This window comes from Anaerotignum propionicum DSM 1682 (assembly GCF_001561955.1).
Taxonomy (GTDB): domain Bacteria; phylum Bacillota; class Clostridia; order Lachnospirales; family Anaerotignaceae; genus Chakrabartyella; species Chakrabartyella propionicum.
The window spans coordinates 922,746-1,038,088 of the sequence record NZ_CP014223.1 but is presented as its reverse complement, the minus strand read 5'-3'; the positions used below and the strand labels follow the sequence as shown (position 1 = coordinate 1,038,088).

Sequence of the window (115,343 nt, the reverse complement as noted above, 5' to 3'; positions counted from 1 at the left end):
TCATCAGGATAATCAAACACAATTTTATTTCCCGGGATTGATAAAGCGGCAATTTTTTGAATGGTTTCCTCAAACACAGGCAAAGTCAAATAATAGGTCACGCCCAAGATTGCAAAATACGTGGGTACTAATGGGTCAAATCCTGCGTCTTTCAAGGTTTCCACTAAATCATGCTTTGAAAAATCAATCGGCACATACTGCACATTCTGGGGGATAGTCCATTCAAGCTTCTGAATTTTCTCCATTTTATAACGCTGTGTGTCGGGATGATCCAATTCAAAAATGCGAATATCTGTATTTGGATTGCGGAAAGCAAAGGTATCCATTCCAGCCCCACAAATTACATATTGGCTTTTACCATGCTTGTTGGCAAAATTCATAAGCTCAGTTTCTGCATAGGCAATACGTGAAAGCAAAATCGGGGTTAAATAATGGTCAATCAAGGGATAGGTCAGTTTCCCCGAAAAATCTGTTTGCAACGGGGATTGGGTAATGCCAAATGTATTTTGCAAAATCATGCCGACCTCTTCATATTCTTCCTTCCCCATCATGTCGTAAGCAAGATAGTCATCAAATATTTTTTGTCTAGCATGGTTTGAGTGATACGCACGGGCAAAGGAGCACATTTTGGCAGTCATACTTTCTCTCATATCTATCATAAGAATCACCTCTATATATTGATTTATAAAAAAACTCCCCCTGTCTTTTCCACATGAATGCTGTTTAAAAGACAAGAGGAGTTTTACCAATGTTTTTATCTAGAAATATTATTAAATGCATAATATCACTGCTTTAAACCAAAGGTAAATTTCCCTCCTGCTTACAACAGCATGCATTATAATAAAACACTTCCAACACAGAAAGAGCATCAAAAACGTAAGACTTTATTGTTATCAATTTTCTTTCTATATTTCTTTTCAATTTCATCTTACGCCCTCCGCTCTTTTGGTTTCATATTATTCGGAAAACATAGGCGTTGTAAGATAACGCTCCCCTGTATCCGGTAAAATCACTACAATTATTTTCTCTTTGTTTTCGGGTCTTTTTGCTATTTCTGCCGCGGCAAATGCAGCTGCTCCCGAAGAAATACCAACAAGCAATCCTTCTTTTTGTGCCAAGAGTCTTCCTGTCTCGAAAGCATCTTCATTCTCCACTGCAAACACTTCATCATAAATTTCTGTGTTTAAAATTTCGGGTATAAAGCCCGCTCCAATCCCCTGAATTTTGTGAGGGCCTGCAATCCCTTTTGAAAGAACGGGAGAACCAACAGGTTCAACGGCAATTACCTTTATATTGGGGTTTTGGGCTTTCAAATACGCCCCTACACCTGAAATTGTTCCACCGGTACCTACACCTGCAACAAGAATATCCACCTTACCATCGGTATCCTTCCAAATTTCAGGGCCAGTGGTTTTAAAGTGCACCGCAGGATTTGCCTCGTTGGTAAACTGGCTGGGAATAAAGCTGTTTGGATTCTCTTCCGCCAGCTCATTTGCCCGCTCAATAGCACCTTTCATGCCTTTAGCACCCTCGGTCAATACAAGCTGAGCACCATAAGCCTTCAATAAGTTGCGTCGTTCAATGCTCATTGTTTCCGGCATAGTCAAAATAATTTTATATCCTTTTGAGGCAGCCACAGCCGCAAGACCAATTCCTGTATTGCCACTGGTTGGTTCAATAATGATTGTATCGGGCTTTAGCAGACCTTTTTCCTCAGCATCCTCTAACATTGCCTTTGCAATTCTATCCTTCACACTGCCGGCAGGATTAAAATATTCCAGCTTGGCAAGGATTGTAGTGTCAAGTTCCTTTTGGACACTATAGCAATTTAGTTTTAAGAGAGGGGTTCCTCCGATTAGATCCGTAATCTTGTCAAATGTTCTCATATCAGTTTCTTCTCCTTCAATTCAATATGATTGCCTACTCAAATTTGAATCTCATCAGCAACAACATCGTTTCAATACTCTAATATGCATATGTCTCCCTCTTCCTAAGGTATTTTCTTTATTCCTATATACCTATCGAATTTATAGGTTTTATTCTAACATAGCCATTTTATGCTGTCAACAGAAACTTTTAAAATAATAGGAAATTCAGTTCCTTAAAAATACAAATTTCTTGATTTTTAAACTATGCAATAGAGAAGAAATCAAATGCTAATAAAGACATCAAAACATTCATAACGTTTAAACTGTTTACTTTTCCTGAGAAATCTCTCATTTTCAACTCTATACAATAAAATATGCATATAAAAACGGAGGCCAAAATTGACCTCCGCATCATTGTTTTAAAATTTATTGAACCTGACCGCCTTCAACAACCAAACTATCTTCAAACTCCAGACCATAGGTATCTACCAAAGTTGCTTCATAATTTGCATGGAAGAACTTCTCATTCCCCAGGCTCTTGATTTCTTCGTTAATCCAATTCAAAAGAGTCTCGTTTCCTTTGGACACTGCGGGCGCAATGGTATCCTGACTGCCCAAAGAGGGAATACCAACGGTATAGCCTTTATTTTGCAGCGCAAATGCTATTACTTCTGTATTATCATTTGCCCATGCAACACCATTCCCATTTTCCATTGCATTTTTGGCTGTGGCATAAGAATCATACTTTTGCAAAGGAATATTGGGATAATTCTCAATTAAAAATGGCTCAGCTGTTGTGCCTGAAATAACAATCATTTCATCCTTGGGATTCCAATTATCCAAGCTTTCGATGACCTTGCTTTCAGGAGAAACAACCCCAAGGGCAACATTCATATAAGGCAGAGCAAAGTCAACCTTCTCTGCACGTTCTTTTGTTACAGTAAAGTTGGCAAGTATGACGTCAACCTTACCTGTCTCTAAATATTCAATGCGGTTTGCCGCTTCTGTAGATACATAATTGATTTTCACACCCAAATCTTCACCAAGACGGTTGGCGAAATAAACGTCATATCCCTGATAGTCCCCATTCTCATCTACATATCCAAAAGGATTTTTGTCTGAAAAAACGCCTATGTTGATTGTGCCGCTTTCTTTAATTTCATCTAATGTACGGTAAACAACCGCCTTCTCCTTGCCTGCATTTGCCCCGTCTCCAGCTTCCTTAGAGTCCGCCTTTTTTCCACATGCGGTAACTGCCAAAGCCAGTGTCATTGCCATTGCTAATGGTACCATTCTCTTCAAATTCATCATAAATCTTCCCCTTTTCATTATTATAATTGTATATGTCCAACTCTCCTTATGCATTCTGTTGCACAGATTCTTCCGCTTTTGGAGATTTGACTGCATGAAATTCAAACATATTTAAAAATTGTCTTGCTCTCTCTGTTTTTGGTTTCTCAAAAAACAGTTCTGGTGAAGTATCCTCTAGAACCTTTCCGCTATCCAGAAAAATAATTCGGTCTGCCACTGCCCTTGCAAATTGCATCTCATGAGTTACAATCATCATGGTTCTTCCTTGTGACGCCAAATTCAGCATAACATCCAAAACCTCCCGCACCATCTCCGGGTCAAGGGCGGCAGTTACTTCATCAAAAAGAAGGATTTCAGGATGCATACATAATGCTCTCACAATAGCAACTCGCTGTTTTTGTCCTCCTGAAAGCTGTCTGGGGTAGCTGTTTTCCTTGCCAATGAGACCAACACGCCCCAAAAGTGCCAGAGCCTCCTCTCTAACCTCTTCTTTTTTTCGATTTTGTACTATAGTTGGTGCCAGCATTATATTCTCCAATACCGTTAAATGGGGAAACAATTCATAACTCTGAAAAACCATCCCTATTTTTTGACGAAGGGCTACAAGGCTTTTACTCTTTTGATCAATCTTCTCTCCATCTAAGCTGATTTGCCCTCCTTGAATCGGCTCCAACGCATTGATGCATCGAAGAAGGGTACTTTTTCCGCAGCCGCTAGGGCCAACAATGACGATAACCTCACCCTGATGCACAGTAAGATTAATGCCATCCAAAACGGTGTTTTCGCCAAACGTTTTTGTTACCTGTTCCAATGTTAATATTGGTTCTGACAAAAAAATCACCTCCACTTCATTTCCAAATGTTTTGCCAGCATACTAATGGGCCAGCAAGCGATAAAATACAAAATAAAAACTGCTAAATAAATGCCGAATGCCCCATTAGGACTGGACATGCGGTTTGCCTCAATCATCTGCTGGGCAACTTTAAGCACCTCTACCACACCAATCATCAAAATTAAGCTGGTGGTTTTAATCATTCTTGTAATAAGATTAATGGATAATGGAATCAATCGCCTAACAGCCTGCGGAATAATAATATATAAATACGTTTGCACCTTGCTAAGCCCCAAAGCTTCACTGCTTTCATACTGATGCTTGGGAATGGAAATCAACGCTCCTCGAACCAAGTCGCTCATTTCCGCTGTTCCCCAAAGGGTAAAAACAAGAATTGCCGCCATCTCACCTGATAAATCCCAACCAAAGGTTTTTGTAGTACCAAAATAAACGAGAAATAAAAGAACCAACTGGGGCATGATACGAATAAATTCCAAATATAACCTTAAAATTATTTTTGTAATAGGATTCTTCCATGTCATCAGAGCACCCAACAATATCCCAAGGGGAATGCTGATGGCAACTGAAATTAAGCTGATTTTTAACGCTACCCATAATCCCCCCAAAAGGCGAATCATGTTACTTCCTTTTAGTAAAATTTCAAGACCCAAATCCGGCATAGCGCAGCCTCCTTTCCAGCAAGCTGCCCAAAATAGAAATCGGCAATAGTATGATTAGGTAAAAAACCACCAGCAAAAACAGGCTTTCCGTTGTTTTATAATATAGGCCAATGAGGTCTTTCGCCGTAAACATCAAATCCATCAAGCTGATTGCACTAAATACACTGGTTTCTTTCATCAAAAAAATTATGTTAGCCATAAAAGCAGGAATGGTTACAGAGATAGCTTGAGGAAGTACCACATACCTCATTATCTGATATCGATTCATTCCAAGACTCAGTGCACTTTCTGTCTGAATGACTTCTACTGCTTCCAAGCCACTTCGAAACGCCTCTGCCATATAACTTCCACCCAAAAACGCTAACCCAACAATACCGCAGGTTGTGGCATTTGTCTGGATTCCAATTTTGGGTAAACCATAGTATAGAAAGAACAACTGAACCAGCAAGGGTGTGTTTCGACTTAATTCTATGTAAACCCCCACTATCCTTTTAAAAAATGGAACTTTGTAATATTGAATAATCGCACATATAAATCCCAGCATAATGGCAAACAAAATACCAATCAGCCCAATCTTAACTGTGAGCCACGCCGCCTTCTGATACAGCGGTAAATATTCCCATATAAATTCCCAATTCAGAATTACCGCCTCCTTTATTATTTTCACTGTAGTAAAGCGTTTCGTTACAATGACAAGGGTTCCCCAAATCAAGGAGCATCTCTTTTTTACATCACCAACTTCTTTATATAAAAAGCCTGAAATCTCTATCGGCCGAAATCCAATGTTTCAAATCCTACATATTTCATGTAGCTTGCATCTCTTTATTCTTTTAGTGCCTGTAATTCAGATTTCTGTAAGTGGGCACAAAAAAACCCGGGCTTCTATATCTCCCGAGCAAATGGCATAACAATCCTCTGTATCAAAGGATTCTCATAGGCGCGAAACAATGTCTATCGAAGCACCTTGCCATATATAATGCCCGAGGGAAACCCTGTGACAGCAACACATATTTTTCATATCGGAAATATCTTTCAAAATAAACATTGTTTCCACCTCCTGAAACTTTTTTAATTCCTAGTGGTATCATACTCGCATTAACCTATTTTGTCAATAGGTTAATTGGTATTAATTTTACCTACTCTTTTCTTCTCATAGAAACATAAAATCCGTTTTTAAAATAAATAATGCCATTATGATGCAAAAGAATACTCTTCAATAAACCAGTAATTCGAGTTTCTTTGAAAGGATGAAGAATTATCTAATAAATTGTACCAAGAACTTGGAAAAAAGCCTTGCCCACTAGAGACACCACCCCAAAGAGTAAACATCCATTTTGTTACTTGCAGCCCTTAAAAGGGCTGGTTTCCGAAATACATAATTGTTCGCCTAATTCATCCTCGTTTAGTTGATTGGATTTTTTCATAATAAAATATTTTTCTCCTATATTTAAGTGCAAATACTATATGATATTTGCAATTCCACGTCGTAAGATAAACTATTTATGTTGTTAAGACCATATTAAAACTCCCTTCGTTATATTCTTTGCAGGTGGCTGACTACAAATTTTATTATAACGAAGGGAGTTCCTTTTTTCGCCTCATCGCCGTAGGCTTTTTAGTACCAAGCGTCAAACGCTGGTTTTCTTTTCCACAAAAAAATACTCACTTTTAATCGGAAAAGCATAAGTGAGTATTTCCATTTGGTTCTTACATATACAATCCGTATAGGGCAAGAAATATGTTTGTTTCCATATAGAAGCAATTTATCTGCACGACAATGAATTGCCAGACTTTAAACTAAATCTCTTTGGATGGAGGCTCATAATTTTACGCTGCTTTTTCTGATTTATGCGTCCATTTTTAATTCGTATTGATTTGGATAACATACATTCAGCATGCCCGCTACTTCCATGGGTAAATTTTAGCACCCTATGCCAACATCCCCACTTAGCGATAGCGTATATGATTGGTATATCCAAACAATCATTAAAATGTTTCCAACTTGTAAACTCAAGAAATTCCCTGACATTACATCTTCTTCAATATTTAACTCCTACTACGTATGCAATTTCTGCCAGCTGTCTTTGCTTCATACATCAATTTGTCGGCACTTTGTATCAATGAATCGACTGTATCTCCAGAACAGTATTCGACCACCCCGAAGCTGGCTGTAACCATGTCCACACCTGTAGATCCCATTTTATTTATACTATCCTGCAACTCTTCAACTAAAATCAAAGCCTTATCTACCGGTGTGCCTTGTAATAATATTACAAATTCTTCTCCCCCCCAGCGAGCCAAACAGTCTGTCTTACGAATCCTGTTTTTAATTGTTTTAGCTAAGTTTTTAAGAACGAGGTCACCGGTGCTATGTCCAAAACGGTCATTGATGCTCTTGAAATGATCCACATCCAGCATTACAAGACAAAACGTACTACTGATTCTCCGTTGTACAAGCTCTATTTCTTCCTCTAATTTTTGAATGAAAAATCGTCTGTTATATACATTTGTTAGGTAATCAATTAAAGATAAACAGCGCAGTTCCTCCTCTAAATACTTCTTTTCAGTAATATCATCAATAATTACTTGAGCACCTGTCACTTTATTCCATTCTGTCAATGGTTTTATATGCAGCCGCATGCATACTCTCTTGCCCCATTTAGATTCATAATTCATTTCATAGACACCCAACTCATTGTTTCGCATACACTCTTCAAGTTTTTTTGATAAGCCATATTTCATCAATGGTGGAAATTTCAAAATATTAATTTTTTTAGTTTCTTCAATACCCGGAGAACCAAGTATTTCTAATGCTTTTTCATTCACATAAATTATGTTACCTTGTTCGTCACATTTTAAAATCCCGATAGGAGCATTCTCAGCTAATTCCAAATATTGTTTATGGCTATTTTCAAGTTCCTCATATGCTCGTTTACGTTTACTAATGTCATGTACAATTCCTACAACATGCAAATCATCCTTAATTTTAAGAAATGACATTGAAACCTCAATATTAATTTCTCCGCCGTCCTTATGCTTAGCTATTACCTCAATTGTCTTTCCTTTTGTGTTATTTTCTCTAGCTAATTTAAAGTGCGAGAAAGCTTTTTTATAAGTCCTATAAATGCTTACATCCGAAACTATCACCCTGTGCAAATCCTTTCCGAGGATTTCTTCACGTGAATATCCAAAAATTTGTTCCGCTGCACGATTCCATAAGGTTACGTCACCTTTGCTGTCAAGCATAACTATAGCATCCTGTGCTGAATTGATAATAGTATCTAATATTGATTCATTTTTATCAAGCTGTTCTTTAATCGCACTACGCTCAGTCAGGTCAACAGCCAACGCCAGAAATAATTTAATTCTTCCATAATCAAGAAGCTGTAAATTAATTTCAACAGGATACTTGGAACCATCCTTACGTCGGTGTATACTGTTAAAGAAAACTTGCTGCTGTCCACCGCTACTCACTTGATTTAGGATTATTTGAAGGCTGGCCATGTTGAATTCCGGATTAATATCTAGAAAAGTCATTTTACTCAGTTCTTTTCTTGTATATCCAATACTTTTACTAGCAGCACAGTTTACATCAGTAAATTTCAAGGACTCCGGACAAAAAATATAGATCTCATTAGCAAAGTTCTCAAAAATTCGACCAAACATACTAGTTTGAAGATTAGCTTCATGAAGATTCAAAGCCATCTCCACTGTGGATAGCAATGCCTCTCTATCCGTTCCCTTTAGTACAAATCCATAGGCATTAAGCTCTTTTATTTTATTAATAATTTCATTGGATATATTTGCTGTAAAAAACACAACTGGTATATCCATAATTTTTAGTATTCTGCGTGCAGCCTCTATACCATCCATTTCCCCGGCTAATTCAATATCCATGAGAATTAAATCTATAGTAATGTTGCATACTTTTTGCAACGCTTCTTCTCCTGTAGTAACTGTTTCCGTATCATATCCATTATCATTCAGAAACTCCGATACAATTCTAGAAGTAAGTAAACTATCATCCACCAGTAAAATCTTTTTATTTTTTACCCTAATTTCAATATGCGACTTTACTACATCTATACTATCATCTTTTCCTGTCATCATCAAAGTTTCCTCATATATTTATATTCAACTCTAGGAATTTATTTTTCTTTTTCCATTGCATGTTTTAATTTCTAGTATCTTTAGATTTTTCATCTGCAAAAAATTCTTCGTTACATTTATCGACTCTCATTTGTTAAATTACAATGGATATTTTCATAAATGGATATACTCCTACAGAATATATTATAGCATTCGCTATATATTCTGTCTACAGCTATAGCTGCCACTAGACATATAACAAAAAGATGTTAAGTTGTTTCGAAAAAATCCCACTAAAACAGGCCATCACAGTGAAAAATTTGTTTTTTCACCGTGATGGCTTTCGTTTCAGTTCATAATTCCAGACACTAGGTAGTAATCTTCATAGTTCCAGACAATCTCGAACCTGTTGCCATCAAAACACGGATTTCCTTTATCAACTCCGTTGTTATACTCTTTGTGAGTGTTTCCGCAAACTCATATCGTTAAAGGATTTTCTGATAGTCTGTTTCTCTTTGCTTCCAGCAAACCTATCAGCAAAAATGATATTAATAATAAAACATTCATTTAGCTAGTTTCTGAATATCGCCAGTGGAACTGCCTATACTATAGTTTTTTGGATTCCCATTTTAACAACATTTGCTTTATATTTAATCAGCACTTATGGATTTCAATTCTAAATAATTTCATCAAAAGTCATTGTTTTTGGTCCAATGCTTTTCTTAAATCTGAAATATAAGCAGCCTGCTGTTTCTTTAAATATATTCCTACAAAAGGTTTCATTATCCACTTCTTTGGAGTTATATTTTCCGTAAAATATATCTCTGTTTTATTACCTATCTTTGAAAATAATCCCGTCCAATGCCCACACATGTTGTTGTTATCCATATCAAACTCATACCGTTTCATAGATTCAAACATAGTTATTGTAAAAGTTGTAGCAAATCCTTCTTTTGTATATTCTATAAATTTTTTTCCTGCTTCCAAAACCTCAATTTTGCTCAAATCACTTCTCCATGCATAATTATCAAGAGAAGTTACTATTTCCCAAACTGTTTTTATATCTTCATTTAAAGTTACTTTTACATTTGCGATTGCCATTCTATCCCGCCTTAAAAATTATAATTTATCTGGTGCTTCTCATTTTATAAATTTGCTCTTCAAGCGTAATTTTCATCAACTACCGTTTCGCAAAGATATTGCATGGTAGTATTTTACTATAGCAAAGAATTTGCTTCAACTGCCTAAATATGAATAACAAAAAGGAGATGAACAATATAAAATTATTATCTGCTCACCGTCCTTATACAAAAATGCTCTGGACCATATTCAGAACGTAGAAAAAAAAGCAGGGCAAGTCTCATCAATCACCTGCCCTGCCTTGCTTTTTAAGATGAGATGCAACTGACTAACTAAAGAAAAAATTCCATAGCACGAATCCGTATCCGCCAATTAATGTGTCGAACACTCCGTGTGCCAATAGAAGCGGAAGGATCGATTTCTTCTTGGCCAAATATAAATAACCACAAAATAGAGTTGTTGTAACAAACGTACTATAAATATGCGTAAAATCAATTAATAAGGTTCTTGGTAAGTGTGCGCAATAAAAAAGGATACAGCTCATAAGAATAACAAGTATTTTGGATTTCATTAACTGATTCAATTTAGTGAACAAGAAACCACGAAATATAATTTCTTCCGAAAAACCTATAGTAACTGTGAGAAAAACGATTCTTGATAAAAAAGAAAGAATATTAAATTGATTTCCATATTGATTAATATCCATGTGCATAATCAGTACTGGGGGGAGAACTTGAAGCAGATAGAGAAAAACACCCAATATCAGACCATGCAGAATGTCCCAAATCGAAAGGCGCAACAAACCAATACTGCTAAGAGGTTTCTTATCCACTTTCAACGTTACAAAGATAATGAAAGTAATATCAAGAACACATGTAATAAAAATAATCCAGTTATCATGGAGGTTCAACATCGAATTGTTTGATATCCATCCTAGAATTAGCACGATTGCATAAACAATAATAATTTGTAAAATTGATTTAGTCTTAGATGTTTTCATTTAATCATTACCCCTCAGCTTTATTTTCACCCTAAATATTTCGATCAAAAGAACGCTAATTAATCTTATCATAAAAAAAATTTTCTAACAAGTAAATTGGCCTTCCGCCTCCTCTGCTAGATACAGCTTCACCCAACGGTAGAAGTTGTTCCAATCTATCCCTAACTTTGCCACCAACTGTACTGCTCTTTCTTTTCCGCATAAATACTTGTATATTGCTTTCTCTAATTCTTCTGGCTTAGCTTTTGATGGCATAAAAGATGCTCCCCCTAGATGACAGCATTTTCTTTCACTGTCTCTCTAAGTGGGAGCATATCATTTTATTATGATGCAACGGCTCTATTTTAAGATTTGTCAGATTTTATTGGATAGTTATCCAAGTGTTTTTGGGGGATATGCTCAAAATAAGAAATTCTTGTTATCACTAACTGTTCATTAATATGTCAGCACTTCATAACCAGTTTCAGTTACTAATACTGTTTTTTCCCACTGTGCAGAAGGTTTCCCATCAGCGGTGCGAACAGTCCAATTATCACATTTATCTGTTACTATATTTGATTTCCCCATATTTATCATAGGCTCTACAGTAAAAACAAGTCCCGGAACTAAGAGCATCCCTGTTCCTTGCTTTGTCACATAACCGACCCAAGGATCTTCATGAAATTGTAGACCAATACCATGGCCTCCAATTTCTCGAACAACAGAATATCCATTTTCCCTTGCATGGTTATGAACCGCTTGCCCAACATCTCCAAGAAATCCCCACGGTTTTACTTGCTCAATGCCCAGTTCCATACACTCTTTTGCAACATCAACCAGCTTTCGTTTCTCAGGGGAAACAGCACCCACGCAAAACATACGTGAAGAATCCGAAAAGAACCCGTTGTAAATTGTAGACACATCAATATTTACAATATCACCGTTTCGCAGGAATACACGATCAGAGGGTATACCATGACATACAATCTCATTGATTGAGATACACATACTCTTGGGGTATCCGTCATAATTAAGTGTTGCCGGAACACCTCCCAATTCCTTGGTTTTTTCAAAGATGAGCCGATCAAGTTCTTCTGTGGTGATTCCGCCAATCACAAAATTTGCAATGAAATCCAATAAAGCGATGTTTCGTTTGCTGCATTCTCGAATACCTTCGATCTGTTGTTTTGTTTTAAGCAATCTTCGATGAGGTACTTCATATCCCTTTAAGCGATAAATTTCAATTCGCTCCTCAATAGGGCCATGACATTTCTTATACTTTCGACCGCTGCCGCACCAGCAGAGATCATTTCTTCCAAATTTGTCAGACATTTTATCTCCTCGCATTTACAAATTCAGAGTAAGCAATATATCCTATGGACTAAGGTGAGCCAAGAGAAAAAACAGAAGCTTTCCGATATTGGCGTGGCGAGCATTGAAATGCTTGAGAAAAAGCTCTAGCAAATGCTTCAGATGACGAGTACCCATATCGAAAAGCAATATCGGTTATTTTTCATCGGTTACGCAAAGATCATAAGCAGCTGCTTTTAACTTACATTGGGCAAGAAATTGTTTATATGTCATACCCATGTGCTCCCGAAACTTTGTAGAGCAGTAATACGGTGAATAACCAACATATGATGACATGTCCTGCAAGCTTGGATTTTCCGTTATGTTATTTTCTACCCACTTTGCCATTGTTTCTATTGTTTGTATAGACATTAGCTTCACTCCTTTCTCCAGTATATCAATTCTCGCAGACAATTACCTGATATAAGTTGCACATTTGAATATGGTACTTGCCGATGTCTCCGTAATTTGACTGCAGCAGGAGTTGCGGATGCCTTTAATGCTACGCAAAATTAAAAATATTTTTTTGCAAATTCGCTCTACAAGCGTAATTTTCATAAACTACCGTCTCTCAAAGATTTTACTTCCACTGCCTAAATATGAGTAACAAAAAGGAAATTAAAATCCTTTCACCGTCCTTATGCAAACAGATCGTGTGTATCAAAAGGTATAAACTTCTATAACGAACTGAGAGCCATTGCATCTTTTTTTTGATGCAACGCTCATTTCGAGATTAGTCGATTTATTGAGTAGGATCAAAATGTGTGTACAAAGAAAAATGCTCATTTGACGTGATTATGTCTATAGGATTCCCAACGTAGTCATAGTAGCTACGGTGCTTGCCGTTTCTTCGTTTGCCCAAATTTTACACTGTTCTAATTTGATATTGGGGTCAAATCCTTGGTCTTTGCCCATATTTGCAAGCATATCACAAGGAAAATCCATGCATTCTCCACAATGATTCAATCTCTTATTCTCGCAACAACTTTTGACCTTGCACTCACCACCCCAAAAAGGCGCAGGCATATTAATACATCCCTTACATTTGACTTCCTCTTTGCGTTCACAGCTATTACAGCAAACGCCACATCTTGATTCAAACATTGTATACCCTCCGATTATAGTTTAAAATTATCATAAAATTCTTCTTTTAACTCTTTTTTGGCATCATTGCTAAGGTAATTCCACCTAACACCTTGAATTGCTCCATTTCGAGATAAGTCGATTTTATTGAGTAGGATCAAAAAGTGTGTACAGAGGAATATGCTCATAATTTGTAGTTATGAACTTTAAGTTTTATGCCATCACGTTCTATCAATTCTTCTGAAAACTTTTCAAAACCAAACTTCTGTAAGATTTTTTCACTTGCTATATTATCAACTACTACATCTGCAAATAATGTAGCATTTTTATATTTTTGCTTCATGTAGTCAATTAACCACTTTGTAGCAATAGTAGCGTTTCCTTGTCCCCATGCCGATTTGCAAAACTGATAGAATAACCCATATTGCAGTTTTTCTTTGTTTATAGGCGGACAACCGATAATACCGATAAGCTCTCCCTTTTGAATTACTGCAAAAACATCTAAAGGCTTAAATATCTCGATTCTATTTTCAACATCTTTCAAAGTACATGGAAGCTTCATATTTGTGTACTTAATAACATCAGCATTTGCCCAAATATTTAATAAACCCTCTGCGTGACAAATATCAAGATTTTTATATTGTAACTCACTCATATGGTATCCTCCTGTTATATAAATTCGCTCTACAAGTTTAATTTTCATCAACTACGTTCGCAAAGACTTTGTACGATAGTATTTTCATAATTTTACCATAGTGAAGATAAGCATTCAACTATCTAAATAAAAACAGCAGAATAGAAAACAACACAATGAAATTTGAAATATGCTCACCATCTTTATGCAAGGCATGTCTGAAATATTCTTGGTATGTAACAAAAATGCAGGCCGACTCTTACCGCGTGGAGTAGTCCTACAACTTAGATTCTCATAATGCCCATTATCTACCGGTTTAAAAATTCCTCGAAAAAGTGCCTGTTGCAAAATATGCCCATCAGAGCGATTCGCACTTCGGTTCAGCACAGACTTGTTATTCATATTTGGCAGTTAAAGAACGTTTTGCTGTAGTAAAATTTAAAAAATACTAACGCGCAAAATCTTTACAAATCGACAGTGATTAAATTTTTGAGTATTTTTTATTTGTTTCAGTAGACCATGTGATTCATCTGCTGTCTTATGGAAATAAGTCGAACTAATTATTTCTGTTGATTTGTTAAAAGTAGTATGATAATATTTATATGACCAAAACAATAAAAAAGGTCATATATTCGTATAGGAGGACATGATGCCAAAGTTTTCAGCTATAGAACGGGAAAAGATATACTCTTTACTATTGGAAAAGGGAGAAAAGTTGTTTAACGAAAAAGGCTTCTATGCAGTAACAGCAGAGGAAGTAGCCTTGTCAGCCGGAATAGCCAAAGGAACCTTTTATCATTTTTTTGAAAATAAAGAACATCTTTTTATGGTGATTAACAACAGCTTGCAAGCCAGCATTTTTATTCGCTTACAGCAGATGCTTGAGAAGCCTGAAAACATGACTCAAACCGAAAGATTTTATCAATTGCTGTGTTATATAATGGACGCGTTTATTGAAAATCCGCTCATTATCAATATTGATGCACAGGTATGGGAGCGTATAGAAGCAAAAGCACCAAAAGCATGCATAGATGAAAATGATGCAAGAGATTCAGAATTGGTCTCAATGATGGGGCACTCCGGTTTTTCCTTTCGGTACGATTTGGAGCGTACAATGAAGCTTCTGCAAATGCAATTTGTGCAACTGGCTTATATCAAAAGGGAGACACAAAGCATAGAACTGATGAAAATTGTTTTGAAGGCATTGGCGGAGCATTTGATAAAGGAGGACATAAAGTGAAAATCCAACCACTAGATCATGAAGCAATCAAAGAAACCGGGTGGAGCGATATTTATGTTTCCGGCTATTCGCAAAAGGTACATATTTTTCACTACCGTGCCGGAGCGAACTGTAAAAATATCATCATCTTGCATACACCCGTAACTGCAATAAAAAATTGTTATGAATGCTTTGAACAGCTTGGCCGCATTTATAGTTTTAATGTGTTTGCTGTAGATTATGTACCAGGAGAGGGTGAGTGCAGCGGAGATACGCAAGACTTTACACTGCCAAATATGGTAGCGAATTTGGATGCTATGTATGAATATGTGCGTGTCCATTATTCCGACGATATTCATCTACTAGGTTATACTGGAGCTGGCGGCATAATGGCACAATATTATTTGGGAACAGGTCCTAAGTTTAAAAGCTTTGCACAATTTGCCTGTGGGATTTATGGGGACACAACGCCGTTGGGGCTGCCAAAGGCTTTTGTTAAGTCTGCTATGCGCATCTTACGTCTGTTAGTAAAGATAAAGCCCACTCTTTCGATGCCTTTTACGCCCCCTTCAGCGAAGGGTTATCATGCAGAATTGGATAATGAATTTTACAAAACCATACTTGTACGAGATCCGAATTTCTTTGCCTTAAAAATAAATAGTTTGCTTAGAATACTAGAGTGCATGGCTGGGAAAGAAAGCTTGTTAAAAGTACCTATCACCTGCCCCACACTGGTATTCAAAACATTGCATGACCGATATTTTTCTTCCGACTATTTTGACCGGTATTATAACTCTCTAACTTGTGAAAAAAAGCTCGTTGAAATAGACGATAGTCATAACAGCTACTTTATTACACCAGAACCTTTTATGAAAGAAATTGCTGCATGGGTAAACTGCCATTAAGTACGATTACTATGCTCTTTTTAATGCTAAACTGCATTGCATAGTGCTAGGAATATATTTAGGAAATGGGCACAATGAGTGTACTCTGGTTAGAACTCTTTTCAAAATATGCCGAGCAAATCTAACTAATCTTGAAATAGAGCCTTTACATCTTCACTCTGATGCAAAGGCTCTCACTTCGTTACACGATTAGCTATCTAGTTTTCTAAACAATCCTCTTGCAGATAATCCAATTACACAAACAATAATTCCTGTTGGAATAAGAACAAGGTATACGCTGTCTGTAAAGCTGTCAAAAAACAGCCCATAAAGGGTTTGCCCTATCGGTTGGGCACACATGGTAATTGTAGATATATAAGACATGACTTTTCCTATCAATGAATTTGGTGTCCTTTGCTGAATGTAAGAAAGTGCAAATATGGAAAAAATACAAGCTGTCATTTGTATACCACAAGAGGCTATAATATTAATTATATATCGTATAATTGTATCTGTTGGAAGAAGAAAAATGATACCTGCTGGAACTAAAAATGCTCCAAGAATTGCAAGTATAATAGGTAATATATCCATTTTTAATTTTCCTGTAAGAAGCCCGGCGGCAATACTTCCAATAATTGCAGCAACACCTAACATACTTTCTGCCGCACCGTAATACCCTGCGTTCAGTCCAGAATGGTACGCACGATATAAGGCAATCCAACCATAACAGTACCTATTACAAAGAAATTAACCAATGTAGCTAAAAGCAACACTTTCAAAATATTCGGTTGTTCCTTACAAATGAAACGTATACTTATGTAAAAATCATATTTTACAGTATGCAAAATTCCTTTGTGCATATCAGACCGTTTATATTCCAACTTAATAAAACACTCAAATAAAGCAGTAATAAAGAAACAAATAATACTTGCATACATGACAGGTTTTAAGCCGAACGTGACATATAATACGCTTCCAAGTATTGGGGGGCAATCAGAGCCGCCACCGCAGCTACTTGATTTACAATAGCATTCCCTTTGATAATGTTATCACCTGATTGCATTTGAGGTACACACGCTTGAACAGTTGGCGACTCAAAGGCCCCCCAAATAGAAAGCAGTATTAGTAGTACACCTATTACAACAATACCATTGCTTCCAGAAAATAAGAGGGTTGCACCTAAAATGGATATGCCTGTTAGGGTATCTAATGCTACCATAATGATTTTTCTGTTCGCTCTATCTGCAAGAATACCGCCTAACACCGAAAGTAAGATCGTTGGAAATGTTGCCATTGCTAAAATACCTGCAAATATTGTTGCTGAACCTACGGCCTCTAAAACATACATATACAATGCAAACTTTAATATGAAATTGCCGAACAATGAGCTTACTTGCCCTAAAACAAGTAACGTAAAATTCAAATGAAATAATTTGCTCTTTTTCATGGTAGTGTGTTAGTGATAAAATATCTGAATAATTTTTGATGCAATCGTAACAGCACCGAGCAAAACCAGAATAATCCACCATGATTGATCCTTTTTCTTATACTTAACGAAAAAACCCACAAATATAAGAATGATGCCTAATACTATACTCAATATAGTACCAACTAGGATAGTTTCAGCGGATATGCTGGATAAAATCTGTTTAATTTGATTGTTCATTTTCTTTCCTCCTAAAAAATAGTGTCATCTGTGCTAATTTTTTTAATTGCAATATAAGCCAAAATAATTCCAATACTCCCCAACGCAATAGAAACTGGTAAAATATTTATCATTCTAGAACCATCACCAATGCCTGAACCCACAGTTAAACTGACAATAGCAATCGAACTTACTACGGTTGTTATAGTGGATTTATTTTGCATACCAATAAATAACGGAGCCATTCCCATACAAATAGATGTGATGGTAGTCACTCCCAATAAAATAATGTCATTTATTGAAACATGGTAATCGACAAATGGAAGTATCGTACTTAAACTGAATGCAATGACATTGACAAATATCATTGTTATCAGCATTCCGCTAAACGTCAAAATGACAGTCAAGATCAGCTTACTTGTCAAAATTCGTTTTCGCTCAATCGGATAGCTGAAAAGCAGGAGTGCAGTTTTGCTTTTGAACTCGTCTACAATGATCATTGCAATCAAAACCGCCTGCCACACAATAAATACAGATTTTACAAAAGTATCAATAATGCTGACGGTACTAAGTGCGGAACTAGAGGTGCCCGACGCTGAAAACGTAAATTTTGTAATCAGCGTCAATAAGATGATAACGACATTGGCAACCGAAACCTGTTTCCAAAAACGGTTCAATTTCATTTTTTTATATTCGATTTGAATAAGCCTTTTTATACTCATTTACCTATCCTCCGTTCTAATCTTGTGTTAAAATAAGGAATTGTTTCTCAAAATCAAAATCAACTTTTGCAAAGGTTTCTTTGGGAATTTCAGAAACAATTTTACCATTGTGCATAACCCCAATAATATCAGCTATTTTCTCAAGCTCGCTGATAATGTGACTGCTTAAAAGAATCGTCAGCTTCTGTTCTTGTTTCAACTGCAATAACAGGTTCCTGATTTCAATAATGCCCTTTGGGTCAACGCCATTGATTGGCTCATCTAAAATCAATATCTCCGGCTCACCCAACAGGGCACGTCCAATCGCCAAACGCTGTTTCATGCCAAGGGATAGTTCGCTTATTTTATTATTTTCTGTTCCAGGAATGCCCACAATATTCAGTATTTCTGGTATTTTATCATAGTTTTTCTTTAGATAATCACAATGCAAAGATAGATTTTCACCTACAGTAAGCCAATCATAAAACGCTGGAATTTCAATTAGACTGCCTACCTTTGATAAATAGCTCTTGTCATGCTCGGTTACAATGTTACCGCATACATATGCTTCGCCCCCTGATGGTTTTAATAAGCCGAGTAGGATTTTCATGAACGTAGTTTTTCCTGAACCATTTTCGCCTAATAGCCCATAGATATTCCCTTTGGGAATATTTAAGTTAAAATTGGATAGCACTTCATGCTGTCTAAAATTCTTTTGCAGTCCATTTGCTGCAATAACTATCGTACTGTTCATCGTTAACCTCCAAATTTATTTTACATTCTCCTAGAATGTAAATGGGTAAAAAATAATACTATCTATTAGACAGTATTATTTTTGAATTCATTCGCAACTTCATTGCAAAGCAAGGTGATTTCTTCATCAAAAACAGGCAATCCAAGGTTATCAAACACTTCTTTAACAAGTACAATTTTATCCATTATTTCGTCTTTATTCGTAGGAAAAACAGTCGGTGTAAGCCATAAATTCGTCATTAAAACAAATAGCTCGGAAAGTTGTTTTGGACATTCCGTTTGGATAGAACCGTCCTCAATGCCTTCCTCAATCATTTCTGCCAATAAAGGGGCAACAACATTTATTTGATTGTCTAAAACATTGGCTAAAAAACGGGGATTTTTTATAAGTGGCAGAGATGCTATATCCATTGCCTGCTTATCAGCGTCTAAAAGTGATAGTTTTAATACCTTTTTTATCTTTTGCAGTCCATTAAGTTCTGTGTCTTTCCTTGCTTGAATAAAAGGATTATTTTTTTCAAATATACTTTTATTCAATGCTGATAAAATTTCTTCTTTAGATTTAAAGTGATGATAGACTGCACCTTTTGTCAGTCCACCTAATTCATTTGCAATGTCTCTAATTATTACATTGTCATAGCCTTTTTCCAAAAACAGTTTTAGCGATACTTCCAATATTTTTTCTACCGTTTCTTCGGGGTATTTGTTCCGTCCCAAAATAAAACCTCCTCCCATTACATTCTCAAAGAATGTAATTATCATATCAGTTAGTGCGTGACCAGTCAAGAAATTTTTTTGAAGTAAAAGCATACTGAAATATGCTGTTACTTCATGTATCTCGCTCGTACTTCCTATCGTTCCATTTTTTCGAAATCATCTTCCTTTTCACAGGTATAGACCTCATATCCTCACCATCACTCTTAAACTCCAGTGCAAGGTCAAGCTCACCTTTTTTGCAGTTCCAGTAGCCGCTCTTCGTCTGGGAACGGTTTTTCCATTTTTTCCTTGGCGTCTGAAAGCTACTGGTTTAGACTAAGCAGGTTATTTCCTCATCAGTTTTCGCCTTATCCATACGTTCTGCCAGATGTTCCAGACGAGTGATACTTCCAACCATGTCAGTTGAATAGGTACATTTACAAACTCTTACATTCTTTCCTTCTTAATTTTACGTCCATCTTTCATATAAAAATTCCCCAGTAATGTCTTCGAAACTTACTGGGGAATTCTCGTTATTTTATTTATCAATGAAAAATAATGACTTTCTATCTTTTTATTGCATATTCGTAAGTAGCCACTACCTCCAAAACAGCGTCATATACCAGCAATCGGGCTTCATTTTTCAATTCACCACGTATAACCTTTTCATATTGATTGGGCATATATTGATGCATTAAGTTCAGGGGTATTGTAATTTTATCAAAGTTATGGAACAGCTGATCTATGGCCTTTTGAACCTGAGCGTTTGATAAATAATATCTACAACGGTCTGAATAACTGTATTTTCTAGCCAAGGCTATCTCTTCATCTGTTCCGTGATAATGGTGAATCCAATTTTCCGGCTGGGCCAGCATAACCTCTTCCAGAACTTCTATAAAACAAGCACATTTTTCTCTTGGTATTAATTCTTTTTCCATAAAACTGAGAGAAAACAAAGCTTCTCTTAATCTGAATGTTAAAGCGGGTCCTACTTTCAAAATTGCAACCCCATCTTCTACCATTTCTCTTAAATTTTCTTTTGTCTGATAATCTGTAGAGTGTCCCTCAAAAACCAAGGAAGGATATGCCTTTAAGCTGTCGCACAAATCCTTTGCTTCGTCCCGATCATAAGGAAAGACTTGGGAATCACCAAACTCCACACCAGGCTGAACCACCACAGCCACGATGTTTTCCCATGTGTCTAATAGCCCATACTCATCAAAAACTCTTTGATACGTCTCTACAGTATCAATGAAATCTATCACCTTTGTTACAGATATCCCTTCTTCCGCCTCCGTTGCCCCCCCTGGTATGGGAACCTCACTGCCTATGATAAAAACAGGTTGTACCTTACTATCAATTTGGCTAAGGGTCTCCATACAAACTTGATACAACGCAGCACCACGTTTGGCAACAATTTTTGTGCTAAGGGGTTGATTCTTTGCATCACTTTCCAGCTTCATACTGGTATCCAAATGGATTTTGGTAAAACCAGCCTTCACATACTCTCTAACCAATACCTTTGCCTTTTCCATAGCTTCCTCTTCTGGAAGATTGCGAAAAGTAAGGGGACCCAAATGGTCCCCTCCTAGATAGATTAGATTTCTGCTACAATCCATTTGGTCTGCAATATGAAACACAAAATCAGCAAAATTTTGAGGGGTCATTCCTGTGTATCCGCCGTACTGATTCACTTGATTGGCTGTTGCTTCAATCAGAACAGGCTGCTGTGTTTCCTTCGCATGATACAGCAAAGCCTCTATCACCAGTGCATTGGCTGTGCAGTAAGATGCAATTCCTCGGGTATTGCCCTCTCCTTTTACCTTTTCCTTCAATATATTTTCCATGGCACACCAAACCTTTATTATTTAATCTCGAACTCGTCAAATACCTTTCGTTGAAAGGCCTGTTCAACATCCATATATTGATATTTTCCGTCAGCGTAAACCACATACACATTTTGAATGCCTTTTACCACCGCATCAACCGCATATTTAGCAAAACCAGCAGCTCTCAATCGGTCTGTGGCAGTGGGTACGCCTCCTCGTTGCTGAAATCCAACAAGATTACATTTTACGTTTAACCCCAATGTGTTTTTCACATAATTTGCAGCATCCACCATTCTGGTGATGGTATTCTGGCTGTCTCCCTCGGCAAACATAACCACAACATAGTCCTTATCCCCGCTCTCTCGTATTTTAACGATTTCCCGGGAAATCTCTTCATTTGTCATGGGTTTTTCAACCAGAACACTAAAATCTGCCATTCCCATCAATACGGAGCTGTGGGTTAAGTAACCGTCCCATGCACCCAAAGTCTCCACAAAAAAGACTCTTCCCGGCAAAGCCATTCCGGTATCGCTGATACCATCCAGATAATCCACCTGTTTGTTCAATGCTGTGTCATATCCTAACGTATATTCACTGCCGTAAATGTTATTATCAATGGTACAAGGCACCCCAACAATATTCATTTTCGGATTTAAGCTGCTTAAAGCTCTGGCACCCTTAAAGCTTCCGTCTCCGCCCAAAACTATCAGTGCATCTATATTATTTTTGGTTAATTGGGAAATTAGAAGCTCTTGATTTTCCTGTTCTTTCAGTTCAGGAAATCTCCCGGTGCGAAGCTCTGTACCACCTTTTTTATGCCAATCCTGTACATCACAGGGGCGAAGCACCGTATAATCATTATCACGGATACCTAAAAATCCACGTTTGTATCCGTAAATTACATGCCCCTGATGTGTTGCGTATTTTACAATTTGAGCAAGACACGGATTCATTCCCGATGAATCCCCGCCGCTGGTAATTACAGCAATATTCATTGGTATTCCCTCTTTATCAGGCTTTATTTGCACTGCCAAACACGTCGATTTTTCCCTTTACAACTTCTGCGCAAGCATCCTTAACAGGTCCCATATACTTTCTAGGGTCAACCTCTTTTTCAGGAAGGTCATTGCACATTTTTCTGATTGTATCAGTGAAAGTCTTCTTAAACTCTGTTCCAACGTTGATTTTGCTAATTCCTGATACAACGCATTTTTTGAAGTCTTCTACAGGGATGCCGGTACCACCGTGGAGAACCAAAGGACAATCTGTAATTTTTGCAATCTCAGCCAAACGCTCAAAATCCAACTTAGGCTCGCTTTTGTAGAAGCCATGAACGGAACCAAATGCAATTGCCAAAGCATCAATGCCTGTTTCTTCAACGAAACGAGGAACATCGGAAGGCTGGGTAAAGGTTGCCTTTTCATCGGAAACTACGATATTTTCTTCCTTACCGCCAACTTTGCCTAACTCAGCTTCTACGGAGCAATGATAATCCTTAGCAAACTCAACAATTTCTTTTGATTTTTGAATGTTTATTTCATAGTCCTCTGCGGAAGCATCAATCATAACAGAGGAAAACCCTGCCTTGATTGCTTCTTTAATATAATCCATGTCTGTTGCATGGTCTAAATGCAGGCAAACGGGAATATCTACAGAAGCCGCCATCCCTTTAATCATCCCAACTGTTTGATGCAAACCAATATATTTGCAAGCACCCATAGATGCCATTAAAATCACCGGTGAATTTTTTTCTGCCGCACCATTAATAATTCCCTGTGCATCTTCATAACCATTGAAATTGAAACTGCCAACTGCATAGCCTTCTTTTCTTGTATTCTCTAAAATTTCTTTTAAAGTCACTAAACCTCTCATTTTCACATCTCCCATAAATAAACACTCCTATCTCATTGTTTTTTATCTGTGTATTCTTTAATCAAGCAATAAGCACCATAAAGCACAACTCTGTCGTTCATCACAGAATATCTGACTGAGCTATCACTGATTGGTTGAATACAACGTTCTTTTAAGGTTTCCATCAAAGCTTCATGGAAAAATTTCTTTGCCTTTGTAACGCCACCGCCTAATACGATGGTATCGGGGTTAAAGAAGTTAAATTGATTTGCAATTCCTATTCCTAGATAATAACCCTCTTTGCAATAAACTTCAAGGGCATATGCATCTCCAAGCTCTGCCGCTTCATTTAGCACCTTTCCGTTTAAGTTTTCCGTCTTAAATTCTGCCAATTCGAAAGCCTCGCTTTGGATACCTTTTTTCATATCCTCCTTAAGGCGATGATTGATTGCAGTACCCGAGGCGTACAGCTCAAAACAACCCACGCTGCCACAAGGACATTTCAAACCTTCCGGCATAATAGACATATGTCCAACCTCTCCTGCACCACTGGAACTGCCGCGATACACTTCACCATTCACAACAATACCACCGCCACAACCAGTGCTTACAGTCATATAGATTACATTTTTCAATCCCATTGCGACACCCATTCGCACCTCGGCAAGTGCACCCAGATTGCCGTCATTGTCTAACATAACCTTCATTCCAAAATCTGCTTCCAATCGTTCTACAATAGGAAAATTGTGCCAACCCATCAATGGAGCATGAATTATAACACCCTTTTCTGCGTCCAAAGGTCCCGGACTTCCCACGCCTATCCCTAAAATTTCTTCTTTCTTAAGAGAAAAATGATTTATAATATGCAACAATACATCCTTGGTATTTTGATATACCGCCTCTTCCCCTAAGAAAGTCTTTGAGGGCGCCACATGTACATAGTCATCTACAATTTTTCCGTCTTCTGTAAACAATGCACCTGATGTCTTTGTTCCACCTATATCTAAAATCAAATAATATCTCATCATACACCTTTTTCCAAGCCTTATGCCTTTTTCTTTTGTGACATATCAAAAATAACCGCCAATAAGATAATACTACCGATTACTACCTTCTGCCAATAGGAAGAGATAGATAATAAATTCATACCATTGTTAATAACTGCAATGATGGCAACACCAAACATTGCACGACCAACAGAACCACTGCCACCGGAAAGACTGGTACCACCCAGAACCGTTGAAGCAATGGCATACATTTCGTAGCCTTCACATGCACCGGGTTGTCCATTTTGCAGCTTAGAAGCAACCAATACACCGCCCAATGCCGCCATTATGGAACACAAAATATGGGATTTCAAAATAACTCTGTTTGTATTAATACCACTTAGGTGCGCCACCTGCAAATTAGACCCGGTTGCATACACATGTCTGCCAAACACAGTTTTGGAAAGCAAAATATGCATCAGGGCCACAACGATAATTGTAAATAATGTTATAATCGGAATAATACCATTGGGGTGAGAATCAGTCACCAATAAGCGGCCTGCTCCCAGCCATGAAAATTGGGTAGGCAAACCAAAGACAGCTGTTCCGCCTGTAACAATATATGTTACACCTCTGGCAATCGTCATCGTAGCCAATGTTGTAATCATAGGCACTACTTTAAACTTCGTAATCATAATACCATTGAAGAAGCCGCAGATGCCGCCTATAATCAATGAAGATACAATCAGGATTATAATGGACAAGAATACAGACATATTCGGAAACATCAACCCAACCATTGCGGAAAATACCCCTGCAAGAGCCGCTACTGAACCAACGGAAATATCGATTCCCCCAAGGATAATTACATAAGTAAGACCGGTTGCCAAAAGGGCATTAATAGCCATCTGTGAGGTTAGGTTCATAACATTTTTCGTTGTGAAAAAAGTGTCTGTCGTCACGCCAAACCCAATACACAAACCGATCAAAAACACAATAACCATGTTTTTCTTTAGCCATGCTTTCAATTTTTCCATATCATTATACCTCTCAATAACTATTCTTAAGTATTTTTACTATTTAAACTTGCAAGTTCAATCACATTTTGCTCTGTCGCGTCTTTATAATGCAATTCTCCTGCGATTTCGCCTTCTCTCATAACAATAATTCGATCACTATTGCCTAAAACTTCGGGCAATTCCGAAGACACCATAATGATGCAACCGCCATTAGCCACAAAGGCATTCATCAGTGCATAAAATTCAGACTTTGCATTCACATCAATGCCTCTGGTGGGTTCATCTAAAATTAAAATTTTAGAATTAGCTAATAACCACTTTGCCAAAATAACCTTTTGCTGATTTCCTCCAGATAGGTTAGCTATCACTGTATTGATTCCGGGTGTTCTAACCTTCAGCTTATCAACGTAATCTTCACTTACTTCCTTTTCCCACTTTAAATCTAAAAAGCCAAACTTTTTACTGTTTTTTGAAAGACTTGGCAAAACAATGTTGTTTTTTATCATAGCATTTAGCATTAAACCTGTGCGGCGTCTATCCTCGGTAACAAGGCCAATATGTGCATTGATTGCTTCAATGGGATTTCTAAAGACCACTTCTTTGCCGGAAACAAAAATTTTCCCAGAAGAATAATCTCTTGCCCCAAAGATTGCCTCCATTACCTCCGTTCGACCAGCTCCCACTAGGCCGGCGAAACCAATAATTTCTCCAGCACATGCTCGAAAACTAACATTTTTGAATTCACCTTTTTTACCTGTAAGTCCCTCAACTCTAAGTAATTCTTCTTTTGCAGTATGTTCTTGTCTGTTGTAATAATCCTGAATTTCCCGCCCTACCATGCTGGCAACCAATTCCTTTTCCGTTACATCAGCAATGTTAAACGTTTCTACCTTACAACCGTCTCTTAAAACCGTAACCCGATCTCCCATCTCAAACATTTCTTTCAGTCGATGGGTGATATAAATAATGGCCACATTCTGTTTCTTTAGTATTTTTATCTGTTCAAACAACGCATTAATTTCATGCCCTGATAATGAAGAAGTAGGTTCATCCATAATAACGACTTTTGCCTTTTTCGTCATTACCTTGGCTATTTCAACCATTTGCTGTTGTGCCGCTGTTAGTTCCCTAGCGATTTGAGTCGCTTGAATATCTACCTTCATAAAGTCCAAAATTTCTTGGGCTTCTTTATTCATTCGTTTTCTATCCAAAAGCATTTTAAAACCCTGCCTTTGTTCTGCACCTAAGAAGATATTTTCCGCTACTGTTAAATCGTTTGCGATACTCAGCTCCTGATGGATTACAGAAATGCCTGCATCCAATGCTTGACGAGGGTTCTGAAAGCTTACCTTTTGGCCATTAAAAATGACTTCTCCTTCGGTAGCATCATAAACACCGGAAATGATTTTAATCAATGTGGATTTTCCCGCACCATTCTCTCCCAAAAGACAATGCATCTCTCCTGAATGAAAATCAATAGACACGTCTGTAAGGGCCTTGACACCTAGAAATCTTTTTGAAATATTTTTCACTTGCAAACACGGATTCATCGTATCTACCTTCCTTACTAAAAATTTGCTTATAATAAACTTTAAGATGAGTTGAAACAACTCATCTTAAAGCCATCCATTCAATTTAGAACTATTATTTCGCTGCGTTTTCTGCTGTAATGATGTAAGGAGCGATCATAATTTTTGATTCAGCAACGGAGCCATTGTTTAAATAATCAACCATGTTCTGAGAAATCTGCTTTCCGATTTCGATAGGATTCTGAGAAATTTCAGATACCCAATATTTTCCATTTTCAGCATCCAAAATGGCTGCTTTTGCTTCAGGGTTACCATCGAAACCGATGATTTTTGTATCTGCACCAGCAGCCTTGATTGCAGCCAAAGCGCCTGTTGCAGCAGGATCACCAACTGCGAAAACAACTGCGATGTCATTCTTATTTGCAGACAAAGCATCAGACATTAACTGTTCAGCCTTTGCAGCATCGCCTTCGTAGTTACCAATATCAATAATGTTTAATTTTTTGTCTGAAGCCTTTACAACTTCTTCCCAGCCTGTACGACGATCGATACAAGATTGAGGTTCGTCAAAGTTAATGATACCAACTGTTTTGCCAGCCTCTGCAAGTCTTACTGTTTCTTGTCCGCCAAGTCTGCCACCTTCAACGTTGTCAGTACCAACAAAGCATTTTACAACATCGGTAACATCGCTGGTGCAGTCAAATGTAAATACAGGAATGCCTTCTTTGTCCGCAGCTTCCATAGCAGGTGTTGTGCCACCGGGATCGTTGCAAGAAAGGGCAATTGCATCAACACCCTGTGCGACTAAATTGTTAATGTGGTCAGAAGTTACGTTACTGTCCAATTCACCATCAAGTACAATTGCTTTAAAGCCCAAATCTTTAGATGCAGTCATAATGCCTTCTTCAATTAAATTGTAGAAAACATGTTCTCTGGAACCAACAATGAAGCCCAATGTTAATTCCTTTTTCGCAGAATCTCCTTCTGCAGGTTTTTCTGCGGCAGGTTTGGAACCGCAAGCAGTCAATCCAAGTACCAATGTTGCACTAAGTAATACACTTAAAAACTTCTTCATAAACCTCTCTCCTTTTTGCATTGAATATTTGCCCTGATTTTATGCAAAATTTCCCTTTGTAATTATGCACCTTGGACATACGAAAATAATAGCAATTTATTTAAAGTAAGTCAATGATTTTACAGCACATTGACCAATTTTGTATACTCCTACAATTTCCTGTTTTGGTTTTAAGTAATTTAGCACAATAACTTGATTTTATGAAATTTTTTTCATGTTGTGATAAATTATTGTGAATTTTAAGAAACAATAAAAAAATTAGATTGAATTTCATCAAAAATCAGAAATTTTTTTCAAAATAATAATTGTTTTGTGTTTTAAAGCTTTTTAATCTTTTATAACACTATCGTGAAAAAATATTAAAAATTATGTTATTGACCTGCAAATTTTTATATATTATACTAAAACTAAACAATGCACAGAGGTTGAATTTTTTATTTATATTTATTCATTTTTATGCATATTTATTTTGTTTTTGGAGGTATGTATATGTACGATATTATAACAATTGGTGAAATTCTGGCAGAAATACTCGCAGAAAAAAAGAATCAGAATTTTTTTGAACTGGGCGGTACACTTTTAGGTCCTTTTCCCAGCGGTGCGCCAGCCATTGCAATTGATCAGGCTGCGAAAATGGGCGCAAAAACAACGATTGTGGCAAAAGTAGGAAAAGACGACTTTGGTTTGCTAAATAAGAATAGACTTGAATCCTCCGGAGTGGACATCTCAAACATCATTGAAACATCAGACAATACTACGGGAAATGCCTTTGTAACATATGCCACGGATGGCAGCAGAAGATTTATCTTTCATTTTAAACACGCTGCTTGTGGTGAACTTGGACCCCATGATATTGATGACGCACTGATTAAGAATTCTAAAATACTGCATATTATGGGCTGTTCAGTGACAGGAAGTCCATCTATGAGTGCTGCAATTATGAAGGCCATACGCACTGCAAAAAAACACAATGTAAAAATCAGCTTTGATCCTAATATTCGTCCCGAACTTTTAACTGGAGAAACCTCAAATTATTTCAATGAAATTCTAGAATCTTGCGATTTTCTTTTGACAGGAAAAAGCGAGCTTGTAAAATTATTTGGAGCGTACCAAAAAAATCTATTGGAATTATTAAAGAAAAAGGATAGAATTATAGTAATAAAAGATGGTTCCAGAGGTACAGATGTTTACACAAGAAGTGAAGCTTTCCAAGTAGGAACATTCCCTACAATTGAAGTGGATCCTACCGGTGCGGGAGACTGCTTTGACGGAACTTTTTTGGCTTTGTATTGTAACGGTGTTGATATTAAGACGGCATCAAAATACGGAAATGCTGCAGGTGCTTTGGCCGTTTCTAAAAAAGGCCCTATGGAAGGTAATTGCAGAATAGAAGAAATTGAGCATTTGATTTCCGAAAACCCCTCGGTGGAGGCAGTAGATATAGAAAACCCTTTCACGAAATTATTATAAATAGATATATAGGAGATTAGAATAATGCATTTAGTGGACTCAGCGTATGAAAATATTAAACTCAATATGGACAGTCTTTCTTCCACAGAAAAAAAAGTTGCTACTTTTTTATTGGAAAATGTTGATAGAATACAGACACTAAATGTGGTAGGAATTGCAAAAGAAAGCTGCACCAGCGAGGCCACTGTGGTACGCATGAGCAAAAAATTAGGTTATAAAGGCTTTTATCAGCTTAAAGTTATGCTCATTCATAGTTTAGATCAAGAACAGCAACTTTCCAGAAATTCACCGCTAAGTAATCTAAATGAATTTTTTCAAGCATCAGCCCAAAACATGCTGCATATCGGAAATATGCTAGACCAAAAAACCTTTTGGAAATGTGTGGACTTAATTGCCTCTGCAAATACAGTTCATGTCATTGCCTCAGGAAATACCATTCCCTCTATTCTGGAATTTTCTTTTCGTTTAGGCCGCATAGGGATTGCTACTACAACCTCTATTTCTGATGAGTTGGAGCTTGCTAATATTAACTTAGCCCGATATGGTGATATTGTCATTGGCGTTTCCCATAGCGGTGGATCAAAGAATGTGGTACGAGCCTTTGAATTGGCCAGAAAAAAAGGGGTAGCCACCGTTGCTGTCACCGATATTACAACAAGCCCTTTAAAAAAACATGCAGATTACGCTTTGGCTAGCACCATTGAGTCCTCTTCAACATCTGTATTTGGCGCCGAATCTCATATCTACACAAGTATCATATTAGATGCCCTTGTGTTTTTTACGGCAAATAAAAAACGCACACCTCAAGGTGTAAAAATGTTTTTAGCTGAAACACAGATACCTTGACACATAATCAAAAAAGGAGCCACAATGGATCAGACAAATGAATTACTTGCAGAGCTTACCTCACAATATAATAAATTCAAATTCCATCGCACTGTCCTCGTGCTTTGTGTGCTTTATTTTGGATATACTTATGTTGTTGACTTTCCCACAGGCTCTAGTCTCTACCGAATAATTATGGGGGGAATTCTTATTGCAATTGCCCTTCTTGCTTTCTATGCCCATCAAAAAATGAGAGAATTGCAAAAGCAAATTAAAATGAAAATTTAATTAATTCAAAATAATTGCAGGCTGAGTTTATTTTCAAAAACTCAGCCTGTTTTTTATCAATTTAGTAAACGTTTTTTGTTTGTATTCTCAAAAACAACACTTACATTCATGTCTAATATTATTTATATCACGTTAATGAAATCAACTTTTAGAAAGGTGACTAATTTCGGAATAACAATTTAAAACAATCAAAAACTTTTATCGTATCTATAGAAATGGAGAAAAGAATATTATTCTCCTTCATGGGTTAGTAGGAGGTTTATGGCTGAGTGATGACTGGATTCATTCTATTCCCCAAGGAAATTGCAAGTGTTTTGTGCCTGAGCGTCCCGAATAAGGAGAGTCCTCCCCCCTTTTACTGAAAAGCATTCACCATTGAATACCTAATATTCCGTCCTTCGCAAGGGAATTAGAGATTGCTTCAACGAAGGTTATTGTTATTCCACCGATACCATTTTGAAAACAAACTCTTCTGTATTATGCCTGATATACCAATTGGGCAATCTGCTTTTCCAGCGATACCTTTTCCCCTTCATGTCTTTTATGAATGGTCTCCAATTGTGCTAAAGCCAATGAAATCTGATTTTCTACTTGTGATACACTCCTTTGGCTATCATGAATGCGTGAAAGTACACTCCAATCCGCAATCAATCCATCGAAAAAATAATCAGCAAAACGCAAGAAACCATCAATATTTACTTGTTCCATATTTTCATATATTTTAACATCTGCTAATTCAGTACGAAAAGTGCTAAGTAATACTTGTAAATGCTCTGCACTGGTTTGGGCTTTGTCTAGTTCAGAATGCTTTGCCATAGCAGAAATCATCCCGCCACCCATAAGATCCCAGGTTCCCCAACCTTCCGCATTACTAAGACTTTCTTCAATACTTTTAATTTCTTTAATACATGCATTGCCTACCGCAACGGCTTCGACTATTTCTTCAAGCTGGTTTGTTACTTCACCAAGCTGACGTTCCAAGTAACATAGCTTCTCTGCATATTGAGGATTGTTATGCAATAAAACTTGTATTTCACCAAATACATGTTGATACCTATGATCACAGCCATTCAACTCTTGTTGTTCTTTTATGAGAATTTTCTCGCGACTACAGCAATGCTCTTTCTGACTAACAACTGCATCATATTTTAGTTTTGCTGCCATAGCCTCCTGCAACTCTTTTTCTAACTGTATCTCTTTCTTTCCTAATATTGAGTAAAAAATTGAAGTAGCCGTCGTTTTCTCCAACCGCTCCACATCATTGTTCTCCTTGTTGAAAATGGAACGTAGTTCATGTTCCTTTTCTGTAAGTTCAATCTCTTCCTGTTTTAAGCTGACTAACATCGACTCAATTTTATTTTTCCGCTCCATTTTACCCGAAAGTTCTTTTAATTCTCTTCTCATATCCTCAAGCACTGTGCACCTCCAAATGTATCCTTAAAATAGTATTTTTTGAAAGTATTTCTCTTTGTATAATACTTTTTATTTATTTATAATCAATTTATTATACTGTAATTTGATTATAACTTCAACTTTCAAATGATTTGTTAAATGCAACTTATTAAAAAACTGTAGATTATTAATTTTCTCCTTAAAGTCATAAATAGAGAATTTTTTCATATTTGCAACTGCTTGTCAGATTTTTATGTATTTTTGTCTTGATGATTATACATAAATTTTAACATAAAAAAAGAACTGCCTCAGCAGTTCTTTTCGAAATTGAAATCTGGCAACCATCTACTTTCCCAGGCAGCTTCCCACCAAGTATCATCGACCGCTTAGGTCTTAACCGACGTGTTCGGAATGGGAACGGGTGTGTCCCCTAAGCGCATCATCACCAGAAATATCAAGGACTTTGGCAAGCTCTCGCTTCCTCTTTGTCCTATCAGATGTATCTCTACACCTTCAAAACTGAATACAAGAATATTAGTGCTTTCCTAAGCGTTTACCAATCACCGACCAGACACCTAAGGTGTGAAGAGGTGATTGATGCGAAGGAAATATAGCGGTCTTTTCCGTTAGGAAAAGAAATTACCTCGCCTTTATCAATCGATTTATTGGTCAAGCCCTCGGTCTATTAGTATTGGTCAGCTGAACATGTTACCATGCTTACACCTCCAACCTATCTACCTCGTTATCTTCAAGGGACCTTACTTCCGAAGAATGGGAAATCTTATCTTGAGGGCGGCTTCACGCTTAGATGCCTTCAGCGTTTATCCGTTCCATACATAGCTACCCGGCTGTGCAGTTGGTCTGCAACCGGTACACCAGAGGTACGTCCATCCCGGTCCTCTCGTACTAAGGACAGCTCCTCTCAAATTTCCAGCGCCCACAACGGATAGGGACCGAACTGTCTCACGACGTTCTGAACCCAGCTCGCGTACCGCTTTAATGGGCGAACAGCCCAACCCTTGGGACCTACTTCAGCCCCAGGATGCGATGAGCCGACATCGAGGTGCCAAACCTCCCCGTCGATGTGAACTCTTGGGGGAGATAAGCCTGTTATCCCCAGGGTAGCTTTTATCCGTTGAGCGATGGCATTCCCACTTATTACCACCGGATCACTAAGTCCTACTTTCGTACCTGCTCCAGCCGTCGCTGTCGCAGTCAAGCCACCTTTTGCCTTTACACTCTTTGAATGGTTTCCAATCATTCTGAGGTGACCTTCGAGCGCCTCCGTTACCTTTTAGGAGGCGACCGCCCCAGTCAAACTGCCCGCCTGACATTGTCCCCTATCCAGATAATGGACATGGGTTAGAAATCCAATGACATAAGAGAGGTATCCCACCGGCGGCTCCACCAAGACTAGCGTCCTGGCTTCATAGCCTCCCTCCTATCCTGTACATATATCATCGAATCCCAGTATCAAGCTGCAGTAAAGCTCCATGGGGTCTTTCCGTCCTGTTGCGGGTAACCAGTATCTTCACTGGTTCTTCAATTTCACCGGGCGTGTTGTCGAGACAGTGCTCAAATCGTTACACCTTTCGTGCGGGTCAGAACTTACCTGACAAGGAATTTCGCTACCTTAGGACCGTTATAGTTACGGCCGCCGTTTACTGGGGCTTGAATTCAAAGCTTCGCTTACGCTAACCTCTCCTCTTAACCTTCCAGCACCGGGCAGGTGTCAGCCCATATACATCACCTTACGGTTTCGCATAGACCTATGTTTTTGCTAAACAGTCGCTTGAGCCTCTTTTCTGCGGCCACTTTCGTGGCTCCCCTTATCCCTAAGTTACGGGGTTATTTTGCCGAGTTCCTTAACAACACTTCTCCCGTCGGCCTGTGGATTTTCTCCTCATCTACCTGTGTCGGTTTACGGTACGGGTACGTATAATACAATAGCGGCTTTTCTTGGCAGTGTGGATTCGGAAACTTCCCTACTTTTTTTCAGTCCCCATCGCACTTCATCATCAGAAAACGGATTTGCCTATCTCCCTTGACTTTGTGCTTAGCCGGGTATTTCCATTCCCCGGTTTTCCTATCCTCCTGCGTCCCCACAGTTCTGATTATACGTAGTACAGGAATATCAACCTGTTGTCCATCGACTACGACTTTCGTCCTCGCCTTAGGCCCCGACTAACCCTGAGAAGATTAGCTTTACTCAGGAAACCTTAGATATTCGGCCTACATGTTTCTCACATGTATCTCGCTACTCATTCCGGCATTCTCTCTCCTGTTTCGTCCACCATTGTTTTCACTTTGGCTTCGTCCTTGCAGGATGCTCCTCTACCACTTCCTACTCTTCGTAGGAAATCCGTAGCTTCGGTGACGTGTTTTAGCCCCGTTACATTTTCGGCGCAGGTTTTCTCGACTAGTGAGCTATTACGCACTCTTTAAATGAGTGGCTGCTTCTAAGCCAACATCCTAGTTGTCTATGAAATCCCACATCCTTTTCCACTTAACACGTACTTTGGGACCTTAGCTGTCGGTCTGGGCTCTTTCCCTTTTGTCCACGCGACTTATCTCACGCAGACTGACTCCCGAGGGTATCTCTACGGCATTCTTAGTTTGATATGAGTTGGTAACCTTTTTGGGCCCCGCGTCAGTTCAGTGCTTTACCTCCGTTAGACTCCTCTCGAGGCTAGCCCTAAAGCTATTTCGAGGAGAACCAGCTATCTCCGAGTTCGATTGGAATTTCTCCGCTATCCACACCTCATCACCACCTTTTTCAACAGATGTGTGTTCGGTCCTCCAAAGCCTTTTACGGCTCCTTCAACCTGGACATGGATAGGTCACCCGGTTTCGGGTCTACTAATACTAACTATACGCCCTATTCAGACTTGGTTTCCCTTCGGCTCCGTGGCTTCTGACCACTTAACCTTGCTAGCATTAGTAACTCGCCGGACCGTTCTACAAAAAGTACGCCATCAGGCACAAAGCCCTCTGACTGTTTGTAAGCACAAGGTTTCAGGTTCTCTTTCACTCCCCTCCCGGGGTTCTTTTCACCTTTCCTTCACAGTACTGCTTCACTATCGGTCACTAGGGAGTATTTAGGCTTGGGGGGTGGTCCCCCCGGCTTCCCACAGGGTTTCTCGTGTCCCGTGGTACTCTGGATTCTGTCAGCTGGCTCAAAATTTCGTCTACTGGACTTTCACCGTCTTTGGTCTGCTTTCCCAAAACAGTTCGACTATCTCTTGCCAATACCTTATACAGTCCGCAACCCCGAAGAACTAGGTCCTTCGGTTTGGCCTCTTTCCCTTTCGCTCGCCGCTACTTAGGAAATCGAGTTTTCTTTCTCCTCCTGCTGCTACTTAGATGTTTCAGTTCACAGCGTTCCCTTCCATACGCTATGTATTTACGTATGGATACTTGAGGTTTGCTCAAGTAGGTTTCCCCATTCAGAAATCTCCGGATCGATGGCTATTTGCGCCTCCCCGAAGCTTATCGCAGCTTATCACGTCTTTCATCGGCTCCTAGTGCCAAGGCATTCTCCTTGTGCTCTTTCTTGCTTGACCAGTTTTTTGCTTTGAATAAATTCAAAACAATAGCTTGTTCTTTGGAATGTTTCGTAGTAGCGATACTACGGTTTTGTTGGCATCGTCTGCCAACGTTTATTACTTTTATTTCTAAAAAAATTTTACTTTTTCTCGATTGACTCTTTTTTCTTGTATTCAGTTTTCAAGGTGCAGCATTGAAGGTTTGATCCTTCAAAACCAAACAGTAGTATACATTAACAACCAATACTCCATAGAAAGGAGGTGATCCAGCCGCACCTTCCGATACGGCTACCTTGTTACGACTTCACCCCAGTCGCTGGCTTCACCTTCGGCGGCTCCTTCCTTACGGTCAGGTCACCGACTTCGGGTGCTTCCAACTCCCATGGTGTGACGGGCGGTGTGTACAAGGCCCGGGAACGTATTCACCGCGACATTCTGATTCGCGATTACTAGCGATTCCAGCTTCATGTAGTCGAGTTGCAGACTACAATCCGAACTGGGACTGGGTTTTTGTGATTTGCTCGACGTCGCCGTTTTGCGTCACTTTGTTACCAGCCATTGTAGCACGTGTGTAGCCCAAGACATAAGGGGCATGATGATTTGACGTCATCCCCACCTTCCTCCGTGTTATCCACGGCAGTCTCCCTAGAGTGCCCAACTGAATGATGGCTACTAAGAATAGGGGTTGCGCTCGTTGCGGGACTTAACCCAACATCTCACGACACGAGCTGACGACAACCATGCACCACCTGTCACCTCTGCTCCGAAGAGAAGGTGTATCTCTACACCGGTCAGAGGGATGTCAAGCCTTGGTAAGGTTCTTCGCGTTGCTTCGAATTAAACCACATGCTCCACCGCTTGTGCGGGCCCCCGTCAATTCCTTTGAGTTTCAATCTTGCGATCGTACTCCCCAGGTGGAGTGCTTATTGCGTTAGCTGCGGCACCGAGGGTTCCCCCCCGACACCTAGCACTCATCGTTTACGGCGTGGACTACCAGGGTATCTAATCCTGTTCGCTCCCCACGCTTTCGAGCCTCAGCGTCAGTTTCAGTCCAGTAAGTCGCCTTCGCCACTGGTGTTCTTCCTAATATCTACGCATTTCACCGCTACACTAGGAATTCCACTTACCTCTCCTGTACTCTAGCTTGATAGTTTTAAATGCAATCCCGAGGTTAAGCCTCGGGCTTTCACATCTAACTTACCATGCCGCCTACTCTCCCTTTACACCCAGTAATTCCGGATAACGCTTGCCCCCTACGTATTACCGCGGCTGCTGGCACGTAGTTAGCCGGGGCTTCTTATTCAGGTACCGTCATTTTTTTCGTCCCTGTTGATAGAAGTTTACGAGCCGAAACCCTTCTTCCTTCACGCGGCGTTGCTGCATCAGGCTTTCGCCCATTGTGCAATATTCCCCACTGCTGCCTCCCGTAGGAGTTTGGGCCGTGTCTCAGTCCCAATGTGGCCGATCACCCTCTCAGGTCGGCTACTGATCGTTGCCTTGGTGGGCTGTTATCTCACCAACTAGCTAATCAGATGCGGGCCCATCCTGTACCGAATAAATCCTTTTCTTGCAAGAGGATGCCCTCTCGCAATGACATGCGGTATTAGTCACCGTTTCCAGTGATTATTCCACAGTACAGGGCAGGTTGCCCACACGTTACTCACCCGTCCGCCGCTAAAATATGTAATCTTCCTGCCGAAGCTCTCCGATTGCATATTTCCGCTCGACTTGCATGTGTTAAGCACGCCGCCAGCGTTCATCCTGAGCCAGGATCAAACTCTTATATTAAAGTTTTGTCCTGCCAGTCTCATGTCTGGCTACTTTCCGATTTTTTCGAAATCGGCAAACTCTTTGTCTTCTTTTGCTTTCTCCGCTAAGCGGAAAAGCTGAATTGACTATGGGTTGTGTGTTTGTATCTCTACTGTTTAGTTTTCAAGGATCAAGTCGCTGTTTCAGCAGCGAAGTCTATCTTATCAGATTTATTCAATCTTGTCAAATACTTTTTTCAATTTTTTTAAACTTTTTTGTCGCATTTTTTCATCATATGGATAAAAATCTTACTGCCCAAAAAATATTTAAAATACCAAGCTGTTCATCAAGGAATCATATAATAACATGCCCTTTCTATTCTGTCAAGCAAAAATATGTCTTTCTGTTCTTTTTTAAATTTATACCTCTGCATCTAATAATGGAAAAGCCCCCTTTGAACAGGAAAACACTGAGAATGCATCACAAACCTCTCAGGTTATTTCCTCTCCGGACTCATTTGGGTCGTAGCAGCCATAACCGCAAGCTGTGTACGATTTTTCACCATAAATTTAGAAATCAGCTCTGCCACAATATTTCTTGCCCTTCCGGCTGACATTCCAATTGTATCTCCTATTTCTTCATTTGTCATACCTTGTACCACTAAGTCTAAGACCTCTTTTTGTCTCTCCGTCAGCTCCACAGAAAATTTTTGCTCTGTACCAATACAGATTGTTGATGCAATCCATTCTCTTTTTATATAAAATGCAAATTCTTGTATATACCGCTCTCCTGCAAAAGCTTTTTTAATTACTGCAAAAAGTTCTTCGGGAACAATGTCTTTAGAAACATATCCATCTGCCCCATTTTTAAAAGCAGTTGCTATATTTTTTTCGTCGTCTTCCACAGATAAAACGAGGATTTTTGTACTTGGTTCTAATTTCTTTATTTCCATTATGGCATCATGCCCAGAGAATACAGGCATATTCAAATCCATTAGGATGACATCAGGCTTTAATTTCAGACACAAATCAATGGCCTCTCTTCCATCACCTGCACAGCCAACAACCTCAAGTTCCGTATTTTGACCTATCACTAATTTTAGACATTCGCGCAAAATAACCATATCATCCACAATAAGTATTTTAATCACAACGAAAACCCCTCAATTTCATCAATTACATACGCAAACAATACCTTTTTCAACTGATTCAATTCCCATGTCATTTGAGTGCCGCCCTTTTCTAACTTATCTGCTATTGCTTGGATTTTCCTTAGACGCATCATGGAAGCCATTCCTTTTATTTGATGGGCATATTTAGCTACATCTGCTTGATTTCCATTTGTACTTGCATTTTCTATCTTTAAAATGAGCTGCTTGCTAATTCGAAAAAAATCTTCTAATAAATTAGTAGCCTCCCCTATAGAAATTTTCATTTCCTTACAAAGTAATGAAACAGCATCGTCAAAATTAATTTGCCCATCCAAATTAGCTGCATTTTGATTCACTCTTCCAATTTCCTGATTTGGTAAATATCTATCTATCATATCTTTTAGAAGGTCAACATCAACGGGTTTTTCAATCACATCATTCATTCCACTACGAAAACACCTTACCCGTATTTCGTCTGTTACCGTGGCAGATACTCCAATAATGGGTATTGAATAAAAGGTATTTCCCATAGAGCGGATTTTACTTGTTGCTTCATATCCATCCATATTCGGCATTTGGCAATCCATAAAAACCAGTCCAAATGTTTTTTTCTCAAGCATATAAATTGCCTCTAAACCATCCCTTGCAACCTCTGACACTATCCCCAAACCAGATAAAACAGCCTTAAAGAATTCCCAGCTAAAGCTGTTATCTTCAACAACCAAAACTGTCGTCAATTCCTCTATCATGTCTTTTTCCTCTCTGCAAAAATATAATTATATTAAGAAGAAGTGTTACAAAAAACACTTCCACCAGAACGATACCTACTGTTTTCTTCGAGACCTAAATTATGATCTTACTCTCTTATTGTAGTCTTTAAAATTATCTTTTACAAGGTATTTTGCCTCAAGCAATTATAATCGTGATTATGTCCATCTCCAAGCTTTAATTGGCACGTAAAAAACAAAATAAGCACAATGATTTATGAATCTCCCTTATTATATAGATGAAACGGAGAAAAACACACCTGAGAAAAGGAAAAGCACCGAAATTTTTGTCTCGATGCTTTTGAATGAATTATAAAAAATTATAGTCTTTCCGAAAGAATATTTTTTTGAGTCCAAAGATGTGTACTACATCTTATCTTTTTGTAACATATCGAAAACCCCTATAATTTTCCTCCCTCATTTCGTTTATTTCGCCTTCCATATGGTCCTTTAATTGGTAACGGGGGCAATCATTACAACAATCTGTCCTTCCTATACTTTGAGGAAAGGTAAAAATATTTTTAGGGTCATATTTCTTTTTAATTTTTTTCAATTCTCTTACATGGGTTCCATAATACTCCTGCAAATAGTCATATAATTCTTTATATGGAAAATTTACATAGGATCCTATTGTGATTGCCTCAAGATAAGGGAACCGATTGGCAATCCATTCTCTATTCTCTTTGGAGTATATGGGGTTCTCCCAGACTGTTTCAAGCCACATTATATATTTTGCATTACGATAGTAAAAGGCAGTATCATCAGTTTCAATTTCCGATACTCTGCCCCCTAATGCATACAGTGAAATTCCTGCAAATACTGACCCGGGGGAACGCTTCCTTATTAAATCCACAAGTTCCGTTCTTTCATTTGATGTAAAATCCCTGAAAGCAAAACGACTTGCTGATTGGAATTTTTCTGAGGGCGGGTAGACACTTCCAATTATTGTGACCGCCTCAAGAAAAGTCATAGATTCAATATTATATTCTGCATTATCAAGGGCAAGAAAATCAGCCATCATTTCCATTGCAGCCTCCGCCGAGCCATAAAATATTCCCCTAATCAGCATACCCAAGCCATCAGCAGAAGAATGATAAACCCTACCAATTAAAGTAATCCGTTTATCTGCAGTTTTTAACCATTCTTGCCATAAATAAAGAAATTCTTCCTGCTCTTGCTCACGGACATTTAAATAATCTATCTCAATCAGCGTCACATTTCTTACCTTTGGAGGTAAATTGAAGGTCATGGATACGATTACACCAAAATTACCCCCGCCTGCCCCACGACAGGCCCAGAAAAGATCACAATGATTTTCACGGTTGGCTTTGATAGTGATACCTTCATAATTAATTAGCTCAATTTCCTTCAAACTGTCACAACCCAAGCCAAAATTTCGGCAAGAAAGTCCCCAGCCTCCTCCCAGTGCATATCCACTTACGCCAACGGTGGGGCAAGTACCCCCCGGAAAAGGATATCCCTTGGATGCTACAAATTCATATACCAGCTTATTGGTTACCCCACCTTGAACAATTAGCTCATTTAAGCCTTCATCAATACGCATGTCATTCATTTGGCTTATATCAATCACTAAAGTGCAATCACCATTGGAATACCCTTCATAATTATGTCCTCCACTGCGTATACGAATTGGCACACAATGCCTTCTAGACCAAATGACTGCATTTGAAACATCAATTTTTGTTGCGCAATATACAATAATTAGAGGAAACTGCTGAATTGCCGTATTAAAGCCTTGCCTTGCTTCACTATAAATGGGATCTAAGGGAGTGACAATGTCTCCAGTCAAACCATATAAAAAGTTATTCATAACGGAACCTCCATTCAACTATTCCATAAATAAACAAAGTTACTTGTCTAATTCTATTATATGAAGGTGTGTTGGTATCTGCTATGTTTTGAACTCAAGTAAAATGCAACTTTTTGGCAATTCGTCAACTTCCCTATTTTAATTCAAAGGGTCAAAAATAACCCTTCTTTTGGGATATATTTTGAACCCCAAGATAAACTCGAAGATTTTCATTCAATCATCTTTTCCATCCCCTAAATACTGAAATATTTTCTTATCATATTTTGCTTTTTTATACCAACCAAAGGCAATCATAACAACGCCTATGAATAAAACTATTGTTCTTTTAGTTGAATACGGCGAGTACATGCACGAAAGGACAATACCTGTACCAGCACCGGTTAAAAAATCGATACAAGATTTTTCATGTTTAAAATTCTTGATATGATTCAGCGTTTCCATTAAATGACCATCGGCCTTTTCTTTAAATTCTGAATCCATTAAGCGTTCAGCGTAAAGCAGCTCATTGGCACTGATTCCTAATTCAGCGCATAACATGGGAATGACTGATATGTCAGGCATATAATTTCCATTTTCCCAACGAGAAATTGTTTTATTTGTGACTCCAATCCTATCACCCAACTCCGCTTGAGTCATTCCTTTTTCATTTCTTAACACAGCTATAAATCCCCCTATTTTTCTCTGATCCATAGTACATCCACCTTCCTTAATGATAAAATTATAGCAAAAATTAAGCTTTATGTATTCCCCACAGATAGCGATTCCCACATTTGCTGAACAATACTGTTTATATTCGTTGCAGACATCCCTTTTTCTTAACACATATTCTATTTCTTCCAATCTCAAAATACTGATTTTACTTCCAATACTTTACCAAATTTCACTATCAAATATTTATTCTATTCCACCCACTTCTTATTGCTTTAAACTCTTTATTCAAGTAAAATGCCAAGATGTTCTGCATCTCATTTCAAAGTGGGGTGAGATTGCATATCCGTTAAAATGAAGTAGATGTCTTTCGTCTAAAAAATATATGGGGAAATAAAAAAGACAAGCAACAGCTTGTCAATTTACTTAAAATACTCCGGAAATTTATTTAATAATTCTTGTCTTTCTTGTTCATACTGTTTTAAATGTTGTCTCATTAGGGTTACGGCTTTTTCTCCATCCTTTTCTTTAATCGCCTCTAAAATAGCTCTATGGTCTTCAACGATCTTTTTCGCACCAACACTCGCCGAAACCTTAAGTAATCTTAATCTATCAAAATGAATGGAAAAACTTCTAACTACATCATAGCATTTTGACTTCTTCGCAATTTGAAAAAGCATTTTATGAAAAGCATTATCCGCCTCAAAAAGCCCCTCTGGATTGTTATTCATACAGTACTGATTTTGAAGACGTAGGTTTTCTTCTAACTCAGCTATATTCGCCTCATTAATAACCCGACAAACCTCTTCAACAACCCCACATTCCAACAAATTTCTCATGAAATATGTTTCATCTATCATATCATAATCTATTAAAGAAATTCTGCTTCCTCTTTGGGGAAATACCTCCACGATACCTATATTGGCCAACTCGCTTAAGGCTTCTCTAACGGGGGTTCTAGAAATACCTAGCTCTAAAGCCATTGTATTTTCGCTCACTAAGGTTCCAGGCTTTAAATCGAGGTTTATTATATTATCTTTCAATACGCTTAAAGCGTATTCTCTAGAGGTTTCACGCTTCATCTTCTCTCTAACCTTCATTTTTCTACCCCCTCTCACTTGTCTTATCTACACTATCATAAATAAATTTCATTTTCAATAGTATAAAACAACAAGACTTAAACTTTATTTTCTTAGTAAAAGGCTACACTTAAAGTAGTATAGCCTTGTCAAATGCATAATATATTTTCATAGTATAGACACTTGAAAACAACATTGAAACCTTTTCAAATGTTCCCTTGAACTTACTTCCCAAGCTCCCATGACCAAAGTAGAAATTTACGAATCAATACAATTTAATTACTACTTTTCTAGTTTTATCTAGATGTTGTTCAATATACTTAAAAGCTTTTTCCATATCCTCTAAGGGATAAAAAGCAGTTATAAAATTTTCGAATACAATTTTTTCATCTCTTACATAATCAATCACCACAGGAAAGCGATTTGTCTGATGACGTGAGCCCATAATGCTGACCTCACCTTTAGACAGCAATATGGGCGCTATCTCGCTAGGGGTTGTATTAAAGCTTAATTCTACCACTCTTCCGGCATTAGAAACAAAAGTTAAAGCATCTTCAAAACTCTTTTTGTTACAAATAGAATCAATGACCACATTTGCTCCCATTCCACCAGTAATTTCAAAAATTCTATCGGCAACATTTTCTTTCATAGCGTTTATGGTAAACTCAGCGCCGTGCTTTTTCGCAAAATCTAATTTTTCATCCACAATATCGGATAATATGACTCTAGCCCCTAAAATTTTAGCATTTTCCGCTACCGTAAGACCAATGGTTCCACCACCCATGACGAAAACGAAATCGTCCTTTGTCACTTGTCCTCTATAACAAGCTTGTGCCCCTATGGTAAAGGGTTCAATTAAAACGGCATCTTCTAAAGATACGTTATCCGGCAGTATATGGGCGTTACTTTCCGGAACCTTAAAATATTCAGAACAACCTCCATCAATATGCGCTCCGAAGACCTTTAGTTCTTGGCATGCATTTCGTCTTCCGTTTTTGCAAGAGTAACACTTTCCACAGGCGATAAAGGGTTCTACCACCACTCTATCGCCCACTTTTACACTGGTAACCTCACTTCCAACCTCATGAACGTGACCCACAATTTCGTGCCCCCAAACAAGAGGATATTTAGCAAAGGCATTTTGCCCATGGTAAATATGTATATCCGAGCCACAAATGCCTACGTATTTCACCTTAATAATGACATCATTGGCTTTTTCTATTTTAGGCATCGGTGTTTCTTTTATTTTAATAACCCCAACTTTTTCTATAATTCCTGATTTCATTTTTAAACCTCCTAAGACTTTTGGAGAAAAACATTTTAAGTCGTTGTCCCACTCCCCCTTAAGCTCTAAGGACATTACATTGAAACATCCTTTAACCCTTTTTTATCTCGGGGGAATTTTTAATGATACATTTTTAGTAACTCATTGTGAAATTCATTTTAGTAAGCACAGCCACATTGAAGGATTAACCCCCTAACCAGCCTAATGGTACAGTAATCAGACCGGGGAATAGTATAAATAAATATACCAATGCCATTTGGAATAAATAATACGGAATAACCGGCTTAATTATCTCTTCCATTCTAATCTTCCCTGTGGCACAGGCGACATTAAGAACCGGCCCCACCGGCGGTGAGGTTAGGCCTAAAACGTTAGCAAGGGTAAATACGATACCGAAATAAACCTTATCTATTCCTGCCGCCGTAATAAGGGGTAACATAATCGGCGTCATGATTAATATAGTAGGAACTACATCTACACAAGTACCCATGACTATAATAATCGTCATCAAAATAGTCATTAATAAAATAGGATGACTCGTCAAACCGGAGAGTGACTCAGTAATGGCTTGGGGTATTCTAGAAACCGTCATAAGATAAGCCGCCACGTTAGCCGCTGCCGCCAGAAACATTACAACCGCCGACATTTTAGCAGCCGATATAAAGGAAGTAAATAAATCCTTTAACGTCAATTCTCTATAAACCACAATGCCTACAAATAATGCATAAACTACCGCTACAACCCCAGCCTCTGTAGCCGTAAAGATACCGCCTCTAAGACCTACTAAAATAATAACAGGTAGTAATAACGCCCATAAGCCGCTTAAAAATACCTTAAGCGTTTCTTTAAAGGATAATCGGGGCTCATTAGATTTTACTCCGTCTTTTCTACAAACAAAGAACCAAACGCCGCACATGATAACCGTAAAATAAATAGCTGGAAAAATACCGCCCATAAATAACGATTTTATGGATACACCGGCCGAAACACCATATACAATCATTGGTATTGATGGAGGCATAATAGGGGCTACTATATTAGCCGAAGCTACTAAGCCGGCAGCTTTGGCTCTATCATAACCACTTTTGGCCATCATAGGGATCAAGATAGCCCCAAGAGCCGCCGTAGAAGCCACAGCTGATCCTACTAAAGAAGCAAACATTAAGCAAGCTAAAATGGTTACATAGCCTAAACCACCCTTAACTCTACCTACAAATATATTACAAAAATTAATAATTCTTTTCGTAAGACCGCCTCTATTCATTAATTCGCCAGCCATAACGAAAAAAGGCAGAGCCATCATAGTTACACTATCTGTTCCACTCATCAATTTCGTAGCTATAATCTGAACGTTAGCGTTAGAGCCACCCAAATATAGAGCCGTACAAATCCCACAAAATATAAGTGCTATTGCTATAGGAAGCCCAAGAGCGATACCGCCTACTAAAAATAGTAAAAACATAGTTAAGGTAAGTATCATTTTAACACCGCCTTGTCTTGTTCAAAATCCGCAAAAGGATCTTCCCCTGAGTCATGAGGCTTTATCAAATCAATGGGATCCTCTTTCAATATGATTAATTTAATTAAATTTACGATACAAATAATAATAAACGCTACTCCTAAAACAACCCCGGCAAATTGAATAAAGAAAACTGGGTAATGGGTTACTACCCATGAATTATTTTTATTTAGCAAAGAAACCTGCCAAGCTCCTTGGGTAAGCAGTGCCATAATCCAAATGGTTATGCCTTGAATCAGAAAATAAATTACCCGCTTTGCTGCCATAGGCACTTTCATAATTAAAGAATCTACCATTAAGTGATTATTCTCTTTCATCGCTACGATAGAGCCTAAATAAACCAAATATATAAAGCTAATTCTAGCAACTTCTTCTGAGTAAGCAAAGCCTTTATGAAACACAAATCTTAGAACAACATTAGCGAACGTAAGTATAATCATAATAGCTAAAAAAATCGCAATCAGAATTTCAATGGTACGAAATAAAAAATTAATCATCTTCGTTATACCAGACATTTTATCAGAAATACCAGAGCTCATTTAATCACTCCCTCCCTTTTTGTTTATAAAAGGGCGTACGTGAAATACGCCCTTTGTAAGAAAGAACTGTTCAAGAGATTTCTTACTGAACCGCTTGAATTTTTTCTACTAATTCTTTCGCCCAATCATTTTCAGCATATAGCTTATCAAGGGTTGGTTGAATTTTTTCAATGATAAGCGCTTTATCCTCTTCTGTACAAGGGGTTACTGTAACACCATTGTCAATTAAGAATTGACGGTCAGCGTCAACACTTGCAATATAATCTGTCCAAGCCTGTTCAGAAGCTGCTTTTGCAGCATCTTTAATGATTTGCTGTTGCTCTTCGCTTAAAGAATCCATAAATTTTGCGTTGGTAATAATCTCTAAGGTAGCAATAATATGGTTGGTTTCATATAAGTATTTTTGAACCTCATATAAAGCTTCACTCTTAACTGTTACCATACCGTTATCTTGACCATCAACTACGCCTGTTTCAAGAGATGAGAATAACTCATTTAAAGGAATAACCTGTGCGCTTGCTCCTAAGTTTTCAGCGATACCAACATGAATAGGGTTAGCAGGCATTCTGAATTTTTGTCCCTTAAAATCATCAACACTTTCTAACTTTTTATTACTTGTAAAGGTTCTTGCAGAGTTAGGGCCCCAACCTAAAATATAGGTTTCTGGGAATTTCTCATGGAACTTGCCATTTAACTCTTCTGCAATTGCGCCGGTCCAAACCTTTTTTGCGTGCTCTATATCTCTATAGAGAAATGGCCAGTCTGAAATTAACATAGTAGTAAACTCTTGATTCATACAAGTACCGATAACTGCAACCTCAACCGCCCCATTACGAACGCCGTCCCATAATTCAGTTTCATTTCCCAAGGTGCCGGAGTGATAAACATCTACCTTAATAGAGCCCCCACTTTTTTCTTCTACCTGCTTTTTAAATACGTTATCAATAGCCATAGCCATTGGATGGGTTTCAGCCCAGTTATCACCAACTTTGATGGTAACAACCTCAGCAGGAGCAGCGTCGCCACTTGCAGCTGGCTTTGCACCACAGCCCGCTAAATTGCCGATACATAACGCACTTACTAATAATAAGCTTACTACATGTTTTTTCATATTTTTTTCTCCTCTCCTCTTTACAATCCAACTCATTCCGTTTCTGGAAATCAAAACGAAACGCTTTTATCTTTAAGGATTCCTCCTTAAAAATCAATCTAAGTATTTTACTAATGTTTTTCTAACTGCTCCACTGCCTTCAATCAGCTCTAAAAACATGAGTTCAATTTTTTCACTCAGCCCTGCCTCTACTAGGTCTAGGCCAAAAATGACCTTGTTTGCCAAGAATGGCTTCAATTGACCTTTATAACTGTCTTTATTCCCTATCTTAATTTCTTTTAACCCCTCTTGTAAATCAGAAAGCATAGGATCATCACTGATTTTGAAAGGCTTTAGTCCATCATCTACCCCTAATAAATAACGAAACCAGCCAGCTATGGCAAGAGGAATAAACTGTAAAGCATTCACGTCCAAACTTGGACTTTTTATATAAGCTTTCATCGTTTCACCGAATCGAATGGCTACCTTTTGGCTAGTATCCGTAGCAATTCTAGCCGGACTATCAGGTATAAATGGATTTGGCAGCCTTTCATTGATTACCTCGTCAATAAAATTTCGTGGGTTTATTATTTTAGGATCCACTACTACTTTTATTCCCTCATCATAGCCTATTTTTTCAACCAACTTCTTCAGTTCGTTATCATTCATTTCTTTTGCAATACTATCATAACCTAATAGACAGCCGTATACTGCCAGCGCTGTATGCAGTGGATTTAGACAGGTGGTTACTTTCATGGTTTCACTTTTATTTACCGTATCCCTATCGCTAAAATACACCCCTGCCTCTTCTAATTTTGGGCGACCATTGGGGAAATTATCCTCTATTACTAAGTATTCAGGAATTTCAGCATTCACAAAGGGAGCAATAAAGGTTCCCTTATTGGTAATCACCGGGGATATTTCCTCTAAACCAAGGCTTATTAGATTTTCTTCAATTTCCTTAGCTGGTCTTGGTGTAATTTTGTCAATCATAGACCAAGGGAAGCTAACCTTGCTTTCGTCGCTGATATAATCTATAAATGCCTGATTAACAAAACCTTTTTCCAGCCATTTATCAGCCACATCCAGCACGGAAGCTTTCAACTTTTCACCATTATGACTGCAGTTATCCATGCTAACGATAGCTACAGGATATTTTCCCGCATTAAAGCGTTCCAATAATAAAGCAGTGGTTATACACATAGCGTGATTTGCTTTCGTGGGGCCATTTTCTAAATCTTCCAAAACGGTATTAAAGTAATTCCCCTTACTATCTTTTAACGCATAGCCTTTTTCGGTTATTGTAAAGCTTGCCATTTGCAAAGATGGGGCTTGAAAAGCTTTCTTAAGACTTTCAAAGTCACTTTCTTCCCTTATGCTAGCCTTAACAGAGTCACAAATTGAGGCCAAAACCTGCTTTTTCGTCTCACCATTGGCCCGAAGCCCAACTGAAAAAACCAAATTATCATAAGGTTTATATATTTTATCTATGATATCAAAATCAAAGGTTTCAGCAGCTATAATACCTATATCATCCAAGCCTTTTTCCAATAGTTCATCTTGTAATCTAGCGATAAAGCCTCTAAAAATATTCCCCCCTCCAAAATGAATCCATCTGGGAGTTTCCTTTGTATTTTTGATTGTATTTTCTATATCATAAGTCGGTGTTTTTATTTCATTTTCAAGCCAAAATTCTATATCTTTTAAACCTTCTCTATTTAGCTTCATTCTTAACCTCCATGTCCAAGCAAAGACCCAATCCATTTATCTCGGCACTTTGAGAAAAACTCTGCTTGTTTTTCCTTCACAAGAGCATTTTGTAATCTTGTATTGCGTGACTTACGCCACGCAACTGAAAGTCTCAAGATTTACTCATCTTATCTATTGCTTCCCATAGACCTAAGAGGTAGTTTGCACCTAAAGCTCTGTCATATAAGCCATAGCCGGCTCTTGCCTTCTCACCCCAAATCATTCTCCCATGGTCAGGACGTATATACCCATCAAAGCCGGTAGAATGAAGCGCCTTTACAATTTCAAACATATCTAAATCACCACATTGGGATAAATGAGCAGACTCATCAAAATCCTTAGGGCTAAGGTGTTTTACGTTTCTAATGTGCGCAAAGTGAATTCTACCCATATCTCCAAATTCTTTCATAATAGCAGGTATATCATTATCCAAGTTACTGCCTAGGCTACCGGTACAAAGGGTTAAGCCGTTATATTTACTATTATTTAGCGCTAAAAATGTTCTAATATTTTCTGCATTTGTAATAACCTTTGGTAAATTGAATAAAGGCCATGGTGGATCATCCGGATGAATTGCCATTTTCACATCATATTTTTCAGCATATGGAATGATTGCGTCTAAAAAATATTTCATATTGGACCAATATTCCTCGGTAGACATGGACTGATAAAACTCCATATCCAGAGCCATTTGAGGTATTCTTTCAGGCTCCCAACCAGGTAAGGAATACCCTCCACTGTTTGACACCATGGAATCGGCAATTGTGGTTGGATCCAGCTTTACCACATCATCATGGCGATAAGCCATGCCAAAACTTCCGTCAGACAAAGGATGGAATAACTCACTTCTAGCCCAATCAATAACGGGCATAAAATTATAACAGATACACTTTACCCCTACCAAAGATAAATTCTTAATGGTCTCGATATAATTTTCTATGTATTTATCACGGGTTTTCAAGCCTTTTTTAATATCCTCATGGATATTAACACTCTCGATCACCTCCATTTCAAGCCCAGCTTTATTGATTTCATCTCTTAAAGCCTGACAAGCCTCCAAACCCCAAACCTCCCCCACTGGGATTTTAGGCATACAAGCCGCTACCCCAGTCATGCCCGGAATTTGTTTAATTTGTTCTAAGGTCACGCTGTCGTCTCCATAAGGAAACCAGCGAAAAATCATTTTCATTCACACACCTCCATATTAATCCGAAATAGTAAGTCAAAATGAATTACAATTTAAAAATGTTTTTCTGCAAATTTTAATAAAAAACTGAAAAAAACGCCACTCCAATACGCCTCATTTTAAAAACTACACATTTTTCACTATGTAATTCATCGTGATTTATACTCATTCTACAACTTACATACTAGTATATCAATTGACATATTGTTTAAAGTTTTATTAAAAATACTGTGCAAAACGCATAAAAAATGGTTAGGTAAATTACCTAACCATTTTCAAGGAAAAAAATATGAAAATAATATTGTTGCCAAAAATGAATGCCTAACTGGTTTAAATCTTATCTTTGTACTCTACCTGAGGCATCGCCGCCGGCTAATTTTGTAACCTCGTCCAGGCTTACCATATTGAAATCCCCTTCAACAGCATGTTTTAAACAAGAAGCTGCTACAGCAAACTCAATGCTCTCCTTAGAATCATAGCCTAAAAGAGTCGCTCCAATCAGTCCGGCTCCAAAGCTATCACCGCCGCCAACTCTATCAACAATATGAATTTTATAAGTTTTGCTAAAATGATATTCTTTGCCATCATAAAGCATAGCTGACCAGTTATTATCATTCGCAGATAAAGACTCTCTTAGTGTTATTGCCACTTTAGAAAAACCAAATCTATCCGCTAATTGTTTCGCAACATCCTTATAGCCTTCTTTATTCACCTTCCCTGTGGTAACATCTGTATTTGCGGAATGAATGCCAAATACATCTGCGGCATCCTCCTCGTTTGCGATACAAACATCTACATATTCACATAATTTAGTCATAACCTCTCCGGCCTTCGCCTTACTCCAGAGCTTATTTCTATAATTTAGGTCACAAGAAATAGTAATATTCTTTGCTTTCGCCGCTTTACAAGCCTCAAGGCAAATCTCAGCTACCTCATCATTGAGAGCAGGGGTAATCCCTGTAAAATGGAACCAATTTACGTCTTCAAAAATCTCATTCCAATTAAAGTCTGATGGCATCGCTGTGTAGATAGAAGAACCGGCTCTATCATAAATCACCTTGGAAGGACGTTGAGAAGCGCCTTTTTCCAAGAAATAAATACCCACTCTATCGCCGCCTCTGGCTATTTTCGAGGTGTCAACACCGTATTTTCTTAAAGAGTTTATTGCTGCTTGACCGATTTCATGCTTAGGCAATTTTGTTACAAAGCTTGCATCAAAGCCATAATTAGCCAAAGAAACCGCAACATTTGCCTCGCCACCGCCATATGTAGCACCAAATGTATCCGCTTGAACAAATCTGAAATAACCTTCCGGTGCCAGTCTTAACATGATTTCACCAAAAGTAACTATTTTTTTAGCCATAATAAATTCCTCCTATACCTTTAAACAGCAAACTACTATTGTTTCTTCATTCCAATCATTCTGCAAAACATATCTTTGACACTATATTTAGTTTTGTACTAAATGAATGGCAAAACCACTGATTTCTTCCTCCAGATAAACTGCAATCAGCTTATCATTCTTATATTTTTCACTATCTTTGTTAAAGGTTACACCCAAGCTTTCCAGATATTTCATAGCCCCCAAGACATCATTGGTTCCAATGGCAATATGCCCTTTTTTACCGAGATAGGGAGCTTTCATAAACTCTATGCCGTCGTCCGTAAAAATGGATGAATTGCCTGCTCTTTTTTGAAAACCAAATAAGTCAGAAATTTTATCAGCGGATGCATTTGCTTCCCCTTCATCTTCACAATTAACGCCTACATGCTTCAATTGAAAGCCAAAAACAGTTTTAATCGCTTCTCTTGTAAGCTCTTCTATTTTTTCATATTCGCCATTTTTAATCAGGCTCTCTTTCACCATCCAAGTTCCACCACAAGCCACAATCTTAGAAAATGAAAGATATTCTCCAATATTATTTTCACTAATTCCGCCAGTAGGCATAAATTTCAGCTTGGGAAAAGGTCCTGCCATTGCCTTAATGGCATTTAAGCCACCGTTAGCCTCAGCGGGGAAAAACTTAACCACTTCAAGTCCAAGCTCTAGTGCTTGCTCTATGCCAGAGGGGTTGGTAACACCGGGAACGATAACAATATCTTTATCAATACAATACTGAACCACCTTAGGATTAAGCCCTGGGCTTACGATAAATTTAGCTCCCGCGGCTACTGCCTTATCTACCTGTTCAGTTGTCAAAACAGTACCTGCACCGATTAACATATCTGGAAAATGATTCGACATTAAACGGATAGATTCTTCTGCCGCCTCAGTTCGGAATGTAATTTCAGCACATTTCAATCCACCATTGCTTAAGGCTCTGCCCAAAGGAATGGCATCTTTGGCATCCTCTAAAACGACAACCGGAACTACTTTAAATTTACTTATACTTTCTAAAATTTCATTCACCTAAAATCACCTTGCCCTCTCCACGCTATTTGTTTCGTATTATGGAACTTATTTTTTCATAATGAAACTTAAATTTAAAGTACTCCTGAAAATTAAAATTGTCAATAGATATTTGTAAGTTCATATACCTACACAAAAATGTTTGTTTTATATTGTGAAATGTGCTATCATAATACGAAAATAGCATTTTCTTTTTTTGAAGCAATTTCACCATAAAATTGACTACAAAAATGATAAATTTGACATAGTGATATGGATTAACAATGAAATAATGATTTTTCATCCTTTGCGGAAAGAAAATTTGTTGATGTTTTAACTTGATCATGAGGTGTAACTTAATGAATGATAAAAATCCTATTCAAGTATCTGAAAAGCTTTTTAAAGCAATAGAACTCTTAGCTGAAAAAGGCGCTTTAAGCCTTACTGAAATCAGTAATTATCTTGACTTAAATAAAAGCACGGTTCATAGAATCCTAAATTCTTTGATTTTTATGAACTATGTTAAGCAAGAGGAAAAAACCCTGAAATATGGGCTTAGTTTTAAGCTTTGTAATTTGGCTAGTAAATTTTTAGCTCATAATGATATGATTAGTATCATCCATCCCTACCTAATAGACTTAGCAAATAAGACCAACGAAACCGTTCATCTTGTTGAGCGTTATGATACTATGGCCATATATATCGATAAAGTGGAAACATCAAAAAATTCCATACGCCTTTATTCTACTATAGGTAAATCGATTCCCCTTTATTGTTCTGGAGTTGGAAAGGCAATTTTAGCTGAAAAAACCAAAGAAGAACTTTTAGAGATTTGGAATAAAAGCGAAATAAATAAAATTACCGATAAAACTATAACGAGTTTTAATGAATTTGAGATTAAAATTAAAGAGGCTCAAGAAAATGGCTATGCCTGTGATATAGAAGAAAATGAAATTGGCGTTCATTGTGTGGGCATTTATATAGATGTGCCTAATAAAGAGTATGCTATAAGTATATCTGCCCCAAAAGAAAGATTGGATGAAAATATGATTAAAATCTACGGAAAATATTTATTGGAAATAAAAGAAAAACTAGAAAAAGAGTTATCATAAAATTTTATCTATCATTACAAAAGGATCAAAAAAAGCTTTATTTAATTTGAAATCTAATTTGCAGATTCACAGCATTCTATAAATGAGCATCTATTATTCCAGTTGCTTGTAAATAACTGTACCCTCAAACTTTACTGTTGGACTCATTCAATTTCTCTATTTTTATACGCAAATATAATAATGCTTATTTTTGAGGAAATTATTTTTCGTGGGTATGTGTGGAACAAGCTGAATCAAATTTTCGAAAGAAAAGAAAACTTATTTTCTTTCAACAGCTCTTTTTGCTCTGTGGCATTTTGGTTACATCGATTCTCTCGCCTTCGGATTCAACAGAATTTGTTGCACGCACGAATTGTCCGTTAGAAATTTAAAATGAAAACAATTATAAACAAAAACTAAAAATGTCAGGAGGTTCATTGATGAGTGAATTAAAAAGATGTGATTGGGCTCTTAAAAATAAATTGGAACAGGATTACCATGATCATGAATGGGGAATTCCTGTTCATGACGATAAGAAACTATTCAAAATGCTGATTTTAGAAGGAAAACAAGCGGGATTAAGCTGGTCAACGATTCTTTCAAAAATGGATACCCTTTGTGAAGCTTTTGATGACTTTGACCCAAGGATTCTTGTGTCCTATGACGATACAAAAATTGAAGCTCTTTTGCATAATAGCGGAATCATTAAAAACAGGCTGAAAGTGAACGCGACTATCAGTAATGCAAAGGCATATTTCAAACTGTGCGAGAATTTTGGGTCTTTAGATAACTACTTGTGGTCATTTGTCAATCATCAACCCATTATCAACAAATGGACTCGTATTGAAGATGTACCATCCAGTACCCCCCTCTCCGATGCCATCAGCAAAGACTTAAAAAAACGAGGCTTTAAATTTGTTGGCACTACCACAATCTATGCATTTATGCAAGCTGTTGGAATGGTAAACGACCACTTAATTACCTGTGCTTTTTATGATTGCTCTCAGCTCTAGGGGTAGCTAAATTTCATTTCGTCAAGCAGTCCAAATCTTCACGGATTGCATTCCAATGAACACTCAAATATGAATTTATGATACCTAACTCTTTCATCATTCATAACGCTTTACTTTTAAACCTTGCATTACTGCAATTCACTTATCCAAACTAAAACAGGCCCGCTACGGAGTATTATCTTCCACCTTGATTTCTGGCATTTTGAAAGATTTGTAAACTTTTAATTACTTTTCAAACTATTTTTGAATCTACACATAGGCTTTATATGAATACGATTCATAGAGCAATTTTAAAGGCTGATGAAAGGTGTTTGCATAGTACCAAACAGCAGAAAAGTACCAGACAGGATAAGACACAAAAAATTTGCGTATCAGGGATAGGCAGATTGTCTTGAGCCGACAAATCCTAAAATAATCACGGTGTCTCTTATATTTTGAACAGTACCGCAAAACAAATCATGGAAAAAATAATGTTAAGCTGAAATTATGTAGCCATTTATGATGGCAAGCTCTTTTCTATGGACATCACAAATGGCAATGCTCAAAATGGCGGGCACTTCCTCATGTTTTTCTAAAAGGATATCGTTCAATTTTCAAGCTGTGCTTTGAACCATAAAATTGTAAGATTATGCTCATTTTGTCAGTTTAAATAGGATTCTGTGTCCATTTACCATTTCATCTTCAATTTTTCCATATTCAGTCCAACCGATTTTTTTGTAAAAAGCTATTGCTCTGTGATTTTTATCAAAGCATTCCAAATGCAGCTCATTATACAGATTTAGCTTATCCGGAATTACTTGATTGATAAAAGCAAAAGCAGAGTGGAACTTTTAATTCCTTTTCTTATATCCTCATCGCAATTGCCACTATCTATATACCAGTCAATAATTTGATCCCCAAGGTAAGAACGTGCGTAGTTATCTGCAACAAACCTTGATAATTTAAAAATATTTTCTTCATCTTCCATAGTGGCTGGCCTAATAATGTAATTCTTACTCATTTTGTTTTCTCCGATTCAAAGTTCTCACTTCTTAGTTATATAAAATCTTCATTTATACGAATATACCATAGAAAATGATTAAAGTCATGTATGAGTTTAAATCCTCATACATGACTTTAATCTGCCGGAAGCGGTGGGATTCGAACCCACGAGCCCATTGCTGGACTACCTGATTTCGAGTCAGGGCCGTTATGACCACTTCGATACGCTTCCATATAAGAATATGCAGTTGTTTTTTGGGTAGCAAACGAATTCCCAACCAAAGCTTAGTACCATCGCTTTCATACGCTCAATATCCATTGTATATTTATAACAAATTTCCAGCGGAAAGCCTATTTATTATACCAACCCCAGCATAAAAAATCAAGTTTTTTGTCAACAATAAAGCTTTATCCTTTTTTCACTGCCTTGACACTATAGGCAAACTAATGTTACCCTATATACATTGGGATAATTTTACTTCCTAACTATATATAGAGTCAGATAACAAAAGAAGCAGGTGTTTTCATGAAATCACAACAAAAATCAAACTATACCAACGAAAGTATCACCTCATTAAAGGGCGCGGACCGTGTTCGCCTTCGCCCCGGTGTTATTTTTGGTTCCGATGGCTTAGATGGCTGCGAACACGCAGTTTTTGAAATCCTATCTAACTCTATCGATGAGGCAAGAGAAGGCTACGGAAATAAGATTGAAGTCGTTCGATATAAAGACCATTCCATTATGGTGAAAGATTATGGCCGAGGGATACCCGTGGATTATAACTCCAAAGAAGATCGTTTCAACTGGGAATTGGTGTTCTGCGAGCTTTACGCAGGTGGTAAATATCAAAATAACACTGGTGAAAACTACGAGTTCAGCTTGGGTCTTAACGGTCTTGGTACCTGTGCAACCCAGTATGCTTCGGAATATATGGATGCAGTGATTTATCGTGATGGAATCTGCCATAGCCTTCACTTTGAAAAAGGCGAAAATGTGGGCGGTCTTATGAAGGAAGGGGCTGAAAAACACCCCTCTGGTACACAAATAAAATGGCGTCCCGATCGGGATGTATTTACGGATATTAATATCCCCCTCACCTACTTTCAGGATATTTTAAAAAAACAAGCTGTGGTTAATGCAGGCTTGACTTTTGAATTGTTTGATGAGGAAAGCGGAGAAAAATATATTTACTGCTATAAAAATGGCATTAAGGACTATTTGCTGGAACTTTCTGGAGCAGACAACCTTACGGATGTTCATTATTTGCAAACAGAAACCAAGGGTCGTGACCGAGAGGATAAACCAGAATATAAATTGAAATTTGAGGCGGCTTTTTGCTTCAATAATCAAGTGAATATTCTTGAATACTACCATAACTCCAGCTTTTTGGAGTACGGTGGATCCCCTGATAAAGCGGTTAAAAACGCTTTTGTTTTTGCCATAGATAAATACTTAAAAACCAATAATTTATACAAAAAGGATGAGAAAAAAATTACCTTTACCGATATTGAGGACAGCTTAATTCTGGTCATCAATTCTTTCTCCACAGTAACCAGCTACGAAAACCAAACGAAAAAATCCATCACAAATAAATTTATACAAGATGCAATGACGGATTATTTCAGAGAACAGCTGGAAATCTATTTTATTGAAAATAAAATGGAAGCAGAAAAAATTGCTGCACAGGTTTTGGCAAACAAACGTAGTCGAGAAACAGCGGAGAAAACCAGAATTTCTATCCGAAAAAAGCTGACAGGATCCTTAGATATGAATAATCGTGTGGAAAAATTCGTGAACTGCCGCACAAAAGACATCAATCGTCGGGAAATATATATTGTAGAGGGCGATTCCGCCTTAGGTGCCTGTAAATTGGGCAGAGATGCGGAATTCCAGGCAATTATCCCTATCCGCGGAAAAATCTTAAACTGCTTAAAAGCGGATTACAATAAAATTTTCGCCAACGATATTATAACGGATTTATTGAAGGTTTTGGGTTGCGGTGTGGAAATCAAGACCAAGCATACCTCCGACTTAAATTCCTTTGATTTAAGCCAACTGCGTTGGAACAAAATCATCCTTTGCACTGATGCTGATGTGGACGGTTTCCAAATTCGCACCCTTCTGTTAACCATGCTTTACCGCTTGGTGCCTACTCTAATATATGAGAAAAAGGTTTATATAGCAGAATCTCCCCTTTATGAGATTACAAACGGAAAACAAACCTATTTTGCTTATTCCGATAATGAAAAAGCAGAAATTCTCGGCAAGCTTAAGGGAAAAACGAAAATTAATCGCTCAAAGGGACTTGGTGAAAATCAACCTGAAATGATGTGGGAAACCACCATGAACCCCGAAACAAGGCGTTTGGTATTGGTTACTCCCGATGATGCAAAACGTACCCAAGAAATGTTCGAGCTTTTACTGGGAGAAAATTTAAGCGGCAGAAAAGAATTCATTGCTGAAGAAGGCTACAAATATCTGGAATTGACAGACATTAGTTAAGAAAGCGGTGTACCAAAATGGCAAAAAAGAAAACTACAAACACTGAAGCGAGTGAAATTTTTATACAAGAACAACCCATTACCCAAACTTTGGAATTAAACTATATGCCCTATGCCATGAGTGTCATTGTTTCCCGTGCAATTCCTGAAATTGATGGATTTAAGCCATCTCACCGGAAGCTTTTATATACCATGTATCTCATGAATTTATTAAAGGGGGATAGAACCAAATCCTCCAATGTAGTGGGTCAGACCATGAAATTAAATCCCCATGGAGACGGAGCAATTTACGAAACACTGGTACGTTTAACGGAAGGTAACGGTGCCCTTTTGGTACCTTTTGTAGATTCCAAAGGGAATTTCGGCAAGCAATATTCCAAAGATATGGCATATGCTGCCCCCCGTTATACAGAGGTTAAGCTCGGTGCAATTTGCATCGAAGTTTTTGGAGATATTGAAAAAAACACCGTAGACTTTGTGGATAATTACGATGGTACCATCAAAGAGCCCACTCTTTTACCCACAACCTTTCCTAATATTTTGGCTAACCCAAACCTAGGAATTGCCGTGGGTATGGCAAGCTCCATCTGCAGCTTTAATCTATCTGAGCTATGTGAAGCAACCATACAATATATTAAGGATGATACCATTAACCTTTGCGACCATCTTCCAGCTCCAGATTTCTCAACAGGGGGAGAACTCATTTATAACCGCAAAGATTTGGAACAAATTTATAAAACGGGTCGTGGCAGCTTTAAGCTAAGGGCAAAATACCGTTTTGACAAGAAAAATAGCTGTATCGAAGTTTATGAAATCCCCTATACCACTAACATTGAAAGCATTATAGACAAAATACTTGCGTTAGTGAAAAGCGGAAAAATAAGAGATATTACTGACATTCGGGATGAAACAGACTTGAATGGTCTAAAAATCACTTTAGACATAAAACGAAACACCAATCCCGAGCTTTTGATGCATAAACTTTTTACATTGACCCCCCTTTCGGACAGCTTTAGCTGCAATTTTAACATACTCATTCAAGGTAGACCAATGACCTTAGGTGTGGGAGATATTTTAAAATATTGGGTGGACTTTCGTATAGATTCGATTCGCCGTCAGCTTGCCTTTGATATCAATAAGAAGGAGGAAAAATACCATTTATTAATGGGTCTTTCCAAAATCCTCATGGATATTGACAAAGCAATTGCCATTATTCGTAATACAGAGCAAGAAAGCATGGTTGTTCCCAATTTAATGAGTGGGTTTGAAATTGACCACATCCAAGGGGAATATATAGCTGAAATTAAATTGAGAAATATCAATAAAGAATATATATTAAAACGTATTGAAGAATTGAAAACCTTAGCAGATGAAATTCAGGATCTAAAAGATACCTTAAAAAGCGATGGAAAAATTAAAGCTATCATTTGCAAACAGCTAAAAAACGTACAAAAAAAGTTTGGAAAACCCAGAAAAACAGAAATAGTGCAGGAAGACGCTGTTGTGACCATTACTAAGGACGACTTAATTGAAGATTACGGCATTCGTTTATTCCTGACGGAAGAGAACTATTTCAAAAAAATCCCCCTTGCTTCCTTACGCTCTGCGGGAGAACAAAAGCTAAAAGATGAGGATAAAATTCTTTATGAAATGGAAACCACAAACCGTAGCGAAATCCTATTTTTCTCTGACCGAAATAATGTTTATAAAATGAAGGCCAGTGATATTTCCGACACTAAAGCCAGTGTTTTGGGAGATTATTTGCCAAATCTTTTGGGTATGGAGGCAGAGGAACGTATCATTTATATGACTGTAACGATGGATTATTCGGGCTACGTGGTGTTCTTCTTTGAAAATGGAAAAGCTGCAAAAGTGCAGCTATCCGCTTATGCCACAAAAATGAACCGTCGCAAGCTGGTGAATGCTTATTCATCCCGTGCAAAACTGGTTTACATGGAAAAGCTGGAGGAAGATACAGATTTTGTTTTGATGCGTAATCGTGATAAGGCTACCCTGTTAAACACTGATATGATTCCCATCAATGCCTCAAAAAGTGCCTCTGGGATTCAGGTTTATACCTTAAAGAAAAACAGCGTAATTACTGCGGTAATCAAACCGGAAGCCTTTCTTTCCGAAGATATCGAATATTACCGCACTAAAAAAATACCCTCCACAGGACATTTCATTCAAGAAAAAGATAAGGCCGCCAACGGATTGCAAGAGCAGCTGCGCTTAGATGAAGAAAAGTAATCATCTGCATATAAATACTTGATTCGCCTATTTTAAGAGCATATTCAATCGTTTCTAGACGTTCTAAAGCGGTAATTTTCTAAACTTAATAGGAAACTACCGCTTTTTTTACTTCAATCTTTTATCACATCAATGAATTTATTTAATCACTTTCTTCTTTGTCCTTTGTAACAGCAAAATTCATTTTGTAATAGGCTTTCTGTCCGTCCTCTATGGGGGTAATATAATCATTACCTATGTACCCTATTTTTTCCACATTGCAGAAGTATCTGGTATCTCCGTAGGTGAAATTGAAATTATCAACATATTTCATTTTTGATAAAACAACATTTAGGGTATTAGGAAAAAATAATTTAACTTCCTTATCGGTACACCCAAAAGCCATGGCAATCAAATACTGCTGTGTTTTTTCCATATCTGTCCAATGATCTTTGTTTTCAACGCCATAAACAAAGGAGACTTCTTTCAAATTAGCATTTTCAATACTATAGTTAAACCTTGGCAGTTCCTCAGTTGGATCATATGCAAAATCTGTCCCAAAAGTACTAATATGTATCATATCTTTGTCAACTACTCTATCGGGATATTTATCTACCAACTGACCATTCTGATCCATATAAAACCTATCATTCACATCATAATATTTGCAGTAGTAGTTATAGTTTTCAGCAAACTGTTCAATGGTAATATCCCCACGATTAGGAGGTAATTGCTGTGCCCGTATCATTGCAAAAGCAATAAAAACCACCAGATAATTTAAAAGAATAAAAGATATCACTCGGTACCATTTCGTGTCCTTTATGGTATAAGAAACGTCTTCATCCCAAGGCTGAACCTCCTTTGCTTTACATAATTTATAACTTTTGTATAAGCGCACTAAATTATATATTGGAATCTCATAGCCTTGGCCCTTGCCAATCATTCCCCATGTACGGCGCAAACCGTCTTTATAGGATAAAGGACTTCCATCAGCTTTCTCTACCCTTAAACCAAATACCCACTTACCAAAGGTTGTGCCGAAACGGTTTAATAGCAAAGGCTCAATCAAAAGCATCATAACCACTGCAACTATCGTTTCAACGATTCGTACCACCCATCCTTCGTTCAATAAACTCACATGGAAAACAAAACCCAGAATTGCATCCAAAATCATTTGATAGATGGACAAATCCAGCCCCCTGGCAAAATACCTACGCCATGGTCGGAAAACCTGATTTCGATAATTTTGGCCATAAATGAGGATTTTCTCAGGTTCATGCTCGTAGGCTTTTAATCTCTCCAGATATTTTAGGGCATCAAAGCTTCTTAATTCCCCCTCTTCCTCCAGAATATCTTTGCAAATCTCCTTAGCCAAGCAGCCATCCTCCAGTCGCCACATCTGTCTTTGTAATAACAACTTTAGTGTAATTTCCTTACTTCGTAATTTAACAAAATCATCCTCAAAAACACCAATAATATCTAACAGCACCAACCTTTGAAGCATTTCTCCATCTGCCTCACTATATACTAGTGACCCATCTTCCAGCCTTCTTGGTGTAACCAAGTCGTTGCTCCGAAAACGCTCTATGGAGCTTAATTCCACACCATAAACTGCACGAATTTCTTCCTTCGTCATACATTTCCCCCTTTTATCACTTCCTTGTCTCTAATAGTTCTCTCATAACAGATGCCCCCAAAAAGCATTGGTTACAATAAGAACCTCCTTACTTAAATAGAAAATAAATACTACTAAAATGTATTATTTTTCCTGTAATAGTCTACCAATCAAAAGAAAAGACTGCAATGTTTTCTGTGAAATTTAAGACTATCGTAAGATATGAAAAAACTCCTTAAAAATAAGGAGTTTTTTCGGGGGATTTTATATTAAAAATAGCTGATTTCCTTATTTCCCCCTTTTGGCACGCCATTGTGCAAAACGGAGGGGGGTGTGAAGAAACAAAAACTCTAAATTAGCATTTCATAAAAAGATTTACGTTTAAAATATAGAGGTATCCTAAGAAGTATTATCTCCCATTTATAATAATTTTAAACGCACTTATTCTTTATAAATGATTTCTTAAATACTTTTAATGGTCTCTTAAAAAAGCTATATCAGAAATGACAATTACTCTTTATTTTGCCATCATAATTTCAATTACCTTCATATCAACATCTGCTAAACCTTCATGGGAAAGTCTAGCCAAATTTTTTGCTGTATCTTCCACTTTCTCACTTATAAACCCATCGGTTGCCTGAATAATGCTGTCATCCATAGCTAGCATTGCAGAGTAAACCGCCTCACCTGCGCAAACGGAAAGCTTTAAGGAGCATCCGCCCTTTGCGCCATCACAGAACATACCTGCAACGCCACCCATCATATTTTGTACTGCACCGGAAATCTGATTTAAATTGCCGCCCATCATATAAGTCATGCCTGCGGCACCACCTGACGCCGCTAAGGTAGCCCCGCAAATAGGGGATAGACGTCCAACATGATACTTCATATACATAATTACCAACATACCCAAAAACTCAGCTCTTAAAAGCGTCTCCTCAGGAATATTTCTATGCTTCGCAAAAATCGCCATGGGTAACATAGTCTCAATTCCTTGATTACCACTGCCCAAAAACGTCATAACTGAACCATTTCCGCCACTCATACGAAAATCACTGGCTGCTGCGGTAAGTTGCTTAATCTCTGTCAGCATATCATTGGCAATCAGACCTTTTCCTACTAAATTCTTCAATGCAGGCCCAACGCCGATGGCATACTTTTTCTGCATTCCAATTTCGGCTACTGCCAAATTCATATCAATGCCTTCTTTGATAAAAGCCAAATCCGCAACATCAATAGTATTCGCCCATTCATAAAAATCAGCAAAAGAATATTTTGTTATATCAAAGCCATTGGTTATGCTCTCTGATGCAGAGAGGGTCCGTTTATCTATAAGCACTTCGCCATTGATTTCTGAAAGAATCATATTGTCATGAGCCTTTTCTGTTATGGTATGTGCCCTTTCTTCATCATTGATTGCAAAACACTCAATATAAAACTCACTGCTTGGAAGAACCTTTACAGAAACAAATCCATCATTCACCAATTTTTTTGCCCGCTGAACTTGCTCAGGAAGGATTTCAGCAAAAATCTCCATAGTATTTCCCGGCTTACTCAGAACAAAACCCAAGGTACAGGAAAGCTCAATCCCATTGGTTCCCGCATTAGGAATTTGCACGCTATAAGCATTTTTGAAAATATTAGAACTAATAATCATATCTAAGTGAGTTGCAGGTTTTTTCAACATCTCACATGTTCTGGAAACCGCCAATCCAATTGCAACTGGTTCCGTACACCCCATACTTGGCTTCATCTCAGCCTTTATTTTATCCAATACTAGATTCATATCCATCGTTAATTCCTCCTTGAGTATTACAATTGTCTCTTCGTTACACCAATATATAGAGCAAAATAAATGCCAAAGGAAAATCCCCTATTTGCCTATACCGTTCCCTAGCATTTTTCTCAACATTGAGAAGGTCATTAAAACCAATTCATTTTTATTAAAAAAGCAACCGGATACTAAAAGAAGGATTTCTATTTAAGAATCAGATATTTTTTACTCACTTACATATTTAAATATAGAAACGTATTTCAATGGATTTATTTTTATCCTTTTGTTTCATACATAAAGAAAGCCCTTGCAATTCCACAAGATTGTGCTTTGCAAAAGGGCTCTTTGTTATTTGAATTACCTATGCTTTTACTTTCTCATTCCTGAGATGAATTCTCATAAATGAGATTAGAGTAGATTGTGTTTTTTTAATTTGCGATAGAGAGTGGCACGGCTGATTTGCAATGTTTCTGCCAACTTTTCCTTTTCCTCCACAGAGTCATCCTCCTTGATCAAATTAGAGAGCACTCGTTTTTCATATTCATCCATTATCTTATCCAAAGACCATGCATCATAGCCCTTTGTAGATCGCAATACAATATGGTCAGGCAAGTCGGAAAGCTGTACTTCTTCAGATTCCACGATGTTTGCTAAATACTCCATAATATTTTTTAATTCTCTAACATTTCCCGGCCAATTGTAGTTGACTAAAGTCTGCATTACTTCCCCTGTTACTCCTTGAACATGTTTGCTCAACTTTAGATTATAGTACTCAATATAGTGCTCCACCAATGGAGGAATATCCTCTTTTCTGGTGCGCAAAGGAGGTAACTCAATGGGGATTATATTCAAACGGTAATATAAATCCTCCCGAAAGGTTCCCTCTTGCACCATTTGTTCAATGTTTTTATTGGTTGCACAAATCACCCGAATATCAATGGGAATCTGTTTGTGTCCACCAATGCGCTCAAGCTTATTTTCTTGTAAAACCCGCAAAAGCTTGGTTTGCACATGGAGGGGCATATCTCCAATTTCATCCAAAAAGATCGTGCTTTTATCCGCCAGCTCAAATTTTCCGATTGCGCCCTTTTTCTTTGCACCGGTAAAGGCACCCTCTTCATAACCAAAAAGCTCACTTTCCACCAAGTTTTCAGGAATTGCCGCACAATTAATGGAAATCATAAGTTTGTCTCGTCTTTGGCTCAGTCCATGAATCATCTTTGCCATAATCTCCTTGCCTGTTCCGCTTTCACCACGCAAAAAAACAGTGGAACCCGATTTGGCAACCTTACAACCAATGGCAATGGCTTCTTGCATTTTCTGACTTTTCCCCACAAAAGACCATCCCTTTTTATCATCATGAACCACCTGTAACTGCTGCTCTAAGCGATCCCTTGCTTCAGCGGTATACAGCTTGCTTTCCAAAAGCATAGTCATATATTTTAAGAATTCCTCTAATTTTCCTCGATTTTTCAGCAGGCTCTCCCGCTGTCCTTCTTCAAAGGCAACAATGGAAATTACCCCTACTACAATCTCATCTTTGAAAATCGGATATGCTAAGTCAGCCAGTTCCTTACAGTATGCACGCTTTTCACAGCCAATACAACTGGGGTCCTCCGCCGCATTGGTAATAATTCCGTATTTCCCTGTTTTCAAAATCTCATGAAAAAATTTGGCATGGGCAATGGTGTTTCCCACTTCAAAAGCATAATTCCCCGTTCCCGCCACACGTATCAATTGGTTATCCACCACCGTTACATCACATTCTAAAATAGATGAAATTGCTTGGGCATAGGCTTGAATAAAGGTCTGAATTTTCATCAAAGCAGTCACATTGTTCACCTCTTTCTCTTTTCAGTATAGCGGAAAATTGCCCAAGACTCAATAAAAATGATTGTGCTTTCCCTTTGCGCTTTATCAAACCTACAAAAAAACAGCTTACTATTTTTCATTCTTCCTTTTCAAAAATCCACCTTTGTCATGCGGTAAATAGGTCTTTCAATTTTCCGGTCTTGCTAGCCACCTTCATATCTAGTATACTAAGATATGAACTTTACAAATGATAAGGAGGGCTCATATGATTTTTATTCAGCCAAAAGACACAGACGCTGCATACCATTTTGCAGCCGAGGAATTTTGCATGAGTTCCATGGGACAAACCCAAGATATTTTCATGCTATGGCAAACAGATCGCTGTGCGATGCTGGGCAGTAACCAAATTGCCCAAGACGAAATTGATTTTGACTTGGCAAAACAGCACAACGTACAAATCGTTCGACGTTCCAGCGGAGGGGGAACCATTTATACTGACAAAGGCACCCTGCTTTGCACCAGAATAACACCCTTTTCCTCAGGTGATGATGCTAAGGAGATTGGTCGTACCCAATTGGCAGAGCCCATTATCATGGCTTTGCAAAAAATGGGGATTCACGCAGAAATAAAAGGGAGAAACGATATGCTCCTAGAAGGCAAAAAAATTTCCGGTTTGGCGCAGCGTTTAGGGAAAAACTGCCTATGCAGTCATTGCTCCCTCTTATTTGATACGGATCTTTCCGTTCTGGAGAGCATTTTAACTGTGGATGAATCCAAGTTGAAAAACAAAGGAATTGCCTCGGTTCGCAGTCGTGTTACCAATATCCTCAATCATCTTTCAGAAAAATATGATACACAAACATTCAAAGCTCTTTTCAAAGAGGCTTTATCGGAAATTCTTCCCTTTGAATTGTATTCGTTTTCTCAAGAGGAGCTTGCTTCCATTGAAAAAATAAGAGAAGAAAAATTTGCAAATCCCCTTTGGACATACCGTACCAATCATAATTTTACCCATCATAGTGAAAAACGTTTACCCTTGGGTAAAGTTGAAGTTTATTACGAAGTCAAAGACAGCACCATTTCTTCCTGCTCCATCCGTGGTGATTTTCTTTCCATAAAACCGATCGATGAGTTGGAAAAACACTTGGCAGATACTGCTTTTGACAAGGAAGCGCTGATGACGCGATTAAATGAAATTGATTTGCTCCCTTATTTAGGAGGAATTGGCGCAGAAGAATTTTTGTCTATTTTATTTTCATAAAGATCAAATGATTCATTTAGATAATAAAACATAAGGAAATGTGATACAAACGGAGGATTCAGAAAAGGTATAGCAAAATTGGATTCCTCTAGTATATTCTAAAGTATCTAAATTGGAGGACAAATACATGAGAGAAAAACCAGATTGGTTAAAAAGAACGTTTAAAGATAATTCAAATTTAGGTTATGTTCGGGAAATGCTCACGGAGCTACATTTAAATACCATTTGTGATGCGGCAATGTGCCCCAATTATGTGGAATGCTTTTCAAAAAAAACAGCCACCTTCATGATTCTGGGGGTAAATTGTACTAGAAATTGCCGTTTTTGTAACGTAATCAATCAGGACCCCCAAAGAGTTGACCCTGATGAACCAAACAGAATCGCCCAAGCCGTATCAAAATTGGGTTTAAAATATGTGGTTATCACCTCTGTAACAAGAGATGATTTGCCCGATGGCGGGGCGGCTCACTTTGGTGCAACAATTCGTGCCATCCACGCATTAAATCCTCAAACGGCTGTTGAGGTTTTGATACCCGATTTTCAAGGAAATATAGATGCACTCAAACTTGTTACTGATGCGAACCCTGAAGTAATCAGCCACAACATGGAAACAGTACAATCTTTATATGATCAAGTCCGCCCTCAAGCAATTTATGGCAGATCCTTGAAGGTATTGAAATCAATCAAAGAACTGGCACCCCACATTCGTTCCAAAACAGGCATTATGCTGGGTCTTGGTGAGAAGGATTTGGAAGTTTATCAATTGATGGAGGATTTAAGAGGGGTTGGTTGTGAGTTTCTGACTATAGGTCAATATTTGGCCCCAAGCCCACTACATTATCCCGTTCAGGAATATATAACGCCTCAACAATTTGACCATTATGGGGAAATTGCAAAAGAGAAGGGCTTCACCTTTGTTGCCTCTGCTCCTTTCGTTCGCAGTTCTTACAATGCATCGGAAGCACTGGAGGCGGAAGCATAGTCTTTATGAATTAGTTCAACCCTATAGATATCTAACAGAAAAAATATTCTCAGATAAAGGCATTAAATATCTAAATAGTTTTTGGAGTAAAAAGCCGCTATTAAAAAACCTACAATGCAATGCATACTATTCTATGCAAAGCAATGTAGGTTTTTTGATTGTTCTCAAAATTAATTATCCGCTGATTCTTGCTTTATAATTACTATAGATATCCAAAGAGGTTCCTTTCATTAATAAGCGATATTCCTCCCAAGCCAAATCATAATCATAAGCTGCTTGCATGAGAGCCAAATCATTTTGTTCAAATTGAAGTTGTAATCCTTGAATCTCTACTGAAGAAATCAAACCCAATTTTGCAGATTTCTGCTGTTGTTCCCACTGAATTTTGGCTTTTTCAGTGGTATCTTTTTGAAGCTGATAAGCCGCTGCTGCTTTATTGATGCTATCCAACTTTTTCTTTAAATCATTGGCAATGTTGGTTTTCTGTGTTTCTACGGATACCTTGGCGATATCCATATCTACCTCATGTGCCTTAATTTGTCCCGAGTACAACGTAGAATCCTTGGTTTTCTTCTCAGCCTGTTGATAATCTCTTTGCAGGGTCCTCAACTGATAGTTATTGTCAGTCGCTTCCTTTAACAGCTCTTCGCTGTATTCAGGAGCATATTCTATCACTCTAGTTCGATCAGGTGCAATCACTTCTAGAGTATCATCTATGGGTCTACCCATCAAATCGTTTAACTGGCGCTTTATGAGTATCAAGCCATCCTTTGCATCTTGAATATCCTTACTATTTTGTTGTACGGTTAGCTTAGCCTGCTTTAAGTCTACATCAATGCTTAAGCCTAACGCCGCTTTTTTCTCTGTGATTTGGTAAACTCGTTCCAGCAATTGCTGTTTCTCCTCAAGAAGGCGAATGCCGCTTTCTATCTGCACAGTTTTTTCTACCAAAAGCTGAGAAACCAACAATGCTTGATTGTTCCAATCCTCTTGGGTCTTATTTAAGTCCTGCTTTTTATTTTTTAAATCCTGCTGTTGATCTTCCAATTCGTCTCTTTTGCTATCTGCAATGCTATCAGTCATATCCTCCATAGCACTGGCCATTTTTGCACTGCCTGAAAGCAAGCCACTGCTCACACCACCTAAAACCTGATCCGATGCAGGTGAAGTTGGAGAAATGACGCTGCCAATGGTGCCTTGCCCCTTTGCCGCAGCGTCACCCGCTGCTCGCCTTGCATGGGCCGCACTATCTTGCGCATCTTTTAAATCACTCAGACCATCATCAATGGCATCCAATCCCGCAAGAATTTTCTTATAATTCAGCGCCATGGTTGTTTTTATGCGATTGTTTTTTAAGACTTCTTTTTGAATTTGCTCTAAAGTCATAGGGCCTGTTACAGTTTCCTCCGCCTCAGTTGCCACTCTAACTTTTGCAAAAACCGGCGCTGTCATGCTAAAAGTCAGAATGCCTGCCAAGAGCAAAGCACCACCTTTTTGATATTTTTTATTCATAAATTTCGCTCTCCTTTATAAATCACTGTGCTACTGCCGGTAATTCATTTTTCTCCAAAGCTATCTCTAATTTTTCTTCTTTTTTCAGAATAACTTTTACTCTTATAAACCATATCAAACAACTCAAAATAAAACAAACACCACTGATACAGCCCAAAATAATCATTTCTTGATGTATCGCCTCAAACCCAGTTCCCATAAGTGCCATATCTCTATACCCCAAGGCAAAATGGGTTAAAGGAAATACTTTGGCCAGTTTTTGATAAAAACCGGTTAATGCCATTGTCGGCCACGTATAACCACTAAGCACCAATGATGGCGAGGTCAATACCAAGGGCAGAGAAGTTGCAAATACTGGGTTTGGCAATATAGAGGAAAAAAATTGTCCCATTGTAATAATCGCCAACACAAAAAGGGAGCTATATGCAAACCAAACATCCCGGCTTGCCTTCATGGGAATTCCGTATTTATTTATCATAAGCCAAGTGCAAGCCGCCCATGTTCCCATAGCAATGATATAATATACCACTGTTTTTGCAAATACTTGAATAATGGGATTCATGGCTCTTAGCTCCTTCAAATTCCCACTTTCCTTTTCACGAATCAAAGAAATTGCTGCAAAATAAATTAAAACTTGCTGTAGTGTTGCAATAATAAAGCCAAAAGATAAGAAATAGCCAAAATTATTTGTAGGATTATACCATTGACGGGTATAAAAGCCTACTGGATTCATTTTTGCTAAGGCATCATCCACAGTAGCTCCTTTTGCAACAAGGCTCTTAACTGCAATTTGTGCTGAAACAGTGCCCAAAACTTCAGAACCTCTTGCGTTTATGGTACTACCATAACTCATGTTTACAGCATTGGAACCAAGAAGCACCTGTGCCTGCCTGCCCTGCTGCAAATTCATGGTGAAATCTTCAGGAAAAATGAGACAGCCTACAATTTCTCCATTCTTCATGGCTGATTCCAACTGTTCTTCATTCTCATAATAGCCAACGATATCAAAATAGGGTGACTCACGAAAAGCTTCTACCACTTCTCTGGTCTTTGCACTATAGCTGTAATCAACAACACCCATTTTTAAATCCGAAAAGTATCCCTTTCCGTAGCAGCTACCACAAAGGCAGGTGACAAATATGGGAATGAATATCATGATAACCAAAGTACGAGGACGCTTCAGCAAATAAAGCCACTCTCTAAAAAACAAACGAAATGCAGATATCATGCTTCAACAACCTCCTTCCTTCCATGTTTTGGCTGTTGTCTTCTCTTTGCCAAATAAGCCTGAATCATAAAGGTAATTGCACTCAGAAGGAAAATACCCAATGCAAGATGCAACAGCATTTCTCTGCTATGGGCAACCGTGGTGGTTTCAAAACCCACCCCCATTAATACAATATCCCTTACAGGGGTAAGAAAGTGGGTTGTGGGTAAGTACTGTGCCGCCTTTACCCAAACATCGGGCATCTCACTATGAGGCCACGAAAAGCCCGATAAAATGAAAAAGGGGTATGTCAACGCCATAAGCCACTGAATGGCATGAATGGTATTTTTACAAATGGTTCCAAGCCATGCACCAAGCCCCAGCAAACAAAGAATGAAATAGCCACAAATTATCGCCAAATCCTCCCTGCTTCCCCGCATTGGAAAATGAAAGATTTTTATAATAGCATAATAGGTCAATAAAAGATTCCCGTAGCCCGTCACACCATAAAATATGAATTTGTTGATAAAATGGATCACGGTTTCTTTTGCTGTCATTTTTCCGGAAAGGATACCTTCCTTTTTTTCTTCAGCAAAGGCTGTTGCAACAGTCATTAAAAACAACTGATGAAAAATCATGCCCGTCAGGCCCAACCCCAAATAGGTTAAGTAGCTAAATTGAGGATTAAACCATGGACGTAACACCGTTGCAACAGGCATTACCTTTGCTGTACCGTCTGCAATACTGCTTCCCGTTGCCACAAAACTCTTGACTGCAATTTGAGAAGAAATGGTTTTTACTACCTGCATGATAGAAACCACAGCACTGTTGCCAATAATATTATTGGCACTATTCACGCCAATTAACACCTGTGCCTGCTGTCCCAGCTGTAAAGAGCGGGTATAATCCGTAGGAATTACGATGATGCCTAGAACTTCTCCTGATTCCATTAACCGTATCGCTTCATCCTGACTGGTAACCACATATGGAACATTAAAACGGTCAGATTGATCAAAGGCTTGAATTAAATCTCTTGTCTTTTGGGATGAATTTTCGTCCACTGCCGCCAAGGGAATGTTATTAACAATTTGATTGCTAAAGGCACCGCAAACCACAATACTTAAAGCCACTGGGGCAATCAAAAACATAAATAGCATTCGCTTGTCATTCCAAAGCATCTTGATTTCTCTGAAGAAGCCTGTGAAAAACAGCTTTATCATTGTGCCTCACCCACTTCATCCAGGTTAACGCTTACCAACATACCAGGGTAAAGCATGATATCGTCTTCCCCGGAGAGGGCAATTTTCACTTTATATGTAATAACATCCTGATCATTTAATTCATTGGTAGATTTCTTGATGGCAAAATCGGGATTCTTGCTTACATTCACAATTTTGCCATGGAAAACCTTATCCGGATAGGTCTTGCTTGTTAAAGGAACTGTCTGACCAATTGCAAGCTTGCCTACTTCATATTCATCCACATTGGCATTAATCCAACGGTCGTCATAATCCGTTAAGGTTACAATGGTTGTACCACTGCCTACCAATTCACCTACAGAAGAGGAAACCATGGTGACCGTTCCGTTGCAGGGCGCATATTGTGCGGTCTGGCTCAAGTTCAAGTTCACTTCTGAAATCACGCCCTGTGCCGCCTGATATTGAGAGGTTGCCGCTTGAACATCCAATTTTGCAGCCTCCAGCTGGGTTTTCAACTTATCCATGGTATCTTCTGCAACGGCCTCTAATTCAAACAGTTCCTGATACTTTGCATATTCTGTTTCCAAAAGACTAACATTTGCCTGAGCCTTTTCCATCACTGCCTTTGCAGCATTTAAGGTTCCGGTAGCTTGTGTCTGCTTTACCAAAATATCCCTTTGGTCAGAAGAAAACAGTAAGTCCCCTTTTGAAATTTCCTGTCCCTCAACAACAGGAATATTTGTTAGATACCCTGGGATCTTCGCACGGATATATACCTCCTTGCATTCAACGGTTCCTGTTACCACGTTGGGTTTCTCTTCTACTACAGTTGCATCTGCTTTAGCCGCTGTGCAGCCGCTTGTGAAGAAACATCCCGCTAATACTAAAGCAAGTAAAACTTTATTCTTGTTCTGCATATTTTCAAACTCCTTCTCTCACTCTGCTCATCAAAATATAATACTGAATTTTACTCAGGTAATAAAATATTAAAAATAGGTCGTATGATTAGCATTACAAAATCGGTCATTTCCTCTTTCGATATAGGCATTCCCTCTAGCAACCATTGCTTCATCATGCCCATGGCACCGGAAGCAATAAATTGATGAATATATCCTTCCTGCACAGGGTCAAACCTTACTCCTAACTCCTCCTTCACCTGTAATCCTTTTCGCTTCATAATCTCCGTCAGTTTCCTTGCAAAATGATCACTCCTAGGGTTTAGCAAAAGACAACGGCATAGCTTCTGATTATCCACAATAAAGCTGCATATGTGACCTACAATGGGATATTCCCATTCCTCCCCCTGCTTTATGGAGATTTTCTCTACCATCTGAGAGAAACTTGTTGCAATTTCATCTTCCAGCTCATCTAACAACTCAAACACATTGTTATAATGTAGATAAAACGTAGCTCTATTTAAATCCGCACGGCTGGTAATATCTTTTGCCGTAATCTCACCAAAAGGCATTTCACTCATTAAATCCACCAATGCATCACGCATCATTGTCTTTGTTCTTTTAATCCTTCGATCAATCTTTCCATTTTCCATGGTGTTCATCCTTTCCAACAGCCTTTCGCCTATCAAGCCCATCTCCTTTTCTACCATGTGTTTCCTGAATGGTATTATAACACTACAAAAAAAGATAATCAACAATTTTTGATTAATTAAAAATTTTTAATTTTACTAACATATTATATTTTATAAAGATATTTCTCGTCTTGTTTCGCCAAAAATATTGACGTTTTAACAAAATAGTTTCAACTGGTTTTTGAACGATATGCCACTTTTGAATCATATTTTTTATTAAAGAGCACATTTCTATCCCCAATTATGTAAAACCATATTTATATAGTTCAACTCTTGATGCAAACAAAAAGCCATTGGCATATTTTAAACCAATGGCTAATTTTATTTAACTCGATTTCATTTTCATTACTTCTTCTAGGGTATCAAAAAGCTCCATGGCATCTACGGGCTTTGAAAGGTGGGCATCCATCCCCACCTCAAGACTTAGATTGATATCCTCCTGAAAAGCATTTGCACTCATTGCAATAATGGGAACTTTTATAGCATCCTCCCGCTCCAACGATCGAATTATAGCCACTGCTTCAAGACCATTTAACAAAGGCATCCTTACATCCATTAAAATTGCATCGTAATAACCTATGGGAGAATTCTTAAACAAGTTGGTTGCTACCTGCCCATTTTCTCCATGCTCCACAATGAATCCTCGTTTTTGCAAAAGGGCAATTACTATCTGGGCATTCACAGGATGATCCTCGCACAGCAAAATTCTTTTACCACCTGAAAAAGATTCACGCTGAGAGACCTTTTCCTGACAATGAAGCTCAGAGGCAGCCTCCCATCGCTGGGTTTCTATTTTTACAATAAACTCTGTACCCCCTCCCGGCTGGCTATTACACTGAATGGTTCCTCCCATTAAATCCACCAATTGCCTCACAATTGCCAAGCCTAAACCTGTTCCGGATTCTAAAAAAGGAATCCTATCCTCTTCCTGCTCGAAAGGTTCAAACATTCTCTTTTGGAACTCGGCACTCATACCAATTCCGGTATCACGTATGATAAATAACACCATGATTTTATTTTCTTCTAAATCCGTCGCCTCAATGATAAAACTGACATTACCTCCCGGCGGTGTAAATTTCATTGCATTATTGATAAGATTAATAAATATCTGTTGAAGACGCAGTTCATCAAACATCACTGCCTGTTTATAATCGGTATTCATCTGTGTCTGGAAATAAATCCCTTTTTCCATTGCCCTTTCACGTATGATTATTTCTATCTCATTTAAAAAATCACTAAAATAACAGGGCTTAGGATGCAATCTCATCTTATTGTTCTCAAGTACACTCATATCCAGAGTATCATTAATTAGTCTAAGCAAATAATGACTGGTCTGATTGATATTTTCATGATATCCTCTGGATTTTTCCAAATCTTCACTTGACAATCCCAAAGAGGAAAGCCCAATAATTGCATTGATTGGTGTACGCATATCATGACTCACATGAGACAGAAACTCGGATTTTGCTTTATTTGTCATTTGTAAAATTTCGTTTTCTCGATTTTTGTGCTTGTACAAAACATAAACAATAAGGAACGCCGTTAAAATAAACCCTATAATTGTCAATAAGCTTACAAAATGAACAGGATTGGTATACATCATGTCAAAAAAACTGCTTTGTTGGGGATGGTTTAAGTGTGTGCGAATGATTTCCCTAAGCTCTTCTTGAGAAATCGTTGCCAAGCCTTTACTAATGATGGAATATAAAAGTGGATCCGTATTCTTTGAAATGCCTACACTCAGCTGCTGAGAAAGACCCTGTACCGTACGAAACTGCAATAACCTGTATTTTGGAATTGTTAAATAGTACTCCGCTTCATATGTATTCACATAAGTACAATCCGCCAAGCCATCCTTCACAGCTTCCATACATTCCTCCACAGTATCATAGGTGTCAATCACTGCTTCTCGGGGAAGTACCTTTTGCACAATTTCTGAAATATAAAAGCCCTTGGGAAGGGCAACACGGTGTATCGTTTTTTTTATATCTTTATATACCCCAAGATAATCAACACTAAGATAAGGTTGAGTGATGTATACATCATTTTTATCTGCCCATTGATAGCAATAGGTAATGGAAGACAAAACATCATACTCGCCACTGCTAAACAACTCTGTTTTCGTTTTTTGCTTATCTACACTGGTATATTGAAAATTAATGCCCACAGCTTCTGATACTTTCTCAAGAACATCAATGGCAATTCCATGAGGTGTACCGTCCTTTTGTGTGAATTCATAGGGTTCCCATACCGAATCATACAATACCTGCATAGTTGGGTGTTCTGCCAAATAAGCAGACTCCTCTTTTGATAAAACTGCCATCTGTCCGCTGGAAAAATCAAAATATTTATTATATAGATCATTATCAAAGTTGGGTGAAGTAATTTTAATCTTTTCAAGGGAATAATTCAACCCGTCTAAAACCTTCTTATTTCCTTTTGTCGTTGCATAAAATACATCATTTGTATCAAATTTTGCAATTGCTCGATACTCCTGAGAATTCTGATTGCTCCGAATCAGCATTGCGTCCACTTCTCCTCGGGACATTGCATCAAGCATCTCTTTCTGATTGTCATAAACAATGGTATTTACGGTGAAGTTTTTTTTCTTACAATAATCCTGCAAGCCTTCGTTTCTCACAAAACCTTTCTGTAGACCTACCGTGATTCCATTAAAAGCGGCATAATCCTCATAAGCAAGGGTGCGATTTTGCTTCCCCGTTACCAAAATAGACATACAAACACCCGAAGAAAGATCCGGAAAATCAAACATTTCCTCTCGCTCCGGTGTTTTAAGCATAACGCCCACAATGTCTATCTCTCCATTTTTCAGTAATTCCAAGCACTCACTGTATGTGGTTGTCTTAACAAACTCATACTCCCAACCCGTATATTGAGAAATTGCTTGAAGATAGTCATAGCTATAGCCTGATATGCTTCCATCTTTCTCAATATTTTGAAAATAAGGGGATTCATAAAACCCAACCCGAATTTTTTTCTGCTTTTCCTCACCTGAAATAGGAACAATATAACAAATAAAAAGGGTTATAGAAATTAAAATCGTCATGAAACTTTTCCCTATGAGTTTCACATGCACGCCCCCATTCCCATAAATCGTTTTCAATATCTGCAATTGGTTTGCAGAGCCTTGACTAAGCCTAAATTCCCCCAATATTAATCAAAGCAACATTTTAATAAAGAATAATATAACCATATTATTCTATTTATTTACAAAAATCAACCATTTATAAAATGCAATGCATAACTCCACAAACCAGCATAAATCCTTCATGATTCCTGATTATTTCTTTCGTTTTTAAAAGTGATTCTATTCTCCCAAATAGGTGTTAAATCTGTTTTTCTAATGTCCACTCCTTTTATTTTTCTTCCTTTTCTTCCGAATTACTTCTGTCTTGGTAATTGTAAAACAAAAGCTTGTATCGACCTGTCTCTTTTTGATCACACCTGTACTATTTTCCTTTTTTATTCACTATCACTCACCTTAGCAATATTATGTAATATATAAATCTGATTAGGGTGGTGGTTCTATGGCAATTAAAATATATATAGATCAAGGACATAGCCGTTCCGTAAATCAAGGAGCAGTGGGTTTCGGCTTATATGAGCAGGATGTTGTTTGGCAAGTAGGCATGTATCTGGCTGATCTGTTAAATAATACGCCCGGGTATGAGGCTAGGGTTTCCCGTCCAACAATTGACACATCTTTGGGCTATAATAATTCTACCAGTCTTGCCGCTAGAGTTGCAGATGCAACCGCATGGGGGGCAGATTATTTCATCAGCATTCACGCCAACGCTTCAACCAATCCCAGCTATAATGGCAGTGAAGTTTATATCTACAGTGAGCTCTCACAGTCATATCCTCTGGCTCAGTCCATATTAAATCAAATTGTGGCAGAGCTGGGCACAAAAAACAATGGCATCTTTATTAGACCTTCCCTATACGTTTTACGAAGAAGCCCCATGCCTTCTCTTTTGGTGGAGCTGGCATATATTACAAATGCAGAGGATGCAGAAAAACTACGCAACAATCAATTTGATTTTGCCCAGGCAATCTACGATGGAATTCGTATTGAACTTGGTTAACCTTGTTAGATATATCTCATTCCCTATCAATATTTCCGTTTTGATTGACCATTATCAAAAATTCAACACATCACTTTCTAGCAATAATCGCAGCCCTGTGGTTATTGCTTTTTCTATTCTTTTCTCTATTATGATTGCTGTATTTATGCGTTTGAAACAAACCCATTCCTGAAAACAGCTAAATAGTACTATATTGTTGCAGGGTTTGAATATAATTAAGGTAAAATGCTAAAAAGGGAATGAATAAGATTGAAAAATTGGCTACCTCCTACCATTAAGCTTGCACTACGAAAAAAAAGAATCCCTATATTCATCTTCATAGTCTGCGCAGTTCTGTCCTGCGTTTTATCATTTCATAAAAAACATGAAACGGCAATCATGGTCATGGGTGGTTTGTTGGAAGCCCAATGTATTAATTGCGAAGAATTCTTAGAAAGCAATGCAGTCGATTTTGAAACCTACTTTCGACCTTCCAAATTGCCCGTTTTAAATAACAAAATATTGTCCCAAGAATTTCTGAATGAAAATTATGATAAGAAACCGGAAGAAATCTCTTTGCCTGCTTCACTGACAGATAGTCCGGATAATACAATTTTAAACTATTTCAGTATCTTGCGTGACGCAGCCAACCCTGTGGTGGGAAGATCAGCAGGCTGTGGTACAATCGGCGATGCCATGGCGCCTTATCCAATTTCTTATCAACTTCTTTCTGCTCCATTTCAAAAGAATTTACCCTATAGCGACTATGTAAAAACCTATGAAAATATATTGCATATCAATTTAATCAAATATCATCAGGTGCCTATGGAAGCTCCTCAAGAAAACATGGTTCGGTATTTTGTGGAGATTGAAACCATAGAAGGAAGTGCAAAAGATACAGGGGTTTTTGCCTATTATTACGGCTTTATTGATTTAGAAAAGGAGGAAAACCAATATAAAATTAGTGACATTCATTATTTTGGAGAAAACTTTTTATGCGCACCCTATCATGGATGGCAGTGGGAAGCAGAAGGAAATGTTCAAATACGATATGGTGAATGGTGTAAATTGATCAAAGGAGACATCAGAAAATCTCAAAAGGATTATACAATTCGAATTGAATTTGATGGTACCGATGGATATCAATACTGTATTGTATTTTTCCAATTAACAAACGGCACTGATTTAGAGGTTGCCCAATACCGAAAAATTTCCGGCGGTTCTTGGCGCCCAATTTTCATTGATTTGGAGGAGTGCTTAGAAAACAACAAAAAAACATTACAATAAGTTGTGCATCCTTTTCAAAATCAAAATCTTTCTTTCAATTTAGAACCAATAAATATAGTAGTCTAAAATTAATCAAAAATAACAATCTGTAAAACAAAAGCCCTGACATGGTAGGCAACCATAATCAGGGCTTTATAATTTGAACATATTTTTTTATAATATATGAAAATACTAGAAAATGACGCCTGGTATGAAAACAGGAACATACACAATTAAGAAGAAAATGGCAATCAAGCCAAACAAATACGGAAGTACAGCCTTGGCAATTCGCTCGATTGGCATACCGGTAATGCTGGATGCCACAAAGAGATTGATTGCAACGGGGGGAGTAACCATACCAATGGCAATACCCACAGTAAACAGTATGCCAAAATGAATCAGGTTTACATCCAATGCCTTCATCAAAGGCAAAAACACGGGTGTTAAAATAATAACTGCCGATGATGTTTCCATAAATACGCCTGCAACCAAAACAATCACAGAGACCAAAAACAGAATTACGAATTTATTGCTGGAGACAGACAATACTGCTGTGGCAATGGATTCCGGTATTTTCCAGTTGGCCAAAACCCAGCCAAAAACACCACTGCATCCGATAATAATCATAATGATTGCCGAAGTTTTTACACTCCCCACCATGATTTTATACAAGGACTGCAAAGTTAAATCCTTATAAACAAATGCAGAAACAATCAGTGCGTACACAACAGCAACTACCGCCGCTTCCGAAGGAGTAAAATATCCTGAGAAAATACCACCCAAAATAATTAGAGGCATCAATAAACCCCAGATAGATCTTTTTAAGGTTGCCAAAACATTTCTAAAAGAAAAAGGTGTTCCCTTTGGATAATCAAACTTGTATGCCTGCCATAATGAAATGACGATGAGCACAAGACCCATTAAAACACCGGGTAAAAAGCCATTCTGAAACAGCTTCGTTACGCTCTGCTCCGCAACCACAGCATACAAAACCATAGGCACTGAAGGAGGGATTACAACACCAATTGTTCCCGCAGAGGCAATTAAAGCCGCAGAAGATTCTGCATGATAACCCCTATCCTTTAATTCAGGAATTAAGGTTGCACCAACTGCTGCAGTGGTGGCGGCACCGGAACCTGAAATTGCGGCAAAAAACATACCTGCAACAACAGAAACAATGGAAAGGCCTCCTCGAATGCCACCTACCAAAGATTCAGCAAAAGCAACCAAACGCTTGCTGATTGCCCCGCTTGCCAATAAATCACCTGCAAAGATAAAAAAGGGAATTGCAATCAGAGAAAAGGAATCGGAAGCTGCAAACATTCTTTGAACAACCACCAGCCTGTCAACCCCACCGGCAAAAAGAACTGCCACAGCCGCCAGACCAATAGAAAATGCAACCGGCACTCCAATGATTAAGCATAGAATAAATACTCCAAACAACACAATGCTCATGATTCTTCTCCCTCCTTCCCAAATATTTCACCTAAAATTGCATCAATTACATGAAATTCCATAATGCCACAACCCAAAGGGATGGCTAAATACATGAATTTCATTGGAATATGTAAAGACGCTGATTTTTGTATACCCATCATCCCCATATAACGAATGCCGTGGTAAATTGCAAGGGCAAAAAAGAATCCGCACAAAATGTGAACCAAAATTTTTGCAAATTTTTTCAACCCTTGAGGCAATAAGCCCTGAACAAACAAAACTGCAATATTGCTTCCTGATTTATAAACACAACCCGCCCCAAGCAGGGAGGTCCAAATCAAAAAATATCTGGCAAGCTCTTCGCTCCAAGAGATTGCTGTAAAAAATACACGGCAAATGATTTGAACAGATGTAGTTACTACCATTGCGCCCAGAAGGGCTACACAAATTGTCAAACACACTTTGTTAATGGCATCGCTTAGTTTTCTAAAAAATGTTATGACTGACATAAGTAGCCCTCCCTTAACTTAAGCAAATTAATTATTTGCTTAATACATCTTGAATCTGCGCAATTAAATCTGAATACTTGGAGCCATATTTATCATAAGTAGGCTGTACCGCGGTTTTAAAGGATTCAATATCAGGATTTTCAACTACTTCTACGCCGTTTGCTTTAATATCCTCCAGCTGGCTTGCTTCGTTATCTGCAACCCACTGACGTTCATATTCAGCAGCTTCCTGTGCAGCTTCCTTGAATGCAACCTGCACATCCTCAGGCAATGCATTAAATTTCTGCAAGCTCATTGTAATAATTGCAGATGCATAAGCATGACGAGTCATGGTTAAATATTTCTGAGATTCCCATAATTTGAAGGAATGAATAACGTTAACAGGATTTTCCTGACCATCAATGGTATGCTGCTGTAAAGCTGTCAAAGCCTCGGACCATGCCATTGGCACCGCATTTACACCCAAGGAACCAAAAGTGGAAATGTAAACCTCATTTTCCATAACACGAATCTTCAATCCGTTTACGTCTGCGGCAGATGTTACAGGCTTAACATTATTTGTCAAGTTTCTGAAACCTCTTTCTGCATAAGCTAAGCCTTTCAGGTTTGCACCTTCAAACTTGTCCAGCAAGCCCTGACCTACTTCACCGTCTAAAACCTTATAGGCAGAAGCATTGTCTGGGAATAAGAACGGCATGTCCAATACACCCATTTCAGGAATGAAGTTTACGAAAGGTCCACTGGTGATAATGCCCATATCCAAAGTGCCCATCTGCATGCCTTCCAGCATGGTTCTTTCATCGCCCAAAGAACCATTGGGATAAATTTCGATTGCGTATGCCCCATTTGTTTTTTCTGCAACCAACTCTTTGAATTTTTCCGCTGCAACTTGAAAGCTGTCTTGTTCATTTACTGTTGTACCAAGCTTTATCACAACAGGCTCTGCTGATGCAGCACCGCTTCCCTCTGCTGCAGGTTTAGCGGAATTACCGCCACAGGCGGTCAAAGATACAACAAGTGCGGTTGTCATGGCAACCATTGACATAAAGCGTTTCATACGATTTCCCCTTCCTAGCTAAAAAATTATTTTGACTGAAGCCCTAATCTGCTTTGTAAACTCTATGGTTTCTTTATCAAAAGCCACAAAATATTAAAAAGCTTAGAGCCTGAAACCCCAACTGATAACCCTCTAAAAGAGGCTTTCCTGATAACATCTAGATTAAATTATTTGAATATAGCCCCTGTATTCGCACTGGTTACCAGCTCTCTGTATCTTCTCAAATAACCATCAGGCACTTCTTTCAAAACCGGCTTAAATTCGCTTCTTCTTCTTTCGATTTCCTCGTCAGCAACCTTAAGCTCCAGTTTATTATTGAGCATATCAATACTAATAACATCGCCATCTTGAATTAAGCCAATGACACCCCCTGCTGCTGCCTCGGGAGAAACATGACCAATGGAGGCACCCTTTGAGGCACCGGAAAATCTGCCATCAGTAATCAATGCCACGCTATTATCCAAACCTTTTCCAGCCAACGAAGCTGTGGGGGCAAGCATTTCTCTCATACCCGGGCCGCCCTTTGGGCCTTCATAACGAATGACTACAACATCACCTGCAACAACCTTGTCACTTAAGATTGCCTCAATGGATTCCTCTTCGCTGTTAAATACCTTTGCAGGACCTTCATGCACCAACATTTCGGGCAGTACCGCACCCTTCTTAACAACTGCTCCGTCAGGGGCAATATTTCCCCATAAAATTGCCAAGCCGCCATCAGGAGAATAAGCGGTTTCTTTGGAGCGTATTACATTGGCATCTAGAACTCTTGCCTTTTCAATATTTTCCTTCACCGTTTTCCCTGTACAGGTTATTACATCTGTATCAAACAAACCGTACTCAGCCAATTCCTGAATAACGGCACTAATGCCTCCTGCATAATCCAAATCCACCAAACAATCTGAACCCGCCGGACTTAACTTTACAAGATGAGGTGTTTCCTTGCTGATTTTATTGATTTCTTCAAAATCAACTTTTAAACCAGCTGCATGGGCAATCGCAGGTAAGTGAAGAATTGTATTTGTTGAACAACCCAAAGCCATATCCGCATGCAAAGCGTTCCTTAAGGTTTTCTCGGTTACAATATCTTTCGGGCAAATATTCTTATCCAACAGCTCCATAATCTTCATGCCTGCTTCCTTTGCCAAGCGAATTCTTGCGGCACTGATGGCAGGAATGGTTCCGTTTCCGGGTAATCCTAAACCAACAACCTCTGTCATGCAGTTCATGGAGTTTGCGGTAAACATACCCGCGCAAGAACCACACCCGGGACAAGCATTATTTTCAACATCATCTAAAACTTCCTGGGTAATCCCCTCTTTGCCAATGGCACCAACCACTTCAAAGGCATTGGAGAGGGTGATTTGTTTGCCGTCTACCGTTCTACCGGGCATCATAGGGCCGCCACTGACAAAAATACTGGGCACATTCAGTCTCAGCGCTGCCATAAGCATACCGGGCACGATTTTATCGCAATTGGGAATAAAAACCAATGCATCAAAGGGATGTGCCATTGCCATAATTTCTACAGAATCTGCAATATGTTCTCTGCTGATGAGAGAATACTTCATGCCACTATGTCCCATAGCAATCCCGTCGCAAACGCCGATTGCAGGAAATACAAAAGGGGTTCCCCCCGCAATGCGGATACCGGCCTGTACCGCCTCTGCAATTTTATCTAAGTGAACATGCCCCGGAATAATATCATTTTTGGCACAAACAACACCAATCATTGGTCTTCTGATTTCCTCATCAGTAAGCCCAAGTGCTTTAAACAAAGACCTGTGGGGAATCTTAGTTGACCCCGTTTTCATTGCATCACTTCTCATATTACACTCCTCCTTTATGTTTAAAAATAAACACAGCCTCACTTTAGATTACATTTCACCAACCAAATTGGTCAGACATCTTTTCTTGTTATGAAAAATTATATGCATTTTATTTCAATTGTCAATAAAAAATTTACCCATTTTTCAAATTTGTGCAAACATGCATAGACATCTACAGAAAAGCAATGCTATAATTGGTCATACAACTTTATTATAAATTTTTTTATGAGCGAACTCTGTTGCCTTGTTAAGGTACCGTTTGAAATTCCTATACGTATTTGCTATAATTACGAAAAGCCATTAAAATGTTTCACTAAAAGCGACGTATAATGCGTTTTATCATTACTGCATTGCGAAGAATGAAAAATACTTCTTGCCGAAATTTTGGGGTGAATTGCCTTGGAGAAATAATCAACATTCTCAAGAAAAGTGAAATGCTATTGAGAAACAGTTAAAGAGATTAGGATAAATGAACAGTGTTTAAAATAACATAAATTAACCCAGCGAATGGAAATTCCAAAATTGTAATGCTGTTTCTAGAATGTTTTATGATGTTTTTGTTGACCTTTAAAAAACAAGGAGGAAAAATGTGAAAAATGAATTTATTCCTGCCTCACAAGTTGCAGCAAACGAACTGAGCGATATGATTTTTTACAAAAAATATATAAACCTAACGAAAAATTACCAAACGAGCATGAGCTTTCCGCCCAATTGGGCATAAGCCGTGCAACATTGCGTGAGGCAATTAAGCTTCTGGCAGCAAAGGGTATTTTAACCATCAAGCGGGGTAGTGGTACTTTTGTTTCTCCTTTGGAAGATCAAGCAGCCGATGTTTTTGGTGTAACTTATTTGAAGGACAAAGTGAAGCTGATAAACAGTTGGTTCGAATTTCGTTTGATTTTAGAACCCTCTTGCATCCGCCTTGCCATACAAAACGGTACCCCTCAAGAACTCCAAGAAATTATAGACTCGGCAAAACGTATGGAAGCTCTGAATATTTTAGAAAAAGATGTTCAGAAGGAGGCAATCATCAAGGAGGATCAACTTTTCCATATTGCCATTGCTACCGCTACTCATAACGACATCATTCAGCTCATTATGCCTTCTTTGGCGGCGGCAGTTAAGGACTCTATTATTACCGCAACCCAAATCGGAACAGATGTAAAATCAATTGATAATGCCCTTACCTATCATGGGAAAATTGCAGAGTTCATTGAAATGAGAGATGCTGATGGAGCAGCCATGGCCATGCACTATCATCTCGCCAAAGGCATTCGGGATCTTAACACTCCCTAAACCTTATCTCAATAAACTTTTTATGACTCAACTTGAAATTTATTGAGGAAGCTCTGAGAATTACTTTTGCACGGGCCTCCTTTTTCTTGTATATTATGGTTTTCTCAGTCGAAGCATTTTTTTAACCAAAAAGGTATTGACACAAGAACAATTATCTGCTAGAGTACTCATTAAATTGTATCTATAAAAATGCAACGAAAAGGAATAGTAGATTCTTGGATATCTTCAGAGAGCTGTCGGTTGGTGCGAGGCAGTGTTACGAAAAGAGCCGAACTCGCCTTGGAGCAGGACACTGAAAAGACTTTCGTCGGTAGGTGTTCCCGGAATTTCCGCCGTTACACGGAAAGGGATATGCTTGTATCCTAAAAGTGCGCCTTAATTATTTAGGCGAATAAGAGTGGTACCGTGGAAGTCAGCCTTTCACCTCTTTGCGAATTTGCAAACAGGTGAAAGGCTTTTTTATTTGGTATCAATTTTATATACCACTTTCGTGGCGCAGAATTCTTTTCTTGTTGCAGCATCAAACAAAATCTGAGAAAAGAAGAGATTTTAAGGAGGAAGAAAAATGGAGAATTATCAAAAATACAAAGCCTATGAAACAGTTGAAATGTCTGATAGAATCTGGCCCAGCAAAAGAATCACCAAAGCCCCCTACTGGTGCAGTGTTGACCTTCGGGATGGCAATCAGGCATTGGAAACACCTATGGGTCTGGAGCAAAAATTAGAATTCTTTGATTTTCTTGTTAAAATGGGCTTTAAGGAAATTGAAATCGGATTTCCCGCGGCTTCTGAAACGGAATATGATTTTACAAGAACTTTGATTGAAAATAACTTAATTCCCGAGGATGTTACGGTTCAGGTTTTAACCCAGTCTCGCGGGCATATTATTCAAAAAACCTTTGAAGCATTAAAGGGCGCAAAAAATGCTATCGTCCATCTATATAATTCCACATCTACGTTGCAAAGAGATGTGGTTTTCGGAAATTCTCAGCAGGAAACCGTAGAATTGGCGGTTTATGGCGCCACTCTGATTCGTGAGATTGCAGAAAGCTATCCCGAAACAAATTTCCGCTTTGAATACTCTCCCGAAAGCTTCACGGGGACAGAAATGGATTTTGCCGCCAAAATCTGCAATGCAGTCATTGATGTTTGGGAACCAACAGCAGATCATAAAGTAATCATTAATCTGCCTGCAACAGTGGAAATGGCTACGCCAAACCTATATGCAGATCAGATTGAGTACATGTGCCGTAATTTGAAAAACAGAGAAAATATATTGGTGAGCCTTCACGCCCACAATGACCGTGGCACCGCTGTTGCAGCAACAGAATTGGGTATGTTGGCAGGAGCTGACCGTGTGGAGGGCACTTTATTTGGCAATGGAGAGCGCACCGGTAATGCAGATATTATGACCGTTGCTATGAACCTGTTCACCCAAGGCGTTGACCCCATGTTAGACTTTACGAAAATTGATGAAGTGGTGGAAATTTATGAAAGTACCACAAAGATGAATGTTCATCCCCGTCATCCTTATGCAGGGCAATTGGTGTACACAGCCTTCTCTGGAAGTCATCAGGATGCCATCCGCAAAGGTATGGAAGGAATGAAAAATCATCCTGAGCATTGGGAAGTTCCCTATCTGCCCATTGATCCAATGGATGTGGGAAGAAATTATGATCCCATTATTCGCATCAACAGCCAATCAGGCAAAGGCGGCGTTACCTTTATTCTGGAGCAGTATTATTCTTTGCATATGCCAAAATCGTTCCAAAAGGATGTGGGTGCTGTTGTTACCCGAGTCTCGGACGAAATGCAATGTGAGCTGAGCCCTGACAAGATATTCGAGATATTCAATCAAGAATACGTCGATATTCGCAGTCCATTAAAATTGATTCAATACCGCACGGAAACCGTAGACCCCGAGCGGGATGTTCTTGCCATTGAAGCAGAGATTGATTACCACGGTGAAAGGCATTTCATTCAAGGCGAGGGTAACGGTGTTGTTTCCGCTTTCTGTCATGCCATAGATGATTTCATTCATATGCCCATTGACATTGTCAATTACCGAGGGCACTCCATGGAATTGGGCACGAATTCAAGAGCAATTTCCTACATCGAAACAAAGGATGCTCAAGGAAATCGATATTATGGCGCTGGCACTTCCTCCAGTGTAGGCAAGTCCTCTCTGCGGGCAGTGGTGAGTACTATCAACAAAATGCTGTCAGTTTAAAGAACAAGGTGCATTCAAGGTCATAAATAATTATTGAAAGGAAGTATTTCATATGGGAATGACAATGACACAAAAAATACTTGCAAAACACGCAGGGTTAGATAGCGTGGTTCCGGGCCAGTTAATCCAAGCCAAATTGGATATCGTAATGGGCAACGACATTACCACAGCAGTTGCGCTGAACGAATTTAAAAAAACAGGTGCTACAGAAGTTTTTGATACAGATAAGGTAGTTATTGTACTGGATCACTTCACACCTAACAAGGATATTAAAGCGGCGGAACAATGTAAAAGCTGTCGTACCTTTGCTTATGATATGAACATAAAAAACTTTTTCGATGTTGGAAAAGCAGGCATCGAGCACGCACTGCTGCCTGAACAGGGAATTGTAGTTCCAGGTCAAGTCATTATCGGCGCTGACAGTCATACCTGTACCTACGGTGCATTGGGTGCTTTCTCCACCGGCATCGGCTCTACGGATATGGCCATCGGTATGGCTACTGGGGAATGCTGGTTTAAGGTACCCTCTGCAATTAAGTTTCATATTGTGGGCAAAAAACCTCCCTATGTCAGCGGCAAAGATGTTATTTTACATATTATCGGAAAAATTGGCGTAGACGGAGCTTTATACCGCTCCATGGAATTTATCGGAGAAGGCATAAAAGAATTAACCATGGACGACCGCTTCACCATTGCAAACATGGCAATCGAAGCGGGAGCAAAAAACGGTATTTTCCCTGTTGACGAGGCATGCATTGCCTATGCAAAGGAGCATTCTAAAAAAACCTTTGACATTTTTGAAGCGGATGCAGACGCTGAATATGATGAAGAAATAACCATTGATCTCTCTTCCTTGGAGCCAACGGTTTCCTTCCCCCACTTACCTGATAACACCAGAACCATTGATCAGGTTGGAGATGTAAAAATTGATCAGGTGGTAATTGGCTCCTGTACAAATGGCAGAATTGAAGATATGGCCATAGCCGCAGATATTCTTCGTGGTAAAAAAGTTGCGGATCACGTTCGTACCATTATTATTCCTGCCACACAGGAAATTTATTTGGAATGTATCCGCCGTGAATATGTAACCGACTTTATAGAAGCCGGTGCCATCTTCTCCATGCCTACCTGTGGTCCTTGCCTTGGAGGGCATATGGGTATCTTGGCAGCAGGAGAACGTTGTGTCTCCACTACAAACAGAAATTTTGTGGGACGTATGGGGCATGTGGAAAGCGAAGTTTATCTGGCAAGCCCGGCAGTAGCCGCAGCATCAGCCATTGCCGGTAAAATTGCGGATCCTAGAAAGATTGGGGGTAATGCTGAATGAATGCAAAAGGAAAAGTTCTAAAATACGGTGATAATGTGGATACCGACGTAATCATTCCTGCAAGATACTTAAACGTATCCAATGGAGAGGAATTGGCTAAGTATTGCATGATTGATATTGACCCTGATTTTACTAAGAAAGCACAAAAAGGTGATATTATTGTAGGATTGAAAAACTTTGGCTGTGGCTCTTCCAGAGAACACGCCCCACTAGCAATCAAATGCGCAGGCATTAGCTGTGTCATTGCCTCCACCTTTGCTCGCATTTTCTACCGCAATGCCATAAACATTGGTTTACCTATTCTGGAATGTGATGAAGCGGCAAAGGACATGGAAAACGGCGATGAGGTAAGCATCGATTTTGACAGTGGCATCATCACCAACCATACAAAAAATCGTACCTATCAGGCACAGCCCTTCCCTCCATTTATTAAGGAAATTATGGCATCTGGTGGCTTGGTAGAGCAAACAAAGGAAAAAATAAAGGGGTTATGATTATGGGGGAATATAAAATTGCAGTTATTCAAGGGGACGGTATCGGCCCAGAGGTCACTCAGGAAGCCATTAAAATATTAAACGTTGTTGGTGAAAAATTTCATCACAACTTTACTTTTGAATATGCTCTTGCTGGGGGCTCTGCCATTGATGCTTGTGGAGAGTGCTTACCGAAAGAAACTTTAAACATTTGCAAAACGGCAGACGGTGTTATACTGGGCGCTGTGGGAGGTCCAAAATGGGATAATGTGCCCAATGCCCAGCGTCCCGAAAAAGCACTGTTAGGCTTGCGGTCAGAATTGGGGCTGTTTTCCAATTTGCGTCCTGCAAAAATTTATGACGCTTTGGCAGATGCTTGCCCTCTAAAAGCTGAAATCGTTGCCGGTGGACTGGATATCCTCATTGTAAGAGAATTAACAGGGGGAATCTATTTTGGCGAGCGAGGCTATCGCGAAGGAAAATATGGCGAAGAGGCTTACGATGTAGAAACCTATAGCGAAGTTGAAATCAGACGAATTTTAAAAAATGCTTTTGAAGTTGCAATGCAGAGAGAAAAAAGAGTTTGCTGTGTAGATAAAGCAAACGTTTTGGAAACCTCCCGCCTTTGGAGAAAAGTTGCAGAAGAAATAAAAAATGAGTATCCCGAGGTTGTTCTTTCCTATATGTATGTAGATAACGCGGCGATGCAGCTGGTACGCAATCCCAAGCAGTTCGACGTGATTGTTACCTCCAACATGTTTGGAGACATTTTATCCGATGAGGCAAGCATGATTACAGGTTCCATCGGCCTGCTTCCATCAGCAAGTTTAGGGGATAGCTCCCATGGTATGTATGAACCCATCCACGGCTCTGCTCCTGACATTGCAGGACAAAACAAGGCAAATCCCATTGCTGCCATTCTCTCCGCAGGAATGATGCTGAAATATTCTTTCCATTTGGAAAAAGAATCAGAAGCCATCGAGAATGCAGTCAAGGCAGTTTTAGAGCAAGGCTTGCGCACTCCCGATATCTATTCCCAAGGCACAACTCTCCTTGGCACAAAGGAAATGGGGGAAGCAATCGCCGAACACATATAAGTAGAAGCGTTGCCTTCTTGATTGAAGCAATCTTCCATCTTATGATTTTACAAAGGATATTCTTAAAGGAATACTAAAATTCATTCATATGATGAAGACATAATTTTAGGGCATCACGGTTTTGGGCCATGATGCCCTAATTAAATAGAAATTTTCAATTATAGTACTTCTGAAAAAACAAGAATATCCTCTTCTTGCAATACGGTGTCTCCTTTGGGAATCACAATACTCTCTCCTCGACGAATTACAATAACCCGCTCATCCCCGCTGATGGCATCTGCTATTGTTTTTCCGTACCAGCGTGTTTCTTTTTTAACCTTCATTTCATATAATGTTAACCCTTCAATTCTATTGGGTGATTTTCCGCTTAAAATAAAAATATCATCCCCCAAAATTTCCGTATCTCCATTGGGCATAATATTTTCTTTCTCTCTCACAATCAAGAGTAAAAAGGAATCGGGAGGCAACAGAATGTCTTTCACTTTCTGATGAACCCATAGGTGATCTGAAGGAATTGCAAGCTGTAGAAACTGCACGGGCAGTTCATCCATATAATCGTTAAAGGTGCTCATTACGTCTATATCGTTGTCCGTCATATTTAATCTTTTCGACACAAAGGGAATTAAAGTTCCCTGAATTAAAATTGAAAAAAGTACGATGAAAAACACAATATGAAATATATCGTTATTCATTTCGTTCACCCTGATTGTGGCCATTATTGCAAAAACAATGGAGGCGGCACCCCTTAATCCTGCCCAGGAAACCAAACGTTTTTGTCCTTTGGAACTTTTAAAAGGTGTCAGTATTGCATAAACAGCCACAGGACGAGCGATAAAAGTTAAAAAAAGTGAGATTGCCAAAGCAGGAAATGCCACCTTTGGCAGTTGAGATGGAAAAGCTAAAAGACCAAGCAGGAAAAAGAGTAATATCTGCATTAAGCCCGTCAACCCGTCAAAAAAGTGAACAAGCTCAGATTTATCCTCTATTTTACTATTCCCAAGGATGATTCCCGTAATATAGGCACTGAGATATCCATTTCCTTCAAAAAATGTTGGTGCTGCATAGGAAATAATGGCGATTGCCATAATAAAAATGGAATAAAACCCTGAACTGGAAAGTTTAAATTTTTTGAAATACAGAAGTGTGATTACAGCAATTCCTACACCAAAAACACCACCGAATATAATTTGTTTAAATATTAAGAATATAAACTCTTGAGGAGAATTATGTCCATTCATAAATGAAAGTACGATTATGGTAAGCATATAAGCAAAGGGGTCATTACTCCCACTTTCAATTTCAAGAAGTGATGCTGTATGATCTCGGAGGTTTAACCTTTTTGAACGAAGAATTGAAAAAACCGAAGCAGCGTCAGTTGAACTTACAACTGCACCAATTAGAAAACTTTCTAAAAGCGAAATACCCATGACGAAAAAACAAAATATTCCTACGAGAATTGCTGTAAAAATTGTTCCCATGGATGAAAGTAAAATTGCTTTGACCGCAATCGGCTTAGCCTCATCCCACTTTGTACCGAACCCACCGTAAAACATTATAAAAAGAAGTGCTATAGAGCAGACCTGTTCCGCGAAGTAATAATTATCAAATTTAATTTTGACCATACCGTCGGAACCAAAAAACATACCCAGCAGAATAAATACTAATAGAACCGGCATTCCAATCTTATTTGAAATTTTATTCCCTAGTACACATACGATTATTATTGTTGCAACTAATAGTAAATTTAAAACCATTTTTGCCTCCCTTCAAGCGTAGTGCTAAAAATTTCAAAGGTTGAACGTTAACAATTTTGAAACTTTTGACACAAATTTTATTTACCATAATAATTATATCAAAAAACTATTATTATGTAAATCTTACTTTCCTTTGAAATTGCTCGCTTTTCTCAAATAAGGCAACTCTTAACAAAAAATTTATACAGATAACTCAAATTATATTTATATTATGCATTATTCCATAACGAAATTACGAGTGTCATTTCTGAAATAAACAACCTGTTTTTCCCCAACTTCCTGCTCCTTTGTGAAGGCTTTCAAATATCTTTCTGATTTTCAAATGCCCCAATGCGCTTTTTATTGTCAAGCATTGAGGCAAAATATGTTCTTATCTTTTTTTATCCAATATACTGAAAAATCTTTTTCTAAGTACATAAAACCCTGATCTGCTGAAAGGAATGTCCAAATATTCATAGGTTATCCCGTCCGTAACATTTTTTAAGATATATTTATATAATTCACCATCTGTTTCCAAGGCTGCTTGCTCTATCATTTGAATCTCCGCAGACAGTTTTGCTCTTTTGATAGCGATATTAGCTGTTCTGTCAGAAAAAATGTCACCACCTTTTCCTCCAAATTGAGGAGAAGAAAGTTCTGTCATGGAAAGCAGCCCTTTCTTTTTTTCCCTGTACTGTCTGCAAAAATATTTTAATTCCCGATAACGATTATTGGAGATATCATACTCCGAAAGCTGTAAATCTCTTTCCTTTGCCAATGGCTTCACCTCTTTACTTTATTTAACTTCTGTCTTTTATAACGCTCAACCTCATCATTATGCGCAGTACGGGCTTCTCGAAGCTTATCCAGTTTATCCCGTTCCTCTTTATACCGACAGCAACTGATATGACAAAGCGGATGACGCTCTTGGCAATGGTAACAGCAAGTAATTTTATAGCACATTTTAACCCCTCCCTATTGCAAAATACGCTCAAACTATCCTTTGTAGACCTCAGAAGCCATCAAAAAACAACGAATATAAATTTGAATGAAAAACCATCCGAATTATTTTAAATTCTACGTATAATAATTAGGTGAACAAAATTCACATGATAAGCCCTTTTGGTAAGCCCCCTATTTACTTCTTAACTGCAATTGAACCATAGCATTATGATTTTCCTTCTACGGATTTATTACGCTACATAGTTCAATTTCTACCTTTGTCGAAACTATCTTCCTGAAATCCGCTGTAACTTAAAAAATCGCCTTTGACTTTTAAAACGGAAAATAGATACGTTTTACGCATTGGTCGCAGCCAACCCAATTATTATTAATAACATACATCACCTCGTAATTTGTTTCACCACAGTTTGGACAAAAGGCGGTTATATCTTGACAATCCCCGCACCCATCGCATTCCTTATCCATCAATCTGCATTGATAAGACAATTCCAGCCCCCCCAACTTCTTTTGCTAGCAATACCTTTTATTTTGCTTGTAGAGCCAAATTACACAACTTTTTTTACTAGGTTTCAAACTTTTATGTTCTCATCCTTTCTTTCTAAAGAAAAGCGAATTTTTTGTCGCATATTATGCGACTATTTTGCAAAAAAAATTCTTTCTGCATCATTTCCTTCCAGCCTCAATATCTGAACCAGCTTATCCACTTCTTTTATGGTAAAGCATTTACCAATACCATTCAACTTATCGTGAAAAACATGATTGTTCATTCCCAGTTTCTCAGCTGTTCTGGCTTCTGTGAGTCCTTTCTTCTGAATTTTCTCTTTTAATTTGTTTGCATCCACCATACTATCACCTCCTCCTGTCGCATGCTATGCGACAACTTAATACTAGCGAACAATTATAGAAAAGTCAACCTTTTTTGTAAAATTTTGTACATTCGCATTTTGTGCAACATTTTTGTCGCATTCTATTGCATATATGCGATTTTCTGCTATACTTAACTTATGTTTTCAAGAGGAAGGAGGTTACAAAATGAATGTTGGACAAAGAATTAAAGAATGCAGAATTAGAAGGGGGCTCACCGTAGATGAACTGGCGGAAAAACTGAAGAAAAATCGGGCTACTGTTTACCGTTATGAAAAAGGCGATATCGAAAATTTACCCATTACGATACTGGAACCAATTGCAGAAGCTTTGGGCACCTCTCCCGCCTTTTTAATGGGTTGGACAGAGAACAGTGCTCCCTTGATGGAAAAAAAGAACATATATGAATTTGAAGAAATGAGAGAGACCTTCCAACCTACTACCCATGAGTTGGAAGTTTTGAAAGCCTACCGTAATCAACCTAATATGCAGCCTGCTGTTGATCGCATCTTAGGCGTCACCTCCAGACGTCATATTCGTATGGAAGGCAAAGTTGCCGCTAGAGGCTTTCAGGAAACCACGTTCACTAATATGATTGATAAAACACAGGAAACATGAAAAGTCTTCTTGATGAAACTGCTGAAGATATTGATTTTTAGTGTCTCTGATAGGGTTCTAATTCTCGATTTTTACTTCCAAAATAATCCTTTATACACTTGCTTTTATAAACATTATACTTTGATACAAAACCATGTAAAGGGAGTGTTATCATTGAAGTACAATTTATCGGCAAGCAAGACTGTTGGATTAATCAGCTTCCTGCTAATTTTGGGGAAATCTGTAGGTTTTACAAAATGAAAACCATCCCCTATTCCAAATTCACCCTACGGGATATGGTGTAGCCTGAGGCAAAAAATGGAGATGGCTTTTCTTTTAAACTGAAAAATCAATATTACATCGTTCAATGACAGTATCAATCATCTTGGGCAAATTCGCTTCACATTGTCACATGAAATCGACCATATTTTATTAGGCCACTTTAAGACCATCACATTTTATCGCAACAGTGAATAGATTCTCCAACAATCGAAAAAGAAACACAAGCGAATATTTTTGTAAGAGAATTACTAATGCCTGCTATTGTTCTTTCCACCTTTGATGTTCACTCAGCCAAAGAAATTTCCATACTTTACTATTAACATGCAATCAGCCAAAATTAGGACAAAACGACTAGAAGTGTTGTACCGACGGAACTGTTTCAGCTTCATCCCCTAGAACGAGGTGTACTGTTGCAGTTTAAAGATTATATACAAAATAATATTAAAAAATAATTTATCCCCCGAAGGTTGATTAAAAACTAACCTTCAGGGGATTTTTTAACACAATTTATTTATTTAAAAACTTAATACTTTCCTTCAAAACTTTCCTGCATAGAATCAATGGACGTGTGGGGAGCAACATGATCTACCTTAGTATCTGCTGTGTCATTGAAGTCCTTTAGTCGAAATTTTCCAATCAGTTCTTTTAGCATCAGTGATTGCCCTGAAAGCTCCTCACTTGCTGCTGCACTCTCCTCAGCAGTTGCAGAGTTCGTTTGTACAACAACTGCAATTTGCTCTACACCCAGATTTACCTGTGCAATAGAAGCAGCCTGTTCTTCGCTGGCGTCTGCAATATATTGAATAATTTGAGAACTCTTTTCCGCATTTTTCACAACATCTGCCAACGCCACTGCTGTTTCATTAACATGATTTGCGCCTTGCTCTACAGCCTTGATAGACTTTTCAATTAAATCAGCAGTATTCTTTGCACTTTCGGCTGATTTTCCTGCCAAGTTACGTACTTCATCTGCAACAACCGCAAAGCCTCTTCCTGCTTCCCCCGCCCTTGCAGCTTCTACAGCAGCATTTAGGGCTAAAATGTTGGTTTGGAAAGCAATGTCTTCTATGGCTTTAATGATTTTTCCAATTTCCTTGGAGGTATTGCTGATTTCTTCCATGGATTGAACCATTTGATTCATCTGATCATTTCCACGATGAATCGCATCTGTCGATGCAACGGAAATTGCCTTGGCTTCCTCCGCATTTCTGGCCGTCTCACTGCTATGTTCTGAGACCTCATTCATTGATGCGGATAATTCCTGAATTGAACTGGCCTGCTCTGTTGCCCCTTGTGAAAGAGCCTGAGCGCCGGCTGCAACCTGCTCTGAACCATTTGCAACTTGTTCTGCGGCAATATTAATTTGCACAAGGGTATCATTCAGCATATCTGCAGTGCCGATTAGCGCTTGCTTCACTTTCCAAAAATCTCCTTCATAAGAATTTTGGAACGTTAAATTTAAATTCCCCCGTCCAATCTCTTCTAATAGATAGGAAATTTCATCAATATATAATATGTAGGTTTTTAGTCTATTAATTAAAACCACCATGGATTTTGCCAGCTGACCAATCTCATCATTACTGTCCATGTCAACCTCTGCATCCAAATTTCCTTCGGCTAAGGTACGAGTAACTTTATTTAATTTAGCAATGGGCTTTACAATGCTTAAAACAATATAAAACCCTAACGAGCAGGAAACACCTACACAAATAAGAATGATAATAAGCAACTCAATGATAGATTTCTGAATGCTGGCTTCAACAATTTCGTTTTCTTCAGCTATATAGGTATCAATAAAATCTGTATAATTACCTGTGCCTAAAACCAGATCAAAAGGGGCGAAATATGCTGAATATCCTCTTTTCGGCAGCGCCTCTGTTTCTCCCGGTCTTGGAAATACAAAATCAGTGTAACCACCACCATTCAGAGCCTGCTCCTTAATGGCTTGAACAAAGGGGAAGCCCGCAGCATCTTTTGCATCCCCTCGGTTTGTTCCTTCTGTATCTTTTCCCAAAAGAACAACGCAAGTTCCATCCGTCTTGTCTCCCCAGAAATAGCCATCCTCCCCGTATCTCATATTGCGCAGTGTTTCCAATCCTATTTTTTCTGCCTCTTCTCTTGTATAAACCCCCTGCAAATGTGCATTATATACACTTTGTAGAACTGATACAGCACTTTCTACCTGTTCTTTAATCTTTTGGTCAAATTCCCCTCTGATCTCTTTCTCCATGGTTTCAAGGAACATATCTTTTTGTGTTTCCATTCTTAAAATAGATGTCCCCGCTACACCAATCCCCGAAAGTGCTACCAGCAACATTAAAATTGCCATTTTTGTTTTGATTTTTAGTGATTTCACTTGACCCCTCCTTTTTCTCTGTGCACATACGAATTAAATTCATAAATGGCTCTTTTGTTGCATTACACACACAAATTATCCCTTTTTACCATTTTTAAACCTTAATTCATGTAGATTAAATATATATTTAATAAAAATTATATCATGCATTCTCCATTTTGCAACATTTATTTCCAATTTTCATGCAAAAAAAACCATATTTGATACTTTCAATTGTAAATATTTCATATAAAAAATACTTTCTGAAACTGTTAAATTCCGAAATAAATCTTATTTAAATCTTATTGCTCAAAATACGTGAATTAAGGTTATGATGTGATTGAGGAAACGAATGGCCTACGGTTGGACAAGATGTTTCGATTTGATTTACACTAGGAACAAATTAGCATTCCTTTGCATTTTATAATTATATATCGAATTATAGGAAATCCATATTTTTTACCAAAATGGATTGGTTTTCATCTGTTTCTGTGATATAATTTTACAAGGTATAGTACTTTAGTATGAATAATCTCACAAAAAAGAAAGACTAATTCTATACTTTCCATCTAATCTTTACTTTTTTTAGATGAGCTAACAAATCCTGCAATAATGTACATATCTGAAAGAGAAGAGGTGTAACCATGCTAAGTGAATATATTGGTATTATTGGCGCAGTGGCGGGTTCCGTCAGTACACTGTTTGTCGCAGAATGCATTCGCCATATAGGCAGTGTCAAAGTATTTCCTACGGACGTTCGAATTAAATATCATTTGAATAGTAACTTTAATAATTCAATTTATGAAGAAGTAAAACAACCTTTTCGCCTGGGATATGATTTGGAAATTTATAATAGTAGTAACGTGCCACAAATTGTGCACGAATTTAAGCTTGCATTTTATAAAGGAAACAATTTAGTATATGAAGATCGTCCCAAGTGTGACAGACATATATTAAGTATCCCCTCAAAAGGAATTCATTCTATCACGCAGGTCTATGACATGGATGATATTGATAATGTACTTGTGGGCGTAACGAAAATTGTTTTAAAATATAAAACATTAAAAATGCGATATCGTAAATTTGTTCTATATGAAGGCCCAGCTTTATACCCTGATACAGGAAAAAAGGCTTAAAAAACTTATAAATAAGGGTGCTATCCAATTAGGATGGCACCTTCGTTTTTTTATCTATTGGATATTAATAATTGTATCGATATTGTATAGTCTCTTAAAGAAAACTCGCAAAATGCACTTTTTATTCTTAAAAAGAATTCAAATCACTTAAATTTTTCTGGATCTGTAACTCTTAAAGATAAGATATGTCCACACTTAGTGCAAACATCGGCAACGACATTTGAACCTAGTGTAAAAAATTTATTGGTTGGTTTCATAGTGGCATACCCAGAAAATAAGCCCTCACCAATTTCATTACATCCACAAATTGGACATTCTTTATTTTTCTCCATTCAACACGCCCTCCACAGAAAATAGTTTTTTGAATAATATTCCAACGAGAACAAAAAACGCCTAACCAGAAAGCCAAAGAAATGGATTTTCTAGAAAGCGCTTTTTGCTTTTTATTCTTTCAAACCTAACAACCTAAGCCAGTAACACAGAACAACCTGAAAGGGGTATGAGGTTAAGAAATTTCATAAATAATATTGTCTATCAGTCTTGTTTTTCCAATATAAACTGCTATGGGAATCAGAACTGTGTGGGTGATTTCGCCGTAAATGCTATGCAAATCTTCGCTATCCACAACTTCCACATAATCAATTTTAGCCAATGGTTCCTGAATAATGCATGAAAGCATGGCTGCTTTTAAAATAGATGCATTCCGCTCTCCCTTATCCAATATACTTTTTGCGCTTTCTAAGCTTCTGCTTAAAACAAGAGCTGCTTTCCGCTCTTCATGAGATAAGTATACATTTCTTGAACTTTTAGCTAAACCGTCTGCCTCTCTGACAATGGGACAAGGTACAATCTCTATATCAAAATTCAAATCCCGAACCATTCTTTTAATAACAGCAACCTGTTGTGCATCCTTTTGCCCAAAATAGGTTTTATCAGGCTGAATGATATGAAAAAACTTTGATACCACTAAACAAACACCATCAAAATGCCCGGGACGCTTGCTCCCGCAAAGAACATCCGTTAAGCCTGAAATATGCACCGTGGTGCTTTTATCAGGAAAATACAGTGACTCTGCCTGGGGAGTAAACACAACATGGACACCAACCTTTTTGCACACCTCATAGTCCCTCTTTATATCTCTGGGGTATGCCTCAAAATCCTCATTTGGACCAAACTGAGTGGGGTTCACAAAAACACTGGTAACAACCCTATCGTTTTCCAAAACAGCCCGCTCCATTAAGCTCTGGTGTCCGTCATGCAATGCACCCATTGTGGGAACAAAACCCACAGAAAGCCCTTCTGACCTCCATTGCTTTATGATATTTCGTACCTCTTTTATTGATTCTACAAGCATAATTCTGTCTCCTGTTTTTTAATATAGCTTCTTTAGCTGTTCCTCATCTATTTTAAAGGTATGCTTGTCCTCTGGGAAAAGGCCTTTTTCCACCTCTTCAATATACATACCAATTGCTTCCCCCATTATTTTCCCCACTGAAGCATATTGCTTTACAAATTTAGGAATAAAATTATCGAACATACCAAGCATGTCCTGATAAACCAAAATCTGACCATCACATTCTCTTCCTGCACCAATACCAATGGTAGGGATGGAAACCGCTTTTGAAATCAATTCCGCAACCTTAGCAGGAATCCCCTCCAAAACAATACTAAACGCTCCGACTTCTTCCAAAGCAACTGCATCGGCAATCAGCTGCTTTGCTGTTTCTTCACTTTTTCCTTGCACCTTAAAACCACCAAAGGCGTTCACTGACTGAGGGGTCAGTCCCAAATGTCCCATAACAGGAATTTGTGCTGCAACAATTGCCCTTACCTGTGGTAAAACATTAGCGCCACCTTCCAGCTTAACTGCATGAGCACCACCCTCCTTCACCATGCGTCCTGCATGATAAATGGCGTCCTCAATACTGGTATGATAGGATAGAAATGGCATATCGCTGACAATCAATGCATTTTTGGCACCTTTTTTCACTGCTTTGGTATGATAAATGATCTCATCCACCGTTACCGCCAAAGTATCTTCATCCCCTTTAATTACCATTCCAAGGGAATCTCCAATCAAAATTCCATTGATCCCACTTTCATCAATGATTTTTGCCATGGAATAATCGTAAGCTGTAAGCATTGTCAATTTTTTACCTTGAATCTTTGCTTCCTTAAAAGTCAAAACCGTATTTTTCATTCTTCCAGTCCTTTCAAACAATGTTCTACCTTATCGTAACTATTCAACTTTTCCCTATCTCCCTTTATTCTGGCCAATTTTAGTAAATGAAGAGAAAGCTCTTTATAAATTTCCTGATCCTCCTCCCTAACTACGTCAAGATGACGTTCTACCGTTTTCCAGTCTCCTCTTGGAACCGGGCCGGTAAGGGAGGACAGAAAGCCCTTCTCTTCAATATTTCTTATATTACCCTTAATCAAAGGCATAGCTGCATAAATCGATTCTTCTTCCGTTAAACCGATTTCTTGAAAATAGGACACGCCTATCTCCAAAAGTGCAAGGGTGAGATTGGACACAAAGACATTTGCAAGATGATACATCGCCGAGGTTTTTAGATTTCGCACAAAATAGGCATTCCCTATTCTCTTTAAGATTTGCAAGACTACATCTTCATTCTCTGACGAAAACTGCCCTTCCACGGAAAAATTAACACTTTGCAGTTCCTCGATGTCCACAGCTTTATGGGAAAATGCATAAATAGGATGGATTGAATAAACGGTTGCTCCTGCTTCTTTGGAAAGCCGTAAAACCGTTGATGGAAGTGAGCCACTGGCGTGGCAAATTGATTTGCCTTTTACGTTCAACCTAGAAATTTCATAATCTATCGCTGGAATCGTATCATCGGGAGTTGTTATCCATAAAACATCGTTTTCTTGAACAATTTCACTTAAATTTTTATATACTTTCGTATGCGTTATCCGGCAAGCTTCATGGGTGTTTTCCATAGTTCTACCCAAAAAACCACTTACCGTTAATCCATGATGCAAAAAGTAACGTGCAAGGTTTACACCTGCCTTGCCAGGTCCTATAAAACCAATTTTGATATCATACCACCTCCATAGGTATAGTACAACATCCAAGTCAATCTCATTCCCGATAGATATGAGTTGAACACCAGGTAATTCAATTTTTGCATCCTCTTTTTTAGAAAGCTTACCTTTCATGATTTGATAAGGCAGTTTTCATTATAGTCTGCAAAACATTTCACTTTGGTGCAGTTTTTTCAATACCACCCGCAGACAGAATACCACCAAAACCCTCATAACTCAACCTTTTTTTCCTTGTTACTGGAAATTAGTAACTATTTCATAGAGAACCACCCTTAAATTTGTGCTTCAACGCTTAAATACAGCTGTGCCTCCCCTTGGGTTCCCCTGCTATTTTACTTAAAGGTAGTGGCTTTTATCTTTTTAATTTGGTTATTATAAATAGAAATCCTAGCATAATCATCTGTTGCAAATGCATAAATTATTCATAAATGTTGATTTTTTTTGCTAAAAAAACGCCCATAGATTATGTCTATAGGCATTTCAATCATTATTTTTTATGCAATCTATTCGTTCTTCATTCAATTATAATTTTTGACTATTGCTTTGCAAAGCAAATTATGGCATTGTAAAAGCAGATAAAGAGTTTATTACAAATAGATTCATTTTTTAATCACTTACAACTTCTTTACTCTCTGTGCTCATTTTATTCGCTCTTTTTCGCTCCTTGTCCTGATACATTCGTGCGTCTGCTAACTGAAAGGCCTCATAAATGCTTTTTCCTCTAGTATCCGACTGAAATGCCAATCCCCAAGATGCACTTAAAAAGCTATGTTTATTAATATTTCTATCGATAATTTCATTTCTGAGTTGATATAAATAGCTTTTTAGCTCTTCCCGCTCTCCCTTTAAGATAATTGCAAATTCGTCACCACCAATGCGAAAGCATCTCCCGGAATCATGAAAAACTGTTTCTATGCATTCGGACATATTGCGAATTAATTGGTCTCCCATCCAATGTCCATAAGAATCATTGATAAACTTTAACCCGTCTACATCCAAAATACAAATTGCATTTCTCATTGAATCTTCATGTGGCTCTTTCGAAATTTCCTCTAAATACATATCAAAGGCATATCGATTTTCAAGCTGTGTTAGTGCATCTGTAAAAGCAGCTTTTTTATATGCCGCCGCTTCCATCCCAATTTTAATTAACTCCAAATTTTTGTCAACCTCACCCTTAGCCACAATAATCAAAGCAATTAGAGTTCCACAACGAAGCAATAGGGCACTGTCAAATTGATCAGAAATATAAAAATAAATTATATTTAACAATGCAAAAAAAAGAAAAACCACAAAACCAAGAAACAATAATCGATTTTTTCCCACTGAACCGGTTCTGATATGTTCTGCCATAGTATGCAAATATAAAATCATCGTTAAAACAATAATGATATGAGACAAAGGCATCCATTCATAAAAATCCACAAGCCCCAAGGCTTGTGCAATAATCATTAAGAAAAAATTAACAATGGATACCATGGCTAATTGATCGTATGTATGTTGATTTTTTGGTTTTAATGCATTGCTGATAAATAAATTCCCCGGTATAGGCATTAAAGCAATTGAAAGAAAAACCATTTGATATGTCAATAAAATCTTTCCCAAGAAAAATTGAATGAATCTGGATTCGGCAAAAAACCAAACCCCCAGTAGAAATGCAAACAGACCGAGATATAAAAAGTTTGTGGTGTGTCGTATTTTGAATAAATAAACTCCATAAAGAATTAACATCACGGCAAATATAATGACTAAAATACTCATAAAAACCGCCGGAAAGTAGTCAAACCCAATTTGAAATAAAATTGCGCTTTTACTGCCCAGCATCATTTCCCCGATTTTTTCTTGATAATTGTCATAAAACGAATGGATTGAAATTTTGATGACCTGTCCTGCACGAATTTTCGGTAATGTAATGATATTCCATGCACTGCCTGGTGATTTCGGAAAGGTCAGAATCTCTATAGGTTTTTCAAAAGAATAAATTGCTTTATCATCGATTGTTACAAGTACCTCTTGATGGGAAGAGCGAAAAGCCAAACAAGTACCAGCTGCAACAGGTTCTTGGAAGGTTCTATATAGCTGAAATGGTTTTCCTGCGTCGCCAGGTATCTTGCTGGGAAGGATGATTTCTCTAACCTGATCATCTTGCGTTTGATATTGCCAACCTTTGGATAAATAAGTAATGTTCTCCTGATTAAAGCTTAAATCCCTTAAGTCAAATTGAATTGAAATCCCGCAAATAAATACACATAAAACTATTGCTACAGAAAATAGCAAGAGAATTACTTTTTTCATATATCACCGCCCAACCAATCTGATTATGATTATTCTGAACCACAAAGACAAATATCACTAATTTTACCACATTTTCTTATTTTATTAAATATAAATTGCTTTATTCTTACAATTTATTCAAAAATTTTGTAATCAATCTAACTTATATCTTTGTATCTTTAATGAACTTATAATACAATGTTCCATTCTTAGTATTTGTATTGTCTTTACATATCCCTTATCCCCCTCACTTCTCGAACACAACGAAAATTGAGAAATAGTAAATTAAAAATACTCAATAAACAATGTACTTTACATAAAAATGCCACAGAATTTTAGATTCTGTGGCACTACTCTTTAACTATGCAAAATATTTATTCCCTCTTTGGTAATTCCAGTAACAATATAATCGGCGCCGCAACACATATCGATTTCTATTACCTCAATATAACCCTGATTTTCCAAAAAAGGAATGACTTCCAATACCTCCTGCATGGTCAAGGAAGAACTGTACTTCATAATATCCGGAACATCCATCTCTCTGCCGTTTATACATTGGGATTGAATTATTTGCATAATTTCCTTTTGTTTTTCATTCATACATTGACCCTCCCATTATATTCAGTATACCATAAAAGGAGAAAAAACCATATGTATCTTTTTACTGTACAATATTCTATTACAAAACGCTGAATAGCAATTCACCATAAGTAGGAAAAGGCCAATATTTCTCACTAACCTGTTCCTCCATGGCATCTGCAACAGCACGTAATGCAACCATTGCAGGAATCACATGGTCTTTGTAATGCTCTGCCACAATCTGTTCATCCTCAAAATTCTTAGCCTTTGCCAAAGATTCCTCCAACGCTTTCTGCTTATCAACAAAATCAGCACACATATCAGAAAGGGTAATCAGCAAGCCTTCCTCACTCTTACAGTTAATTGCGGCTGAAATTTGTCTTTTTAACGCGATTGTTTCTGCCAGTTCTTTGGCATAAGCACTAACTGCAGGCAAAATGTTCTTTTTCGCAAGTTCCAGCATGGTCAAAGCTTCGATATGAATGACCTTTATATAGTTTTCAACCAAAATTTCATAACGGGAATGAATTTCTTCTTTTGTTAAAACTCTATGTTTAGTGAAAGTAGCAATGTTCTTTTCTTCCAAGTAATAAGGCATAACATCCACTGTTGTTTTCAGGTTCAGCAAGCCTCTTTTTTCTGCTTCTACAACCCATTCATCTGCATAGTTATTGCCATTGAAAATAATGCGCTTATGCTCAATTACAGTCTTTCGGATTAATTCATTTGCTGCTGTGGTGAAATCTTCCGCTGTTTCCAGCTCATCCGCAAGCAGGGATAATTCCTCAGCAACAATGGTATTTAAAATAAAGTTAGGGCAAGCAATGGAAACAGCACTTCCTAACATACGGAATTCAAATTTATTACCTGTAAAAGCAAAGGGTGATGTTCTGTTTCTATCAGTTGTATCCTTGAAAAATCTAGGCAGGACATGAACGCCAACCTTCATCATTTCTCTATCTTTGCCTGCATATTCCACTCCACTTTCGATACTGTCTAATACTGCCTGCAAATCTTCTCCAACAAACATGGAAACAATGGCAGGAGGGGCTTCATTTGCACCCAAACGATGGTCATTGCCGGCTGAAGCTACCGAGAGTCGCAACATATCTTGATATTCATCAACTGCTTTAATCAAAGCAACCAAGAACAATAAGAATCTTGTATTTTCCGCAGGAGAATCACCAGGCTCCAGCAGATTTGCACCTTTATCTGTGGAAATTGACCAGTTGTTATGTTTACCACTGCCATTTACACCTTCAAAGGGTTTTTCATGCAAAAGACAAACCAAGCCATGCTTATCTGCAACTTTTTTCATTAACTCCATGGTAACTTGATTATGGTCACAAGCAATATTTACCGTAGTAAAAACAGGTGCCAATTCGTGCTGTGCAGGAGCAACTTCGTTATGCTCTGTTTTTGACAAAATCCCCAGCTTCCAAAGCTCTTCATTCAAATCATACATAAATGCCTTTACTCTAGGCTTAATTGCACCAAAATAATGGTCATCCAATTCCTGTCCCTTAGGGGGCTTGGCACCATAAAGGGTTCTACCACAGTAAACTAAATCTTTACGTTTCAAGTAAACGTCCTTATCAATCAAGAAATATTCCTGCTCGGAACCAACCGTTGTATTCACACGACTTGTCTCCGTATCACCCAGCAATCTTATAATACGCATTGCCTGCTTATTAAACGCTTCCATGGAGCGCAGCAAAGGCGTCTTTTTGTCCAAAGCCTGCCCACCGTAAGAATAAAACGCCGTGGGAATGCATAATGTGTCATCTTTAATAAATGCAAAAGAGGTGGGGTCCCAAGCAGTGTATCCTCTTGCTTCAAAGGTTGCACGCAAACCACCATTGGGGAAACTGGATGCATCAGGCTCACCTTGAATCAATTCTTTTCCTGAAAACTCCATAATTACCTGCCCGTCTCCGGCAGGCGCTATAAAGCTATCATGTTTTTCTGCGGTAATCCCTGTCATTGGCTGGAACCAGTGTGTAAAGTGGGTTGCACCCTTTTCAACGGCCCAATCCTTCATAGCATTTGCAACAATATCTGCTACTTCCTTATCCAACCGTTTACCTTCCTGCATCACCTTACACATTGTTTTATATGTGCTTTTTGGCAATCTTTCCTTCATCACATGTTCATGAAAAACCATTGATCCAAATAATTCGGGAACTTTATTTTCCATATTTTCCAGCCTCCTTTATCCTCTTTGTTAAGACACAATTTCTTATCTAGAAGGGGCTGCAGATAAACGCTTACCCATAAGAAAGATTGCTAAAAACTTCTTATGGAAATGCGTCTATCGGCAGCCCCGTCGCTGTATACCACGTCATTATAGGGTTTGCTTTGTAGACTGTCAACAAAAATATTAAACTGCAAAAAAGAAAAAATGTAACGATATTAACAGGATTGAATAAGGATTCCTTTCATTTTCTAAAATTCCCTGTGCATATTTCAGCCACTAGGGATGTACATTTGTCTTTATTACCTCAATATCTGATGTATAAAATGGGATACCTTACAAATTATTTTGTGAAATACAACTTTCCATGCAAAATATCCTTGTCCATTTCCAAAAAATTAGCTATTGACAGTGAAATCTTTGCAGTGTAAAATACACACAAATCGAAAACGGCGTTGAGGAAGACAAGTAATATAAAAAAACCGCCCCAGTGAGCAAAGGATAGTGGAAACTTTGCGTAGGCTTTTATATGAATAACACTTCTTAGCTTCGATCTGAACCTCTTTTTAGAGCAGTAGGTGAGACGGTTTGTCCCCCGTTATGGGACACGGGTTTCATTGAACCCAGAAAGAGACTGTTTTTACAGTAATTTAGGTGGCACCGCGGATGGCAGCTATTCGTCCTAATTTTAATTATTAGGATAGTTAGCTGCATACTACATTCGGAGGTGTTTTTTTATGTGTTCAATTATGGGTTTAGAAAAAATGCAGGATTTACAGAAAGTAATGGAGTGCTTTGAACGTACCGTTTCCAGAGGGCCGGATATGTCCCGCACATTACAGGTTGGTCAAGGAATGCTTTGCTTTCACCGCCTTGCCATCATGGGTTTATCAGAAAGCGGCATGCAACCCTTTACTTATGAAGGGGATGCTGTGGTTTGCAATGGAGAATTATATGGGTTTCGCACAATAAAAGAAAGATTGGCTGAAACATATACCTTTGTCAGCGAATCCGACTGTGAAATCATTCTGCCAATGTATCGAGAGTATGGCTTGGATATGTTTCAAATGCTGGATGCAGAATTCGCATTGATTATTTATGATGGCAAAAAAGATTCTTTGATTGCTGCAAGAGACCCCATTGGCATTCGTCCATTGTTCTATGGTTATTGCCAAGATGGTTCCATTGTATTTGCCAGCGAGGCAAAAAATTTAGTGGATCTTTGTGCAGAAATTATGCCATTTCCTCCTGGGCACTACTATGCAGATGGTAAATTCGTTTGCTATTGCGACTTAACAACAGTTGAAGCATATTCCACTGACAGCTTAGAGGAAACCTGCACTAAAATTCGAGAATTGTTGGTAAAAGGTATTGAAAAAAGATTGGACGCCGATGCGCCCTTGGGCTTTTTGTTAAGCGGCGGCTTAGACAGCAGCTTGGTTTGCTCCGTTGCAACAAAGGTTTTAAACAAACCCATTCGCACATTCGCCATTGGTATGGCTAAGGATGCCATCGACCTGCGCTACGCAAAAGAAGTTGCAGATTATCTTCACACGGAACATACGGAAATCATCATGACAAGAGAAGATGTTTTGGAAGCCTTGGATTATGTGATTTATACCCTTGGCACCTATGATATTACCACCATCCGTGCAAGTATGGGGATGTATCTGATTTGTAAAGCAATCCACGAAAAAACAGACGTCAGAGTTTTATTGACAGGGGAAATTTCCGATGAAATTTTCGGCTATAAATATACAGATTTTGCTCCTTCACCTGAGGCTTTTCAAGCTGAGGCGAAAAAGCGCTTGGAAGAACTGTATATGTATGACGTTCTGCGGGCAGACCGTTGCATTTCGGCGAATTCCTTGGAAGCAAGAGTACCCTTTGGGGATTTAGATTTTGTACGCTATGTTATGTCTATTCACCCATCAATAAAGCAAAATTCTTATGGCATTGGAAAATACCTTTTGCGCCATGCCTTTGAAGGAGATTGGCTGCCCCAGGCGATTCTTTATCGTGAAAAGGCCGCTTTCAGCGATGCCGTTGGCCACTCCATGGTAGATGATTTAAAAGAATATGCACAAAGCATCTGCTCCGATGAAGAATTTGATGAAAGATGCAAAAAATATGACTTTGCAACACCATTTACAAAAGAAAGCTTGATGTACCGTGAGATTTTTGAAAAATATTATCCCGGTCAGGCTAAAATGGTGAAAGATTTTTGGATGCCCAACAAGGAATGGGAAGGTTGTGACGTAAACGATCCTTCTGCCCGTGTTCTTTCCAACTACGGCGCCAGCGGTAAATAAAATAAAAAGATAGGCACTTCCCCTGTTTTTTGCAGCAAGGAAGTGCCTAACATGCTTTTACAATTCCTTATATAAGGAAGAAACACAATCATTTCCTTGGAAATAAGAAAACTAGCCTTTATACCAAGAATGGGAAAACAAAACATTTCTTTGTTCCATCAAACAGCCTATTTAGATGCAATTTAATGCCATGATAAAGCCCAATTTACTTGCCGGTAAAAAAGAGTAACAACTTGAACGAAACCTTTACACCAATTGGATTATTCGTTTTGTTTTTTCTCCACCAATACATCCATCATCCCTTGGGCGAAGGCCGACGCTCGTTCTGTAATTCCCGCAACTTTTAATATACTTGAAGGGTCGTTTGCCGTTTCCACCATAGAAAAACGTGGTGGTAAACGAAAGGTTTTGTTCATGCTCAAGGCACTAATCAGTTGCTCTGCAACAATATCTCCCCCACTATAGCCGGAAACCACAATGGAAAACAGATACTTTTGGTAAAACTGATTGGTACGAAACAGTGCTGTCAATCGATTAATAAATGCTGTAATATTTGCGCTTAAAGCATCATTATAATTGGGGGCTAGAATCACCATTGCATTGCAAGCAAGAATTGCAGGATAAACCTCTTTCGTAATCACTCCGCCGTAATAGCAACTGGATTTCTCACTAAAATGCATACACATGCGATAAGGACAACCACTGCAATCCTGAATGGTTCCGTTTCTTAGGGATATTTCGGTAATATCACAATATTGCAACTGCTCCTTCACCATATCCCAAAGAAGAGCCGTATTGGAAGTGCTATAGTTACTGGCATGAAGCACTAGGATATTGCCTCTTTTTTTAGGCATTTGCTGATGTGCCATCACCCGTTTTACCATTTCCTTGGCAGAAACATGATAAGCAGTTAGGTTGCCCGCATCTAACCTCATAGCCTGAATATTATAGTTCAACAAATCCTTTGTTCCCTCCACCATGGCCCGCCCAGGGAAGGAACAACCTCCTTTGTTTGCCGTAAACATAAGCCCTCTGGCTACAGATTTTGTGTAAAGCTCACTTTCACCATCTATGATAATGCCCCCTACACTTCCATCAAAAAAGGTTGGGTCAATACGCATTTTTTTCAGAAAACGAAAGTATTCCAAGTTAATCCCAGAGATACCAAGAGGAATTGCAAAAATAATGCGCTGATTTTGTAATGGATGAAGGGCATCCACCGTCTCAATCTTTTCCACCTCATAAGGCTCCAAAACTTCCTCCAACAGTGCAGAAAGACGCTTTGTACGAATTACATCCTCACATCGGGGATAAACCAGTGTTAGCTTTTCTTTCATTTAATCCCCTCCAGTCCATGGAAGGCCTTTTCCAAACGGACAAAAAGCTGCTTAGGTAAGGGCAGGCTTTCCAATTCCAATCCCCAAGGAGTGGTGCGATTTCTACATCCCATATACACTCCCCCTAAAAAATTGGAGCTATAATGCCACTCTCCACGTAGTGTTAAAATGAGAGAAATCGCCGCAGAGGAAATGGCAGGGGCTACATAAGGTTTAAATCCCAATTCTCTGGTACGCAAATTTGCATCAATGGCAAGTTGGGTTAATTCCTTGGAAAGGGTATCGTCATAAGCGTGGATACTATTTGCAATGACCAAATCCTGCCCATGGGGACCATAGGCTCTCCCCTCTTTTAAAAAGGAAGAAAAGCGTTCTTCTTTTTTTGCATAGTATGCGGCACGGGCATTCATTACTCCTAAGCCATATCCCTGAATTTGCTCAGGGCGCAAGCCTTTTCCGTCAAAACTCCCGTTTTCATCGGTATTACTCGCCATAAATGCGGCCTTGCATAAAGGGTCAACAGGGTCAGATACCACTGCAAACAAACCCTCGAATTGACTCATTCTAGCCTTTTTTGCAAAAAGGGATACAATCCCTTTGTTTGCTTCAAATTGTACCATGCGTACATCCTTTACCTCAGACCCTACAGGAGGGATCCCTTTAGAGGCACAGAAAACGAACATATCGCAATCAAAAAGCTCTTCCTCTTTTAAAATAACTACCTCTGGCAATTTATCATATTCCCAAGGAAAAGCCGCCTGATTCAACTCGCTTTCCCATCTTTTGCACACGTTTTCATTTACATCAAAAATCCCCAATGTATGAATACAGTCACCGCCTAACAGCTTCAATGCTGTCAAAACTGTACTCCCCACATCCCCAAGGGCTAAAAGATGCACTCTTTTTTTCTCTTGTTGGGGTTTTTCCAACCGTTTCTTCCATTGTTCCAACGTTCCCCAATTTAAATTCACAATGGTAGCGTTGCCCTGTTCTATATCCGTCCTATATATTTCCTTCATTTCCTGTGAAATACCTTGACTTTTTTCCTGCAAGGCATTGCTGTCAAGGCAAAATAAACCCTCAACTTCCCCTAGCTGACCAAAGTGTGTCAATCTGGAAAAACCCTTGCTTCTCTCTCGGGGAAATGATACCGGTATCATAACACCCTGTTGAAATTCACATCTCTTCATTTTGTAGCCCCCTTTTTACTTCACCAAATGCTTTAGGCGAACCAACCGCTCAATATCGTTTTCTAAATAGACAGATGCGGGCAGATGATAATCGTATCGGATACTGCTGCCATTGTCAGGGCATCTTGGCGAAATAACAACTTCACTTAATCTATCCAGGGTTAGACTTCGCTCAAATGCTCTTTGATATTCCATCTCCAGCGTTCGAAGTATATCTCTGGAGTTTTGCAAGCAGGTCATGGATAAATCATAAATGGCCTCCTTAGACGCATCCTGTATAAAACCGGGCATTACATAAGGTAAAATTAAGTTCACCGAATCAATCATATTACTGCTTCTACCTCTTAGTTGTTCTACGCCGTCTCCTCCAATAAAAGGATACATTGTGGTTTCCACAAACCACGCTTTTAAGCAAGGAACAAAATAAGCGCTTTCTACCTGTCTTCCTTGGATTTCCATTAAATCTCGCCCTCGCCCGGAAAGAACGCCAACAACCATGCGGTCAATATCCACTGCTTCCTCTTGAAATAAAGGGTTCAGCTCACGAATGCGATAGCCCTTATGCAAAAGATCGTCCACCAAAATCACTGGGCGTCGGAAGGACTTAATCATGCGAACCTGACAATCCAAAGGTAAATACTGGGGGAATTCTTTAATTTTAAAAGATTTTATTTCTCGGTCAAATTCTTTTTCCGTATGCAAAACCTTTGTAACTGTGTTGGGTATCACTATGCCCTTTAAAATTTTACCAAAAGGTACGCACATATTAGGGCCAAGACCCCGAATTGCTGTGGGTTCTTTGGGAACACCATTTGCCTTTGTAATCAGCTCAATCAGCCGATTGTGCATCATCCCTGCATCAAAGGAAATAACCAATTCCCCTGGGTTCAGCTTTGTCAACGCTCGCTGAAATCGGTGATGGGTTTCTTGAATTGTTTTTAAAACCCGTTCATTGCTGTTAAAGGGTTCTTTGATAGCCGTTTGTAGATTATGATATAGGGTAATGGGACTTTTCATATCCACAACATAAATATCTCTGGTAGTATTATTAATCAGCTTTAAAAAGCCCTGACGTTCCAAAACATCTTGAATGGTTTCACTGACAAATCCGGATCTAAGGCTAAAAACACCATAGGTATAATCCTCTTTTAAAGCTTTTGCTATGGATTCCGTAAATAAAATTTGCTCCAAATCGTCAATTTTTGAATTTTCTCTAATAAAGCAGGCTTCGAACATAATAATTTTTCCTGAAGTATTCTCACGAATATAGCTTGCAGTATCTATATTTTCAAATTCGCTGTAAAGCTCCGTCGTTGCGATATGGCGGTAAACCATAATACCATCCGGCTTTCCTCTGCCAAACTTATCAAAAACTACAGTCATACCACTCCCCTCCCTATGGAGGGCATCCAATAAGTTATTTACCATTTCCGAGGGAATGGTACTACCAAAAATAACCCCTTCTGCCTCTTCCACATCGGAAAAATGGGAAACCTCCACCGCCTTTGTCTCCAAAAGCTGTTTATATTGAGGTTCTCTAAGATAAAGGCTGTTTTCATAAATATAATTTTGGGCTACGGTATCAATGAGATTAGTAATATCCCGATTATGGTCTATATTCTCACGAATTCTTGTGGAGCTGACATCCTCAAAATGAGTGGGAAGCTTTAACTCCAAAACCTCATTTTGAATAGACTCATAGGTATTTTTCTTCTGTTGCACAGTGTCATCACCCGTCTCCCGTAAGAAAAGAATATGCGGAAAGGTCTGTATGGAGTCCTCCACAGGCTCAATTTTATAAGAAGATGCATTTTGCACAACATCACTGCCTGCCACCATATAAACCTCTTTACCGGGGAACAGCTCTCTTAATCGCTTTAAATCTTCAGGATTTGCAATATTTACAGGCACATTTTCAGGGAATAGATAAATATTTTCCTCGTTCGCCACAGACATATGAATAATCCGCCGTCTAACCATATGGGGCTGGGTCTTTTTCGACCAAGAAAATTCATCAATTGCCAAATAAACAATAAAGCCCAAATCCCGAATCTCTTTTGCAATTTCCTTATGTCCCAAGGAAAAGGGGTCAAAGCTGCCAGGAAAGAAAGCTACCTTATTGGGCTCTTGGAAGGAAAAGCTACCTTTCGTAAACAAATAATCACTGATAAAACGGTAGATTGCATTCCAGCTGGCAGTGTCATTAAAAAAACCAAGCTCAGAATCCTCTGCTTTGTCCGTCATAGTAACCAGCTTTTTGCTGATGAACGCAAAAATATTTTTCTTTTCCCGAAGGGTTAAGCCATTGCTTCCAAACAATTCATGGCCTACAACCCAAAAGGCTTCTCTGTTTACATTGGTCTGATAGGTGGCAAAGCCTCTTAAAATCATACCCATGATTTTCTTTTTTCGTTCTTCGTAAATAGCTATATATTCAGGAAATCTGGCGCTGTATTTTTCATAATGACGCACCATAACCCCTAGGGTATCTAAAGCAACACTGGCAATTCGTTCATTGGTGCTGCATTGCAGGCGGCAAATTTCCAATAAGAATTCATTTAACTCCTTGGGGTGCAAATACATAGCATATTCCCCTAGGTATTGAGGGATATATTTGGAAAATTCAAATTCACCAATTTCAAGACCTTTGATTAGCTCAATGGCAACCTCATTTCGCTGATCCCAAGAAAGAAGGGGCGCAAGCTTTACCAATGTCTCCCCAGCAAAATGGCGCACCGTTACCTGCTCGCTTATCTTTAATAAGTTGGAAAGATGGGTGGCAACATGAAGTTTGGGCATTGATAAACCCTGATGAATGCGTTCATATAAAAGCTCAATATTAATAATTTTAATTTTCCAAGGTGTGGCGGATTTTAAGTTCTCCAAAAAGATATCCGAAACCACTCTGTCATCCTCAAATATACGACGGAAGGATACACCACGAATGACGTCCTTAATTCCGTATACTTCCCCTATCATATAAAGCAAAAACTCCAAGCTCACATTACCCTTAATGGTCACTCTTTCCACAATTCTGATGACACTTTCCACCAACTTATGATTTTTTAAATAATCTGCCGCCATATCCTTTAAATTCAGAAGAATTGCGGCACGAATTTCTAAGGACTCTTGGTCTGCATAATTCTCCATAAATGAGAGCAGTATATCCTGTTCCTCTTCGTTTAATAAGCATTGAGGAATAGAGGGGAGTGTGTCAATCAGAATAAATGCAGTATCCTCACCCCAGTCTTTGCTTTTAAAATATTCCAAGAAGGATGCAATATATTTGCCTCTTACCTCCCCCTTGCAATTTTCCAACAGAGATGTTACTACACGCTTTAGGCCATATCCCAGCCATCGGCGATGTCTGTCTATCATTTTATGATCGGGATTAATAATCATATAGAGGTATTTTTCCCACATATCAAAGCTGGTAACCTCGTCCAAAACAATGTTTACATCGGGAGGCAGTTCCTTAGCATAGGCAATGTCATAATGGGCAATCATATTTCCCAATAAATCTCCTGCCTGACGACGGATGTCTCCCTCTCGATGCACCATCAATTCATAAAGAAAGCTGATGGACATCTGTTTCTGCTTTTGGTTCATATAGGTAAAATACTCTGAAAAAATATTAAGGTAAGCTCTGGAATTTTTCCAATCTCTGGCACTCCTTGCTGTTTCCAAAATTGCACCAAAGGATGCCTCACGGCTTAATCTATGCATCAAACGGATATTGTGATCCACTGCAATATTTTTAAACACATCAACTGTCTCATTGGTATCTAATAAGGCCAATTCCTTGTGGAAAACTTCACTTAATGTATCCTTAGTTAAATCCGTATTAACCCCAATGGAGTGCATATACTGCTCAAAGTCTTCCAAACGGGAATACACATGACGATAGCGATTTTCCTTTGCCTTATCCACATTATCCAGCTTATCTAAAATTACACGGAAGGAATCCTCCAAGGAGTACATTCCCATGATTTCCTTTCCATCCTCAAAACCCTTGCTTTTTACTCGAAAATCAGCATAAATCAATATCAAGGATTCCACAGGAAGATTTTCCAATTCTAAATCCCAAGTTGAATGATTGGCAGCGATATGCCCAATATCGGAAAGGTCATTATTATTAAACCAAATATCTGTATAGTAATAGTGCAAATACGGAATTCGTTTCACTTCATTATCCTTACATCCGTATTTTCCAAGGTCATGCCCTGCTGCCGCCCCCGATATCAGCCCTAAATCCACAGGGACATCTGCCTTCGCCAACTGCCGCCCGATATGCATGGCAATATAATGTACTCCTGCAACATGGGCAAGAGCATCGAAAGGAGTCACCTCTCGGCCAATGCGCATAATCTCATAAATATACTGCTTATCAAAGCAATCAAGGAATCTAGCATACTGCACCTCATAAGGACTATTTTCCATTTCTTTCTCCGTGGCAAAAGCAAAATCTTTATGCAGACCAAAAGGTACATTTTCTCTCTCATAATTCAGAAA

General features: G+C 38.4%; 96 protein-coding genes, 1 tRNA gene, 3 rRNA genes, 1 pseudogene and 2 other annotated features (2 of these 103 cut by a window edge). Of the genes and pseudogenes, 23 read left to right on the top strand and 78 right to left on the bottom strand.

Annotation, left to right across the window (positions count from 1 at the left end; translation table 11 throughout):
• From CPRO_RS04950 to CPRO_RS04890, 17 genes and pseudogenes are all read right to left on the bottom strand, one after another.
• Positions 1-659, bottom strand: partial view of a class I SAM-dependent methyltransferase gene (locus CPRO_RS04950; RefSeq protein WP_066048542.1) — the 5' portion only. It extends 256 nt beyond the left edge of the window; 659 of the gene's 915 nt are visible here — the first part of the coding sequence; it begins with the start codon at positions 657-659; its stop codon lies beyond the left edge, outside the window.
• A gap of 133 nt (positions 660-792) precedes the next feature.
• Positions 793-927, bottom strand: a complete 135-nt coding sequence (locus tag CPRO_RS15895) for a hypothetical protein (RefSeq protein WP_257721888.1) — start codon at positions 925-927, stop codon at positions 793-795.
• A 29-nt stretch (positions 928-956) separates the two neighbouring features.
• Positions 957-1,886: a cysteine synthase A gene (gene cysK / locus CPRO_RS04945; RefSeq protein ID WP_066048539.1), complete on the bottom strand. Its 930-nt coding sequence runs from the start codon at positions 1,884-1,886 to the stop codon at positions 957-959.
• A gap of 408 nt (positions 1,887-2,294) precedes the next feature.
• Positions 2,295-3,179, bottom strand: coding sequence for a transporter substrate-binding domain-containing protein (locus tag CPRO_RS04940; RefSeq protein ID WP_066048536.1), 885 nt, complete (start codon positions 3,177-3,179; stop codon positions 2,295-2,297).
• Positions 3,180-3,225: 46 nt separating this feature from the next.
• On the bottom strand, positions 3,226-4,011 hold the full coding sequence (locus CPRO_RS04935; RefSeq protein ID WP_066048533.1) for an amino acid ABC transporter ATP-binding protein: 786 nt from the start codon (positions 4,009-4,011) through the stop codon (positions 3,226-3,228).
• Positions 4,012-4,016: 5 nt separating this feature from the next.
• Positions 4,017-4,691, bottom strand: a complete 675-nt coding sequence (locus CPRO_RS04930; RefSeq protein ID WP_066048530.1) for an amino acid ABC transporter permease — start codon at positions 4,689-4,691, stop codon at positions 4,017-4,019.
• Positions 4,672-5,331 carry an amino acid ABC transporter permease gene (locus CPRO_RS04925; protein WP_066053719.1) on the bottom strand — a complete coding sequence of 220 codons (660 nt, stop codon included), beginning with the start codon at positions 5,329-5,331 and terminating at the stop codon, positions 4,672-4,674. Before CPRO_RS04925 ends, CPRO_RS04930 begins: the two co-directional genes overlap by 20 nt.
• A gap of 776 nt (positions 5,332-6,107) precedes the next feature.
• Positions 6,108-6,191, bottom strand: a pseudogene (locus CPRO_RS15225) (transposase); the annotation flags it as partial.
• Positions 6,192-6,737: 546 nt separating this feature from the next.
• The gene (locus CPRO_RS04920; RefSeq protein ID WP_236782390.1) at positions 6,738-8,801 is read right to left on the bottom strand and encodes a PAS domain S-box protein; all 2,064 of its coding nucleotides are present in this window, start codon (positions 8,799-8,801) and stop codon (positions 6,738-6,740) included.
• 675 nt (positions 8,802-9,476) lie between these two features.
• A complete protein-coding gene (locus tag CPRO_RS04915; protein WP_066048527.1) occupies positions 9,477-9,881 on the bottom strand; it encodes an SRPBCC family protein in 405 nt (134 codons plus the stop codon).
• 307 nt (positions 9,882-10,188) lie between these two features.
• The gene (locus tag CPRO_RS16200; RefSeq protein WP_418884605.1) at positions 10,189-10,566 is read right to left on the bottom strand and encodes a CPBP family intramembrane glutamic endopeptidase; all 378 of its coding nucleotides are present in this window, start codon (positions 10,564-10,566) and stop codon (positions 10,189-10,191) included.
• Between the two features lie 378 nt (positions 10,567-10,944).
• Positions 10,945-11,115 (bottom strand): hypothetical protein, encoded by a 171-nt coding sequence (locus CPRO_RS15220; protein WP_157881633.1) that lies wholly within the window; start codon positions 11,113-11,115, stop codon positions 10,945-10,947.
• Between the two features lie 180 nt (positions 11,116-11,295).
• A complete protein-coding gene (locus CPRO_RS04905) occupies positions 11,296-12,171 on the bottom strand; it encodes a methionyl aminopeptidase (protein WP_066048522.1) in 876 nt (291 codons plus the stop codon).
• 49 nt (positions 12,172-12,220) lie between these two features.
• Positions 12,221-12,340 (bottom strand): AraC family transcriptional regulator, encoded by a 120-nt coding sequence (locus tag CPRO_RS16195; RefSeq protein WP_422664671.1) that lies wholly within the window; start codon positions 12,338-12,340, stop codon positions 12,221-12,223.
• Positions 12,341-12,345: 5 nt separating this feature from the next.
• Positions 12,346-12,561 carry an AraC family transcriptional regulator gene (locus tag CPRO_RS16015; protein ID WP_330383868.1) on the bottom strand — a complete coding sequence of 72 codons (216 nt, stop codon included), beginning with the start codon at positions 12,559-12,561 and terminating at the stop codon, positions 12,346-12,348.
• 429 nt (positions 12,562-12,990) lie between these two features.
• Positions 12,991-13,293: a DUF3795 domain-containing protein gene (locus CPRO_RS04895; RefSeq protein WP_066048520.1), complete on the bottom strand. Its 303-nt coding sequence runs from the start codon at positions 13,291-13,293 to the stop codon at positions 12,991-12,993.
• Between the two features lie 163 nt (positions 13,294-13,456).
• Positions 13,457-13,927, bottom strand: coding sequence for a GNAT family N-acetyltransferase (locus CPRO_RS04890; protein ID WP_066048518.1), 471 nt, complete (start codon positions 13,925-13,927; stop codon positions 13,457-13,459).
• A gap of 628 nt (positions 13,928-14,555) precedes the next feature.
• Between CPRO_RS04890 and CPRO_RS04885 the strand changes: the two genes are divergently transcribed.
• Together CPRO_RS04885 and CPRO_RS15720 are read left to right on the top strand one after the other, a co-directional pair.
• Positions 14,556-15,146, top strand: coding sequence for a TetR/AcrR family transcriptional regulator (locus CPRO_RS04885; protein WP_066048515.1), 591 nt, complete (start codon positions 14,556-14,558; stop codon positions 15,144-15,146).
• Positions 15,143-16,030, top strand: a complete 888-nt coding sequence (locus CPRO_RS15720; protein ID WP_236782389.1) for an alpha/beta fold hydrolase — start codon at positions 15,143-15,145, stop codon at positions 16,028-16,030. Before CPRO_RS04885 ends, CPRO_RS15720 begins: the two co-directional genes overlap by 4 nt.
• Before the next feature lie 189 nt (positions 16,031-16,219).
• Here the strand turns inward: CPRO_RS15720 and CPRO_RS15715 are convergent, their stop codons facing one another.
• From CPRO_RS15715 to CPRO_RS04820, 13 genes are all read right to left on the bottom strand, one after another.
• A complete protein-coding gene (locus CPRO_RS15715) occupies positions 16,220-16,663 on the bottom strand; it encodes an MFS transporter (RefSeq protein ID WP_236782388.1) in 444 nt (147 codons plus the stop codon).
• A 292-nt stretch (positions 16,664-16,955) separates the two neighbouring features.
• Positions 16,956-17,432: an MFS transporter gene (locus CPRO_RS15710; protein ID WP_236782387.1), complete on the bottom strand. Its 477-nt coding sequence runs from the start codon at positions 17,430-17,432 to the stop codon at positions 16,956-16,958.
• A gap of 33 nt (positions 17,433-17,465) precedes the next feature.
• Positions 17,466-17,675 carry a hypothetical protein gene (locus CPRO_RS04870; RefSeq protein ID WP_066048512.1) on the bottom strand — a complete coding sequence of 70 codons (210 nt, stop codon included), beginning with the start codon at positions 17,673-17,675 and terminating at the stop codon, positions 17,466-17,468.
• Between the two features lie 11 nt (positions 17,676-17,686).
• Positions 17,687-18,376 carry an ABC transporter permease gene (locus CPRO_RS04865; protein ID WP_066048509.1) on the bottom strand — a complete coding sequence of 230 codons (690 nt, stop codon included), beginning with the start codon at positions 18,374-18,376 and terminating at the stop codon, positions 17,687-17,689.
• A gap of 16 nt (positions 18,377-18,392) precedes the next feature.
• A complete protein-coding gene (locus tag CPRO_RS04860) occupies positions 18,393-19,109 on the bottom strand; it encodes an ABC transporter ATP-binding protein (RefSeq protein WP_066048506.1) in 717 nt (238 codons plus the stop codon).
• A 65-nt stretch (positions 19,110-19,174) separates the two neighbouring features.
• Positions 19,175-19,918: a TetR/AcrR family transcriptional regulator gene (locus CPRO_RS04855; RefSeq protein WP_236782386.1), complete on the bottom strand. Its 744-nt coding sequence runs from the start codon at positions 19,916-19,918 to the stop codon at positions 19,175-19,177.
• Between the two features lie 452 nt (positions 19,919-20,370).
• Positions 20,371-21,651 carry a class II D-tagatose-bisphosphate aldolase, non-catalytic subunit gene (locus CPRO_RS04850; RefSeq protein ID WP_066048502.1) on the bottom strand — a complete coding sequence of 427 codons (1,281 nt, stop codon included), beginning with the start codon at positions 21,649-21,651 and terminating at the stop codon, positions 20,371-20,373.
• A 17-nt stretch (positions 21,652-21,668) separates the two neighbouring features.
• A complete protein-coding gene (locus CPRO_RS04845; protein WP_066048499.1) occupies positions 21,669-22,628 on the bottom strand; it encodes a 6-phosphofructokinase in 960 nt (319 codons plus the stop codon).
• Between the two features lie 16 nt (positions 22,629-22,644).
• Positions 22,645-23,520 carry a class II fructose-bisphosphate aldolase gene (locus tag CPRO_RS04840; protein ID WP_236782385.1) on the bottom strand — a complete coding sequence of 292 codons (876 nt, stop codon included), beginning with the start codon at positions 23,518-23,520 and terminating at the stop codon, positions 22,645-22,647.
• Positions 23,521-23,537: 17 nt separating this feature from the next.
• Positions 23,538-24,512 carry an ROK family protein gene (locus CPRO_RS04835; protein ID WP_066048497.1) on the bottom strand — a complete coding sequence of 325 codons (975 nt, stop codon included), beginning with the start codon at positions 24,510-24,512 and terminating at the stop codon, positions 23,538-23,540.
• Positions 24,513-24,529: 17 nt separating this feature from the next.
• Positions 24,530-25,507, bottom strand: a complete 978-nt coding sequence (locus CPRO_RS04830; RefSeq protein WP_066048494.1) for an ABC transporter permease — start codon at positions 25,505-25,507, stop codon at positions 24,530-24,532.
• 26 nt (positions 25,508-25,533) lie between these two features.
• Positions 25,534-27,039: a sugar ABC transporter ATP-binding protein gene (locus tag CPRO_RS04825; protein ID WP_066048492.1), complete on the bottom strand. Its 1,506-nt coding sequence runs from the start codon at positions 27,037-27,039 to the stop codon at positions 25,534-25,536.
• 94 nt (positions 27,040-27,133) lie between these two features.
• Complete coding sequence (locus CPRO_RS04820) at positions 27,134-28,093, bottom strand: substrate-binding domain-containing protein (protein ID WP_066048490.1); 960 nt, start codon at positions 28,091-28,093, stop codon at positions 27,134-27,136.
• Positions 28,094-28,582: 489 nt separating this feature from the next.
• Between CPRO_RS04820 and CPRO_RS04815 the strand changes: the two genes are divergently transcribed.
• The 3 genes from CPRO_RS04815 to CPRO_RS04805 are packed head-to-tail and all read left to right on the top strand — an operon-like array spanning position 28,583 to position 30,676.
• On the top strand, positions 28,583-29,563 hold the full coding sequence (locus CPRO_RS04815) for a sugar kinase (RefSeq protein WP_066048487.1): 981 nt from the start codon (positions 28,583-28,585) through the stop codon (positions 29,561-29,563).
• 24 nt (positions 29,564-29,587) lie between these two features.
• The gene (locus CPRO_RS04810; protein ID WP_066048485.1) at positions 29,588-30,409 is read left to right on the top strand and encodes a MurR/RpiR family transcriptional regulator; all 822 of its coding nucleotides are present in this window, start codon (positions 29,588-29,590) and stop codon (positions 30,407-30,409) included.
• A gap of 24 nt (positions 30,410-30,433) precedes the next feature.
• A complete protein-coding gene (locus CPRO_RS04805) occupies positions 30,434-30,676 on the top strand; it encodes a hypothetical protein (protein WP_066048482.1) in 243 nt (80 codons plus the stop codon).
• A gap of 477 nt (positions 30,677-31,153) precedes the next feature.
• On the opposite strand, the gene CPRO_RS04800 is transcribed toward CPRO_RS04805, so the two are convergent.
• The 17 genes from CPRO_RS04800 to CPRO_RS04720 all read right to left on the bottom strand — a co-directional run bounded on the left by CPRO_RS04800 (position 31,154) and on the right by CPRO_RS04720 (position 52,615).
• Positions 31,154-32,092: a hypothetical protein gene (locus tag CPRO_RS04800; RefSeq protein ID WP_082754227.1), complete on the bottom strand. Its 939-nt coding sequence runs from the start codon at positions 32,090-32,092 to the stop codon at positions 31,154-31,156.
• A 308-nt stretch (positions 32,093-32,400) separates the two neighbouring features.
• Positions 32,401-32,518, bottom strand: a 5S ribosomal RNA gene (rrf, locus tag CPRO_RS04795).
• 215 nt (positions 32,519-32,733) lie between these two features.
• A 23S ribosomal RNA gene (locus CPRO_RS04790) occupies positions 32,734-35,631 on the bottom strand.
• Between the two features lie 236 nt (positions 35,632-35,867).
• Positions 35,868-37,401 (bottom strand): 16S ribosomal RNA (locus CPRO_RS04785).
• Together the 16S, 23S and 5S rRNA genes form the textbook arrangement of a ribosomal RNA operon.
• A 457-nt stretch (positions 37,402-37,858) precedes the next feature.
• The gene (locus tag CPRO_RS04780; RefSeq protein ID WP_066048480.1) at positions 37,859-38,512 is read right to left on the bottom strand and encodes a response regulator; all 654 of its coding nucleotides are present in this window, start codon (positions 38,510-38,512) and stop codon (positions 37,859-37,861) included.
• Positions 38,509-39,261: a response regulator gene (locus tag CPRO_RS04775; RefSeq protein WP_066048477.1), complete on the bottom strand. Its 753-nt coding sequence runs from the start codon at positions 39,259-39,261 to the stop codon at positions 38,509-38,511. Before CPRO_RS04775 ends, CPRO_RS04780 begins: the two co-directional genes overlap by 4 nt.
• 391 nt (positions 39,262-39,652) lie before the next feature.
• A complete protein-coding gene (locus CPRO_RS04770; RefSeq protein ID WP_066048474.1) occupies positions 39,653-41,110 on the bottom strand; it encodes an FAD-binding oxidoreductase in 1,458 nt (485 codons plus the stop codon).
• 213 nt (positions 41,111-41,323) lie between these two features.
• Positions 41,324-41,800: a helix-turn-helix domain-containing protein gene (locus CPRO_RS04765; RefSeq protein ID WP_066048472.1), complete on the bottom strand. Its 477-nt coding sequence runs from the start codon at positions 41,798-41,800 to the stop codon at positions 41,324-41,326.
• Positions 41,801-42,180: 380 nt separating this feature from the next.
• Entirely contained in the window at positions 42,181-42,858 is a 678-nt protein-coding gene (locus CPRO_RS04760; RefSeq protein ID WP_066048469.1) for a GntR family transcriptional regulator, read from the bottom strand.
• A 244-nt stretch (positions 42,859-43,102) separates the two neighbouring features.
• The gene (locus CPRO_RS04755; protein ID WP_066048467.1) at positions 43,103-44,122 is read right to left on the bottom strand and encodes a zinc-binding alcohol dehydrogenase family protein; all 1,020 of its coding nucleotides are present in this window, start codon (positions 44,120-44,122) and stop codon (positions 43,103-43,105) included.
• Positions 44,123-44,306: 184 nt separating this feature from the next.
• Positions 44,307-45,602 carry a TRAP transporter large permease gene (locus tag CPRO_RS04750; protein ID WP_066048465.1) on the bottom strand — a complete coding sequence of 432 codons (1,296 nt, stop codon included), beginning with the start codon at positions 45,600-45,602 and terminating at the stop codon, positions 44,307-44,309.
• On the bottom strand, positions 45,599-46,180 hold the full coding sequence (locus CPRO_RS04745) for a TRAP transporter small permease (protein ID WP_066048462.1): 582 nt from the start codon (positions 46,178-46,180) through the stop codon (positions 45,599-45,601). The genes CPRO_RS04750 and CPRO_RS04745 overlap by 4 nt, the downstream gene beginning before the upstream one ends.
• 82 nt (positions 46,181-46,262) lie before the next feature.
• Positions 46,263-47,291 (bottom strand): TRAP transporter substrate-binding protein, encoded by a 1,029-nt coding sequence (locus tag CPRO_RS04740; RefSeq protein ID WP_066048459.1) that lies wholly within the window; start codon positions 47,289-47,291, stop codon positions 46,263-46,265.
• A gap of 93 nt (positions 47,292-47,384) precedes the next feature.
• Complete coding sequence (locus tag CPRO_RS04735; RefSeq protein WP_066048456.1) at positions 47,385-48,998, bottom strand: mannitol dehydrogenase family protein; 1,614 nt, start codon at positions 48,996-48,998, stop codon at positions 47,385-47,387.
• A gap of 133 nt (positions 48,999-49,131) precedes the next feature.
• Entirely contained in the window at positions 49,132-50,208 is a 1,077-nt protein-coding gene (gene uxuA, locus CPRO_RS04730) for a mannonate dehydratase (protein WP_066048453.1), read from the bottom strand.
• Between the two features lie 334 nt (positions 50,209-50,542).
• The gene (locus CPRO_RS04725) at positions 50,543-51,568 is read right to left on the bottom strand and encodes a sugar kinase (RefSeq protein ID WP_066048450.1); all 1,026 of its coding nucleotides are present in this window, start codon (positions 51,566-51,568) and stop codon (positions 50,543-50,545) included.
• An 87-nt stretch (positions 51,569-51,655) separates the two neighbouring features.
• A complete protein-coding gene (locus CPRO_RS04720) occupies positions 51,656-52,615 on the bottom strand; it encodes a bifunctional 4-hydroxy-2-oxoglutarate aldolase/2-dehydro-3-deoxy-phosphogluconate aldolase (protein WP_066048447.1) in 960 nt (319 codons plus the stop codon).
• 338 nt (positions 52,616-52,953) lie between these two features.
• On the opposite strand from CPRO_RS04720, the gene CPRO_RS04715 reads away from it, so the two are divergent.
• From CPRO_RS04715 to CPRO_RS04710, 3 genes are all read left to right on the top strand, one after another.
• Complete coding sequence (locus CPRO_RS04715; RefSeq protein WP_066048444.1) at positions 52,954-53,706, top strand: IclR family transcriptional regulator; 753 nt, start codon at positions 52,954-52,956, stop codon at positions 53,704-53,706.
• 102 nt (positions 53,707-53,808) lie between these two features.
• Positions 53,809-54,069: a CPBP family glutamic-type intramembrane protease gene (locus CPRO_RS16190; RefSeq protein WP_422664668.1), complete on the top strand. Its 261-nt coding sequence runs from the start codon at positions 53,809-53,811 to the stop codon at positions 54,067-54,069.
• 56 nt (positions 54,070-54,125) lie between these two features.
• Positions 54,126-54,698 (top strand): DNA-3-methyladenine glycosylase I, encoded by a 573-nt coding sequence (locus CPRO_RS04710; protein WP_066048441.1) that lies wholly within the window; start codon positions 54,126-54,128, stop codon positions 54,696-54,698.
• 793 nt (positions 54,699-55,491) lie between these two features.
• Here the strand turns inward: CPRO_RS04710 and CPRO_RS04705 are convergent.
• Both CPRO_RS04705 and CPRO_RS04700 read right to left on the bottom strand, forming a co-directional pair.
• Positions 55,492-55,698: a hypothetical protein gene (locus tag CPRO_RS04705; protein ID WP_066048437.1), complete on the bottom strand. Its 207-nt coding sequence runs from the start codon at positions 55,696-55,698 to the stop codon at positions 55,492-55,494.
• Positions 55,699-55,823: 125 nt separating this feature from the next.
• Positions 55,824-55,911 (bottom strand) — tRNA-Ser (locus CPRO_RS04700).
• Positions 55,912-56,205: 294 nt separating this feature from the next.
• On the opposite strand from CPRO_RS04700, the gene CPRO_RS04695 reads away from it, so the two are divergent.
• Together CPRO_RS04695 and CPRO_RS04690 are read left to right on the top strand one after the other, a co-directional pair.
• Entirely contained in the window at positions 56,206-58,182 is a 1,977-nt protein-coding gene (locus CPRO_RS04695; protein ID WP_066048436.1) for a DNA gyrase/topoisomerase IV subunit B, read from the top strand.
• A gap of 17 nt (positions 58,183-58,199) precedes the next feature.
• Complete coding sequence (locus CPRO_RS04690; protein WP_066048431.1) at positions 58,200-60,431, top strand: DNA gyrase subunit A; 2,232 nt, start codon at positions 58,200-58,202, stop codon at positions 60,429-60,431.
• 142 nt (positions 60,432-60,573) lie between these two features.
• Here the strand turns inward: CPRO_RS04690 and CPRO_RS04685 are convergent, their stop codons facing one another.
• From CPRO_RS04685 to CPRO_RS04675, 3 genes are all read right to left on the bottom strand, one after another.
• Positions 60,574-62,046, bottom strand: a complete 1,473-nt coding sequence (locus CPRO_RS04685; RefSeq protein WP_066048429.1) for an RDD family protein — start codon at positions 62,044-62,046, stop codon at positions 60,574-60,576.
• Positions 62,047-62,542: 496 nt separating this feature from the next.
• Positions 62,543-63,817, bottom strand: a complete 1,275-nt coding sequence (locus tag CPRO_RS04680; protein WP_066048426.1) for an L-cysteine desulfidase family protein — start codon at positions 63,815-63,817, stop codon at positions 62,543-62,545.
• Positions 63,818-64,207: 390 nt separating this feature from the next.
• The gene (locus CPRO_RS04675) at positions 64,208-65,632 is read right to left on the bottom strand and encodes a sigma 54-interacting transcriptional regulator (RefSeq protein WP_066048425.1); all 1,425 of its coding nucleotides are present in this window, start codon (positions 65,630-65,632) and stop codon (positions 64,208-64,210) included.
• A 244-nt stretch (positions 65,633-65,876) separates the two neighbouring features.
• Between CPRO_RS04675 and CPRO_RS04670 the strand changes: the two genes are divergently transcribed.
• Together CPRO_RS04670 and lipA are read left to right on the top strand one after the other, a co-directional pair.
• Entirely contained in the window at positions 65,877-66,872 is a 996-nt protein-coding gene (locus CPRO_RS04670; protein ID WP_066048419.1) for a lipoate--protein ligase, read from the top strand.
• 112 nt (positions 66,873-66,984) lie between these two features.
• Complete coding sequence (lipA, locus tag CPRO_RS04665; protein ID WP_072743402.1) at positions 66,985-67,854, top strand: lipoyl synthase; 870 nt, start codon at positions 66,985-66,987, stop codon at positions 67,852-67,854.
• A 174-nt stretch (positions 67,855-68,028) separates the two neighbouring features.
• Here lipA and CPRO_RS04660 read toward each other — a convergent pair whose 3' ends face one another.
• From CPRO_RS04660 to CPRO_RS04635, 6 genes are all read right to left on the bottom strand, one after another.
• Positions 68,029-69,366 carry a TolC family protein gene (locus CPRO_RS04660; protein ID WP_066048412.1) on the bottom strand — a complete coding sequence of 446 codons (1,338 nt, stop codon included), beginning with the start codon at positions 69,364-69,366 and terminating at the stop codon, positions 68,029-68,031.
• A 22-nt stretch (positions 69,367-69,388) separates the two neighbouring features.
• Positions 69,389-70,594, bottom strand: a complete 1,206-nt coding sequence (locus tag CPRO_RS04655; RefSeq protein WP_066048409.1) for an ABC transporter permease — start codon at positions 70,592-70,594, stop codon at positions 69,389-69,391.
• Entirely contained in the window at positions 70,591-71,793 is a 1,203-nt protein-coding gene (locus CPRO_RS04650) for an ABC transporter permease (RefSeq protein WP_066048406.1), read from the bottom strand. The genes CPRO_RS04655 and CPRO_RS04650 overlap by 4 nt, the downstream gene beginning before the upstream one ends.
• A complete protein-coding gene (locus tag CPRO_RS04645) occupies positions 71,790-72,689 on the bottom strand; it encodes an HlyD family secretion protein (protein WP_066048402.1) in 900 nt (299 codons plus the stop codon). Before CPRO_RS04645 ends, CPRO_RS04650 begins: the two co-directional genes overlap by 4 nt.
• A 50-nt stretch (positions 72,690-72,739) precedes the next feature.
• Positions 72,740-73,378 carry a TetR/AcrR family transcriptional regulator gene (locus CPRO_RS04640; protein ID WP_066048399.1) on the bottom strand — a complete coding sequence of 213 codons (639 nt, stop codon included), beginning with the start codon at positions 73,376-73,378 and terminating at the stop codon, positions 72,740-72,742.
• A 307-nt stretch (positions 73,379-73,685) separates the two neighbouring features.
• Entirely contained in the window at positions 73,686-76,427 is a 2,742-nt protein-coding gene (locus tag CPRO_RS04635; RefSeq protein ID WP_066048396.1) for a transporter substrate-binding domain-containing protein, read from the bottom strand.
• A 481-nt stretch (positions 76,428-76,908) separates the two neighbouring features.
• Between CPRO_RS04635 and CPRO_RS04630 the strand changes: the two genes are divergently transcribed.
• Together CPRO_RS04630 and CPRO_RS04625 are read left to right on the top strand one after the other, a co-directional pair.
• Complete coding sequence (locus CPRO_RS04630; RefSeq protein ID WP_066048391.1) at positions 76,909-77,466, top strand: N-acetylmuramoyl-L-alanine amidase family protein; 558 nt, start codon at positions 76,909-76,911, stop codon at positions 77,464-77,466.
• 249 nt (positions 77,467-77,715) lie between these two features.
• Positions 77,716-78,732 (top strand): hypothetical protein, encoded by a 1,017-nt coding sequence (locus CPRO_RS04625; protein WP_082754224.1) that lies wholly within the window; start codon positions 77,716-77,718, stop codon positions 78,730-78,732.
• A 171-nt stretch (positions 78,733-78,903) separates the two neighbouring features.
• On the opposite strand, the gene CPRO_RS04620 is transcribed toward CPRO_RS04625, so the two are convergent.
• From CPRO_RS04620 to ilvD, 4 genes are all read right to left on the bottom strand, one after another.
• A complete protein-coding gene (locus tag CPRO_RS04620) occupies positions 78,904-80,166 on the bottom strand; it encodes a TRAP transporter large permease (RefSeq protein WP_066048388.1) in 1,263 nt (420 codons plus the stop codon).
• Positions 80,163-80,657, bottom strand: coding sequence for a TRAP transporter small permease (locus CPRO_RS04615; RefSeq protein ID WP_066048385.1), 495 nt, complete (start codon positions 80,655-80,657; stop codon positions 80,163-80,165). Before CPRO_RS04615 ends, CPRO_RS04620 begins: the two co-directional genes overlap by 4 nt.
• Positions 80,658-80,688: 31 nt before the next feature.
• A complete protein-coding gene (locus CPRO_RS04610) occupies positions 80,689-81,714 on the bottom strand; it encodes a TRAP transporter substrate-binding protein (RefSeq protein WP_200777653.1) in 1,026 nt (341 codons plus the stop codon).
• A 167-nt stretch (positions 81,715-81,881) separates the two neighbouring features.
• Entirely contained in the window at positions 81,882-83,543 is a 1,662-nt protein-coding gene (ilvD, locus tag CPRO_RS04605) for a dihydroxy-acid dehydratase (protein ID WP_066048383.1), read from the bottom strand.
• A 589-nt stretch (positions 83,544-84,132) separates the two neighbouring features.
• Here ilvD and CPRO_RS15890 point away from each other — a divergent pair.
• The 6 genes from CPRO_RS15890 (at position 84,133) to leuB (ending at position 89,966) form a co-directional block, all read left to right on the top strand.
• Positions 84,133-84,264, top strand: coding sequence for a hypothetical protein (locus CPRO_RS15890; RefSeq protein WP_257721885.1), 132 nt, complete (start codon positions 84,133-84,135; stop codon positions 84,262-84,264).
• Positions 84,204-84,839 carry a FadR/GntR family transcriptional regulator gene (locus tag CPRO_RS04600; protein ID WP_236782416.1) on the top strand — a complete coding sequence of 212 codons (636 nt, stop codon included), beginning with the start codon at positions 84,204-84,206 and terminating at the stop codon, positions 84,837-84,839. Before CPRO_RS15890 ends, CPRO_RS04600 begins: the two co-directional genes overlap by 61 nt.
• Positions 84,840-85,024: 185 nt before the next feature.
• Positions 85,025-85,270 (top strand) — a binding site (T-box leader).
• 134 nt (positions 85,271-85,404) lie between these two features.
• Complete coding sequence (gene leuA / locus CPRO_RS04595) at positions 85,405-87,069, top strand: 2-isopropylmalate synthase (protein WP_066048375.1); 1,665 nt, start codon at positions 85,405-85,407, stop codon at positions 87,067-87,069.
• A 52-nt stretch (positions 87,070-87,121) separates the two neighbouring features.
• Positions 87,122-88,396, top strand: a complete 1,275-nt coding sequence (gene leuC / locus CPRO_RS04590; protein WP_066048372.1) for a 3-isopropylmalate dehydratase large subunit — start codon at positions 87,122-87,124, stop codon at positions 88,394-88,396.
• Positions 88,393-88,890 carry a 3-isopropylmalate dehydratase small subunit gene (gene leuD, locus CPRO_RS04585; protein ID WP_066048369.1) on the top strand — a complete coding sequence of 166 codons (498 nt, stop codon included), beginning with the start codon at positions 88,393-88,395 and terminating at the stop codon, positions 88,888-88,890. The genes leuC and leuD overlap by 4 nt, the downstream gene beginning before the upstream one ends.
• 2 nt (positions 88,891-88,892) lie before the next feature.
• Positions 88,893-89,966 carry a 3-isopropylmalate dehydrogenase gene (gene leuB / locus CPRO_RS04580; RefSeq protein ID WP_200777654.1) on the top strand — a complete coding sequence of 358 codons (1,074 nt, stop codon included), beginning with the start codon at positions 88,893-88,895 and terminating at the stop codon, positions 89,964-89,966.
• 158 nt (positions 89,967-90,124) lie between these two features.
• On the opposite strand, the gene CPRO_RS04575 is transcribed toward leuB, so the two are convergent.
• The 5 genes from CPRO_RS04575 to CPRO_RS04560 all read right to left on the bottom strand — a co-directional run bounded on the left by CPRO_RS04575 (position 90,125) and on the right by CPRO_RS04560 (position 93,507).
• On the bottom strand, positions 90,125-91,720 hold the full coding sequence (locus CPRO_RS04575; RefSeq protein ID WP_066048359.1) for a potassium/proton antiporter: 1,596 nt from the start codon (positions 91,718-91,720) through the stop codon (positions 90,125-90,127).
• Positions 91,721-92,090: 370 nt separating this feature from the next.
• On the bottom strand, positions 92,091-92,477 hold the full coding sequence (locus CPRO_RS04570; protein WP_082754223.1) for a hypothetical protein: 387 nt from the start codon (positions 92,475-92,477) through the stop codon (positions 92,091-92,093).
• A gap of 5 nt (positions 92,478-92,482) precedes the next feature.
• Complete coding sequence (locus tag CPRO_RS04565) at positions 92,483-92,662, bottom strand: hypothetical protein (protein WP_066048353.1); 180 nt, start codon at positions 92,660-92,662, stop codon at positions 92,483-92,485.
• 312 nt (positions 92,663-92,974) lie between these two features.
• Positions 92,975-93,148, bottom strand: a complete 174-nt coding sequence (locus tag CPRO_RS15210) for a hypothetical protein (protein ID WP_157881631.1) — start codon at positions 93,146-93,148, stop codon at positions 92,975-92,977.
• A 149-nt stretch (positions 93,149-93,297) separates the two neighbouring features.
• Positions 93,298-93,507 (bottom strand): hypothetical protein, encoded by a 210-nt coding sequence (locus tag CPRO_RS04560; RefSeq protein WP_066048350.1) that lies wholly within the window; start codon positions 93,505-93,507, stop codon positions 93,298-93,300.
• A gap of 187 nt (positions 93,508-93,694) precedes the next feature.
• Here CPRO_RS04560 and CPRO_RS04555 point away from each other — a divergent pair, with 187 nt between their 5' ends.
• On the top strand, positions 93,695-94,144 hold the full coding sequence (locus CPRO_RS04555; RefSeq protein ID WP_066048347.1) for a helix-turn-helix domain-containing protein: 450 nt from the start codon (positions 93,695-93,697) through the stop codon (positions 94,142-94,144).
• 784 nt (positions 94,145-94,928) lie between these two features.
• Here the strand turns inward: CPRO_RS04555 and CPRO_RS04550 are convergent.
• Positions 94,929-96,761 carry a methyl-accepting chemotaxis protein gene (locus CPRO_RS04550; protein WP_066048344.1) on the bottom strand — a complete coding sequence of 611 codons (1,833 nt, stop codon included), beginning with the start codon at positions 96,759-96,761 and terminating at the stop codon, positions 94,929-94,931.
• 623 nt (positions 96,762-97,384) lie between these two features.
• Here CPRO_RS04550 and CPRO_RS04545 point away from each other — a divergent pair.
• Positions 97,385-97,876, top strand: coding sequence for a hypothetical protein (locus CPRO_RS04545; RefSeq protein ID WP_066048340.1), 492 nt, complete (start codon positions 97,385-97,387; stop codon positions 97,874-97,876).
• Positions 97,877-98,019: 143 nt separating this feature from the next.
• On the opposite strand, the gene CPRO_RS04540 is transcribed toward CPRO_RS04545, so the two are convergent.
• The 7 genes from CPRO_RS04540 to CPRO_RS04510 all read right to left on the bottom strand — a co-directional run bounded on the left by CPRO_RS04540 (position 98,020) and on the right by CPRO_RS04510 (position 105,995).
• Positions 98,020-98,208, bottom strand: a complete 189-nt coding sequence (locus tag CPRO_RS04540) for a transcription initiation factor TFIIIB (protein WP_066048338.1) — start codon at positions 98,206-98,208, stop codon at positions 98,020-98,022.
• A gap of 173 nt (positions 98,209-98,381) precedes the next feature.
• Positions 98,382-99,230: a pantoate--beta-alanine ligase gene (gene panC, locus CPRO_RS04535; protein ID WP_066048336.1), complete on the bottom strand. Its 849-nt coding sequence runs from the start codon at positions 99,228-99,230 to the stop codon at positions 98,382-98,384.
• An 18-nt stretch (positions 99,231-99,248) separates the two neighbouring features.
• A complete protein-coding gene (gene panB, locus CPRO_RS04530) occupies positions 99,249-100,076 on the bottom strand; it encodes a 3-methyl-2-oxobutanoate hydroxymethyltransferase (RefSeq protein ID WP_066048333.1) in 828 nt (275 codons plus the stop codon).
• Positions 100,073-100,975, bottom strand: coding sequence for a Rossmann-like and DUF2520 domain-containing protein (locus tag CPRO_RS04525; protein WP_159430656.1), 903 nt, complete (start codon positions 100,973-100,975; stop codon positions 100,073-100,075). Before CPRO_RS04525 ends, panB begins: the two co-directional genes overlap by 4 nt.
• A gap of 576 nt (positions 100,976-101,551) precedes the next feature.
• Positions 101,552-103,240: a sensor domain-containing diguanylate cyclase gene (locus CPRO_RS04520; RefSeq protein WP_066048325.1), complete on the bottom strand. Its 1,689-nt coding sequence runs from the start codon at positions 103,238-103,240 to the stop codon at positions 101,552-101,554.
• 336 nt (positions 103,241-103,576) lie between these two features.
• On the bottom strand, positions 103,577-103,819 hold the full coding sequence (locus CPRO_RS04515) for a hypothetical protein (protein ID WP_066048321.1): 243 nt from the start codon (positions 103,817-103,819) through the stop codon (positions 103,577-103,579).
• A gap of 79 nt (positions 103,820-103,898) precedes the next feature.
• Complete coding sequence (locus CPRO_RS04510; RefSeq protein WP_066048318.1) at positions 103,899-105,995, bottom strand: glutamine synthetase III family protein; 2,097 nt, start codon at positions 105,993-105,995, stop codon at positions 103,899-103,901.
• 443 nt (positions 105,996-106,438) lie between these two features.
• Positions 106,439-106,680: a binding site (T-box leader), on the top strand.
• Between the two features lie 49 nt (positions 106,681-106,729).
• Here CPRO_RS04510 and asnB point away from each other — a divergent pair.
• Positions 106,730-108,304, top strand: a complete 1,575-nt coding sequence (gene asnB / locus CPRO_RS04505; protein ID WP_066048314.1) for an asparagine synthase B — start codon at positions 106,730-106,732, stop codon at positions 108,302-108,304.
• A gap of 260 nt (positions 108,305-108,564) precedes the next feature.
• On the opposite strand, the gene CPRO_RS04500 is transcribed toward asnB, so the two are convergent.
• The 3 genes in view from CPRO_RS04500 to CPRO_RS04490 are tightly spaced (at most 15 nt apart) and all read right to left on the bottom strand, a layout consistent with a single transcriptional unit that may run on beyond the window.
• The gene (locus tag CPRO_RS04500) at positions 108,565-109,641 is read right to left on the bottom strand and encodes an NAD(P)H-dependent oxidoreductase (RefSeq protein WP_066048311.1); all 1,077 of its coding nucleotides are present in this window, start codon (positions 109,639-109,641) and stop codon (positions 108,565-108,567) included.
• Complete coding sequence (locus tag CPRO_RS04495) at positions 109,638-110,831, bottom strand: Rossmann-fold NAD(P)-binding domain-containing protein (RefSeq protein ID WP_066048308.1); 1,194 nt, start codon at positions 110,829-110,831, stop codon at positions 109,638-109,640. Before CPRO_RS04495 ends, CPRO_RS04500 begins: the two co-directional genes overlap by 4 nt.
• A 15-nt stretch (positions 110,832-110,846) precedes the next feature.
• Positions 110,847-115,343, bottom strand: the 3' portion of a protein-coding gene (locus CPRO_RS04490; protein ID WP_066048305.1) for a nicotinate-nicotinamide nucleotide adenylyltransferase. Its footprint extends 354 nt past the window's final position; only the last 4,497 of its 4,851 coding nucleotides appear in the window; the start codon falls outside the window, past its right edge; the stop codon is at positions 110,847-110,849.

What these genes read in the sequence shown, in the direction of transcription:
- CPRO_RS04770 (WP_066048474.1), bottom strand. Translation starts at nt 41,110, where the DNA reads ATGAATAACTTTTTATATGGTTTGACTGGAGACATTGTCACTCCCTTA.
- CPRO_RS04930 (WP_066048530.1), bottom strand. Translation starts at nt 4,691, where the DNA reads ATGCCGGATTTGGGTCTTGAAATTTTACTAAAAGGAAGTAACATGATT.
- CPRO_RS04755 (WP_066048467.1), bottom strand. Translation starts at nt 44,122, where the DNA reads ATGAAATCAGGAATTATAGAAAAAGTTGGGGTTATTAAAATAAAAGAA.
- CPRO_RS04835 (WP_066048497.1), bottom strand. Translation starts at nt 24,512, where the DNA reads ATGATGAGATATTATTTGATTTTAGATATAGGTGGAACAAAGACATCA.
- CPRO_RS16200 (WP_418884605.1), bottom strand. Translation starts at nt 10,566, where the DNA reads ATGGATATTAATCAATATGGAAATCAATTTAATATTCTTTCTTTTTTA.
- CPRO_RS04670 (WP_066048419.1), top strand. Translation starts at nt 65,877, where the DNA reads ATGATTTTTATTCAGCCAAAAGACACAGACGCTGCATACCATTTTGCA.
- CPRO_RS04810 (WP_066048485.1), top strand. Translation starts at nt 29,588, where the DNA reads ATGCATTTAGTGGACTCAGCGTATGAAAATATTAAACTCAATATGGAC.
- asnB (WP_066048314.1), top strand. Translation starts at nt 106,730, where the DNA reads ATGTGTTCAATTATGGGTTTAGAAAAAATGCAGGATTTACAGAAAGTA.
- CPRO_RS04915 (WP_066048527.1), bottom strand. Translation starts at nt 9,881, where the DNA reads ATGGCAATCGCAAATGTAAAAGTAACTTTAAATGAAGATATAAAAACA.
- ilvD (WP_066048383.1), bottom strand. Translation starts at nt 83,543, where the DNA reads ATGAGAAGTGATGCAATGAAAACGGGGTCAACTAAGATTCCCCACAGG.
- CPRO_RS04540 (WP_066048338.1), bottom strand. Translation starts at nt 98,208, where the DNA reads ATGGAGAAAAATAAAGAATGTCCAATTTGTGGATGTAATGAAATTGGT.
- CPRO_RS04710 (WP_066048441.1), top strand. Translation starts at nt 54,126, where the DNA reads ATGAGTGAATTAAAAAGATGTGATTGGGCTCTTAAAAATAAATTGGAA.
- CPRO_RS04660 (WP_066048412.1), bottom strand. Translation starts at nt 69,366, where the DNA reads ATGAATAAAAAATATCAAAAAGGTGGTGCTTTGCTCTTGGCAGGCATT.
- CPRO_RS15715 (WP_236782388.1), bottom strand. Translation starts at nt 16,663, where the DNA reads ATGTTAGGTGTTGCTGCAATTATTGGAAGTATTGCCGCCGGGCTTCTT.
- CPRO_RS04545 (WP_066048340.1), top strand. Translation starts at nt 97,385, where the DNA reads ATGCTAAGTGAATATATTGGTATTATTGGCGCAGTGGCGGGTTCCGTC.
- CPRO_RS04735 (WP_066048456.1), bottom strand. Translation starts at nt 48,998, where the DNA reads ATGAAGCTAAATAGAGAAGGTTTAAAAGATATAGAATTTTGGCTTGAA.
- CPRO_RS04805 (WP_066048482.1), top strand. Translation starts at nt 30,434, where the DNA reads ATGGATCAGACAAATGAATTACTTGCAGAGCTTACCTCACAATATAAT.
- CPRO_RS15895 (WP_257721888.1), bottom strand. Translation starts at nt 927, where the DNA reads ATGAAATTGAAAAGAAATATAGAAAGAAAATTGATAACAATAAAGTCT.
- CPRO_RS15220 (WP_157881633.1), bottom strand. Translation starts at nt 11,115, where the DNA reads ATGCCATCAAAAGCTAAGCCAGAAGAATTAGAGAAAGCAATATACAAG.
- leuB (WP_200777654.1), top strand. Translation starts at nt 88,893, where the DNA reads ATGGGGGAATATAAAATTGCAGTTATTCAAGGGGACGGTATCGGCCCA.
- CPRO_RS04865 (WP_066048509.1), bottom strand. Translation starts at nt 18,376, where the DNA reads ATGAGTATAAAAAGGCTTATTCAAATCGAATATAAAAAAATGAAATTG.
- CPRO_RS04655 (WP_066048409.1), bottom strand. Translation starts at nt 70,594, where the DNA reads ATGATATCTGCATTTCGTTTGTTTTTTAGAGAGTGGCTTTATTTGCTG.
- CPRO_RS04815 (WP_066048487.1), top strand. Translation starts at nt 28,583, where the DNA reads ATGTACGATATTATAACAATTGGTGAAATTCTGGCAGAAATACTCGCA.
- CPRO_RS04645 (WP_066048402.1), bottom strand. Translation starts at nt 72,689, where the DNA reads ATGCAGAACAAGAATAAAGTTTTACTTGCTTTAGTATTAGCGGGATGT.
- CPRO_RS04620 (WP_066048388.1), bottom strand. Translation starts at nt 80,166, where the DNA reads ATGAGCATTGTGTTGTTTGGAGTATTTATTCTATGCTTAATCATTGGA.
- CPRO_RS04830 (WP_066048494.1), bottom strand. Translation starts at nt 25,507, where the DNA reads ATGGAAAAATTGAAAGCATGGCTAAAGAAAAACATGGTTATTGTGTTT.
- CPRO_RS04685 (WP_066048429.1), bottom strand. Translation starts at nt 62,046, where the DNA reads ATGACGAAGGAAGAAATTCGTGCAGTTTATGGTGTGGAATTAAGCTCC.
- CPRO_RS04820 (WP_066048490.1), bottom strand. Translation starts at nt 28,093, where the DNA reads ATGAAGAAGTTTTTAAGTGTATTACTTAGTGCAACATTGGTACTTGGA.
- CPRO_RS04555 (WP_066048347.1), top strand. Translation starts at nt 93,695, where the DNA reads ATGAATGTTGGACAAAGAATTAAAGAATGCAGAATTAGAAGGGGGCTC.
- CPRO_RS04750 (WP_066048465.1), bottom strand. Translation starts at nt 45,602, where the DNA reads ATGATACTTACCTTAACTATGTTTTTACTATTTTTAGTAGGCGGTATC.
- CPRO_RS04845 (WP_066048499.1), bottom strand. Translation starts at nt 22,628, where the DNA reads ATGAATATTGCTGTAATTACCAGCGGCGGGGATTCATCGGGAATGAAT.
- leuA (WP_066048375.1), top strand. Translation starts at nt 85,405, where the DNA reads ATGGAGAATTATCAAAAATACAAAGCCTATGAAACAGTTGAAATGTCT.
- CPRO_RS04630 (WP_066048391.1), top strand. Translation starts at nt 76,909, where the DNA reads ATGGCAATTAAAATATATATAGATCAAGGACATAGCCGTTCCGTAAAT.
- CPRO_RS04745 (WP_066048462.1), bottom strand. Translation starts at nt 46,180, where the DNA reads ATGAGCTCTGGTATTTCTGATAAAATGTCTGGTATAACGAAGATGATT.
- CPRO_RS04890 (WP_066048518.1), bottom strand. Translation starts at nt 13,927, where the DNA reads ATGAGTGAGTTACAATATAAAAATCTTGATATTTGTCACGCAGAGGGT.
- CPRO_RS04635 (WP_066048396.1), bottom strand. Translation starts at nt 76,427, where the DNA reads ATGACGATTTTAATTTCTATAACCCTTTTTATTTGTTATATTGTTCCT.
- CPRO_RS04885 (WP_066048515.1), top strand. Translation starts at nt 14,556, where the DNA reads ATGCCAAAGTTTTCAGCTATAGAACGGGAAAAGATATACTCTTTACTA.
- CPRO_RS04760 (WP_066048469.1), bottom strand. Translation starts at nt 42,858, where the DNA reads ATGAAGGTTAGAGAGAAGATGAAGCGTGAAACCTCTAGAGAATACGCT.
- panB (WP_066048333.1), bottom strand. Translation starts at nt 100,076, where the DNA reads ATGAAAAATACGGTTTTGACTTTTAAGGAAGCAAAGATTCAAGGTAAA.
- CPRO_RS04640 (WP_066048399.1), bottom strand. Translation starts at nt 73,378, where the DNA reads ATGGTAGAAAAGGAGATGGGCTTGATAGGCGAAAGGCTGTTGGAAAGG.
- CPRO_RS04690 (WP_066048431.1), top strand. Translation starts at nt 58,200, where the DNA reads ATGGCAAAAAAGAAAACTACAAACACTGAAGCGAGTGAAATTTTTATA.
- CPRO_RS04715 (WP_066048444.1), top strand. Translation starts at nt 52,954, where the DNA reads ATGAATGATAAAAATCCTATTCAAGTATCTGAAAAGCTTTTTAAAGCA.
- CPRO_RS04825 (WP_066048492.1), bottom strand. Translation starts at nt 27,039, where the DNA reads ATGAATCCGTGTTTGCAAGTGAAAAATATTTCAAAAAGATTTCTAGGT.
- CPRO_RS04860 (WP_066048506.1), bottom strand. Translation starts at nt 19,109, where the DNA reads ATGAACAGTACGATAGTTATTGCAGCAAATGGACTGCAAAAGAATTTT.
- CPRO_RS04515 (WP_066048321.1), bottom strand. Translation starts at nt 103,819, where the DNA reads ATGAATGAAAAACAAAAGGAAATTATGCAAATAATTCAATCCCAATGT.
- panC (WP_066048336.1), bottom strand. Translation starts at nt 99,230, where the DNA reads ATGCTTGTAGAATCAATAAAAGAGGTACGAAATATCATAAAGCAATGG.
- cysK (WP_066048539.1), bottom strand. Translation starts at nt 1,886, where the DNA reads ATGAGAACATTTGACAAGATTACGGATCTAATCGGAGGAACCCCTCTC.
- leuC (WP_066048372.1), top strand. Translation starts at nt 87,122, where the DNA reads ATGGGAATGACAATGACACAAAAAATACTTGCAAAACACGCAGGGTTA.
- uxuA (WP_066048453.1), bottom strand. Translation starts at nt 50,208, where the DNA reads ATGAAAATGATTTTTCGCTGGTTTCCTTATGGAGACGACAGCGTGACC.
- CPRO_RS04695 (WP_066048436.1), top strand. Translation starts at nt 56,206, where the DNA reads ATGAAATCACAACAAAAATCAAACTATACCAACGAAAGTATCACCTCA.
- leuD (WP_066048369.1), top strand. Translation starts at nt 88,393, where the DNA reads ATGAATGCAAAAGGAAAAGTTCTAAAATACGGTGATAATGTGGATACC.
- CPRO_RS04705 (WP_066048437.1), bottom strand. Translation starts at nt 55,698, where the DNA reads ATGAGTAAGAATTACATTATTAGGCCAGCCACTATGGAAGATGAAGAA.
- CPRO_RS04560 (WP_066048350.1), bottom strand. Translation starts at nt 93,507, where the DNA reads ATGGTGGATGCAAACAAATTAAAAGAGAAAATTCAGAAGAAAGGACTC.
- CPRO_RS04895 (WP_066048520.1), bottom strand. Translation starts at nt 13,293, where the DNA reads ATGTTTGAATCAAGATGTGGCGTTTGCTGTAATAGCTGTGAACGCAAA.
- CPRO_RS04765 (WP_066048472.1), bottom strand. Translation starts at nt 41,800, where the DNA reads ATGGATCAGAGAAAAATAGGGGGATTTATAGCTGTGTTAAGAAATGAA.
- CPRO_RS04615 (WP_066048385.1), bottom strand. Translation starts at nt 80,657, where the DNA reads ATGTCAGTCATAACATTTTTTAGAAAACTAAGCGATGCCATTAACAAA.
- CPRO_RS04565 (WP_066048353.1), bottom strand. Translation starts at nt 92,662, where the DNA reads ATGTGCTATAAAATTACTTGCTGTTACCATTGCCAAGAGCGTCATCCG.
- CPRO_RS04575 (WP_066048359.1), bottom strand. Translation starts at nt 91,720, where the DNA reads ATGGTTTTAAATTTACTATTAGTTGCAACAATAATAATCGTATGTGTA.
- CPRO_RS04500 (WP_066048311.1), bottom strand. Translation starts at nt 109,641, where the DNA reads ATGAAAGAAAAGCTAACACTGGTTTATCCCCGATGTGAGGATGTAATT.
- CPRO_RS04870 (WP_066048512.1), bottom strand. Translation starts at nt 17,675, where the DNA reads ATGAACAATCAAATTAAACAGATTTTATCCAGCATATCCGCTGAAACT.
- CPRO_RS04850 (WP_066048502.1), bottom strand. Translation starts at nt 21,651, where the DNA reads ATGGAAAATATATTGAAGGAAAAGGTAAAAGGAGAGGGCAATACCCGA.
- CPRO_RS04905 (WP_066048522.1), bottom strand. Translation starts at nt 12,171, where the DNA reads ATGTCTGACAAATTTGGAAGAAATGATCTCTGCTGGTGCGGCAGCGGT.
- CPRO_RS04680 (WP_066048426.1), bottom strand. Translation starts at nt 63,817, where the DNA reads ATGGATATGAATCTAGTATTGGATAAAATAAAGGCTGAGATGAAGCCA.
- CPRO_RS04855 (WP_236782386.1), bottom strand. Translation starts at nt 19,918, where the DNA reads ATGCTTTTACTTCAAAAAAATTTCTTGACTGGTCACGCACTAACTGAT.
- CPRO_RS04775 (WP_066048477.1), bottom strand. Translation starts at nt 39,261, where the DNA reads ATGATAGAGGAATTGACGACAGTTTTGGTTGTTGAAGATAACAGCTTT.
- CPRO_RS04510 (WP_066048318.1), bottom strand. Translation starts at nt 105,995, where the DNA reads ATGGAAAATAAAGTTCCCGAATTATTTGGATCAATGGTTTTTCATGAA.
- CPRO_RS04610 (WP_200777653.1), bottom strand. Translation starts at nt 81,714, where the DNA reads ATGAAACGCTTTATGTCAATGGTTGCCATGACAACCGCACTTGTTGTA.
- CPRO_RS04650 (WP_066048406.1), bottom strand. Translation starts at nt 71,793, where the DNA reads ATGATAAAGCTGTTTTTCACAGGCTTCTTCAGAGAAATCAAGATGCTT.
- CPRO_RS04520 (WP_066048325.1), bottom strand. Translation starts at nt 103,240, where the DNA reads ATGAAAAAAGTAATTCTCTTGCTATTTTCTGTAGCAATAGTTTTATGT.
- CPRO_RS04920 (WP_236782390.1), bottom strand. Translation starts at nt 8,801, where the DNA reads ATGATGACAGGAAAAGATGATAGTATAGATGTAGTAAAGTCGCATATT.
- CPRO_RS16015 (WP_330383868.1), bottom strand. Translation starts at nt 12,561, where the DNA reads ATGTCTATACAAACAATAGAAACAATGGCAAAGTGGGTAGAAAATAAC.
- CPRO_RS04940 (WP_066048536.1), bottom strand. Translation starts at nt 3,179, where the DNA reads ATGATGAATTTGAAGAGAATGGTACCATTAGCAATGGCAATGACACTG.
- CPRO_RS04840 (WP_236782385.1), bottom strand. Translation starts at nt 23,520, where the DNA reads ATGGGAGATGTGAAAATGAGAGGTTTAGTGACTTTAAAAGAAATTTTA.
- CPRO_RS04495 (WP_066048308.1), bottom strand. Translation starts at nt 110,831, where the DNA reads ATGAAGAGATGTGAATTTCAACAGGGTGTTATGATACCGGTATCATTT.
- CPRO_RS04740 (WP_066048459.1), bottom strand. Translation starts at nt 47,291, where the DNA reads ATGAAAAAACATGTAGTAAGCTTATTATTAGTAAGTGCGTTATGTATC.
- CPRO_RS04725 (WP_066048450.1), bottom strand. Translation starts at nt 51,568, where the DNA reads ATGGCTAAAAAAATAGTTACTTTTGGTGAAATCATGTTAAGACTGGCA.